Origin of the sequence: Stutzerimonas stutzeri (genome assembly GCF_024448935.1) — a bacterium.
GTDB lineage: Bacteria > Pseudomonadota > Gammaproteobacteria > Pseudomonadales > Pseudomonadaceae > Stutzerimonas > Stutzerimonas stutzeri_AO.
Genome location: NZ_JAMOIE010000008.1, coordinates 1 through 86,825, shown reverse-complemented (window position 1 = coordinate 86,825; position 86,825 = coordinate 1). Strand labels below are relative to the sequence as shown.

Genomic DNA, 86,825 nt, shown 5'->3' with positions numbered 1-86,825 from the left:
ATAGTGTGAGGCCAGCAGCGTTGCGGCCTACAAGGCCATTCGGAGAGCATCCGGCACCCTCAGTTGCCACTCCGTTGAGCTGGAGGTACTCCCCTACTTCGGTCCTCCCTTCCGAGGTCAACTTGCCCCCGCGCATCTCGCCGGCGGTGTAGACGTTCTTGTTTGCATACGAGCGCACCCAGGTCGGATCGCTCATATACCAACCGCCGACCCATTTCTCGTTGTACCAACCACTATCCCCGCGAGTACGGAACCACCCACCGGTATAGGTCTCCCCGGTAATGTCAGCCGTCTGCCCCTTGATCGTGCCGCCGACGGTTGCGTTGCCGGCGACGGCAGCGTTCCCGGTGATGTTTGCTGTAGTAGCGTTCACCGTGCCGGTGTTGTTGAGGTTGTTGCCTCCCATGTCGATCGAGGTGTTCATCCGGTTCACTTCGGGGTGACCCGCTACCGAGTTTCGATACAGGTAGTCGTTGGTAAGGGCGCCGTCGTCGAAAAACAGAGCGGTCGCCAAGTGCCCTGCCCCCGGGGAAACGCCGTAGGACGCCAGCGGCACGCCCCACCCTCCAAACGAGCCCTCCACCCGGGCTGTGTCGACGTTCGAGACATAGCCGCCGCGAGCGCCCACCTGCTTGGCAATCCGACGAATGCTGGTCTCGGAAATGGTTTCACCGCCGGTGGTGACAACCAGCGTCTGCAGCTTATTCGGCGTCGGCTCGATCGCCAGTACCCTGTAGGCCTGGCCGAAGCTGTTCAGGTCGGCGACGCTCGTCTCCAGGTACCCGGTGTTCTTCAACATCGTCGTGGTAATCGTCGCCGGCGTAGTCGGCCCTGCAGCCGCAACGACCGCGGCGTAGTTGTCCTTGATATAGGCTGCAGCCGCGTCGGAAATGATTTTCTGGTGATCGGCAGTGGTCTGCGCGGCCATGTTGTCCGCGTGATCGAACATCGCCTGGGCACCGATCCCGAGGGCGGAGATCACCAGAATCAGCACCACGATCATTTCGATCGCGGCAAAGCCCTGCTGCTTCTTCGCACCCCGCAATACCCTGCCTCTCGCCTTCATGTTCTCGTCCCTCCAAATAGGTTTTCGGTGCTCCACGAGGCCTGCCGGAGCTGTTGTTCGATGTCTTGGTGCAACTGGCCAAACTCGCCCTTCCGGATCTTGGCCCGGATCCCGGTATCGCCTGCGCCAATGGAGAGCGTCTTGACCATCAGTCGACCAGGCTGACCAGGCTGCCGTTTGATGGTCTGCCAGATGACTGCACTCAGACCGTCGGCAAGCAGGTCGTTGTTGTTCGGCAGCTCCGCGCACCAGGTCGAGATCCTCGACAGAGCATCAGGAATGTCACGACCGTGTATGGTCGCGATGACCAAGCGACCATTGGTACTCGCGGTGACTGCCTCGACGCCGGCGGCCGTGTCCCTAATCTCACCAATGAGGATCAGGTCCGCACTGGCTCGCATCGTTTTGATGAGGTGCTCGCGGTATCCACCAGCCTTTCGCGACGCCGGCACTTGGATACAACGGCCAGGACCATGCAGCCCGTTCAGAGGCGTTTCCGGCGGATCCTCAATCGCGATAGCGACGCCGCCATGAATCATCAGGCGCTCCACCACGAGAGATGCTGCAGAGGTCGTCTTGCCGACCCCCATCTCACCAGCGAAAAGGATCAGCCCCCGCGTCCCCTTATCGAGCAGGAGCTTTACCGCGTGCGGAGGCAGGCCCAGAGTCGCGAAGCGGCGGATCTCCGCCTCCGGTCGCCGAATGAAAAAGACGTTGCTGTTGGTCACGTCGGTCATCTGGGTGACCCGCAGCATCGTACCCTCGTGGATCACCGCAAACTCGGACTCACCATGCGTGGCGTAGCCCTCCATGCACTTCTGGCGAAGTGCATGAATAAGCTCCTGCATGCTGTCTGGCACAGGGATCCGGGGCGCATGCGCCCCGGCCACCTGTTTCATGTCGCTGTAGCCCTCACCAATGTAGAGATCGATCCAGCCGAACTCTTTAGGCGAATGGTTTTCTGGGCCGCTCATACCCCTCCCTTACTGCCACCGGCAGATTAGGTGTTGCTCGCCCAGGTGAGGGAGTTGCTGGTGGCACTGCTGCAACCGGCGGTCGCAGCAGCCTGGGTGACCTCACCAATGATCGCGGTACCGGAGTTGATCCTGGTGGAGTACACCCCACCCCGGGCCAGCTTGGTGGCCAAGGTCAGGCAAACGCCTTCGGGAACAGCGGCAGACGCGACCGTGAAACCGGTACCGGTGGATACCACGGTCACAGCACCACCCCAGGTGTTGTAAAGCGCGCCGGAGGTAACGGTCATGTTCTTCGGCACAGCACCGGCCTTGATCAGCGCCGGCACCAGGTTCGTACCGGAAGCGCCGTAGCCGGAAGAGGTTTTCAGGTTCTTGGTGCCAGCCATGAGCATGTTGACGTTGGAGATCTCTTCGGCGGCCTCGTTGCTACCGAACAGGGTGTCCCAGCGACTCGCCGCCAGGGCCAGCAGGCCGATCACGATGATGAGCACCACGATCATCTCGATAGCCCCGAAACCCGCCTGCTTCTTCGCATGGGCCTTGCGATTGATGCCAGGCTGAACTGGCTTTACTTCTGCTGCTTTTTCCATAGCTACCTCTGTGGTTGGGATTTTGCTGTTGTTCACTTCGCTACCGCCTGAATTGCGTCCTGGATGCCCGACACCCCCGAAATAACCGTCATCAGAATCACACCGACCGTGATGATCCCGCCGGCGATTGCCATTTTTGCGGCCGACTGGATCTGCTTGATGCTCTTCTTCAGCCATCGATCACCGAAGTTGCTCAACGCATCTTCGAAACCATCCTTGCCCGACAGGATCATGAGGAACTGGACTGCCTTCTTATCTGGGAAGTCGTATCCGGCCTTGCTCAACGCGACCCCCAGGTTCCCCCCGATACCCAGACCGTAGAAGGCGGCATTAAGGCGTTCGCGCAACCACGGGCTCGCTTCCGCGGCCATCATCCGGAGGGAGTCCTGCAGGGAAACGTTTGCTTGGATCATCACGCCGACGTTGAGGAGGAACGTCGAGCCGTGGAGCATTCGATACACCGACCAAGGCGGAAGCTTGTCGAGGTGGACGCGCAGTCCACCTCGCAGATATGGAAGCGAGGCGAAGACCAGGAACAGGAAGATCAGAATGCCGGCCAGGGTGATCGCCCCGTAATGGACGACGTATTGGGACATCTCGTAGAGGAAGGCCGCGGCGCCGGACCAGGTCTCTGGATTAGAGGTCCTGGCCAATTTGGGAACCAACTTGGTGGACACCATCACCAGCATCACGCAGACCATGGCCATCAGGAACGACGGATACACCGTAGCCAGCAGGATGGCTCCCACGATGTCCTGCTTGGCCGTGATGATCTTTCCGCAGTTGTCGAATGAGGTCTTCAGATCGCCAGAACGCTCGCCAGCGGCGATCAGCGTGTATTCCTGATAGGGAACCCACTTTGCCAAGGCCTTGGATAGCGGCTTGCCGTCGGCCACCTCACGGTAGCAGTCGTAGGTCACCGCAGCGAGCGCTCGCTTCGGTTTCTTCCCGTTCTCACTATAGATCTTGTACATGTCCTTCAATGCAACATCGAGGAGCACTCGGTTTTCCAGGAGCAACGACAGCGCCTCGTAGAGCTCCATCCTTATAGAGCCGTAGAACTGCAGTCGGATCACCGCGAGATCCAGCCTGGCCATCAAATCGTGCAACTGCATTTCAATCCCTCAGGGTGATTTCGTCTTCGTCGAGCGTGCAGATGTCGCGCTCTCCGTGCAGCGGATCCACACACCCCATGTTCATCAGGCGAATGAGGTGCGCGTTCTTGGTGATGCCGCCCATGTGGTCGACCCAGTAAGCCCTGGCGTCGGCCTTGCCCTTCTCTCGGAATGCCTTCATGAACCCCTTGTTCGGCATCATGACCTCCGAGACCACCGTCCGACCGCGCACACCCGTGCCGTTGCAGTCAGAACAACCTGGGCCACACACGTAAACGGTGCTGGGCGTGCAGAAGCGCTCCACACGCTCAATGAGGTCAGATGGCAGTTGGGCCTTGGCTTGTACGAACGGCAGCTTGCAGCTGTTGCAGAGCGTTTTAACCAGCTCTTGGTTGATGAGCCCGGTCATCAACATGGGATCCGTCAGGAGACTTATCTCAATGCCGAGGTCTTTCAGGCGCTCAACGATAGCGACGAGATCGTTCGCGTGGAGCGTCGTCCACAGCTGGTGCCCTGTCATCGCGGCAGTGAAAGCCGCCTTTGCGGTCGCGAGATCGCGGATCTCACCCACCATCAGGACATCGGGATCGAGACGAAGCGTGTTGGAGATCGAGCGCGCCCACTCCTGGGATACCGCTTCAGCATCGTCCGAGTCGCATAGAATTGGGGTTTGAATCGCCCTACCCTTGCCGATCTCGTATTCCGGTGGGTTCTCGATCGTCAGCAAGCGGATCTTGTACTCAAACAGCTCCAGCAGGTCGCTCAACACGCGCTGTAGGGTGGTCGACTTACCTGAGCCGGTCGGGCCAGAAAAAATGATGATCCCTTTGCGGCGTTGGATCATGCGCGTGATCAGCTGGATCTGTTCCAGCAGATAGCCGAGCTCTTCCAGCGACCCGCCGGCCGAGCTCCGCAGTAACCGCATGACCATCAACGTCCCTTTGTCGGTCGGCCTGGTCGCGATGCGGGCGCCATACAGGCCCCAGGCCTTCACGAAGGACTGCTTCAGACGGGCATCTTGCGGTTGGAGGTCGTTGTAGGTTGGATCCGCTACGTCACACATCGACTGGTAGATGGTCGAAGCGATAGCTTGACCATCTTCCGCCCGGATCTGGTCCTTGACGACCAGATCCCCATTTACCCGGTACTCAACGAGCGCGGTATGCCGTGTCTTGTCGATGGTCAAATGGATATCGCTCGCGCCGCAGGTCATCGCGTCCTTGACGAGACGTTGCACCTGCACTTGCCGAGGCGTGGTTTCTTCGATCAGACCGACCGGCTTGGCGACAGCGATCGCCGGCCGCACGGCCGCTGCGTTGGCATAGAGTTCGCGAATCTCCGGCAACGGGTGCTTCTGCAGGGTATAGCGGACCTTGCTACGCCCCAGACGCTCCATGAAGCCGAGCACATACGGATCGCCGAGGTGCGAAGCCGAGACATGGAGCACCAGGTCATCGGTCAGGCACAGTAGATCCCGCAGCTTCTCATCGATAGAGTACTTCCCGCCGGGAGCGGTAAGCACCTCACGAGGTGTTTCGATAGTAGCCAGCGCAGGAACGCCCATATGCTCTCTCCGTGCCCCTTTACGGATTCAAGCCAGGAAGCATCGGCTGAGGTACGCCGTATCCAGGCTGCCCCATCCCAGGATTCATGCCGTTAGCGACACCTGCCGACGGTGCGTGCGAGGCGAAGCCCACCTGGAACCGTCGACCTCCTTTCTGCAGCTCCACCTTGTCCACGGTGACGTGTACGACCTTGAATCCGCCGGGAATAGTTTCCCCGGCTGCAGCATCGGCCGTGATCCCCGAGGAATAAACAAACGTCGCGTAAAGCTTGCCGTTGACACCCGCTACAGATCGAACCGATGGAGTACCTGCGTCAGCGAGGCCGCCCGACGACAACCCCATCGGGACCCCGCCGGCGCTGCCGCCATTGAGCTTGCGCAGCTCATCTTCCTGCCTGGCCAGGTCGACTTGCGCTTTCTTGAGCAGCACCTGCCCCTGCAGTTGAGTCAGGTCGCCCACGGTTGCGTCGGCAGCGAGCGCACTGGACGATACGACCAACATTGCGATTACGATCGCAGCAGGCATCTTATTTTTGGGCATAGATCTCTCCATCGACCTTCCAGGTCAGTTGGGCCGATTCGAAGTTGAGGTTTACCGAAATCTCGGTCAGTCGAAGCCCAGGACCAGCAAGCCCAGACAGCGTTTCGTTCGGCGCCCGCGGCGACTCATAGCTGAAGGTGAACGTGCGCCAGAACGGCTCGGGCTTCTTCGGCGCGTTTGGATCGTTCGGATCCTCGCCGGGCATCACCTGCCGCTGCTCTTCTGTGGCCTTCTCGTTGATGACGGGCTTCAAGCCGAGACGTTGGAAATGAGAGGAGAACCTGTTCAGCAGCGGATTCATCTGCTCCAGGTCCTCATCGCCGCCTACCCCCATGTCGAGAGGCACATGTACAGCTGCCGCCTGACCCTCTTCGAAGAAGGCGGGCTCGGCGGCAGGAAAACGTGGGGCAGCGCCGATGATGAAATCGCCTACCGTGGCGTTCCCCGTGCGCGAGTAGGTGACGTCGACCTTGTCGAAAGAACAACGGGCGGACTGGAACACCCAGCCGTCGAAAGCCAGAGGGAGCTTGGTGACCTGGGCAAAGCAGACGCGCCAAAAGCCATCAACCTCGGCCATCTTCGCCCACGGGTGTTCGAGAGCCTGCAGCGACTGTTCCTGCTGGGCTTTTTCGTTCAGGCGCTCCAGCTCAAGGCGTTGCTCTTCTGCAATGCGGATCCGTTCCTCACGGATCCGCTTTTCTTCCGCGGCCTTCCACTGGAAGAACACAACAGCGCCGACCAGGGCAAGGACGCCCAGTACGCCGACAACGCCCCACTCCTTCGAGGTCAGGCCGAAGGTCAGCTGCTTGAGCCGGTACTCTTTCTTGAGGCTGGATGCTACCAGCACCTTGTCGAGGTAGAGCTCGTTGTTGGAAAACCCAAACTCGGGTGGAGAAAAGAATTTGTCGTTCTCGTCGGTAAAGAACGCCTGGAAGATCTGCAGTTTTTCCTGAATCTCGACTTGATCACCCACGATGTCGCAACCCGGAAGGATCGCACCATCTTTCACGCCGACCAGCGCGTAGCGCTCGGCACCAAGGGCAAACACGCCAAGCCAGGACTCACCCAAGGCTCCTGCTAGCGCAGCGGCCAGGCTGTACATGCCCTTGGTCACACCAGCGTTCTTCGAGACGAAACCCGCCTGGATGATGCTCCCGTGACGAATCGCCACGATGTCCATCTTCTCGCGCTTTCCGATCTCCCGGGCCTCTTGCATGTAGGCCCGCGGCTTGCTCAGTGGCTGCCAGAAAAGGCCGCTGACGAAGCTCTGTCCGTTCACCGTTGTCACGGTGACCGGCGTCGAGATGACCTCATCCTCCATCGGGCCCATGCTCAACCTTCCACGATCGGAGTGATCAGGACGACGATGACGTCCTTGCTGTTGTCACGCTTGAGGCTACCGCCCATCAGCCAGTTGCTCGCGCTACCAACGCCTGCCTTGCTGCCGTTGTCCACGGACTGCTCGAAGCCCGAAAGAACCAACGTCTCACCGGACCGCAGCTTGACCATCTGCGAGAAAATTCGGTTGTCGACCTCGGGAATCTCGATGGTGTTGTCGCCGCTGGAGACCTGGCGGATTTGCTTCAGCGCACTGAGGTTGATCGAGTAGCGCAGCAGTAGCTCTTTACCCGGCATCACGTAGGGAAGCAGGTTCATGTTGAAGCCGGACGTGACGGTCCCAGGAGTCAGCGAAGTGGTCGAACCTACGTCAGCCGTATTGGTGGTCTGAATGCTGGCCAGGTAGCTCGTCTGGCGAGCGACCTGGACAGGCACTGGCTGCAGGTTCAGCGTGGTGACGGATGGGCTGGTAATAGTCGATACACGACCTTGCTGGGCCAACGCCTTAACCAGCAAATTCGATCCAGCCCATTGGCTGCTTGTGTCGAGGATGCTGACCGAGCCTTGTACTGCTGCAGCATCCGCCTGGGTGACGTTCTTCCAGCCGATGCCCCACTTGCCGTTTACGGCCGTGTAGACCAGATTCCAGTCGATGCCGAGGTCATCCTTGTCGGTCAAGGTCACGCTCAGGACTTTGACGTTGAGAAGGACCTGCTTGGTGATGTTGCTGTTTTCGCCGTTCAGGAAGTCGCCGACACGGGCAAGCACTTCAGGCGTGTCCGTTACCGTCATCGTGCCGGTGGAGCTAGACATCGACATTCGGCCCACGCCCGGAGTGAGCATCGACTGAACACTGTTTCCGATATCCTTGGTGATATCAGTGTTGATAGTGACGCCGGTGGACTGCGAACTGCCGGAGTTGCCCGATATCCCACCGCCACTGCCTGAGTTGCTGGTACCGGAGTTGCTTACCCCAGCAGCAGAAGTGGTTCCTGAAGACACGACAGAAGTCATGTCGGTGACCGAAGGGATTGCATACAGGCGGAACGTCTTGGTGTCGACGTAGAAGATAGTGACCAGGTTTTCCGCAGCGCTATACTTCCAGGAGAGTCCCAGACGCACGGTAGCCATATCGAGCAGCCCCTTGGCCGGGCCGCCCTTCCACTTTAATCCGCTGATAGACAAATTGCGGCCACCGGACGATGCCCCCAATGCCGAGCCCCCCTGGGGCAGTGCCGGCAGCGGCGGAAGCCCCATGGCGCCGCCAGGATTGGCGGCGGAGCCCTGTTGCTCGCCCAGCGGAGGCAGCGAGAAGCTAGAAGCGCTACTGCCTGTCAGGGTCACATCCGGAGTGACACGAACCGGTATGCCACACCATTTTGTGATCTCCTGACCGACCTGAAAAATGTCGACGTCGGCCGTCGGCGAGTAGGTGATGTCGCAGTTAAGCGCGTCCGGGATCCCGTCGATCTTCAGGTTGATTGGGCGAGTCGATACCCACGGAGTGTCGGAGTAGCGAACGGTTGGCCTTGCCGGCGTATCCTGGCGCGACCGCATACTGGCGGCGAGGCCTTCGGCCGACTCGCTCGCATCCTCGGCACGGCGCATGGTGTCGTTGACATTGCTGATCGTGCAGCCGCTTGCGGCGACGAGCAGGAAGCTCGCGATCAAAGGCTTCAAATTCATGTTCAGTTTCTCGCTGAGATGGCCAGGACGGGCGGAGTTTGCTTCTGGTACACGTCGACCCAGAACGGCTTTTCAGCCTTCTCGTAGCTCCGGAACAGCGTGGTAATGGCGTCTAGGAAAGACCCTTCGAAAGTGAGCGAGGCCTTGATGGGGTAGTCGTAGTCGGCGTTCCACACCACGTCCCAACCAGCCTTTTTGCCCCACTCCTGGACGGAGGTTTTAAGCGTGCTGCCCGGCTTGGCCACCCACTGAGGTTTCGGCGGAGGCGGGGGCGGCACCTTGGCCGCTGCTACAGCAGTTGCCGGCGCGTACACCGGGCGTTTCTCGCCGATGAAGATCTCGCGCTTGTTCCAGTCGACCTCTGCAGAGAGACCCTGCTCGGTTGCCAGAATGTCGAGGACCTCCACCCAGCGCCGGCCACCACGCCAGTCGACCAATTTGCCTTTGTCGACACGGCCAACCATTTCCGCTTTCAGGTACCCATGCCAACCCACCGGCGCAATCTGCTTCAGCGCTTCGGTGATCCGCACTTGGCGACCGAAGCCGCGGCGAATCTCTACCTCCCCGGAGGGCTGCCCAACGAAGGTGACAGCCAGAAGGGTAAAGCCGCCGACGTTTGCAGCCGGCACCGATGCAACCGACAGGCCGGTAGTCGCGCCTGGCTGAATTACGGCCGTCGGCGGCGCTGCAGTGGCTACCGCAGCGGATGCAGGACGGCTCATCGCCGCCGGCACAGCAGGAGACGGCGCCGGTCGCACCGGAGGCTCCTCCGTGACGAAGAAACCCGCATGAGCAGCAACGGGCAATATCGCCATCGCCGCTGCAATCAAAACTAATTTTTTCATCCGCCTTGAAGCCCCTATGTCTTGTGTCTAGCCGTGCCTCATGAGCCCACCAAGGAGACCCTTGGCGGACGGTGCCCTGCCCTGCTCGGCAGCAGGTGGAGGTGTCGCCTCCCGCTCCTGCTGAGCAGCGTTCCGGGGCACGCTCGGTGGCTCCGGCTCCTGGGCTTGCTGCTGCTCCACAACAGTGGTTTCCACGCGACTTTCATTGCTTGAAAATCGCACTTCGTCTTTTTGCGTATTATTACTTTCGTTGTTTGATAACGCAACACTAACAGAGCCTAAAGCCTTTGCCGAAAGGATTTGATTTCCCACGGAGAGGCACAGCTTTAGGTACTCCTTGTCAGGTTTACCGAGCTCGGCTGATCGGCGATCGAACTCATCCATAACAGCCAGCTCGGCAGGACGCTTGAAGGAGAGGCGGAGAAGAAATCTCCGCCCGTAACGCTCCCAACTCTTGCTGGTCGTCCTGGCCATGAATCAGGCCTCCTGCCCCGAGGAGTCCGCGATTGCCTCCAGGGCCTGGTTCACCCGCTGCTGCTCTGCAGGGGACTTCCCGGCTAGCTCCTGGAGAAGCGCATCGACATCGATTTCCATCTTCAGGTACTTGAGCATTCCGCGAGCGTTGGAAAACTCCGGGCGCGTCGGTACGAGCAGGTGCGGGAAGGCTTCTTTCAAGCAGTTGGACATGAGAGCAGCACCGCCGCCCACCAGGATCACCGCCTGCATCTCGGCGGCATCGCCAATCCGGCGCTTAGATTCGCGGATGATCTGTTGCGAGATCTCGGCTACCGCAGCGTCGACGATGTCGCCGACATCGTGCTGCAGACCTCTGAGGCGGATGTTGCGGTGCCGGGCAACGTGCTCCAGCGTGGAGAGGCGGATCTTGCTGGCACCGAACTTACGTTTGAGCTCGTTCTCGATGATGTCGTAGACATTGCTGATGCCCACCACACCGGTACCGGACCCCACGTGATCAAGCTTGCCGCCGCCATAGACGGTGACACAGTCAGTAGTGCGCCCACCGATGTCGATAACGGCAACGGGAGCGTCCATCTCAACATCGGACTTGAAATTGCCGTTGTCGTCGACGACGTAGTCGATGTAGGCCACCAGGCCTTGTGCCGTCACCCGCTGCTGGATGATCTGGATGGGCTGCAACCCGCCCAGCGGTTCGACGGGTTCGGAGAGGTTCGCCATCTTGCGATCGATGAGGGATTGGTTGGGCTCGCTGCTGCCGGCAACAAAGAACGACTGAAACGGCAGGCCGGTGGCCAATACCACTCGTTTTCCAGAAAGCCCGAGCGAATGGAGCGTGTGGTGCACTAGGACGCGGTTGATTTCGCTGGTCGAGAAATCATCGAAGCGAGTGTCTTCGCCGTCGATTTGCGGATCCACGGTGTACTCGCGCCCGCTGGTCTGGTAGCCGCCCAAGCCTGCATCCCCGTCGCCACCGCCGATCAGGGACAAGGTGAAGCCTGCCCGGGCCAGAGATGGATGCGCGATCAGCGCGTCGCTCGCCAGCCCTTTCATCTGGCGGAAGCCGTCATCTACTACCGCGAGTACTACATCATCAGCTCCGACCGCGGCCGGAGAATTGTTTTTCGAAGCCATCATGCTCCCCTTATTTGATTTTTCTTTGCGGCTTGTGCCACCACGCAACGCCGTACCGAACCGGCCCGGCGATCCAACTGCGCAGGGCGCGTAAAGCCACCACCATTGAAATTCCAAGCCACTCCAGCACCCCGAAAAGCACAAACACTGCGAGCGCTGCGCCCATCGTCCACGGCCGAATGTGCATAAGAGCCAAAGCAAACGGGAACGCCGCCCGTGCATCGAAAATGAAGAACCGCACCGTGAGGGCGGTATTACGCCATTCGTTTTTTCTAGGCATGAGCCACCTCCAGCACACCGAACGGCGCCTGCGAGGTCGCCTCGGCCGCCTCGCCCTCCGCCCGGAACAGATCCACCTGCGTTTGATCGATGCGTCCTTCCGCGTGCAGACGTTCCGCGTCCTGCAACATCGACTGGCCGAACTGGGCCAGCAGCTGGCCGGCGCGATACGGCAGAAGCGAGATGTTGGTTGCGGCCGTTTTGAGCAGCTCGTTGCGGATGTAGCTGTTGAACACCAGGTGTTCCCGCACAGCGCAACGACGACCATCTGTGGAGCGCACCAAGCGCTGGCAGACGATGATTTCGATGTTCCCGATCACAGCCCCCATGATCGAGTAGAGCTCCTCGACCGGGCAGGCCTGGATCAACCGCAGGAAAGTGGTCTGTACGCTGTTGCTATGAAGAGTGCTGAGGACGAGGTGACCCGTTTGCGCTGCGAGCACCGCCGCCTTGATGGTTTCGGCGTCCCGCGACTCACCTACCAGGATTACGTCTGGATCGCGACGCAGTGCGTTAACGACTCCCAGAGCGAACGAAGCGACGTCGGCCGGCACGTCAGACTGGTCGATCTCACAGGACGTGGTTGCCAGGGAGTCCAAGCGGTACTCGATCGGCGCCTCAAACGAGACAATGTGCGTGTCGGACTCGGGATCCTCGGCGATCTTGCGAATCCACGAGGCGAGCGTCGTCGTCTTGCCGGCGCCGGTTTCCCCCGTGATGAAGACAAGACCCTGCAGTGGGAACAGAGCCCGCCAGAGATCCGCGTGGTACTCCTCCTCTCGCGCTGCAGGCGGAACTTCTTTCAGCTCCCGCATGATCACGGAGATGCCGAAAGCACCATCAATGCGAACGCCGGTGGCACACCAGCGGAAACGGTAGTCTTTCTCGCGGTTGACCTTCACTGAGAAGGCCTGGTCCAACGGCGTACCCTTGCGAAGTTCAACCTCGGCGTTAGCCCCGTACATCAGCACCACCAGACGAACCACCTCAGCATGCTGCAGCGGCCTGGTAGTGAGGCGAACCAGTCGCCCATGCACCCGGGCAACCACCGGGCGGGAAGTCTTGAAGTAGACATCAGACGCTTCCATGTCCATTGCATGGATGAGCACCTGGTCGAAATCGGCATCGTTGAAGCGAGCCGCCTCCCCTTTCATGAGATAGCCGGTCAGCCGATCACGAGCAACGGTCACGGAGCTCATCTCGGCACCGCCACCGGCTTCCAGATCGCCGGATTGGTTTGCAGCTGCGGCTTCGCCGTAATACGAAGAACTCGATCATTGATATTGATTTCGTTCCCATTTCCGGTAACGCCCATCTTCGACTCGGCAACATAGGGCTTGCTAATCATGCCCTTGGCAAGAAGGCTCTTATAAAGAACCATACCTTTGTAATCTCGTTCCAAGCGAGCCAACGACTGACCGAATATTTCATCAGCTTGTTTGAAACCGATATCCCAGCCTTGGGAGACATATTTCTCCCATACTTTCTTTTCGGCGTCATTTTTCGGCAACAGGCTCGTGGCCGGGACTTCTACTTGATATTGGAAGTCGTGCAGCAAGTAATCGCGCCAGTTAGTCGGCGCAGTAACAAATCTTGCTTGGCTCTCAATGCGGTAAGTAGCGTCAGCGACGCGGATAGTTTCGGTGTCAGGCAAGTTCAAACTTACTTGACCGTAGGACAGAACCGGGGGCATTACATTTCGCTCAAGAACTAGCGCGGCAAAATTAAAAATGCCGTCGAGAAGCGACTCGTTGGCACTCAGCATTTTGCCAATCTCATAGGATCGACGAGCCAAACCGCTTCGAACGCCATATCCCAAAGCCGCTTCTTTCAACGAGCTGAGACGGATAGCCGGAATGTCGCTTTCAATACTCGATTCATGAGCTGCATTGGTGCTTCCAGTGAGGACGCCCGACAAGTCCGGCGGCGGAGCATCCTGTCCGGCGAATGCGCCAGACGCGGCCAACAGGCAAGCAGCCAAAAGACCACACTTAAACGGCGCCATCGGTGTACCTCACTTCCACAACACGAAGCGAAGGATTCACTACGATGTCCGCACGCACACCGGCCTGGATGCCGACGTTACGCAGATGGTCAGAAATGCTCGCGGGGGACTCGCCGATCTGCACAAGGATCGGAACAGCCGGCGGTTTACCCATGAACTTCACTTCGTAGCCGGAGAACGATGCGAGCTTGCTCACCGCCTGTTCGAGAGAGCCGTGCCAGGGCATGGTCACGACCTGCTCCATGCCGCGGATCTGAGCATAGATCCGCGGCTGCGAAGGCCGGTTCTTCATCTTCTCGTACTGCTCAGCTTCAGCAAGCTGCGTGAGCGACTGCTGGATGTTCTTCGCTGTTTCCTGGAGCTTCTGGTAAGCGGGGTCGTCGCTGTAGCTCTTGTCGCCACCACGGCCAGTCCCAGCGCACCCGGACAACAACGTAGCGACAAGCAGAGAGCCAGCAATCACTCGGTTCTTCATCGTATCTGCTCGGTTGGTTGATGGATAAAGCGCTCCTTACAGGAAAACAACGCTTTAGCGCACGACTATACATCAACGAAAGTCGAACGATAAGACAATGATAGTCAGAAGTGACCCACCACTCAACACCAACCCACACCCATATAGGTCTTAGGTGACCTAAAATCCCTTCTGCCCGCCAAATAGGTCACCTGTGACCATCCCTATAGCCAGTGCGAGATGCCGCAGATACAGGGCTTTCGGGAGCCAATACCCCCTTTAGGTCACATGTGACACTCGGCAGCAGCACCGCCCTACTCCGCCGACAAATACCCAGACACGCCGACTCTTTTTAGGTCACAGCTGGCAGATCACTCGCAGCGGGTGATGCGCTCGCCGATGGATCGATGACGAACTCAGCAACGTCCGTTTCCGAATAGGTCAACACGGGTATCGAACGAAGATTTCTGGCGACAATAGTCTGCATCTGATACGTTACTTGGAGACGTTTACGGTTCCGAGTAACGGGGGTAGCCAAATAAAACTTATGATTCCGAGTAGACTTCCGGAAACGAATGAGCAGTACGTCATCAAGGCTCTCTCTGTCTGCTCCCAAGCTGCCCAGGCATACGGCATCGACTCCCCCCATTCGGTACCGCCACTCACGGTGATCGAGCACCTCATCACCCGTAAGCCCTCGATCGCCCGTAACACCTGGAAGCAGTACAAGAACGCCCTTCGGCATCTGTTCACTGAGCGTATGGCGGCGACTGAGGAGAAAGTCGTCCAGGAAGAGCTCCAGGCCGCTCTCCAGATGCTGGATACGACCTCATCAGAGGGCACCCTTCGAAAAGGGACTCAGACATCCTCCAAGAAGCAGAAGGGCTTTAAGCGAGCCGACTACCAACGTTTGCTTTCGTACCTGGAGATGCACCAGGGCAAACACCGCTATGCGCGCCCATTGAAGACCTGGTTGAAAGCGACCTACTTGGTCGGTCTGCGGCCGGGAGAATGGAAGTCAGCCGGCGTGACTGAGATCCACGGCCGCCCCGTACTTAATGTCGAGAACGCGAAGGCCACGAACGGCCGCGGCAATGGAACGTTCCGCTCCCTGGATCTGGGGGATCTGACAGCTGACGAGCTGGAGGACATCCACGAGATGATTGCGATGCTGGAAGGCTACGCCGGCGAGCTCCCGTTCGACACCCTGCAGGAGAGGATGGGCGACTACATGAAGTACGCCACCAGGCATTGCTTTGGGAAGCGAATGAAGTATCCGACGCTGTACTCAATGCGGCATCAGTTCTCGGCGAACGCAAAGCTGGCCGGCAACAGCAAGGCCGAGGTGGCCGCGCTGATGGGGCATGGAAGTGACGAGACCGCAGGAGAGCATTACGCGAGAAAGGTTTCAGGTGATGCCGCCGGAAAGGTGAAGCCGTTAGCCTCTGATGTCCAAAAAGTGCGATTGAAGTCGAAGACGTTCAAACCGAGGTCCAAAGTTGCTTTAGGCGGCGAATAATGATCGGCAAAAAAAAGGGATCTTTATGCTCCCTTTTTTGTTTGTATCGCTATGACAACTACGACTGCAGCCAGGATTCCACTACGTCGGCGCCGAATTGAGTTTTCCACTCTTTCAGAATCTTGTGATTACCACCCTTCGTTTCAACAACCTCGTTCGTGTTTGGGTTGAGATAGCGTTTTAACTGCCGCTCACGGCGCCCAGAATTCGGTTGAGTCTTCGAACTGCGGTTTTGTGCTTGCGGATCAAGTAAATTGATGACATCACGGAGAGATTTATTGTATTCAGACATCAAAGCACGCAGTTTGGTATCGAATTCGAGCTCTGCTTTCATCTGCCCATTCTGCTGCAAGCTAGCTAAACGAGCCTGGAGATCTTTGATGGCCTGCTCGGTAATACGGTACTCGTTAATCAGAGACATAGCATGGCTCGCTTATTCTGGAGGTCTGATAGTAAAAGAATTTGTGTTCGAATTCAAAACAGGTGCACTTTCCGTGCGATCTCCTTATACGGCCGCGCAGAGAGCATTTTTGCTATTTTGGGGGTCTGGACGTGGGCATCACGCTCGCAATAAAGGCTGCGCCTTTAAGCGCGTCGGCCCAGATGCGGATAGTTTCTACGGCTTGAGGCTGTGTAAGAGTCTCGGCGCGATACGTAGCCAGGCTCGCCTGCAACTCGTCCAGACGCTGGGCGGGCGTCCGCTCCAGATCCCAGCTTAAATAGTCACGGAAGGCAGATCGCAAATCCGCGACGAGGCTCGAAACCTCATTTCGACGCCATTGCGCAACGGTGTAATGTGAAGAACGCGGCGGTTCCTCCTGCATCACCTTACGCAGCCGGGAGTGGTCCTGCAGGTAGACCGCGTGCCCCAGAACAACCCGGGCAACCAGGTAAAGCTCAAGGATCTGCAACTGCTCGTTCACGGTATCCGCTGGCATGGCAAAGTTCGTCTTGACCAGTTGCTCGGCCTGTCGCTCCCACAGCTCGCGCTTTTTGGCTATAGCCTTCTCGTCGCGAGCCTTGCGCTCCTTTGCGTGCTGCACGTTGTATTTGACCGAATCCAGAAGCGCTGCAGCGTTGGTCAAAAGCTCCCGTTGCTCGGGGGAAAGTTTCTCGCCCAGGCGCCCAAGTAGCGAGCCGTACTGAGTCAGAGCACGGACTTCGCGGGCAGCGGCAGTAAGGCCGGTCTGAACCTTTCGCATGTCCTGGGCGCTGTAGTAGGTTCCAAGCTCCAAGACTAGATCAGCCGTGATGCCTGACGCCTGTGTCAGGCCGTTGCGTTTGCTGGTTGCCATAGGAACTCCCCTGAACAGCTCAGTCGTCGGCCTGTTCATTGGCCAAAATTGCGTTCAACACGGTTTCGTCATCGTCGAAGCAGCCGTCTTCAGCCAGGCCCAGATTCTCGTCGAGGATAACGCAGACGGCCAGAGCGGCTTGCGCTGGATCAGCGCTGTACTCACGAATGACGCGCTCGATTTGTTTACGGAGAAGGTGCGCGGGCTCGACCTGGCCTACTCCACGCTCAGAGGCTGGATCAGCTAGGCCCACGGGGGTAGGCGCTTCTGCCTGCGGGTCGGCGCCGATGATGGCGCCAGTGATGGTTCGAAACTTCAATTCCATGCTTGGTTCACCTACTCGGTTCAGTTGGAACGGCTATTTTCTTATGGTCGGAAGACTTTCATATTTCCGGTAATAATCACCGGTTCACCTTCTGAGTAAATGCGCTTAAAACGTTCATACAGGGCTGGATCGTAGCTCGATGGCGTGGTCACAACACCATGCCCTGCGTTGAAAACGCCCAGGCATTGCTCTTGCTCGGTTGTCGAATCGGGGATCGCCTGCGGTTTTTCAGTCATGGTCTTGCTTTCCTATTTGGACTCGTAAATTGTGCGCACTCGCTCTACGACCGGGTCGTCCAGTAGAACACGCCCATGGATGAACAAACTCACCGCACCCCAGCGATCGCCATGCTGACTGTTCAGGGAAGTCGCAAGATTGGCTGCAGCAGCCTCGTAGAACGAGCAAGGCGCTGCAAGAGGCGTCTCCCCCAGCTCGTGGATCATGAGGGCTCTGAACAGCGCAAGTTCCACCCCATGAGACTTGGCAGATGTCACCGCACAATCGGGTAGTGACTTACTTTCGGCAAAGGCCGGGCCAGTCTCCGTCAGAGCCCCAAGCAGAGCGAGTGAGAAAACTATGTTCTTCATCATGTGTGTCTCTTACGACGCCAGAGCCATGCAATGATCGAGGCTAACGCAACCACTCTTCCCTTCCAGCCAAATGACTGCCGAGTGGCCACCAAGCACTTGCGCCTCGGTGGTGGACTTGCCCCGATGCGTCTCCCCTTCACCGCGGATGTCCTCGTAGGCGATTAGCGTGCCGAGCCCGTGCAGTTTGTTCCAAGCGTCGCACTGGGACTGCAGTTGCGCTGGGGTTTTTCTTTTGTTTGCCATCTGAGTATTTTCCTCGCGATCTCAAACAGTGGCCTGGCAAAGCCAGGCCACTAGCAGAATCAGTTGTTTGCAGAAGCATCAAGAATCAGCTTATGGCTGCAATTGGTCGGATTACCGTCGACCAGAGTGCACCCTCCGAAACCGAACTCCAGGGGCTGTCCCTTTTTGATTTCGAACGACTGACTGAACTCGTTTCGGCTCATCTTCGGCAAATCAATCGCCAGATTAGTACCAGCCAGGGGCGCCTTGTCGAACCCCTCCAGCACAGCCAGCGAGCCTTTTACGGCGACGATCACGTTTTCACCAACAACAGCTGTCGGAGTCATCGACATATCGAGGCCCGTAACAAGCTTGCCCGGAATCAGCGTCGTTTTTTTGCCGTCGCTTACAGCTTTTTCGATATAGCTGTGGAGGACCTGGTCTTTAACGGGAAGGGTATTCCCCAGAAGAGTCGGTGCGGCAAACGAAGCGACAACCTCGTCCCCTTTGAACACCTTACCGCTCAGAAAGATGTTCGACCCGGATTCCGCCAGAGCCGAAGTGGCCAGCATGGGAAACATTACAGCAACAATCAGGAAGCGCTTCATCGCTTGTTATCCTTGGGTTGGTTTTTCAGTTTTCACGGTGAAAACAGCGAGCACCTAAGCTTGCTGTCGTTCCTCTTCAGGCGCGTCGGAGTCCTCAGTCGCCAGATCTTTTTCAGCCCTGTCGAGGGTACGCAGCAGCTCATCGAGCAGCAGCCGAGTCTCGACAGCCAGGGAGGTATAGCCAGGATCCTGGCGAACGGTCTTAGCAGCCTGGTAGAGCGAGTCAGAGTGCTTCTTCACCACTCGCTTGATTGCTGCGCCAGGCGCGTGCTTCGCAGTCGCTTTGTTCCGGCCCTGGGCCTGTGCTGCAGCAAGCATCTGCTCAAGAACCTCGACGGCCTTGTCGCCATGCGTCTTCAGCAGCTTGACCGCTTCAGTGGCCGAGATCCGGTCGTCGATAACGGCATCACGAATAGATTTCGGTCCCCCTACGAGCATCAGCAGGCCATCGACATAGGCAGTACCGAGGCCCATCCGATCGGCGACGACTTCGAGCTCTAGGCCGTAGCGAATCAGGCGTTTGCAAACCAGGCCCGTTTCGTAAGGCGTCAGGGGCAAACCGGTGTTGCTGCGGTACAGCTTTACGGTCAGGTCCTCCAGGGAGACGCCGCGCTCTTCCGGTACCGCAGGAATCGTTTCGATCTCGGCGCCTTCTTGAATAGCCAGAAGCACGGCCTTGGTCCGGCAGTGGCCATCGGAGACGTACTTGACCTCCTGATCACCTTCGCGAGCGATGTACACCGCGATGGGTTTGTCCATGTAGTAGCCTTCGGACTTCATCGAGTCCGCCAGTGCCCGGATATGCGCTTCCAGACCAGGGCGCGGAGTGCGCGCATTAAAGCCCGACATGAACTTCAGTTCGCGGGGATCCACCTGCCAGAGATCACGGCTTTTCGATCCCGACATAGCCTTCTTCGTGCTGCCCTGAACCAGGTCGCGTTCGAAGCTATCGAGCGGCATCTCAACTTGTTTTGCCATCACTGTCCCCTACCCTGCGTATCCGTTGTCTGGTTTGTTGCTATCGAATCGCGACTATCAGAGCTCAATCTGCTCTTCGCGTGCGCCAGGATCGTTTCGGGGCAATCACGCCACCGTTTGCTTTCCCGACTCGCCAGGTACGCCTTCCAGGTGCTCACCGCGATCGGCTTGGCCTGTCCAACATTCACCAGCTCCAACGCTTCCAGCTGAGTCATCCCGGCCTTTTCAATCAGCCTTCGGAGCAACGCCCCGTTGGTTTCCTCGGCAGTCATGCCATTCTCTCCACGGTGCACTTGTGCACCTATACTACACAGCAAATCGAAAAGATCAACAAACAAAAGTCAATTGTGACCTATTCCCTACCCTGCCCTTCTCAGCGCACATTTTTTAGGTCACATGAGCCCTATAGGTTTAGGCTAAAACTCGATTAGGTCACCTTTGACCGTCTATCGATTCGGGGTTTAACGCCTTTTTTTAGCCTAAAACCCCGAGGATTTCGCATCAGGTATTGCAAATCCTCGGGGTTAGCCCTACTTTTTAGGCACACAAACCCCGAGAAGGATTCGCTTCAATGGAAAACAATGAGTTCGGCATCGACCAGTACCCCTTCACCGACTTTCAGCAATTGTTCTATTCGAGCAAGTACGCGGCAGAGTGCATCCAGGTAAGCCAGGACATGCTTGCCCTGATCGAGAAGCAGCACAATCTCAACATCCGCCGCATTCCCCGCGGCACTGTCGAAGCACGTGGCTATACCCTCGACGATATCTTTCGCATCGCGTCGATCAGACGTGAGAGTGGCGTAATCAAGCCATTCCCTCGACCTATCACACTCTCGGTATACGTGCAGAAAGGTGGCACGGCGAAGACGACCACCGCCTGCAACCTGGCGATACAGTTCAGCTTGATGGGGCTGCGCACTCTGGTGATCGACAACGATCCACAGGCCGATGTCACGAGCATGTTGGGTTACGATCCCGACCTCACTGCAGCCGAGCTGGAGGACGTCGGTGTACCAGGGGCCCGAGCTGTAGACGGGCACATCGGGAATCTTATGCGTGTCGGCAGCACCTACACCCCCTTGTCGCTGGAAGAGGTTATCAAGAAGCCGTTTGGCGAATTCGGGCCGCATCTCATTCCGGCCGAAGTCACGCTCGACGAGATGGATATCGTGCTGCGGAACGCAAACGGCAGCGACTTCCGCTACTCGATCTTCATCGAGCAAGCACGCAACGGGAAGCTGCCGCACTGCGATCTTTCTAGCTACGACGTGATCATCATGGACAATGCACCGTCCGGCACAATGCTTTCTCGCAACTCGATGGTCGCTGCAGATTTCCTGGTCTGCCCCATCCGGATGGATAAGTTCTCGTTCAGAGCCCTGTCGCGCCTTGCATTCCGGCTGAGCGAGTTCGCCAAGGACTTCCAGCGGTCGCCTGAGATCATTGCGATCCCGACTATGTACATTCGCAACCGCCCGCGGATCCAGGCCAACCTGGAGCGCCTGACTACCCTCTTCCCGGGCAAAGTGACGCAGAGCCCGCTTTATCACAACGAGGACTATTCGAAGAGTCTTGAGGAAGGCATCCCTGTTTCGCTGTGGCGTCAGGCCAGCGACAATTCCGTCGGCGCTTTCCGCACCGTGTTCTCTGAGGTAGTGTCCCGTATCCGTGACGTCCTGGAGGCTTCGAAATGAAATCTACGCGCCCACTCGGGACTAGCCAACCAACCCATATTCAAGGAGTCCCCGTCGCCGAGGCGCCTGCAGCTAATCTCGGCAGGTCGATGAGCGACATACTGGCGGAGCGAGGGCTGCTCGACGACTCTCAGGCCCAGACTTCCGGTGTCCCTGCTGAAACTTTTCACGGTGAAAAGTCGACGAATTTTCACGGTGAAAAATCTGTAGGACCTGCAGCGCCTCTCGAAGGTCAGTATCTGCCAGCCAAGGAAGGTGTCACGCTTCTCGATACCGACATGGTTGATCCAAGCCCGTATCAGCCACGGAAGATCTTCAACGAAGTTGCACTCCAGCTTCTGGCTGACGCGATCCAGGCCAACGGCGGTCTCAACAATCCTATCGTCGTCCGCCCCAAAGCCAATGGTCGCTTCGAGCTTGTTGGTGGTGAGCGCCGCTGGCGGGCGCATGACATCCTGCAATGGACCAAGATTGAGGCCTATGTCCGGGATCTGTCTGACGAAGATGCAGCTGTCCTGGCCGTCACAGATAACGAATCCCAGGAGCCACTGACGGACTTCGAACGTGCGTTGAGCTACAAGAAGCTACTAGACAGCAAGGCCGTAAAGAACCAGATGACGCTTTCCCGCCGTGTTGGTCGAAGCATGGCCACCATCAGTCGCTGCCTGGCCTACTTCAAGCTGCCGCAAGAGACTCTCACACTGCTTGAAGACGATCCGGCATTCATCGGCACTAAGCATGTGGCCGATCTGGCGGCATTGGCAGACGAAGGGCACAAGGACCTGGTTGTCCAAGCTACGCAACTCGTCTTCGATGGAAAGCTCTCCCAGGAAGCCGCAGTTGCTTGGATCAAGAGCTCGGTGAGGAAGAGCAGTGATTTGCCGCCGGCGCCTCCGGTGCCCGTTAAGCTCTTCGCGAAAGGTCGCGAGTTGGCCGACCTGAAGGTTCGAGGGCAGAAGATCACGCTCGACTGCCCCAAAGGCGTCAATCCGGAGGAGGTTCTGGAGCTCATCAAGAAACACTTCGATCCACCATCTGAGGCTTGAGATTTTCCCAACCAAGGGCGCGATGAGCGCCCTTTTTTTTGCCCCATATTCTTTCACCTTACCTACATGACACCAGCTGATGCGAGTGATGTGGCAGCCCTTTTCACGGTGAAAAGGGCTGTTCATGCTGCCAGAAGGGCCAACAAGACCACATTCGCATGCAACCCCCATATCCTTTCACCTATCCGGTGCCAAGCATATGCCTATGTTTTTTTCACCGTGAAAACCGATACGGTTGTTGCTTGTAGATCATCCATGCAGCATCTCCGCCTGAACGTGGTCGAGGGAGTGCATCGTAGAACAGGAGGTCGGAAAGGAGAGGGTGGGGGAGGGGAGATTGGGAAGGGTATGCGTAAAGAGAAGGGGGCCGAAGCCCCCTTTCCTTTACGCACCAAGCGATTTTCTGTAGAGCTCAAGCGCTTCTTCGTAAGGAGGCAGCAGTTTTTCAGCGACGAACATGTAGAAGTTGTTGACGACCATGGCACTACCTTCACCTTTGGCGAGGAATTCGGCCCATTTCTTCAACATGAGGCGCTGCCCAACCAGGGTTGCTGCAAACTGATCATTGAGGGAATTGCGCACCTCACTGTCCATACCAGCAAGGAGCAGTTCAACCTCCGACCGGCGCTGAGCGTTGAACTCGCGGCGGACAGCATCGTCATCCTGCAGAAGGCTCTGTTGACCAGCCTGAGCGGCTTTGGGACTAGCCTGAGCCCCGCCTTGCAGAAGCTTGTCGAGCCCAGTCTTGGCCAGCTTCACATCTCCATCGCGCAGAACACGGAGGAAGTAGGGGGCAATGCCTTTCGCGCCGGCCTTGATCTTTCCTTCTGTGTACTTCTCCTGGACGTATTCCATAACGATGGAGATACGATCCTCAGAGTGGAGGGCCAGCGCTTCCTTCGCCTGAGTTTCCGTCAGGCAGAAATCGTCCTGCAACTTCCGCAGCAGCTCGTGGTTGAAGCTGGATGGAGAGTCGATCGCTAACGCGCCCTGGACGTTCTCCTGGATGCGAAACTTGACACCGACGACCTTGCGCTTCTCACGCTGCAGCTCGACCTCAAGACAGATGTCCGATATTGAGTTGATCTCTTTGATCGCAGGCTGGATGACAGCCCGGTTGAGGATCTTGAACTCATCATAGCTGGCAGTGTTGTTCACACCGAGCAGCTCACGGAAGAGGGGGAGAGGGAGGATTGGTGTTTGATTGATTGCTCTGTAGCGAGCGCAATTCTCGTACAAAGCAAGGGCATGCCCTGAGCTGAAGCGCGAGATGATCAGCAGGTCAATTCGAGCATAGAACTCCGGATTGTAGAGCTTTGTCCGCAGCTGCGGACTGTAGGCATAGCTGCAGATCCCGTCTTTGATCGAGGCGCTAGCAAGCGCCGTGGTCACACCCCAGTCGCTCTTGCCCTGGTGATCGATGATGTCCCATTTGATCTTGGTGGTGACCATGTCCTCAAGGGCGTCCTTGAGGTATTTGACGTTTTTACTGTCAAACCCAGCGAGATCCATAAGGTCGCGAACAGGGATGGTGTGCAGCTGCAGGTTCACGTCTGGGAAGTCATCGTAGGCATTGTGCAGCAGGACGTTCCAAGCCTTCCGCTGAAGGCACGAAATGTCGTTCTTGATGTGAATCGCCCCAGCGTGCTTCCGAACGCTTGGCGCCAGGACGTTTTGCCCCGGTGTTGCTGCCGGCATGCCCATGCTTCCCCCCTGCAAGCCTCCAAAACTGCATAGATACTATGACGAAAGTCAAAAATGATCAAGAAACGAACAAAACAGACAGACAGACAACCTCTCGCGAGCTGCGGTGCTTGAGGTCCACTCCACTCCGGTCCGGTCCGGTTGCAGGTACCCGCTCGGTCGAATTTTGCGGTAGTTAAACCGCTGTTTAAATTCTAGTCAATATATTTTCACACACATACAAAAACTTTCTGGATTGGATCCCATGTCTGTTTGTCTGTTTCTTTTTTAAACAAACAAACAGATATTTAGAGGCTGCTAAGTGTTTGATTTTAAAGGGTTTTATTGGGGTTAAGGTGAACGTTTATGGGGTGAGGGTGAATATATATGGGGTGAGAAGTGAAAACTTATGGGGCGAAGGTGAAAGTTTATGGGGAGCAATGGTGAAAGGCTATGGGGTGAGAGGTGAATGGATGTGGGGCGAAAGGTGAATGGATGTGGGGAGCGTGAAGTGAACGTTTATGGGGCCTCCTGAGCAAAGGTGAAAGCATATGGGGCCATTTGAAGGCTACTGGTCGAGCACCAGGATCGGGGGAAAGGTGAACGTTTATGGGGAGGTTAGGAGGTGTAGCCCCTTAAAAGGTGAACGTTTATGGGGTTGAGCGTGAGTTGTGGATCTGACAACGGGTCGGCATCCGACCAGGCCACTGAAATGAGTCACCGTTCGATGCCCCGATGAGGCGCGGAAGGTGGCAAAGGTGAAAAAATATGGGGAGGCCATCAAGCGCGGCATAAACCCCAGTAAATACAGGCGTCTGCGGGGTACTTTTTATTTAAAGGGTGAACATTTATGGGCAGGCAGCCGATCTCCCGTTGGCCATAAACAAGCAGCCACATGTGACCTAAATCCCGCCAAAGGTGAACGTTTATGGGGTTGGCTTGGGGAGGAGAGCATGAAAGGTGAACGCATATGGGGCGGCAAATCGTGTCTGGGGGGATCGTGGGTGGCAAAGGTGAATGGATATGGGGCCGATGGCTTATTTTGACTTTTGTTGTGCTATCCGCGATGCTTTTAGGCGACATAAACCAATTTTGCGGCTTTCGCCGTATGGGAGAGGTTCGCTATGCAAGGTCCGCTGCCGTTGTTCGATGTGCCGAAAGACAACACGGGGGTCAGCCGCGGTATGTTCGCTGTGGCTTCCAGTACCAGTAACCGGCCGAAGCTTGATCTGGCTGATCTGCCGTCTCCGCCGCAGAACGGCACTCTGCGCCCCCGCTAACCAGGTAGGGGAGCGAATACATGTCTTCTACCTATGCAGAGAACGAGGTGTTCAGTTTCTGTGGGCACCTTGAAGGAGAGCTCGGTGGCGAGCTGAAGAGTGGATACGCCGTTGCACAGTCGGCCGAGGAGGCAATTCGGTCGATGCGGGAATGTGGTTTCTACATCTCGGCGATCACTTCATTGGCTGAGGTGAAACAGACCGTTTCCATCCTGGAGCTCATCGCTCATCGCCATCCTGATATCGAGCCGACTGATTACGTAGACGTCTATCCGGCAGAGATCCAGCCCTATCCTGAAAGCAACGTGTTCTGCTTCACGGGGCATGTGGTCGATGCGTTTGGGGCATTGAAGGCTGGTTTCATTGTGGCCAGCGATGTCGACTTCGTTGTGACCTACCTGAAAGGACTGGGTTTTGTTGTCGAGTCGGCAACGTCCTTGGAGCAGCTCCGCCAGGCAATGGCGGACATGATGGCGATAGCCGACGACGATGCCTCGTTCGACCACAGCTGCGTGGTCAATTTCAAATCGGCCGCCTGAGGGCGGCCCCATCCTCAGTAGCATCTCAACCCGACAACAGGAAAAAGTGCGGTGTCCATTCGTTGACACTAAAGGTATTTTTGCGTATTTTCCGCATCTATCAACTAATGAAAGTCGTTGGGGTTCGTTCGGTATGTCAGGTACTTCACCACGCGATGACGAGCACTGCCTGGATCTGAGCCGTCTGCAGTTCTACAAGAAATACTTCGGCAAACTGCTGAACGCCCTGATCTTCTCTATTGTGCTGAACTTCGTCACCGGCGGTGCTTTCGTCTGGGTCAAAACCCGTGACGTCGAGCGTGAGTACTTCGGCCAGGACTCGGTGACTGGAAGGCTCACGCAGATGGTTCCGCTGAGCGAACCCTTTGTATCGCCCCAGAAACTGTTGGACTGGACAGTCGAATGTGTTGCTGGTGCGAACAGCTACGACTTCGTGCACTCGCAGAAGCAGCTGCAGCGCAACTCGCAGTGCTTCACTCCGGACGGCTGGTCGATGTTCATGGAAGCGCTGGACCGCTCCGGCAATCTGGACCTAGTCAAGAAACAGCGACTGGTGACCTCGGCGGTGCCCCTTGCTGCACCGGTGGTAACCAACCAAGGGATGCGCCGCGGTGTGTGGACCTGGCAGATCGAAGTTCCTTTCATCGTCAGTTTCCAGGGGGGGCAAGGTGGGCGAACCGTCGCCACTCAGAAAACGCTGGTGACGCTGCTTGTCACCCGGGTGAACCCGTTTGAAAGCCGCGATGGGCTGGGGATCGCGCAATACCTCGGGGGCGACCTTCGATGAGCCGCCTGGTCAAAGTTTCAGCCGGCTTGATTTGGTTCGTCCTTTCGGCGGGCCCAGCGCATGCTGATACGGCTGAAAGTGTGCCTGGTCAGAATCCTGCCACCGCGGGGGAGATGGCTATTCCTGCGCTGCCACCGCTGCCGGACATCAATGATGCCGCGTATCAGCAGGCCGTCGAGCAAGCTGCGCCTTTGACTCCTTCTCAGATCAGGAACCTACGGCAGCAGGTTGATGATACTGAGCGAGCAGCTGCGGCCCTCCCGCGATTCTTCCCGAAAATCGTCACCAATTCGGTGACGGTGTCGCTTTCGCCGGGCGCTACCCCGCAAGTAGTCCGCTTATTCAGTGGTTTTGTCACAACGCTGATGGTTGTTGACCAGGCAGGTAACCCGTTAATCGTCAAAACAGTCGATATCGGAGGCGGGGACAAAGACTTCACAGTCACCTGGGAAAAGGATGCTGAAAAGTCAGGCTCTAACTACGTGAAGATTTCGCCCAAGTCACCTTACGCTTTTGGCAACGTATCAATCACTTTGGTTGACGTGAGCGTTCCTATTTCACTGACTCTGGTAAGTGGTCAGCGGGAAGTTGATGATCGAGTAGATGTCCGTGTTCAGGGGATCGGCAATATTGCGACCGCAGCTCTGCCTAAAGGAGTCGCGCCTGCAATCCTCACCATGCTGTCGGGATTCGGCCCTGACGGCGCCAAGCTACTGACTAGCTCGAATACGGAAGTGATGGCATGGGAATACAAAGATAAGTTTTTTGTGCGGACGAACTATGCACTTTTGTCCCCAGCTTATCTTTCTATGCAGCGATCACCGGATGGAATTGCTGTTTATGAGATACCTCGGACTCCTGTCGTTGTTGCGCTGAGCAATGGGGCTCCACTTAACGTCAGTCTGAGCGGCTATTGATTATGGCGGATAAGATTTCGAAGTTGGATAATCTGAAAGTTGCCCTAAGTGATGGGCCTACCAGGTTGATCTATGGTGGTTCTTTTTTGATTATGTTGATAGCTGCGGGGGCTGGTTATTGGCTCTTCACGAGCAACAAGAAAACCAATGCAGATCCGAGCTACGTCAATAGCTACCAAGGGCTCCAAGGTCCGGCTGTCATGAGTGGTGGTGGGCCAATGCCCCAGTCTACCCCTCAGTATGACGCATACATTGCTCAGGAAAATTCCGACAATGTTCGAGCTGCTGTTCAATCCGGCAGCAGCGCGGTCCCTACTGTCCGAACTGGCGTAACCGAGACCGTCATTGAGGATGCTGCGCCGCCAAAGAAAAAGGCGCCGGAGGAAGATCCGGAAGCAGTCCGACGTCGTAACGAAGAGCGCGAGAAGCAGCTGGCTGATGCGCAGAAACGTTATGACGAGGCCAGGCGCGCTAATGACGAGGCGATCAAGGCCCGCAAAGAGGCTATGAGCCAACAAGTCGGTTTGCTAGTAAAAAACTGGGAGCCTTCCTCCCATAAAACACTTGATATTTACTCGACAGCGACGGCTAACACGGCTTCAGGGGTTGGAGGAAAAGGGCAGGTCGGTGCTGCTTCAAATGTGCAGCAGACACCAGCGCTGAAGCTCGCCCGGGCTGGTGATTTGCAATGTGGGCAAGTTGATACTGCAGTTAATACTGACGAGCCAGGGCCGGTTCTTGCCACGATATGGCAAGAAGGCGAGCTGAAGCGTACCAAGCTGCTCGGTAAGATTGAAACAGGTCAAAACGCCCAAAAAGCAACTTTGCATTTTACTACCGCAAATATTCCTGGTGTGAATGGATCTGTCCAAGTCGATGCTTATGCAGTCGATCCGAATACCGCTAGAACTGCTCTGGCCACTGATGTCGATAATCACCTGGTTCAGCGCTATGGCCTGTTCCTCGCTGCAACTTTTCTAGAAGGATATGGCACTGCAATTATGCAGGCTGGCCAGAATCAACAACTTGTAGCGAGTCCCAGCGGGACTGTCGTCCAAACCGATGCTTTGGATAACACGCAAATTCTTTCTGCTGCGGCTGGGAATGTAGGTAAAAGAGTTGCCGATAGCCTGGCCGATGGGGTTAACAGAAAACCAACGATTACTATCGACTCGGGAACTGCCGTCTGCTTCCTGTTCATGAATGATGTTGAAATTAAGGGCGAGGGGAATAAGTAATGAGTATTGATCAGGAAGATATTCTCGGGCAACAGAATGAGTTCGATGAGGACGATGCCCCGCCTGCCGACAAGAAAAAGAGCAACAAGAACGGTCAACTGATGACCTACGGGATGTACGTTGTTGCGGCTCTCGTTGTTGGCCTCGCATTGTTCAAGATATTCGGCCCCCGGTTCTTCCATAGCAATGACCAAGGTTATGGGACCGCCCCGATCACTATCGATCAGCCTTCTGGCCAAGGGGCAGGGCAGTACGGCTACCAGGGGCAGGGGTATCAGCCGCAACCGAATCCCCCCTCTCCCGTGCCGGAGCCGGTTGGCCAGTACCAGCAGGCGCAGAACTATGTGGCAGATCCACAAGTGCAGGCCGCGCTGCCGGTATCCGAATCGCCGGCACCACCGGTTATGCAGCAGCCTGTTGCTCCGGTCGGACAAGCTGCGCAGATACAGCCGCACGTAACGATGGAGCCGCAAGCTGCAACGGCGGCTCCGGTGCCGACATCGGGCCAGGAAATGGCTTCGATTGCTCAGGTTCAAAAACAGTTGGAGCAGCAAGATATTCAGTTGAAGGCAATTCAGGAAACGCTGGACGAAATCAAGAAGTCGCTGCCGAAAACCGCTGCCAAGCCGGCGCCGAAGCCTAGTTCCGCAAGTAAGTCCAGCACTTCTCAAGCAGCCTCGCAGAAGAAGCCACAACCGCAACCCCAGCGTCAGGTTCAGAAGTCTCAGGCTGGATCGGGCCAGCAGAAAAATTCGCCTGCCAGCATGTCGCTCAAGGCCGTGCTCGAAGGTCGAGCGTGGTTCGTGACGAAGGGAGGGGAGAGCATCAGCGTTTCCGTTGGCGACACGATCCCAGGAGTTGGCTCCGTGCAGCGCATTGATCCAGACCAAGGGCAAGTGATCATGTCCAACGGCGTCGTCTACCGCTGAGGCCGCTGAGATGATCGACGCCTCGACGATGCTGGCCAGCTTCGCCCAGCAGTTCCCCGGACTGGAGGATCTGTTGAACGCGGTTGTGGCTTTGCTGGGCCTAGTACTGACTGGCAACGCAGTTTTTAAAGCAATCCAAGTTGATAAGACGGGTGGCCAGGGTATGACCTGGACCACGCCGATTATGTATTTCTTCTGCGGCGTGGCACTTTTCAACTTCGCGGCAAGTATTGACACCGCTTTGGACTCATTTTGGGGTGGCTCGGTATCGGTGAAGAACCTCATGAGCTATCAAGGCTCGGCAAATATGCCGGCTCAAACTTCAGAGTTGATTGGGGTCATTGTTCTTTGCCTCCGGTTCTACGGATACATCACCTATGCCCGAGGCTGGATGAGTATGCGGCGGATTGGAAGTGGTCAGAACGGAAGTGATGAGGTTTTCAAAAAATCGTTTATCCGATTAGTGGCTGGTGTAGCGCTAATCAACATCGTCGGTACAGTAAATATGTTCTCTGAGACCTTCGGTTTCGGGGAAGTTCTATAGAGAAAGGAGACCATCCTATGAAAGTAATGAGTACGCTGCGCGGTTTTTGGAACAAGGCGAAAGTTTGTTTTTACTCTACCAGCGCAATGGCGATGCTGGCCTTTACCGAGCTTGCTCACGGCGAGGGTGTAGGTGCAATCGGTCGTCGCGCAGCCACTGAAGCTGACGGCCTGGGGGTGGGAGCGCAGGCTTTGTTCGCGCTGGGTGGTTTGATCATGGTCGGCCTGTCGATCTTCGAGATCAAGAAATACAACAAAACCGATGGTGCGCAAGGGAAGATCTCAATGGCTGCCATTCTGCTGTTTGGCGGTGCTTTCCTGTTGTACATCGCAAGCGGGATCGAAACTGGCTCTGACACCATTTGGGGTGAAGGCGGCGGCGACAAGTCTCGTGTGCAGATCCAGCGTTAAGGTGAGTTGGTAAAATGATCGAGCTATCGGTTGTTCGTGACATCCGGAAAGCGCCTCTTATTCAGCACGGCTCTCGGCTGGACAAGAGCGCGGGTGAGTTGCGCAAGCAGGTTATTGCGCAAGGGCGCTTTGGACGTCGCTGTCATTTTTGCGATTTTGCATTCGGAACAACCGATAGTTTCGATATCCATAATCTGGATGGTGATCACACGAATAATGAACTCGAAAACTTAGTTCCTGTTTGTGAGCTATGCCACGCGCCATTTCATCTCGATACGGTTTCTAAGAAATGGCCATCCGATCCTGGGAAAATTGTCTTCCTGCCTGAGCTGACTCAAGTTCAGCTCAACAATCTCTTGCAGGTGATTTTCTACTGCATGGCGATGCAGTCTGTTGCGGCTGGGCCGGAAAAGGTGGCTTCGACGGCGGAACAGGGTATTAACCCGCATACGGTCTACCGCCGTATCACCGACCGAGCCCACCAGGTCGAGATGAACTCGAAGGGGGAAACTGTGCGGAAAGGCCTTTCGGACCCCTTGGTATGTAGCAGAGTTTTGCTGGACATGAGCGACGATGAGTACGAGCAGCGTAGTGTCCTTCTGGGTGGCTGTCGTTACGTTCCTGGAGCGGACTATTTCATCCAGCAAGCTGGCATGTGGTCTGGGAACGGTGCGTCTTTCAGTCGCCTGGATCTCGCGGCCTGGCCTGGCGTTGCAGGAGTGGCCTGATGGGGGTAGTCAGGCACGGTTGTGTCCGTTTCGATGCCGACGATCCGAATATGGGCGGTTGGGCGTCCGTGGAAGGTATGGAGGCGTTTCGTATTTCTTCTGTCGGGAACTTGGATAACGACACCCTCTGGTGGACGAATCTTTCGTTTTCGGCGATTTATGGTGCGAATTTACATAAGACGCCATATATAAAGAGGACAACCTATCTTAACTCGTGGCTGCAAGAGGGGCAGGCAGACATTTGCAGTGCTTGGGGTTTAATGCGGCGTAGCTACACCGAGAAACAAATCACGGAAATCCTTTCCGGTGTTTTTTCTCGGGTCATGTGGTACGCGAAAGGCGCCTACGGCATTGATGGCTCTCGTTCTGTTCCTATGCACGACAATTTGGCGGACGAAATTCGGTGCAAGATCCTTCCAGATAAAGATCCACACATTGCGCCGGAAGTAGATGGTGCGCTGTCGGCTGCCCATCAGTATTACACTTATTGCCTGACGCCCCATTACAATCGGGAAGAAATGGTAGTGGTTCGATTTTCTGCGCCGGCAGTGGCGTATGCTCGCGAAATGCTGAGCATGATCGTACCCGGAGAACAAGTTGAGTATTTCTCTGCAGAACAGATAGCTCCAATCTCGGATAAAGTTCAATGGGTTGTGAATAACCCCCGCCCAGTGCTGGCTAAAGTATCCGTTTCAAATATAAATCCTGATTATGTGAACGTAATTGCTTTTGCTAACGGGGCAAAGGCTGGTAGTAACCGATCCTGGGTATCGCAGCCAGAACTTCTACTACTTTCTCAGTACGCCCAGGTTGAAGTGGCATGTGCTTTTGTATTCAGCGGCTATGAAATGCTTGAGACGTCCTGCGAGCTGCCGATGTTCTCTGCTTTGCAGGCTATGAGTCCTGGAGCGGAGCTCTTGGCTATGAACCATTGGGTCGGTCTTTCACGTGAGAACTGCTATCGGCTTGAGCCTAAGAGTACGGAGTATCGGGCAGTTTCCCCGCGTGCAGCCTGGATAACCGCGGTGGACCGTTTCTTGATGTTCACCTATGCGCTACAGCTTCATAAGGCCGGGTTCGCCATCAGAAAGTATGGCGCGGGTAGCGTGACCTGTCTGGTGCCAAAGCATAATTTTAAGGATGCTTATGACATCGCATCTTCTATAGGTCTGCTTGCTCCTCCAAATATGTCGTCGGACATTGAAGTTCAAGAGGACTTACACAATGTCTGACATTAACACTCTGCTTGAAGTTGCACTGCGAGATTCGCGCAATTTGGAAGTGATAATTGCGCTGGATCGACTGCTTCTTCTTCCGGAGAACGATGCTGCACTTCATGCGGCAATGAAAGATCTTGAGACGGTAAAATCATTCATTAATACAAAGTTGCCAAGTCACCTTAAAGAGTTTGCCAGAGGACTGTTCGTCCAGCATGGCCGACTGGTGGCGGAGCACTACAAGGCGAAATTGGAAACCGGGGAGACCGCTAGATGAGCGCTGCAGGTATCGTCGACACGATTGAGGATCTCCTCGCGTATGTCTGCTCGAAATTCAAAATGGCGATGGCTGACTACATTAATATAGAAAGCATCGACGACGAGCAGACCATGACTATGCGGGATGGCACCTTGCTCACCGTCCTGCAATTGCACGGCTCCACCAGGATGATCGGCGAGGTCGAATTTGCTGAATGTGACAGCCTGTTCAGCAAGAGCTTGAAGGCGTACCTGAGCAATGGCGGCCATGCCGTCCACGTGTACTTCAGCGGTGATCCCGATAGTGCTGTACGCGATATCGAAGCGGCCATCGCTCCTTCCCGAGCGACAGCCAAGCGCCTCGGGTTGGAGCTGGATGACCTCTTCGAAGAGGACGTCAGACACCTTTCCCAGTTCTGCACCAACGAGAAGGCCTTCATCACCCTGATCACCAGGCCGTCGGCGGCCACCAGTGGCGAGCAGAAGCGCGATGTGAAGGCGAAGGAGGAGCTGCGCGAGGCCTCGCCGCTTCCCCGGATGCGGGATGTGCCGAACGTCTTCGCGGCGATGCAGTCGTTGCGTACTCGGCACCGCTCGTTCGTCGACGCCCTGGTCGGGGACCTGCGGTCGGTCCATATCGCTGTAGAGGTTCTGGACGTCCACAAGGCCGGTTACGAAATGCGGATGAGCGTGGATCCGGAGTTCACCGCCGATGATTGGCGCCCGCGGCTTCCGGGCGACAAGATTCCCGTGCGGGACATCAGCAGAAATCCCAAGGACATGTCAGGGGCATTTTGGCCGCGCCTCGATCGCCAGCTGGTACCGCGAGATGCTGAAAAAGCAGGGCGGAAGTACACGATAGTTGGCGACAGGATATATGCCCCGATGTACGTGCACCTGCATGCACAAGACATTGAGCCCTTTCAGAAGCTGTTTGTGCGGGTAAGTCAGAACCGCTTGCCTTGGCGGATCAGTTTTTTGATTGAGTCAGGCGGCCTGAAGATGGTCGGCTTCAAGAACATGGTTGCCAGCATCATCAGCTTCACCAATCCGGACAACAAGGTTTTCCGGGAGGGGGTTTCGGCGGTTCGTGAGATGGTGAAGAAACAGAATGAACTGGACGTCCGCCTGCGTGTGGATTTCGCGACGTGGGCTCCGAAGGATGACGAGAAATTACTCGCATCCCGCGCATCTCGCCTCGCCCGTGCCGTACAGGGATGGGGAGGTATTGATATTCGCGAAGCCAGCGGCGATCAGTTCCAAGGTTTTACATCGTCGGCGCTCTGCCTGAGCTTGAATAGCGTCGCAACACCTTCTTGTGCGGTTCTCGGTGATGTCACGCAGATGTTGCCTTTGTACCGTCCTGCGTCGCCTTGGGCTGATGGCGGAGCGGTTCTCTATCGCACGCCGGATGGAAAGATCTGGCCTTATCAACCCAACTCACCAGTCCAGTCCAGTTGGATTACGGTCGGTGTGGCTGAACCTCGGTCCGGTAAAACGGTTGATGGTAACCAAGGGAACCTTGCGCTTTGCCTCTCGCCGGGTATCACCCGGCTGCCGATGATCGGGATCATCGACGTCGGCAAGGGGAGTGCTGGTTTGATATCTCTGCTACGCAACGCTCTTCCCGAGGAAAAGCGGCATTTGGCGATGAGCTTGCGTCTGCGTATGACGCCGGAGTTCGCCATCAACCCTTTGGACACTCAGGTAGGGTCCCGTTACCCACTACCCAGCGAAGTTGCTTTTCAAACTAACTTTGTGTCGCTGCTTGTTACGCCAATGGGTGCTGCCGCACCGGCAGACGGCATGGTTGGCTTGGTCAAGTTCACCCTGCAGGAGGCCTACCGCTACTACGCAGGCGATGGCAACAATACCAGGGCCAAGCCCTACATCCCCAACACCCGAGGGGCTGAGCAGGTCGACCGGGCGGTTGAGCGCTTCGGTATCCAGGTAGACGGGCGAACTTCCTGGTGGGAGATCGTCGACGCGCTCTACGACCATGGTGACATCCATTCTGCAACCCTGGCGCAGCGGCAAGCCGTTCCTACGCTGGCCGACTTGGCGGCGGTGAGTCGCGAGCAACAATTCGTCGATCTCTATGGAGGCAAGAGCACCGAGGATGGTGAGGCGCTACTGGATGCCTTCTCCCGGATGATTTCGGAATCGTTGCGCAGCTACCCGATTCTCGCTTTGCCTACGGCCTTTGATCTGGGCGAAGCCAGGGTCGTTTCGATCGACCTCGCCGAAGTTGCTCGTAGTGGATCCGCCGCGGCCGACCACCAGACAGCGATGTGTTACATGCTGGCTCGCTATGTCGTGGCGAGGAACTTCTACTTGACCGAGGAAGATGTCGAGTGCTTCGCCCCACGGTACCGCCCGTACCATGAGCACCGTATTCGCGAAATCCGCCAAGACAAAAAGCACCTTCAGTGGGACGAACTCCATCGAACGAAGCGCGTGCGTCCGGTACGGGACCAGGTTATCGGCGATATGCGCGAGGGGGGTAAGGAGGGCGTAATGGTTACCGTACTGTCTCAGGACGTGGATGACTTTGACGAAGAAATGTTGTCCTTCGCTACCGTCAAGAAGGTTTTCTCGAAGCAGAACGAGAAGAAGGCGGGGCGCATGCGCGAAATGTTCGGCCTGTCATCGACGGCGGAATACGCGGTTCGCCACATGATCCGTCCTCCGAGTGCGAAGGGGTCTACGTTCGTTGGCGCGTTCAGTACTCGTGAAGGCGAATCGGTGCATTTGCTGAATAGCACTATGGGCGGTATCAGGCTCTGGGCGTTTTCGACCACGCAAGAAGACACCTACGTCCGCGACACACTGTATCGGGAAATTGGGCCAGTCGAAACGCGGCGCCTCCTGGCTCGGCTCTACCCTGGTGGTAGCGTTGCGCGGGAAATCGAGGCGCGGAAGAAGAAGGTCGAGATCAGCGGCCTGATTGGCCAGGATCGGGACGATGGAGTAATTGATGGGCTGGTCGCCGAGTTGCTCGATATCTACCAACAGCAGCGGTCGGAGGCACTACGCGCATGATCAAGCGGATCAACTGCTCGGTCGTTTTCCTTCTGATGGTGGCGACCGCTTTCCCCGCGTGCGCGGGGATCTTCAACATCGGAACTTCGGGAGGCGCTTCGAACGAGAGCAGTTCGAGCAATGTGGTTGTTCGCCCTGATGCTGGCCCGGGGAGAGCATCGACACCGATTGTCCCTGTGGAAAGTGCATCGCCGCAACGGGTACCGGTGGAAAGCCCCCCCGTCTATCAGCCCTATACGCCGCCGGCTGCGTCGGTGTTGCCTGCCCCGATATCGGACGATGCAGAAGTTCGGCGCTACGACCGCTACCCAAACGAAAGCGATGTCGACTACATCGCTCGTATGAAGCAGGTCTACAAAACGTCTGCAGCAGAACTAGAGCGTGTCGGTGCTGAACACATGTTGCGCATGCAGCAGTTGGCGCCTCATTGAGCTCTTGTCGATGAGGGGCGGTTGAGGCCAGCTTCGCGATTATCTGGAGCGAGCCTCACCTGGTAGTGATCAGATAGTTGAGAGAGGTCGAGCGACCAGCTGTACGCGGAGCGGATCTCGTGGATCGCGAAGGCTCGCTTGACCAGCTGTAGGGCTTGGCCGGGGCTGATGGAGTTCACATGGCACAGCCACTCGATGGCTTTGTGGGTTTCGCTGCGCTCGATGGCGAGACCGATATGCTTTACCTGGTGGCACCTCGGGCAGAGCGCTATCAATCGATCCAGGCGCTGGATGAGCCGGTGGTCATCGTAGTGCCAGATTTCATGGCACTCGACAGGATGGTGCGGGCCTCGGTTAGAGCAGATCTCGCAACGGTAGTTGGCAGCCTTGAAGCAGATGCTTTTCAGCCGACTCCAAGTGGCTTCGCTGACGTTTGAACGGACGTTGCTGTACCAGCAGGATCTAGGAACAAGCTCGATGGTTAGATTCATGGTGAGGGAAAAACCTGCCGCGTATGATTGCGTCTGATTGGTTATTTTTTTACTATCAACGACATATTGACATGGTAATATAGATCAATGAAAGTCACCGATAAGGAACGAGAAGTCAGCGCCGAAATGGCGGCATGGCTGGGTTTTCTGAGGAAGGCCAAGCGGGTGACTCTGCAGAGCATCGCAGAAACTCACGCTACCCATCGGGGGAATCTGTCGGCGTTCATTTCGAGCAAGGGGACGACGCGGAATGTTTCGATGGAGAAGCTGCGGATGGTCCTGTTTGACCTCGGGCTTCTGGATGGCGGGATGTTAGCTCCAGGCCTCCACCGTTGGGAGGTCGATGAAGAAATGGTCGATTCCCTGTGTGAGCTGCTGAATAAAAGCGAGTTCGAGCGAGGGTATGTGTTCCGCTTGGGGAATGGCCTACGGGCATTCGCAGTGGTTCAGGTGTGCGAGGCCAACGCGGTGTTCGCGAGTTTGCCTGTTGAGATTGCTGAGCGGGTGGCTTCTGGATTGAAACCAACTGAAGGCGGGCAGCGCATCAGCTTGGTGGATCTCGACCGGGCTGGCGATGCGCAGATTCAGGCGCTGTGGCAAACCCCTGCAGACGCTTCGGTGTTTGCGAGCATACAAAGTCTCTGGACGGATGAGCCGTTATTCCGATTGCCCATTGAGAAGAGGGCGGGCTGATCCAGATGTAGTGTCCGGAAATGGTTTTTGCTCGCCAATGCTGATTTTGGTCATCGCCGGTTTTGTTCGTTGCCGAAGAGGCACTTAGCGCTCGGATTCGGGCATTCGGTAACGGGGCGCAGTCTGGATGACAAAACTTAATTTGGCCCAGCTTTGCTGGCGTGTTGTTGATGATTGTTGCGGCGAAAATCTAAGGAAAAGCTATGGCTACCCAGAAGCGAATGAAAGCTAACGAGCTGGTCACTCTGCTCGCTGAGCTGGTGGTGATGGACATCGAGATGATGGCCAGGTTTGCCAATATCCCTGTCCAGAACCTGCGTTCCTGGTTGGCCGGCAAGAAGGAAAACCTTCGGCTGCAGTCGGTGATGAATTTGATGTCGGTCATGGGGTTGAAGGTCGACAACGGACTTCGCCTGGATGACGCGCGGGTTCACTATTGGTACATCGAAGACAGCATTTTCAGCCAGAAGAAGAGCGTCTACGCGGCGCTGACGAAGCTTTCCAAGTTGCTGGCAGGCTGCTCGATCACGGCGGTCGAATCTACGTCGCCACGGCTCAAAGAGCGCCTTGGGCATCGCTTCTACCTGGTGGCGAGCGCCAAGGTGCGACTTGTTGTGTGCGTGCGTCGCAGTTTCTTCCGGGCGCCGGCGGTATCTCCCGAGGTGATCAAAGGGGCCTGTTGGCGGGATGACAGTGATGATCATCTGATCACGACAAACCGTCGTTTGTGGACGCACCTGGTTGAGCGCGACCTGACCACGTATGAGTTCGATCGCATGTTCAATCAGGTTAGCGAAAACGTGAGCTGGGCTGATGTTTCGCTCATGGCTCGCGAATTCGGCGTTACGGCTGCTGATGTGTCGCAGTGGATCCTGGAGCGACATGGCGAGCTGGTCCCCGATGGAGCAGGGGCACAGGATGACGAAGGCATCGATTTGGATAGCAGCGGCGGGCGCGTGCTGTACCTCGCAGCAGGTTGAGGGGGCTGTCCATGCTTGTAGTTCTCCGCGATTCGAAGATGTTTCGAGCCGTCCCGAGGGTGATCCTATGGGGTGGCGTTGCGCTGTTCTTGTTCCTCATCTTGGTGCTGGCCGAGGGTAGCGTCTACTTGGGGAAGGTGGGGGAGGCCAGGGACGCAGCTATCGCTCAATGGCTGAATGAACATCCGGAAGATGGCGAGGCGGTGGCCCGCTACCGGACTGTCTGCATCGGATCTCCAGGCGAACCGGATGTCGAAAAGATTGCCTCCCCCCCCCAGCCCGTTCTGACCTTCGCCGAATGTGCTGAAAAGGTTGGGTCACCCGATCTCATGGTCATTATTCAGGCAGCGGAATACTCGATCCCGGTGCCGATACTTCTCTCCTGGTTGTCACGCACTTTGGCATCCGTCGTTCTGCTTTAGCCGTTGCAGGAGTTGGTATCGTGCAAGCGCATTTCATGGGGTCGCGGCCGGATGGATGGCTTGAGAAACTGGCTGCCGAAAAGGCGCGTCTGCGCCGTAAAGTTCGGACTCGGTGGATCTTGGCCGGCCTGGGCGTGCTGGTGGTCGTTGGCGTTGTATGGGGAGCGTTTTCGTGGGGATGATTGACCTGGTTGGGCTGAAGCATGGCTTGCTTAACTCGCCGGAGTCGCCGGCTCCGATTGCTGCATAAGGGGGCGGGAGTGCGACATTTCTTCCTCCGGATGAAGCGGATGATTCAGGATGATCTCGGTATCCCCGCTTCGGTCCGCGCTATTGTTGAGGCCTTTCCTGCTCTGAAAGTGCACTTGCGGGAACCCGCTCAAAGTATTGCCGCGTCGAGCGTTGTTCTATGGCATGAATGGGGTGGCGCGGTGCACGGCTCTTGGCCCCGTCTAGCTGCCGGAGAAATGCTCGGGTGGCGCAATCAGGGCGGCCAATACGGCAGCTTCCATCTCACCCGGGAGGATCTCGCCCGCTTGGGCTGTCGCGAGGTCAAGGAGCAATGGCGGTGCGAGATTCAGGATGTCGAAGGCCTTTCAGCGTCGAAATCGGAGCTGCGTGACTTCGCGAGCCTTGACGATATGGTCGCCACCAACTCGCGACCGATGATCGAGCCTATGAGCTTGGAAAAGCTGGATCAAAACCTCGCCTGGTCCGAGATACGAATACTTCATCGCGAGGATCCTTCGGATCATTTCGCCTGCTATCGGTGGGATGGGCGGCTTTTCCTGATGAACTCCGGTGGCTCGCATCACTTTGCGGCAGCACGCTATATCGCTTCGCGGTTGCGTCGTTCTGTGCCGCTGCAGGGGCGGCTAAAGATCTACGGCCTCAACAGCGCTTCTGTCAGTTCCCTGGTGCGTGACTTTGAGATATTCGCGCTACGGGACGAGCCGATGAGCTACATGGCGTTTCACGATGCCATGCGGGCTTATGGCGCTGCCTACCTGCACCGACGCCTGCCCCGTCCTTATGAGGATTCCCGAGCTGTGTTTCTGCCGCGAGATGATATTCGTTCGGTGCGAGTTGCGGCCGTGCTCCACGAGTGGGGGTTCTTCGATCTGGGTGATCATCTGCAAGAGCTGGCTCGCAGAAACATGGCGGCTTTCAGATTGAACTGAAGTTCAATTATATACTTGCATTGTAACGAGAAAAACGCGAGAGGCAATCTATGCAGGCACTCACCACTACAGGCAAGCTGTTTAAGCAGTTCATCCAGTTTTTAAGGGAACAGGGCTACCAAATTCACTGGCACGACATCAATCCCGAAGAGCCTGAGTATGTTGAGGTGATTTGCAACGGGCAGCATCTGATGCCGGATGGTGTACCTAGTATTCCGAATGATGGAATCGTTGAGATTGACTACTTCGCCACTATTTTCTTGGAGCCAGGCAGCGGGGGAAGAAAGATTCAAAGGGTATTCAAGGATTGGCAGGCCGGCAAAATGTTCCTCGGCTCCACCAAGCTAACGCCCCCTCATCTAGTAGCCCATTACGAACGCATCATCACCGCTGCAGTCGCGATGAATGACGAAGAGAAGGCCCAGGTTGCTGACTGGGTTGATCGGCACGCCTCGGGGAATAGCAACTTGGCGGCGAGTGATTGGCCGGGATGGAAGGATGTAATTGCCCGCGTGAGTGAGCGCTAGGCGCGAGCTGGTCCCTGCGCTCGCTTTGGCCGGGTGATGGGGGAGGGGGCGCAGGTGTTAAAAGGTTAGGCTTTACACGACGACTTTCGTTTGTTTATCCTGATGCAATATCAGGTAACGAGGGTTTTGTTATGGATGGCCTGCAGATGACCGAGGAGCAACGTGCTCCCTGCGAAAGCAACTCCGATGTAATCAAGATCGAAGCCGGTGCTGGCACTGGCAAGACCACCACGTTGCGAGGCATCGCCGAGGCCAAGCGCGACAAGCGTCAGCTATATGTCGCGTTCAACAAATCGATCCAGGTCGAGGCCTCCAGGAAGTTCCCATCCAACGTCACCTGCAAGACCGCACATTCGCTTGCCTACGGCGCCATTGGCCGTGACTACGGCAACGTACATGGCAAGCTTCAGGGGGACATCAAGCCCTTCCATGTTACTCGACAGCTGACCTCCAGCCTGTCGGGCGTCCCGTCGAGTGCCCACAACTTGTATGGCGGTCGCGTGATCGAGACCGTGAAAAACTACCTCGTGTCGGCCGATTCCACGCTTAGCCCGAAGCACGTCAGCATCGGCGACGCCCCGGTCGAGCGTAGCCATTTCGATCCGCAGCGGATCTTGCAGGACGCGATGCAGGTCTGGACCGCAATGCAGGATCTGCGCTCCGAAGTCCCGATGCTGCATGACGGGTACCTCAAGCTCTACCAGGTCGCAGGTCGTCGACTGCCCTACGACCTGATCCTTTTCGACGAAGCGCAAGATACCAATCCCGTCACCCAAGCAATCGTAAATCAGCAGCAGGCGAAGAAGGTGTATGTGGGCGATCGCCATCAGGCGATCTACGGCTTCCGTGGTGCGAGCAACGCGATGGAGCTCATCCCCTCGGACGAAACCTTCTACCTGACGGGCTCGTTCCGCTTCGGCAACGAAGTGGCGGAAGTGGCTAACCGCATCCTGGACCTCAAGGGTGATGTCGTTCATCTGCGTGGACTGGGGGCGGAAAGCAAGATCCGTCCTCTGACTGCCAGCGAGGGCTATGCGTACCTCAGCCGAGGCAATGCTGCGCTGTTCGACCGGGCCGTGAAAGCTCTGACCAAGAACGAGCCCTTCTCCTTCGTCGGTGACATCCGCGGTTACCGCTTCGATCAGATCCTGGACGTCTATCAGTTGTCGATCAAAGGCCAGGTGAAGGATCCATTCATCCGGTCCTTCAGCAGCTTCGATGAGCTGGTGGAATACGCCGAAATGATCAACGACCGCGAAGTTAAGTCGCGCTGCAAGATCGTCACTGCCTATGGCCGGGATATCCCAGGTTTGTTGGAGCGAATCGAGCGGGCAGCCCTGGCACCGGTCGAAGACGGCAACGTTGCGGACAACCGTCTGATCCTCACCACGGGCCACAAGTCGAAAGGGCTCGAATTCCCCAATGTCCAGCTGGCTGGCGACTTCATGGAGTTTCTCGACTCCGACACCGGCCAGTTGATCGACATGAGCAAGGCCGACACCAACCTGATCGAGGAGATCAACGTCAACTACGTCGGGGTAACCCGAGCGCAGCGCGTTCTCCACCTCAATGAGCAGCTGGAGGCCTACCTCGAACACCTCGAAGAACTGGCGGCCAACCGCTCCAGTCGTCCTTCCATGGCGTAATCAACGATTTATCCCCCGACAAGGAGCACCACACTATGTCCCTGCTGAAGCGTATCCAAGATGTAAACAAGGGCGGCGCCGACAAGAAGTACGACGCCTTCGGCGCCGTGTTCGAGGTCAGCACCGCCGTGGAATCGAACGGCGCGGTCAAGCTGACCGGGAAGCTGCTGAACGAGAGCAACCCCAAGGTGAAAGCCGGCGAAGAGATCGTCGTCACCTTCCGCGGCGAGTCCGCGAGTAAATCCCTGACCAACTTCGTCAAGGGCAACGGCAAGAAGTCGCTGGCCGCCCCGGATGCCGCGAAGGGCACCTTCCTCACCCTGGAAGGTTGCTTCTTCAGCGACGAGATGGAGGATGGCAAGCGCGTACTCAGCTCGCGCTGGCTCAACACCCTGGCGTCCAGCAATGACACCGACCACGACAACCGCTCGTTCATCGAGAACATCCTGGCGACGGCGCCGCGTATCTCGTTCAAGAACCCCGCGGTGCAGCCGGGCGAGCCCGAGCGCATCACCCTGCCAGTGAACGCCCGTACCGTGACGGCCCGCGTCAAGACCGACCATGGCACCTTCGAGAAGGAGTTTCCCGTTACCTGGGCGGTCCAGAAGCTGGAGGCCCTCGGCCCGAACGACAAACCGCAAGTGCACATCGATACCGTGGAGCCGTCGAACGCCCGCAATGTGCGCAGCCGCCAGGATCTGGAAGAAGTCCTCGCCGAACAACTCGGCCGTGGCACCAAGGCGCTCGCGCTGCTGCGGGTGACTGATGGTGAAGATGTACTGACTCGTGCTGTGTACGTCGGCTTCAAGCGCGACGGTGACGAGTACGTGCCCGACACCGAGAAAACCCTGGAAGATCTGTTCAAGAACAACATCTTCAAGGGCATCCCGAACGACGACCTGTTCGCCGGCCTGGTCAATGGCGACGTGCGTGTGGAAAGCATTCCCGGCTACCGCATGAACTACGCCGGCGATCCGACGCAGGACAACAACGCAGCGTTCAAGCTGATCAGCGAGGTGAAGGCCGGTCGCACCCAGCGCTACGAAATGATTTTCGGTGAACAGGCAAACCTGTTCAGCAAGGTCATCCTCCCCGGCATCGCTCGCACCGACACGATCTCCGGCTTCTCGCCGTTCAACATCCTCGCCGACGAACCGGGCACCTACCTGGCGAACCAGTTCAGTACCCCTCTGGTTCGCCCGGGCGCCGAGCCGCAACCGCCGAAGCTTCCGGCTGAAGAAGCGCAGGAACCGGCCCCCGACTTCGCCTCGCTCGAAAGCGAGTTCGATACCGCGCTCAAGGGCGAGGAGGAGGCTCCGGCCGGTCCTCGTCCGTAACGCCTTCAAGGCAAGCAGTAGCCATTTCAGCCGCTTTCGAGCGGCTGTTTTTTACGCCTCCGGTAGTGATCGCCATGCAACCAGCCACCCCCACTCAAACCAAGAACCTCGTCAACTGGATCCAGCTCAACACAGATGATCCGGAAACGCGCTTGGTGGCAGTCAAGTTCCCTTCGGGTACCAAGCGCCTCGTGTTGGTAGCGAACCAGGATCTCACCAACGGCCAGCTCCAGGTGTTGGGCGAGCTGGGCTTCTATCGCAGTCGGTCGGGGTTCCTGGTTCGCGATGACCTGCGCTTCAGCCTGCAGCAGATCCAGAAAGCTTTTCCCAAAGCCCATCCGGTGAAGGTGCCGATGAACTGGGTGACTCGCATCATGCCGGAGCGCCCGGTTTCACCAGCTAGTGCGACTGTGTCCACTCCCAAGGTCTCTGCCCCGGCAATCAGCATCCCCCCGCAGGTTCCGGCGCAAGGCCGCGAACAGTCCGTAGGGAACGAAAGCGAAGACCGGCCCGACGAGGTTCTTCCGGTAACGGTCACCGTCAACAACGCGGTGATGTCAGCCCGGCCGCTTGGCATGAATTACCGTGGCCAGATGGTCTTCCTGGGTGAGGATGGACGCTTCATTCAGGGGCCAGCCCAACAGATCATTCGGGAGGCCGACAGCCGCGGTGCCACATTCCTGTATGGGGCAACTGCGGAGGACCTGGCTTTATGCGCCGATGGCTTGGTGAGGGAGATTGCCGGCGGCAAGGTCCTGCGGTTCGACGATCTGAAGCGCTTCAGCAGTATCGTGACGGAGATCCCTGAGGGGGCTGTTCTCTCTTCTCCTCGGGCAAGAGAGGTACAGGAGGCAATCGAGGCCGCGCTGGTTCGGCACATTCGCAAACAACCTGGGATGACGCCTAAAGCTGCCTACAGTCTGGCCATCAAGCTGCACGAAGGGCAACCGCCGCTGGCTGCACGTACCTCCGAATCCGTTGCTCTGCAGCAGTATTCGACGCCGCTTCCATTGAGTGTTGCTGTCCAGCAAATCGTTGGCGGCTTCAAGGGGCGTTCTGTTCTGGAGCCGACGATTGGCAACGGCTCGCTGGTATGCACCGTCAAGGACGCCGCCTTGGCCGGCGTCGAGCTCGACGCTCGGCGCCTTGATGCGATCCGGAGAGACCGGTCGGAGGCGAACCTCCAGCATGGCGATGCCACATCCTTCGACTTCCGCTCGCTTAATGGTGGCGGGGACTTCGATGTCGTTTTAAGCAACCCGCCATTTGGGGGCCTGCAGCCACCCCGCATGATGTCCGGGCTCAAGGTCAGCAGGGTAGACCACCTGATCATGATCCGGTCGCTGCAGGCGCGGGCGGACGACGGCGTAGGGGTCTATATCATCGGCGCGGACAGCTACCTTGACAGCCAGGCCGGGCTCGTCACAGGCGGTTCTCGGTATCTCTTCAACTGGTTGGCGGATCGCTACCAGGTCGACGCCGTCGAGGTGGATGGTGGGATTTACACCAAGCAGGGGGCTTCTTTCCCGATTCGTATCGTCGTGGTCGGGAGGAAGGAAGCCGGGCATGCCCAAGTGCCCGATCGGCTGCCGGTGCTGCTGGACCACGACGAGGTGTTCGAATGGGCTGCCGGCATGTACGAGAAGTATGGCCTGGCGGAGATTCGAACTCCTGAAATGGGCCTTCAGGAAGCGCTCAGCGATTCGGCCGTCGTCGAGCTCGATGGCGATGCCCCGGTGGAGGATCGCTCAGCTGAGCAATCCCATCCCCCAGTTGAGACGGAGTCCGGTGCGGCAAGGGCGGTCGCGCCGGTGGATCGCAGCGAGGAAGAAGAAAACTCGTACCAGTCGCCATATGCGGCTTTCAGCCGAGCCGGCGAGGCCACAGCGATGGTCCCCCGAAACCTGGCGACGCCTACCCGTATGGCTCTGACAGAGGTTGTGCGAGAAGAGGGCGATGTCGACGGTTTCGTGGCGGCTGAACTGGGGTGGTCCGTGGAGGAGTTGGGCGGCTATCTCTCCCCTGAGCAGGTTGACGCGGTGGCCCTGGCCATCAACTCCTTGCAGAAGGGGAGGGGCTTCCTGGAGGCGGACCAGACAGGGTTGGGTAAAGGGCGGGTGATGGCTGCCTTGGCCAGGTACTCGGTCCTGCAGCAGAAGACGGTTGTCTTCCTAACCGAAACGCCGACGTTGTTCACGGACTTCTGGCGGGACATCAGCGACATCGGATCGGCCGAGCTTTTCACGCCGATGATCGTCAACGATGGAGTGTCGATCTTCGATCCGATCTCTGGCAACAAACTGGTTCCAGCCACACCCAAGGCGGTGATCCAGGCCGCGCTCGATGGCGGGGTGGTGGATCCCGCCTACAACCTGGTGCTCGGTACTTATTCCCAGTTCAACCGGGACAGAGCCAAATCTTCGAAGGCGCGCTGGATCAGCCAGATCGCGGAGGGCAAAGCGTTATTGCTGGATGAAGCGCACAACGCGGCCGGCGAGTCGAATACCGGGCAGAACATCGGTCTCGCCATCGACAACGCCGACTTCGTCGTTTACTCCTCGGCGACGGCCATGAAGGCTGGCAAGAACGTGATGCTGTATTCCGAGCTCTTCCCCGAAACAGTGGATATGGGAGCGTTACCGGAGACGCTCGCCATTGGCGGCGAGGTTCTGCAGGAGGTGCTCTCGGGAATGCTGGCTCGGGACGGCGTGTTTATTCGGCGCGAGCATGACCTCAGCAATCTGGCATTTAGCACCGTCAGCGACGACGGGCGAGAGGAACGAAATCGATCGCTTTCGGACAAGCTCGCCGAGATCCTGGAGCTGATGAACTACTTGGCCGGCGACATCAATGAGTTGGTCAACAAGCGGAACAAGGAGATCAAAAAAGCACTTGAAGCCATTCCGGAGGTGGAGCGCAAAGGCAACCGGATGGGAGCGGTCAGCACCAACTTTGGGTCGCGCCTCTACGCGATTTACCGCCAGTTCATGATGGCCATCAAGACAGACCTCGCTGCTGACAGGGCTATCAAGGCCCTGGAAGAGGGCAAAAAGCCTGTCATCGTGTTGGAGAACACCATGGAGTCCCTCCTGGTGGACATTGTGGCCGACCTACGGCCTGGCTTCGATGACGTTGATGCCGAAGAGTTCGGAACCAGCCTGCAGGGCGAGACCGAACTGGATGGCTATCTCACCTTCCGGGATGTGCTGCACCGCATGCTGCATCGCCTGACCTACTACGTGGAGACCAACCGCTATGGTGAGGCCACCAAGGTCCCCGTGACCTCCGAAGAGTTCATGGATGTGGTTTCGACAGTGGACGGGTTGATCAATGACTTCCCGGATCTGCCGGTGTCGCCACTGGATGAGATCCGAACCCGAATCGCGACGGCTGGTTTCATCTGCGATGAGCTTTCCGGCCGCAAGCTGCAGATCCATCAGCGAGCAGGGAGCTTCTTTGCATCGCCTGTGCTTGAACGGCCCAAGGCGCAGATCGTGAAGGACTTCGTGACGGGCACTACCGATGCCCTTCTGCTGACACGTGCCGGCAGCACGGGTATCAGCTTGCATGCCGGCGAAAAGTTCCCTGACCAGCGGCGCCGGGTAATGATCGAGCTTCAGTCCGCCGCGGACGTGAACACTCGGGTGCAGTTCTTCGGTCGCGTCAACCGGAAGGGCCAAACGTCGTCGCCGGAAATCGAGACGTTGTCGTCGGGCTTGATCGGCGAGGCCCGGCCCATCGCGATGCAGAATTCCAAGCTCCGGAAGCTATCTGCCAATACAACCGCAAACCAGGACAACGCTGCTCTGGACCGATCGGTACCGGACTTCATCAATGCCATTGGTGACGAGGTCGCCTTCCGGTATTTGGAGGCCAATCCGCGAATTGCGCAGCGTCTCGACATCAATCTGGAGAATGAGGACGAGCGCGAAGAATCGTACTTCATCAACAAGCTGACCAGTCGGCTTGTGATGCTGCGTGTGGTCGAGCAAGAGCAGATCTACGAAGCGCTCACCAATGAATACCTCCGGGTCATCAAGGAGCTCGACGCCAAGGGCGTGAACCCCTTGAAATCGCGAGAGCTTGATGTGCGAGCGCGGGAGGTGGCGCGGGTGGTGTACGAGAGCGGGAATCCCCATTCCGATAGCGCATTCAATCAGCCGGTCTTCGCCAAGACGATCGAGTATGACGTCGCGCTGGATCCGATGAGGTCGGATGCCGTCAAGCGCCTGGTTCGTGAGGGTTCTGCTGCGGTTGAGCACTTCAGGATCAATCATGAGCGACGTCAGAACCAGGACTTCTTCCTTGCCCTCAAGGGGTTCCTTGCGGTCAACCGACGGAAGTTTCTGGAAACCGTTTTAGCGAAGGATTGCAAGTCGGTTGACGAGGCGTTGGCGGCTAAGAGGCCGAACTCTGTTCAGAAGATGATGCACCGCCTCAAGGTGCTTGATGGCGTCCTCGACGGACTGCAGGTCGGGGCCGTAGCCAGGTTTACCAACAACGACGGTGAAACTGATTTCGGCGTTATCGCTTCGATCGCCGTGCCTGACAACCCGAAACACATCCACCTGCTTGGAGGGTATGAGCTCAGCTTTGCAGTACCGGGCCGGCAAACGCTGATCGACCGGACGCTCTACAGCCTGCAGGACGACGTCCAGTTCCGGATCATGCCAAAGGCCGGATTGCTGGATGACCTCATGCTGCGGTTCGACACTGCGCCCGCAGGGAACGTGACATACCAGCGGCTGATTCTCGACGGCAACCTGTTCAAGGCCGCGCAGATCGCGGCTGCGGGCTCCATCGGCAGCAGCATCATTTACACCGATGAGCGGGGTGCGCGTCACCGCGGGGTGCTGATGGCCAGGGGCGTCGACCTCAAGCATTTGCAAAGCCTGCCAGTTCGCGTGGAAACGGCGGCTATGTGTGGTGAGGTACTCGACCGGTTCCCAGCGGTGAAGCTCACAACTTCGCCAGGCTTGAGCGATGACGACGAAAGCGAGATGCGTCTTTTCCTGCAGGACGGCATGGCCGTCATGGAGGTTCCCGGAAGCAAGGTCTGGGGCGGTCGTTACTTTGCGAACGAGGACCTGATCAAGGTTACCGGGCCTTTCGCCGGTACGCGGAAGGTGATGGTGGCCAAGTTTCCCACCGAAAACATCTCGAAAGCGATGGGGATTTTGTACAGGCAGGGCGTTTCGCTATATGCGGAATCCTCTTTGAGACAAGCTATTAACAATTTAAGAGGTGTCATATACTCTAATGAAAGTGAAAATGAAGAGCGCATGCGCGCTGTGAAAGCTTAGGGAGGCTGCATGACGCCATTCGAGAAATTCTGCTCCCGCATGGAAATGCCATCGGGTATCGGCCGCGAGCTGCCTTATGTGCAGCTCGGGTTTGTTAGCGCTGATCAAAGCACTGGGGCAGATGCCGCAGTTGAGTGGATTGAGGGTGATGACGAGCACCGGATCCGATTTTCGGTATCCGAGTGGAAAAAGGCCGAGGCCGGCGTCATCCGTGAGCCGGTAATGCAGGTCGAGTTTTCGGAAAGCTCCGGTGAGCTTTTGGTGCCCGCCGGTGAGGGTGGCGAAGTGATGGCCGATCTGCTGTTGGCCATGCAGGGTATGAGGGTGCTAGGGGGTGATGATGCAAGCGCGTAGAAGCATTGCCCTGGTATCACTCTCCCGCGGCCGAATCTTTGCCGCCGGATCCATTCGGGGGGTAGTTCAAGCTGTCCTTCAGGTACCGGCGAAGGTTCTGGATCCCGATCTTCATGCCAGTTTCCTTCTGAATGAACTCGCGGATATCGCTGGGGGTGAGACGCTCCTGAGCAAGCACCGCAATGGCGGGCTTGATCTCGTCAAGTTTGGTGCGGATTCGGTGAGAAAGGCCCCCGTTTTTTTCCCGAGCGAAGGTGCCGGCTTTTTTCACCAAGTCTTTCAGTTGTTTGTCCATCTGATGGACTCCTTTTTCGAACTCGTTTTGATGATACCAAACCTTCCGAACTCGGCTTGGAAACCGTTTCGCAATTGGCCAGTGGAGGCATCTTGAGATGAAAGTCTACGTCGCCGAGAAGCCAAAGCTGGGTAAGGCCATGGTTCAGGTCTTGTCAAAGACCTCGCCAATAACCAACAGGGGGGGGACTTTTGCGGAAGGAAATGGTTGGGCGGTTTGCTGGGCTGCGGGGCACATTTTTGCGCTCGAAGAACCCGATTACTACATCGGAGCTGCTTTCCCAGGCGCCCCGAAGGGTAAGAACGGCAAGTTCAAATGGAGTTGGGATCACCTGCCGCTCTTCCCTGGGCAGAGCGATTTACCAGGGTGGTCGATAGCGCTCGACTCCGAGAAAAAAGATCTGTTCAAGACGATCAAGTCTTTTGTCGCGAAGGCCACTGTGGTGGTCAATGCCGGGGATCCCGACCGCGAAGGGCAGTTGCTTATCGACGAGATCCTGGAGTTTCTGGGCAACCGGAAACCGGTGCGGCGCGTGCTCATTTCTGGTTTCGATGAGACGACTGTCGCGAACGGTTTGAAGGGGGAGTGCGACAACGCCGGCTTCATCGGTCTTCGTGACGCAGCGCGATCGCGCTCAAGGGCTGATTGGCTGGCGGGGATGAACCTCAGTCGTGCCATTTCCCTTCACGCGAAGGAATGTGGATTTCAAGGGTCGCACATAGCCTACGGCCGCGTGATGACCGCGTTGTTGGGGCTGATCGTCCAGCGTGACCTGGCGATCGAAAATTTTGTTCCCGTTGATTATTTCGCGCTTTCGGCGCGATTCAAGGTCACCAAAGGCGATTTCCGTGCGCGCTGGAAACCGTACCCCAGCCAGGCGGGGCTGGATGAAAGAGGGCGGCTGCTGGATCGGCGAGTAGCCGACCAGTTGAACACTGCGGTCCAAGGCAAGACTGGCAAGGTGGTCGAATACAGCGACACTGAAAAGACCGAGTCGGCCCCTTTGCCGTTCTCTGTCGACCAGCTGCAAATCCTGGCGTCGAAGAAATTCGGCTACAAGTCGGATGCGGTGCTGAAGGCCCTGCAGAGCCTCTATGAAAAGCATGAGCTCACCACCTATCCGCGATCCGACTGCCAGTATCTGCCTGAGAGTCAGCATGCTGATGCTCCTGAAGTGTATGCCGCCGTCACGAATAACCTGCAATTTGGTGCACCGCTGCAGGACATTGATCTAACTCGCAAGTCGCGAGCCTGGAACACGTCCAAGACTCCGGTCCACCACGCGATCATTCCCACTACGCGACGGGCCAATATCTCCGTCCTTTCGGGGATCGAGCAGGACCTCTACGAGGAAATCTGCAGACGCTATTTGGCGCAGTTCATGCCGCTTCATCGCTACCGCCAGGTAGAGGTAGTGGTCGAGGTCTCGGGGCAGCGCTTCGGTACCTCCGGCACCACCCCGCTTCTGCCGGGCTGGAAGGCCCTTTACCCGGGCATGAAAACGAAGAAGAAAGGGGAAGACGACAGCGGCGAGAACGACGTGCTGCCGCCGATGGCTGTTGGGGATGCTGCCCTATGTGAAGGCCTGGACATCACTGCGAAGAAAACCACGCCACCCGATCACTTCACTGACGCCACGCTGCTCGACGCGATGATCAACGTGCACAAGTACGTCACCGACGAGCGCATCAAAGCGATCTTCAAGCAGATGATCGATGACCGGAAAGCGGGCGAAGAAGAAGCCGCAGGCGGCCTGGGGACCCCTGCAACAAGGCATACCTTCGTGCCGAAGTTGGTCGACCTGGCCCAGGTGGAGTTCGTGAAGCCGAAGGGTAAGCAGAAGGAAGAATTCATCATCTCGACTCAAGCCGGCAGGGCGCTGATCCAGGCGCTGCCTGCCGAGATCGCGAAACCGGACATGACCGCGTTGTGGGAAACGGCGATGCGCGAGATCGAGGCGGGCAGAAGCACCATCGATCGATTTGAGGCGATGCAGCGCTCGTGGATTACCAAGGTGATCGCGGAGATCCGCTCCAAACCCCTGAATATCCCCTACACGGGGCCGGCGAAAGCGGGGGCAGGCAAAGGTGGAAGCTCGGGCCCTCGTGTCGCACCGGAGCCGGTCGGCAAGGCCTGTCCGCAATGCGGCAGCCAATTGATGAAACGAATGGGAGGCAATGGGCCGTTTATCGGCTGCGAGGGCTTCCGGTCGGGTTGCAAGTACACCGAACAAGTAGCCGCATAAGGGGCAGAGATGATGATCGGCGTGAGAGATCTGGTGATTGACGAGTTGCGTGCTGTCGCAGCCGTACCGAATGGGCTGGACCGCAACGTGTTGGTGCGGATCCAAGACAGCATCGCTGCCGACGTGATTTACCTGTACCGGGAGCAGCTGGAACAGATGATGAGACGCCAGGAAGTCGCGGGCCTGCCCGCAGCCATTGCGAAGCAAGAGCGGCAGGATTTTTTCGCCGAGCGACTGAATCTGGAATACCGCAATCGGGCGGCCAACGGCCAAGGCTTCAGTTTGCCGCTCTATGTCGAGTCGGCGAAGAACTTCTACCACCTGGAGATCCGGCGCCATTTGCAGCAGGTGCAGGACTACCTGGTCCATGGGCGGGCGGTGAACGAGCTGAACGCCGGCGCCGAGAGCATCCGTGAACTGCGTGCTCGGGATCCCAGCCTGAACGCCCTGGCGCACAAGGTGGCCGGTGGACTGAATGCTATCAACGAAACCCTGGAGCGCCTTTCTCGGGTGCAAACCGGGGCGGCCGCTCAGGTCAGTCGTGAACTGCGTAGAGAAATGCGTGACGGCCTGGTTGAGCTGCAGGAAGACCAGTTTGCGAATTCGCTGCTGTCCGAGGCGCAAATGTTGGCGGGAGTTCAGCGTATGAGCAACGAGCTGGAAGAGGGCGGGAATAGCCTGAAAGTCCGTTGACAATACGCAATAATAACAGAAAATAACATTTGCCAATTCAGATAGAGGTATCGCCATGACTGTTGCTCTGAATACCCAATTCACCTATCCGCAGGTCGTCATCCAGTCGGCCGTTCAGTTCCCCGCCGGCCACTATGTTGAGCTGGACGATATCGCGTTCGAGGCGAACGGCCTCGGCCGCAAAGTGGTCCAGGCTCAGTCGGTGACCGCGCATGGCAAAGAGTTTTCCGTCGCCTACCTCAACGTCGACGGAACCGGTTATGTGCCGATCCAGGACAGCTCCCGCCCTGTTGATCTGGGAGACCTGGATTCGATCACTCGTGATAACGCGGATCTATTTCGCGCCGTGCATCAAGCCTTCGGCGGAGCTGCGGATAGTTACAGCCACCTGGAACTAGTGGTCGCTCTCCGTAACGCCATTCACCAGGGTATCGCTCCTCTGAACTCGGCCGAGCTGAAGCGGATCGCCGGCGAGGCGCGTGTCTATGCGAAGCGTGCTTTGTGGGTTCACCTGAACTCGATCGAGGCGATCACTGATGCACCGATCAATTGGGCATCCAAAGAGCTGTAAGAACTGCCAATAGGCGAGGGGGGACGAATGCGGAAAGTAGTAAGCCCGGTGTTCCAGCCGATCGTGGACGCTCGGACAGGTGCTGTCTCGCATTACGAAGCCCTTGCCAGAACGAGGGGGGTCCGTTCCGGGCATGTAAAACTACTGCAGCTGGGCGAGGAATTCGGTTTCATCGACCTCATCGACTTCGAAGTGCTGCGGCATGTTTTCCGTTTACTGCGCGATCGGCCATATGTGCGCGTCGCTGTTAACGTGTCCGTGTTGACGATAGAAGAATCCTGTAACGAGCTGCTTTCGCTGGTGTTCAAGAATATGGATCTGGCACACCAGGTCGTTTTCGAGATCACCGAAACTGCGCAGATCAACGACATGCCGAGGATCCAGCAGTTCGTCGCGGCGGTTCGCCTATTGAACGCGAAGGTGGCCATCGACGACTTCGGCGATGGTTACTTTACCGCGCCGCTCGTGCGCGAAATCCAACCGGAATACCTGAAGCTGAGTGGCGACTTGGTTGCAAGGCTCTGCAGCAGCGGAGAGATCCTGCCTATCCGGGATCTTGCGCGCTCGTTCGGCGGTGAGTTGATCGCCGAGCATGTCGACTCCGAAGAAAAGCTCGCCCGGCTGAGGGAGCTGCGCGTGGGGCTCGTCCAGGGGTTTCATGTAGGCCCCATCCTGGAAGAGCTGCCCGATCTGCAGGAAAGCCGGCAGCTCGCTCTCGGTGTTGCGAGGATCGGGCTATGACATCCGCTCTGCCGGTTGTGCTCGACGAATACCTCTTGCACCGAGGTGAGCTCGATGGCGTGCAGTCTTGCGCCTTACTCTGGCTTGCGTCCGATTGGCCGTTCCACGATGCCGTTGTGCAGGTGGTGTCGAGGCCTCTCGACGTTCGACGTGATGTCCGGATCAAGAGCGAGGCCGGTGATATCGTCCTGCCGGCCGTGGAGAGTCAATGCCTTGAGATTATCGAGGCGGCGGGTCTTCACGTGCTTTTCCAGCCGCGGCCCGGAGTGACCGAGGTCCGGCATGTTCCGTTGTCCGGAGGACTGCATGGGTAGCGGAGTTACCGATTTTCTGATGTCCGGGACGACTGTTGTGCACTCGAAAGAGGGTTCTACGCCTGGGGCGAAGACACTGCTCAGAACGATTGCTGCCGGCGTCCTGGCGTCATTGTGTTTGGCAGCGCCGGTGAGCGCTGCAGATGGCCGCCAGGCGGGTCTCTCGGGCCTGGCTCATCTGGGGCAGGACTCCATTTCCCAGGAGCTTCAGAATCTGGCGGCTCCGGGCTCTACTTCTATCCGAATCGTGTCGACATCATCGGCTGATTTCATGCAGTTCGTCAGCCAGGCCCCCGCTTTTCTGATGCGAGGTTCCCCAGACCTTCTGGATCCGCAGAGCCGTTTCTGGTTGGCAGCAGAGCGAGGTGGGGACCGCCAGTTCGCCATCAAATTGTCGGAGAAGAAGTACCTCTGGAGTGAGCGAGAGACTCTTTGCTTTGTTGGCGGTCTTGAAGGCGTCGGCGCCGATATGGCTATCAGCGATTCCGGTCTCAAATATGTGGATGACGCGATCAATGGTGGGCCTCGGGTCCTTCAGTCGGCAGAGGAAAAATTGTTTTTTGCGACGGTCCACGAGCTGCAGCATTGCCGCGATGTGAGTGGTGATGACCTGCGGCGTCGTGCCATTGCTGAGTTTGGGGTAGCCGGAAAGTTATATGGCACTGCGCTTCGCGAGCTCAAGGCCGACCTCGCTGTAGCGCTCGCGCATGCGAGCAAGGATGGCTCCTTCGTCAACGCAGCGGCGTCGCTGGGGGCCTTCCGCGGGGCTTCGTTGGCGGATCCCGAGCATGCGACGGAGCACATGCTCGGGATTGTCCTTCAGCGGCTGGACGCAAGTAGCTATCGCGGCATGCACGTCGCCGAACTGTATGACGCCGTTGAGCAAATTTTCGAGACGTTGGATCCCCTTTCTAACAGGCAGCTGCGGCATGCCTTTGTGAGCGAAGTTGCCGAGAAGGCTGAGCTCTACGAGCGGATTCAGCGCCGGCCGGCGACATGGGCTGACGAGGCTATGAAGTTGTTGCCGGCACTGGTCCTTTCTGGTGAGAGCCGACCTGCCCTGGATGTCGATGGTCGGGCTTCACGCCTGGTCGATGTACTCCTGCAGAACGATCTGCGTCATCCGCACATTCTCGCTGAAGAGAAGCTGCGGTCTTCCGAGATGTACAAGGCGCTGCTCGATCTCGTTGGGGAGCACGCCACTGCTCAGCAAGTTGCCAGAATGGCTTTGGTCGACGAAATCACGGCTCACGGACGTCAGCCCGTCTTTCAGTTGCCAGGCGATCAAGGTCTGGGGGCGGAAGGGTATCTGGACATGCTGAATGCTCAATCCAGCGGGCTTACTCAGGAAATAGTTCGACAGCACGAGGCGGACTCGTTGAGGCCCTCGCCGATCTAGGTCGCAAAGGGTAGGGTGGCCATCAGATTATTTTGGGCGCGCTGAATGTTGATGTTGAGTGTTGTGATCGAAAACCCAAAGGCCAATTTGGACGCCAGACAGGGCATGTAGAGGTCGAACGTCCTTTGACGCTCGTAGGGCCCTCTCTGGGCCACAAAGTCATTTTCGAGCACTGAAGGGGCGGTCGATGGCGTAGAGGGTGGTTGTGGCCGAACAAGTTGGTAAGGAGGTCGGATGAATCGTTTACGGGTACTTAAACAGCGTGCAGCGCGGGGCAAGGCCGGCGTATGCAGAAACCCGGATGGCTGGTATGCCGCCCATGGTCGCGGCTGGGGTGACTGCCATGGGCCGGTATCGCGTCGAGAGGCGATCCAGCTGGCCGCCAGGTGGGGGATGCCGACGAAGGCAGTCAAGATCGTGGTTACGACCGATTGAGTGGGAGGGGCGATGAACCAGAACTACATCAGCGCAATGGTCCTTTGTCGCGATGGGAATGCCGGCACGTTCAAGGTTTCGATTAACGAGCAAGGCGAGTTGGTGTCCACAGCGCCAGAGTGGCAGCCGGAAAGTCCCTCCGACTCGCCGACGGAGAAGGTTGGAGTTGTGCCGACGATCGAAGGGCGTACCGGTATCGGTCATGTGATCGATGGCGACGTATGGCGAGATCTGGAAGCGAATGGGCGGCTCGATGATGTCTGGCGATTTGTGCTGGATGGCGAAAGCGTCGAGGAGGCTGTCGAATCCGCCTTGCATGGGAGCAGATGCGCTATGTAGCGGCTAAATGATGATGTTGAAGTGGGGGGATTTTCACCGTGAAAAGGCGCTCCCCATAAACTTTCACCTTTGAAGTGCCTGGGCGCTTCTGTGAGCCGCGTAGAACGCACGTCTGGCGCGGTCTCCCCATATCCGTTCACCTTTCGGGTAGGGCGCCCCATATCCATTCACCTTACTAGGGACGCTAGATGTCGAATACAAGCATTTTGAGCGATGCCGATTGGCCGCATAAGCGGGACGTCGTCTTGCTGGTCAAACCCAGTGCGCGCAAGCGGGTAGGTCTCACCCTCTTGGCCATCGCCATTTTATTTTGCGGGGGCATGGCGGTCCTCGGCGAACGTGGCCCTGTCTCGTCGTGGCTGCAGTCCATGGATCGAGAGGCTGATCGCGCTAAGTTGGAGCCGGTGATGCGAAAATTCGCTGAGCAGGGCAAGCCGGAAGCGATCATCTGGCTTGCGCAGAACTTCCCGAAAGAGAACAGGACCTCTCTCGAAGCTTTGGCGAGCCAAGGGAACGGAACGGCGCTCTTCACCCTCGCGGCGCTGCGCCTCCGTGACGGCGACGAAGGCGAATTCGAGTCATTGATGCAGCAGGCAGCAGAGGCAGGTAATGCTGACGCTCTTCGTTTCATCAAGCGCCAGGCTGAGCGCTGAGGCATCTATCCGTGGCGTGATTTTGAAACCTAGATCACGCCACGGATAGTCCACCGTAAGTTGCGAGCGAAGGGGTGTTGGTGGTGGCAGAGACATATACCTGTGGTGGCTGTGGAGCGGAATTTTCCCCCGGCGATCATGTGTGCCGGGGGTGTCACGGTCGAATCGTTTATGGCGCCCTTCCGGAAGAGGTTTCGAAAGGAGCGGGTGCTGCAGGGGCGGTCTGGGCGTCTATTGCCTTTGCAGTCCTGTTTCTGTTGCCGGTGGTAGTGTCTAGCTGTTTCGGTGTGGCTGTCCCGATTGGCCTCGGGCTTGGGTTGTGGGGATTGCTGGTTGTCTTTGCTGTCTGGGTATGGGGGTATCGGTGGGGCCGGAAGAGGGCTGTCGCTGCGCGAATTGGCATGTGCAGGACTGTTGTTGATAGGAGCCGGTCGTGATCAAGTTGGCTGCGGATAGTTCACCGGTGGCGAAATTCATTCGCCATAGGCGCTTGGTCGCCGATATGCGCCTACCTGGTGTGGTCGCGGCTGAGTTCCAGGGTTGGGTTGGCTCCTGCTCAGTTCGTTATCGTCTCAGGGGTGCTGAGCACGCGGATGTGATTTCCTCAGTAGATGAAGCCTTGCTGGTGGCTGGCATGCTGAGTGCCCCACTGGCCGGCGCTGACTCGGTGCGCGTCGAGCCTGCTACATCCGGGCAGGCTGACTTCCGCACGGCATTGGAGTGGGGAAGGGCTCGGCTTGGCGAGGTCGACCTGGCGAAATTGCTGGCTTGGTGGTCTCTCTGAGAGCAGATGGGTTGCTCTCGATCTTTTGACTTTCATTAGGCTATAGTAAGCGCTAATTTGCTGAGAAAGCTTTAGCGCATGAAGCTGTCCGACTACAAGAAGTCACCGAAAGAGTTCATTCAGGGGGTCCGTTCTGACGGGTTCCGGGTGGGCTTGTCCACGGCTTTCGCTCCTTGGATTAGCGCCTTTTTCCGTGAGAAGCATGGTGGTACCTGGTTTGGCCAGGGCCGTATGTGGGCCTTCGACCGCTCGAAAATCAATGGCGCATTCGCGGCGAGTTTGGCCGAAAACCTGCCATCCGGAATCCTCTACGATGTCGGGCAGTTTGCGCAAAAGCTTCGCATCGCCCTGGCGTCTCCCGATCCGGACCTGTTCGCGCCCTTCCTGGATGTCCAGATCTTCCCTGTTGAGGGCGGAGACTTCGTTTGCCTATCGCGGTTTGATCCTCTCCTAGTTAGCACGTTGCAGGGCCTGCAGGGCACCTTCCTGCGTAATCGAAATGCCTGGCGGGTGAAGGTTGCCCTGCCGCGATTGCTTGAGGTGCTGGAGACGCAGGCTGGAATCCGTCGAGAACACATCTTCCTCAGCGATACCGAAATCGTTCTGGAGCAGCATGCTTCGATGGGTGAGGGAGACCGACCAGGTGTTCAGGTGGGCGGTATGGTCCCTGAGCGAGTCGGCGCTGGGGATGCGGAAGGCGAGAACGCGATGTTGAGCGTGATCGCAAAACCGATGAAGGAGCTTTGGATCAACGAGGCGGATTTGGCGAAGGCTGTCCAGGCATATGGGCTGCATGGTGAGTATGCCTACCAGGAAGTGGGCGTTCGTCATCTCCTAAGGTACTCAAGCTGTCTGCTGGCCGATGATATGGGGCTCGGGAAGAGCCGCCAGGCTGTCGTCGCTGCGAGCTTGGTCACGGGGCCGGGTGCAGTGCTGGTGGTCTGCCCAGCCAGCCTGCGGATCAACTGGGAGCGGGAGATCCATATAATCCAGCCCGACGCGAAGGTTGTGATTTGCGGCGATGGCGAGGCCTGGTCGCAGGCTGACTGGCTGATCGTGAACTACGAGAGGTTGGGCGCCGTCGTTCAGGCCATGAGCGACGGCGATGTGCGCTTCCGAGTGATGCTGTGCGATGAGGCTCACTATCTCAAGGAGCCCGACTCCACCCGTACCCGAAATGCCTTCCTGCTCTCGAAGCATATCGAGCGCCGGTTCCTTCTGACTGCGACTCCGGTGCTGAACCGGGAGAGCGAGCTGCATACCCTGCTGCGGCTCTCCGGTCACCCAATCGGAGCCATTCCGCTTAGCGATTTTCTGTCGGACTTTGCCGGCTCTCCAGAGCTCAGGAAGGCATTGAGCGAGCGCGTTTCCGAATGGATGTTGCGCCGGCGTAAAGATGTACTGGCTTCGTTGAAGGGCAAACGTCACGAATTTAAGTATGTAGATCTAGCGACTGGCGAGCGTGATCAGTACCTAGCAGCGGTCTCCGACAACACGCAGACCGCCATCGTCAAAATCGGAAAGATCCGTCAGCTACTGGAGCGTCTAAAGGCTTCGTGGCTGATCGATACGATCACATCATTGGGTGACGACGACAAGTCGATCATCTTCTGCGAGTACACCGAGTCTGTGGCCTACCTGGCCGACGAGTTCGCCAAGGCCGGGATCCAGACGGTGACCTTCACCGGATCTAATTCTGGAACAAGAAAGCAAAAAGCGATCGACACCTTCATGTCGGATCCGGCGGTCAAGGTGTTCATCGGCACGACCAAAGCAGCCGGTGTAGGCCTGAACCTGGTCGCTGCCAACTACGTGTTCTTCGCGTCGCTACCGTGGACTGCTGCGGCGAAGCGACAGGCCGAAGATCGCGCCTACCGAAACGGCCAAAAAAGAGCCGTCACCGTCTTGATGCCCGTGATCTCCGGGACGATCGACGAGCAGGTCGTACTACTGCTGCAGCACAAGGAAAGCATTGAGCAGGATCTGCTCGATGACTCTGTTCAGGATCCCGGCCTCGTCGAAGAGCAGATGGCCGCCAAGCTTTTTAACGCAGCGTGAGTGGAGGGGAGTCATGTCGTTATCGTTGATGCGCTTCATGGTGAAAGCAGATGCCAAGCTGGGCTTTGTTCCCTACGACACGCTGCTCAACAAGAAGCTGGAAGTGAGCTACCGGAGTATCGAGGCGGCCTTTCGGCGCTGCGACTCACTCAACCAGGTGTCAGCTGGGGGCACGGCCCGTGCCCAACAGGCGCAACCCTCTGTCGACGGCAAGGCACCGGCGACCAGGTTGCTCAATGTATACAACCGCATTCACGAGCTCTACAGCCGGATCTGCACGTCGGTCGACGGGCTCTCGGTTTTCCGGGCTCATAGGAGCGAGTACGACGGGCTCTTGAACGAGTATGTCCAGCTCGCGGCCGCGCAGGTCGTCAACCGAGCTAATCCGTCGCCCTACTGGGGGCATGATCGCTTCACTGTCTCGGGCGAAGGGTTCTCGATGGTTTGCTCGGCGAATAGTGGTGACGTCCTGGAAGTGAGCATTCAAGGCATCGTCAAGGACGCCGCGGCGGAAACGTTGCGTTCGATCGAGCGCGTCGATATTCGCGAGCTGGCCGAGTGGTTCCACTCTGTCAGCGACCGCAATTTCGAGCTGGCTGGCCGGACGCTTGATATTCGCGCCGTCGGGTATTGGCCGCGAGGCGGTGGAGACCGGGTTTCCCCTGACGAGGACTTCCGCGAGGACGCGCTGCAGCGCCAGGTCGGGCGCCCCGCTCTTCGGATGTGAGGGTTGACCAGGTGATAACCAAGTAATAACATTGTTATTACTTGGTTAAGCCTTCGGAGGCTGTCGTGGTCGGAAAGTCAGTTCAAGCGACCATGCTTGTACCCCGCTCGAACGGGCGCGGGCTCATCTTCAGTGAAGTTCGCGTGGTTCGCGCATTCGACTACCCGATAGCAGGGCGGTCGTTCCGTTTCGCCATTCATCCCCCTGTTGCGCCTCTGGAGCACGTCGCCTACGTCATTTCCGAGTTCAAGACAGGTCGGCAGTGCGGCCTGCTGCACATGAAAGCGAAGCGCCGCTTGATCTCCGCTGCTGAGCGACATCTCGCGGAGGTTGTTCGCGTTCAGGGTGAAACCGAGCTCGTGCGGTTGATCGAGCAGACCCAGGCCGAGGGCACGTTGAATGACTACTGAGCAGCCCGCTGCAGGCGCTGCCTGGCAGCTGGGCAACCAGGCGTTTCGTGACGGAAAGAATCTGGACGATAACCCGTATCCGGCTGGAACAAAGTTGGCGGAAGAGTGGCAGGCCGGCTTTAACCGTGCCTGTGAAGATGAGCTGAGGGGGTGCCCATGATTGCTGAGTGTATCGGTTGCGGGTGCACTGATATGTGCGCCTGCGTTTCAGAGGATGGGCCCTGTTACTGGCTGCGGGTGGATTACAGCCGTGGCGAGGGCGTCTGCAGTTGTTGCTCCGAGCGGGTGGCCGAATGGGACGCCGAGATCGGACGCAAATCGATCGACGACCAGTTCATTGAGCTGATGGACGCTCTCGATGGGTACGATAGCCCGGAAGCGATCAGTCAACGGCTTGCTGAGCTCCAAGGCCCGATCAGGGAACTCGCGGCGGCTTGCCGGCAGACGGTGCTATTCAACCGAGCTCAAGTCGAGTTCCAGTCGACCAAAACCGACATCGAGCTGCGGCCGATGGAGGGAGGTAGCCTCTTCGCCGTTTGGTATCTGCTGATGGATCGCATTGCACGGTCTCCGACCAAGTTCCACATGCGGAGCTCGGTGAGGATCCTGCTTCCACTTGTCGCGGATTTTCTGCCGGAGGACCCGAATGCCTGATTGTGAGCGAGTGCTTCGAGATCTGGAGCTTGACCTTGCGGAAACGGTTGAGCGCCGAGCGTTCATTCGCGGGCGGCATGCCGGCGAAGACCGAGCGAGGTGGCAGGTCCTGATCTGCGTTGTTGTTGGCGTGATCCTGTATGTCGGATGGCGTATTCTTTCGAGCTAATGAGGAGTTCCTGAACAATGGAAAGACAGCTCAATGTGCCTCCGCACTCGATTGAGGCCGAACAAGGCGTCCTTGGTGGTCTGCTGCTGGATAACAAGGCCTGGGATCTGGTCGCGGATAAAGTCCACCCGGAGGATTTTTACCGGAACGATCATCGCCAGATCTTCGAAGCGATTTTGGAGTTGGCGGACCGTAGCGAACCGTTCGACATCGTGACGGTGTGTGAGGTGTTGGAAGGGCGGTCTGGCTGGGGAGGCCTGGCCTACGTGGCCGAGCTCGCCAAAAATACTCCCTCGGTCGCGAACATCGTTCACTACGCCAAGATCGTTTCTGAGCGAGCCCATCTGCGCCGCTTGATCTCCATCGGCTTCGAGATGAGCCGGCAGGCCTACGAGCCTGGGGCCGACGTAGCCTTGGTTCATGAAGAAGCGGAGCGCGCCCTGTTCGGTCTCAGCCAGGATGAACGCGACCAGGACTTTGCCGACATGGGCGAAGTCCTGAGCGCCGTCATCGACGAGATCGATAGCAACTTCAACTCCGAAACGGAGGTGACGGGTGTTCCTACTGGCCTGCCCGATCTGGATGCAATGACTGGCGGCCTGCAGCCTGCAGATCTGATCATCGTCGCGGCGCGTCCCTCGATGGGCAAGACGTCCCTGGTGATGAACTGGGCCAAGCCGATCCTTGACGCTTCTCCCGGGAAGTCGATCCAGATCTACAGCATGGAAATGCCGGCAAGGGCGTTGCAGTTCCGATTCCTCGCCCAGCTGGGGCGTATCGACCTGAAGGCGCTGCTGCGGGGCAAGCTTCAGGATGAAGACTGGCCGAAGCTGACGGCAGCCGTTGGTGTCTTTCAGGGTATGCAGGACCGTTTGGCGATCGACGATTCCGCGAACCTTACGCCGACATCGCTACGAGCGAAGGCTCGGCGTGGTGCCCGTAAGTACGGTCCGCCGGCGGCAATCATGGTTGATTACCTGCAGCTGATGCGCTGCCCAGGCTACGAGGGGAACCGCACTCAGGAGGTCGCGGAGATCTCCCGGGCATTGAAGGGGTTGGCCAAAGAGTTCAATTGCCCCGTCATCGCGCTATCGCAGTTGTCCCGCCAGTGTGAGCAGCGGCCCAACAAGCGCCCTGTGAACGCAGACTTGCGGGAGTCCGGCGCGATCGAGCAGGACGCGGACATCATCATGTTCGTCTATCGAGACGAGGTCTACAACCCGGACACTGAGTACAAGGGGGTTGCCGAGTTGATCCTCGGCAAGCACCGGAACGGTGAAACCGGTACCGTGCGGACCGCGTTTATTGGCAAGGAAACTCGTTTTGTGCCGCTCTCGGCCGAGCAATTTCGGAACTTCGATTGATGAGCTGCTGGGAACAGAGTTGCCGCGTGCAGAAAGTGATGCAGCGGGATCGCCTGGGGTGCGGGGTGGCCTGTGCAGCGATGGTTTCCGGCAAACCATACGGTGTCGTGCGACAGCTGTTCGTCGACAATGGCATAGGTGCTCGCAAGAAGCGGCCCCTCGCCACCAATTTCTCAGAGATGCAGTACGCTCTGGCGCTCCTCGGGATCGAGTCTGAGCTGAAGCGCTGGAGCACCTGGGATGCAGTGGAAGGCCTTGGCATCGTGGCTGTAAACAACGGCCAGGGCACTGCCAGCCGGAACTGGCATTGGGTCGTGGCTGAGCGACACACGAGTTTCGGTGTTGTCCTCCATGATCCGGATTTCGATCTGCCGAGCTTCAGTTCGGCGCCGCCTGGCGTGCATTGCCATCCCTTCTCTGAATACCAGGCCCGCAAGAGCTGGATTCGGATTGTGCCACGAGGGAGCCATGGGTAGCAGGTGGCCGCGGCTCGCGGCAGCATTCGACTATGCGGCTTACAGCGTGGCCTCTGCGGAAGAAGCTCATGCCCATTACGGAGATCCAGAGCCAACACCTACAGAGCGCTGGACGTACTGGTGGCGAGGGTTCTTTGCCGGCCTCGCAAGTGACAGTAATATCCTTCCGCTCTCGGAGCGGTTTTCGCGGCTCCGACCACTTTTTTTACTTCGCAGGATCGAGCAGGAAACAAAAAATGAGCGATGAAAAAATCCCGGATCGCATCAAGGCGAAGCTGACCATTGAGCTGGATTTCGCAAAAGAAGATCAACCGCTTATTGGAGAAGTCCTGCAGGGCATCCTCGATAACCTCGGGCTCTCCAGTGAGGGTAGTGGCTCCCGCACTGCGCAGAGCCACTATAGCTACAAGTTGGAATCCAACCTCCCGAAAGTGCCCATGACGATGGAGCGTCTGTTCGATCTGATGGACCAGGCGCGTGAGCCCGGGGAGCCGACCGCTGCAGAGCAGATCGCCGATTCCATGCACCCGAACTACGACGAGGCCGTGGATTGGTGGGAGAGCCTCGCCGAAGGGCAGAAGCAGTGGTTTATCAAGAAACACTCAGACGTGAAACTGGTGACCAAGGCCTGGGAAGTGCACAAGGAAATGGATTTTGCCGATCGAGTGTTCTTTCAGACCTTGAAGTGAGTGGACCTATCCACCCTGGTTGGTGGTTGCCAGCCCACGGGCACCAGGTGCTACTGGTGCCAATCTTCAATCAGCTCGAAATAGTCCGCTGACACTTCGCCGACGTTGCCGGCGATAACCGCGCCGTCTGGCAGAACGAGACGAGCCCGCTTCACATCCCCGCGGCTGAGCATCGCGAATCCCAAGGCGGTATCAAGCAGCACTGCGACTGTTTCGCCGGCGGCGACGCGGCTGATCACGACGTCGGCGGCCGGGCGATTCGCCTGGCCGCCATCGCCGTACACCACTGTCAGGTCGACCGGACCTCGATGCGAAAGTGCGTCACTCATACTTGATCGTTCCCACTCATAGAAGTAGCCATGATCAACCAGCCTCTCGATTACGATTGGACCGGGGGCATCACCCCATTCGGCAGACCGTATCCAATCCAGAAATTCTTTATCACTTTGACCTGATTGCGAGTGCAGGGCACTGAGCTCGCCCTCGAAATCGATCTGGGACCAGGGGCCGCCGTCGGGGTCGAAGTCGTCTACGACGGTCACCTGATCGCGCAGAACACGTTCCATATGGTTGCTGTGCAGCCTGAAAGTGGAGGATGTACGCCAGTCAGGGGCGAGAAGCAGAGCTCTGTCGATGCGGGTGGTGATCGAGTGGTAATCAGGACCACCCACGCTGGCCTCGGATACGAACTCCCAGTAGAGCGGGCCAAGCGCTGGGTGAACTGCCATGATGACAACACCAGTGCGTTGCCGAAGCGTGGGTTCGCTGCTCATTGGTCTTTCCCAACAACCGCCTGCAGGCGCTGCAGGGCTTCATCTATGGTTGTCTGGGGTGCCTTCCCGAGCAGCTTCGCACCTCTTGCAGCAAGATCCACCGGCCGCACCAGGTTGACCAAGGCTGCCCCGCTCGCCGGCGTGCGCCCCGGAAGGACGATCGCGACGGCAAAGCCGGCGTAGCGGCTGCTGTCGTGCTCGGTGATAGGAACGGCTAGGGCGAGCCCCAGGGCGTTGTACGCTGCTGGGGAAAGCACGAGCGCTTTACAGGCCACCTGCGTTGAAGCGCTACCCATGTCCAGGGAGACGATGTCACCGCGGTCGAATTGATGCTGCGGGCGCTTGCTCATGCTTCGTTTCCTACCGGCGCGGATGTTCTCCAACAGTGGATGTCCGGCGGCTCCGGGGCCTCCAGGTCACACTGGGCGACTAGCGTGCTGAGGTCGTATTCGGTAGCGACCTTGGACACCACCAGGGTCTGATCTTTGAAGGAGACGTCTACAGGGTCGCCAAGGCTTACGCCGAGTTCGGCCAGCAACGGCTTGGGTATCGTGATGCCCTGAGAATTCCCAATCGCACGGATAGTCGTTTTCAACGTTCTGTAGCCTCTTGCGAAAGGCGGTTGCGCTGCGCCTGGAGCGCTTTGAATCGCTCGGAGACAGGTGGGCGTTTTGCCATTTGCTTGCGGACGAGCTCCGCAAGCGTCGACGCCTGTGCATCCACCCCGTCACCAGATATTGCTGTCGGCTCGTGGCCAGGTACTGGGAATTGCACCCAGATCCTCGGTGGGATTGATCGTAGGGTCAGGTTGAGATGGCCTTGAACCACTCCCCCCTGGAAGTTGAAGGAGATCTGCGCATGTTCCGGTGTGAGCTCGGAGACGAATGCTTCGAGCTGGTCTCCACGCTCTATCGGCGAGGCGCTGATCAAACTGCAGACTCGATCTGCAGCTGCTCGTAGGCTGAGTGCTTGAGGGTGGTTTACGGCAGTGTTCGGAGTGATATCCGGCATATTGGTTCTCCCTGCGCAAGGTGCTAACAATGTTATTACCCTGCGCAGGGGAAATCAAACTACCAGCTACGCTTTATGCCCCTGCGAGGTAAGGTAGCGGCCCGAACGGGATGTCGTCGTCGAAGTCTGGCGGAGTACCTTGTTGCGACGGCGGTGGGGTCTGCGGTCGCGGCCGCTGAGCGGGCTCTTCGCCTTGGCCTTGAGGGCGACCGCCGAGCAGCTGAAGTCGGCCATTCACCTGGTCGACGACGATCTCGGTGGTGTAGCGTTTCACTCCGTCTTTTTCCCACTCGCGGGTGCGGAGAGTGCCTTCGACGTAGCACTGGCTCCCTTTTCGCAGATACTCACCCGCGATTTCGGCGATCTTGCCGAAGAACACTACGCGGTGCCACTCGGTACGCTCCTGCTGCTGGCCGGTCTGCTTATCTTTCCAGCTTTCGCTGGTGGCCAGGGTTATGTTCGTTACGGCGTTGCCGTTCGGGGTGTAGCGGACTTCCGGGTCGCCGCCGGCGTTGCCGACGAGAATCACTTTGTTGACGCCTCGTGCCATGGTGTTGCTCCTATCGGATGAGTGAAGCTCAGGTGGAGGAAGATTCGGCCTCAGCGTGCTCGCCGGATGCCTTGTAAAGGAGACGTTCGGTCTCCTGATTCATCTGCTTGAGCGCGATGCGGATGATCATCTCGGCGTCCAGCAGGTGTTTGTTGCTCTGTGGGTCAGCGCCTGCTGCCACCAGGCGCTCATGGTCGCGTCGGTAGGCTTGCGCGATCTGGCGGAATATCGCGCCTGCTACCTGCAGGCCGGGAGCGAGCAGGTCAGGCGCAGAAATCGGGGGTAAAGCGATTACCCTGCCGTCCTGGGGAAGTAGAGAGGCGGAGCTGATCAGCGCACCCTGCAGGGGTTTGTCGTTCTCGAAGGCTTCCCCGATGGAGTCCAAGAAGGCTCGGGCCTCGGCCGGATCCTCGGGCAATCGGAAAATGACATTGACGAAGCTGCTCATTTGTTACCTCACAGTTCGCAGGGGACGGAGCGCGTGGTCGATCGGGGCGTTGCTTGTTCGTTTCGAGGCGGTTTGGAGAACCGGCGTAGGCGGTCGGAGCGGATCTCTTCGGTGAGCTCGTTGACGCGCTGCTTCAGGCGCTGGTTCTCGGTGAAGGCGATCTGCAGATTCCGGTTGGCCGTTTCGGGATTGCCGGCGCGATGAAGAACCTTCACCAGGAGGAATTGCTCGCGGTCACGATCGGCCTCGTGACGCCACACGGCGGTTTGCTCTCGCAGCTCGTCGTAGCCGCACCGGTAATAGGCGGCTACGCCCGCGAGGGCTTTGACGTGGCCACGTCGGTTCACTTCCAGGAGGCCCCACCCTTGAGGGAGTTCGTCCGCCTGGATCACACCGGCCGGGGCCAAGAAGTATCTCCAGTTGCCGACGCCTCCCGACACCCGATGAGACTTCCGACGATCCGCGAGAAAGTCAGAGCGGCTGACCTTGCATTCGATGACGATGGATCCGTCTTCGAATCCCGCGGCGCGGAAGCCGATTGCGTCGGGAATTTCCCCGGTCCAGCCCGTGCGGCACTCACTGACAGCAACATGGCAGCCTGGACCACCGGCGCTGTTTGGCCGTTGAAGCCATTTCACCGCGATGTCGCACAGATCGCGGTGGGTGAAGTCGGGCTGATTGGAGGGCTTCATGCGGCCTTCTGCATTGCCGAGCGCATCTGGCTCATGGTTTGGCGGTGCTGCCGCAGGGCGGACTTGTAGCTGGCTTTGGCATCTTTCTGGGTGCGACACCACTCTCCCTTCACTTCCGAGTGCTGTTCGCTATGCCGACAGCGGTACATGCGGTACTCAAATTTCCCTCCGCTTTCGCGCCATTCGACTTTTGGCTTCATCCCGCCAAGCAACCAATCGCCGAAACTTTCGCAGCAGTCCCAGTCGAGGTATTCCGCGAACTTGGTCTTTTTCGGCGGCAGCGGCAAATGCTGCAAGGCATATCGCTTGCCTTCCTCGCTGACGTGGAACACCACGTCGGTGGGGTCGCAGAATGCCGGTGTCCGGCCGACAACCATCAACTCCACTTTGACCAGCGCCTCCAGATCCGGCATCGCGTAATGCCCTGGTCCGGCCAAGTAATGGTTCCGATGCGACTCGCGTTGGTCGGGGCGAAGGCCAAGCGTGTGATGCAGCAGACGAAGCTGCTGCTCAGGAATCGATACCTGGGTCATGCCGCAACCTCTTCCTTTAGTGGAAGGTACGTTGTTACGTTCGAGAGGACTGCCTGCAGCAGGCGGGCATTCTCTGCGGTGAACTGGCGATGCTCTTCCTGGGATACCTCTCGGAAACCGTTCTCCAGGGCCTCTCGCGCAGGGCCTCGCCCTGCAGCCGCGAGTGCCTTGCGCGAGGTGTCGTTGACGAAGTAGCGAATACGGCCGTTGGCATGGTTACTGGACATTGAAATCTCCTTGGGCAACGGACAGCGCTGCGAGGCTGTTGCGTACCCAGATTGGGGTTTTGCCGATTGAGTAGGTCTGCCCGCTCCAGACCAGGAGTAGGGTGGTACCGAACGCCTCGCCGATCGCTTCGGCTGCATCCGGGGGCACCGCGTTGCCGATCCGCTCCCTCCAGTCACCATCGGAGAGCCCGTCGAGTTCCAGATACTCTTCCGGCTCGATCAGGCTTTGGAGCGCACAGAGTTCGAGCGTGGTGAAGGGACGATGCCAGGTGTTGTCAGGGGCGATGATCCGAGCCACAACGCGCTCGTTATCTGCAGGGATCCTTGGGTCAGCTACCGACCAGGATCCGTTGTCATGGCCTGCTGCTGCGGATACCGCGCCTGCAGGCGAGTCCCAAGGGACCACGCCGTAGTGACCGGCAGTCAGGTAGTTGTCGCCTTTCTTGCGGTCCAGGCCCGGGCGCGGGTCAGCGACCGCGAGAGCACCTGACGCAACCTGCTGGGCACCGATGACGCAACCAGAAGTTTCGTCCCAGCGTGTAACGCCGAGCTTTCGGCTGCTCGCACCAGGATGCCAGTTGGTATAGCGAGGATCCGCAATGGAGAGTTGGCCACCTTGCACGCCCTTGCCGCCGGCAATGACTGTGGACGAGGGTTTCTCCCATTCCAGGACTGCCAGGTTGTTACTGTGGCGATTCCAACCTGGACGAGGATCCGCCACTGCCTGGCCGCCTGAGCTTGGACCATGCCCGCTGGTAACGGTACCGGACGCTTGATCGAAGCGGACGACGCGGAAGACGTTCTTGTGAGTGCTGCTGTCTGCAGACAGGCGCGGGTCAGCCACGCTGAAGGTGCCCTGGCCAGGCGAGCGCTGGCTGGTCACCGTGCCGCTAGTGTCTCCCCAGTGCATGACGCCATACTGCGCATACTCGGCTTTGCTTTCCGGTCGCGGATCCGCGACAGCGAAGGCGCCAGTCATCGGCCGGGAATTACCCGTGACGGTGCCGGAATGATCTGCCCATTCGTGAACGCCCAGAATGCCGTTGTGCATGGCGTCGAAGCGGCGTGGGTCCGCAACACTGAATCGCCCCGTGGTGGCTTCGGCACGCCCGGTAACGGTCCCGGCGTGGGAATCCCAGCGGTGAACACCAAGGGCACCATCGCGCCAGGTCTGCTCGGGTACGATTAAGTAGTCGGTCAGCACGCCGTCTTCGACATTCAGCCTGTTCAGCGATCGCCAGTCCTTGCCCGCTTCAACGAAGGCCAGCCTCAACCAAGTCTTGAAAAACAGGTTCGGTACGCGGTGCATTGGACCGCCGTCGAAATGGCCGGGGAGAGGCATACGGCCCAGGATATCGCCTACCGAACGAAGCGACTTTTTCACAGGTTCATAGATGAAGTCCGGCACCTTGTTGATGTTGCGGCCGACGAGCAGGAATCGTTTACGGGATTGAGCGAGGCCACCGAGCTCGCCGCAATCGTGCGTCGTCTCGGCAGTGGCGTACCCGTAGCGGCGCAGCAGTTGAACGATCTGATCGAGGAGGCGGCGGCCACGATTCTGGATGCGAGGCACGTTCTCGAAAACGATCAGCTCCGGGAGGTCATCCTGGAAGGCCTCCAGCATCAGCCATACGCCACGTAGGGTTAGACGGTTCAATGCCTGGTACTTGGCGGTCTTGCTGCGGTTTTCCGACAGCAGTCCGCTGAACCCTTTGCAGGGGGCCGAGAGGAAGACGATATGGGGGTATTCGCCGCCGGCCGCATGACGGATATCTGCCGCAGTGGCTTCGCGCCACTCCCGCGGCGGCTCTTTGCCGTGGAAGTCCTTGAACTGATCACGATCGAAGAGATCGAGGACGGTTCCGCGAGATCCGCTGAGGCGTTCAAAATCCCGGATTGCTGCCGCGTTGACGTCGATGCCACCGATGCAGCGGAACTTGCCTTGGAGGTTCCCTACGCGAGGGTTGGCTTTGTTGAAACCTTTAGCTCCACCGCCCAGCCCGCAGAACAGGTGGAAATGGCGAATCTCGCGGGTAAGGATCTTGGGGTGAATATAGGCAGTCATATCGCTCAGATCCCCTGCGGCTGTTCTTCGCCGCCCAGGGCATCCAGCAGCTCCGGAACGAATTCGCTCAGGGTGAGCATCATCAGAACGAAGCTGGCATCGAGTTGGGATAGAGCATCGTCGCCTCCATCGCGCTCGGCCTGTTCCTGCAGCAGATCTTCGAAGCGGAGACCGCGGACGGTGAGTTTTTCGTCCAGGGTGAAACTGAGTTTGTCGTTCCAGGCCAACGACAGCCGCGTGACGAGCTTGCCTGCGGAAAGGTGGTTCTGGATCTCGTCGCTGGTCAGGTCCTGACGTTTGCAGCGAACGGTGCCGCCTTCCTCGTGGGTGTCGCTTAGCTCGCAGTTGTCCAGGACGAAGAATCCTTCGCTGGCCTGCTGGTTCTTCAGCCAATCGGTCAAAGTGGCACTGGGGGCCACCTTCACCGCTATCGGTCGTACCGGCAGAGAGCCCACAGCTTCGCGAAGTGTCGAGAGGAGATCTTCGGCCTTTTTGGCGCTCGACTCGTTCACGATGATCAGTCCCAAAGCTGGAGCGATCGCGGCGTAGGTAGTTGCTTTGCGGATGAAGGCCCGAGGGAGGAACGCCTGGACGATGTCGTCTTTGAGTTGGTCGCGCTCTTTCTTGTAGACCTTGCGGCTTTGCTCGGTCTCGATCTCTTCCACTTTCTCCGTCAATGCGTCACGGACGACGCTGCCGGGAAGGATGCGTTCCTCTTTCCGAGCCGCCACTAGGTAGAAGCCGCTGCTTTCGTGCACGAGCGGAGCATCTTCACCTTTGCCCAGCGGAGGAATGAAGCCGTAGGTAGTGAGTTCTTGGCTGCCGCAGGCGCGAGCTGGCTTCGACTTCAACGCATGGGCGAGCGATTCGCCATCGATTCCAAGATCTTTCGCGAGGTCTTGCGTCAGGCGGTAAAGCAACAGGTTAGAGAAGAACATGACAGCTCCTAGAACGTTGTGCGGATGGCTTGCTGAGTCCGACTGGTTTTTGCAGCCCAAGCCATGTACGGGTGACGAAATTCGCGATTGAAGATCGCAGCAGCTGCCTTGTCGGTGTCCAGGTCCCGGCGGGAAGAAATCGAGCATTTGGCACGGATCAGGTCAGCGGGATCCCGATCACCGCTGGCCAGACCAAATGGCGAGCTTTCCGAGCGGAAAGCAGATTCTTCGTTCAAGAACTGGATAAACCCCCTGTCCTTCGACCAGAGCCCGGCGAGCTGCGAAAGCTTCATGCGTGATCTCCTTTTGACTTTCGTTGTGCTATAATCGCAGACAATACGCAAAAATAACAACGATGCAAGGAAATTTAGAAAATCGGCTGATTTCTACCGAAGCAGGGATTTCCTGCTCCGATCACCGGTAACGCTTCAACGTGAGCCAATCACCTGGCCATGCCTTGACTATCGTTAGACTATCCGCGCCTGATTTGAGCGAATGGGCGGGCATCTGTCAGCTTTCGTTGTATTATAACTGCTAGACATGGTGTAAATAACATATTTACACCATGTCTAGGGCGGCCTGAGGCCGTTTCAGCGGTCATTGGCGAGGTATCGCGCAGGCAGCTTTCAGTGATGAGGGAGAGAAGTAGAGTGGCGGTTTGGTGGAAAAATGGTTTTAATGCGTATTGTCATAGTGCGCGGAGGTTTTGACGTGGGTGAAGACAACTTGAAGATTTCCTGCGTCCTCGTAGGCGATGCGGCTCTCGATTTCGAGAAATGCCAGGTAACGCTGAAAATTCCTGCGCGAGCGCCGGGTAAGCAGCGGCAGCAGTCACTGGCGATATCTGCAGCAATGCTCGTGCTGGATGCCACAATTCAGCGCTACCAAGCCGAAAAGGGCGAGAGGTACCCTGCAATAGATCAACTTCTAGAGTATGCTGGCTGTAGGCCAGCAGACATCAACAAGCTGCTTGGAATCACGGAAAGCGCGACTTCCTGAGTGTTGGCCGCGGCTGTGAGGCGTTTTCCGTTGGAACTGAGCCAGGACGAACAAAGGAGCGGAGGATGAGCAAGGCTGTGCTTGTTGGGCTTGTCGCCGAGAAACACGGGTTAACCAAGGCAGAAGCATCGGAAATCGTGAATACCGTGCTTTCTGGTATACAGAGTGCGCTGGTCAGTCAAGGGAGTATTTCCCTGGTCGGTTTCGGCGTGTTCAGCGTTGTCGACCGTGCTGCGCGAAACGGACGCAACCCGAATACTGGTGAGCCTGTGACTGTGGCAGCCAGGAAGGCGGTGAGATTCACCCCGGGGGAACCGCTGAAGCGTGCAGTGAACGCTCAGTAATAGATGTAGAGCCAGGCCCTTCGGGGCCTTGTTTCAGGCGTGGTTTCTGTATTGCACAATACAGAGACTTGAATGTTTTTTCTGTATTGCACATTACAGACTTGCAAGCAGCGGGGGTGCTGGTGAGCCACAGACGGCCGACCGAGGAAGCCTATGCAGAGCTGCAGGCTGCCTACGATTTCTACAATGACCATTTGTTCGCGAGCCAGGAGCGGCTGCCGGCGTGCTTGATCACATATCAGCGCGAAAAGCGGACCATGGGGTATTTCTCTCAGGCCCGTTTCATTCGCCGCGATGGGATCAAGGCGGATGAGATTGCGATGAATCCCGACTACTTCGCAGTGATTCCCCTGGTCGAGATCCTACAGACGCTAGTGCATGAAATGGTGCACCTCTGGCAATACCATTTTGGAAAGCCAAGTCGAGCCTGCTACCACAACACAGAGTGGGCCAACAAAATGGAGGCTCTGGGCTTGATGCCCTCCGACACGGGCAAGCCTGGCGGCAAGAGGGTAGGGCAGTCGATGAACGACTACGTCATACCTGGCGGTCGGTTCGATGTCGCAACCCGGGAGTTGCTGAAAAGAGGGTTCGCCATCTCGTGGATGGACCGATTCCCGGTCGACGTGAGGGGACCATCGCGTCCGATGTCGCTTATGCCAGCATCGCTGATGCCTCCGGCAAGTCAGGACTACCAGGGGGACGATGATTTGGACGCCGGCGTAGACGAAATAGCTGACGAGCTGGATCCGGCTATCGCCCTGGCCTATCAGGCCCCAGCAGCAGTGGCGAGTCTCGATGTGTCAGTGAGGCAACCAGGTGACAGGAGCAACAGGCTGAAATATTCCTGCCCAGGCTGCCGGCTAAACATGTGGGGCAAGCCAGGGTTGAAAGTTATTTGTGAGGAATGCGAGGAGCGCTTGGTTGTCCTGGAGCTGTCTGCAGACTCTACCCAGGAAGCTCTTGCTGCTGATTGAACCTCAGTTCAAACTGTTGGCCCCATGGCGATGTTCAAAAGACTGGAGAAGACTATGCAGTATGGAGCGACTCATGAGTTCACCCTGGAAACCGCATCGGGCGTTTTCCATCAGGCCGGCATTCAGATCATGGGGCCGGACACCTGGTGTCCGCTACTGGCCGAGAAGGCGAAACCGACCGTTGAGAACACTGCAGTGTTCTATACCCGTCTTGCAGGTCCTGAGGGCGGACCGACCGAGCAACTGCGCGAATTGCTAGAGCGTTCGTTGGCGTTGATCTCTTCTGGCGGAGCTGACCCGGTGATTCGTGTCCACCTGCACCGCGGCGAATACCAAGCGCTGGATGCTGCTGCTTTCCAGGCGGTGGTCGGTACTGGCGTTGCCGTTGTCGAGCTCAATGATTGACTCAGGCGGAAGGGGCTCTTATGGCTGACAGAATGACTCCCGAGCAGTTCAAGAGCGAGTATCGCCGCAAGGGATGGACTGGGCTAGCGCTCGCCGAGCGCTGGTCGTTGTCGCCTGCCTGGATCAGTAAGCTCGGCAATGATCCCGATCGGGAAGCGCACTGGGATGATGCCGTTCGGGGTCTCCCGACCGTTAAAAAATTGAAGTCCAGTTCAAAATAGCACTTGCTATAGATTGAACCGGGGTTCAATATTCCTCCGTCGAATTCATTCTCGCTGGAGGTCCTCATGTACGACGTTGTTATCGCTCGCGAAGCCTGCTTTCTAGACAAATCCATTTCGCGGGGAGAGGTCGTGTCAGTCCACCGCGACATGGTCGCTGCCATGAGCGCCCGGGACAAGTTGAACAAGCGCAAGCGCGCTATCCACAGTGAGAGCGCGTTCATCGCAGTACATTCGGAAAACGCGCTTCGCAAGGGCGATATCGTTGAGCAGCTGATCGAGGACTACGACCGCGAGCAGCGTCGGGCCTTTTGCAAGCGGCTGATGGCAGCGATTCTTTCGATGGAACTCACGGGCAAGCCGGACCGGCTGGCCGATGATGCGGGTTTCTACCTGCAGCAGGAAGGCCTCACCCTGGACGAGCTGCGCGAGCGCTACGAGCAGGAAGTTCGCGAGGAGCACCAGGAACATGTGCTCCAGCAGCAGGAGGCTGCGCATTTGCGGGCACGCGGGTACGAGGCGCAAAAGGCCATCGATATGATCCGCAACGAGCCATGTTTCTCCGTGCCTGCAGTCCGCGGCGTGCAGGCACGTGGCGAGTTCTACTTGGCCCAGATTCCCTATCCGATATTGGCGAAACTATTCGTCTTTGACGAAGAAGAGGCGGTGCCGGCGGAGCTGAGGGCACAGCGTGCCCTCAACAAGAAGCGGGCAGAGGACATCAGCGAATACATGCTGGCCAACCGCGACGAGTACGTCCTGCCGGCGTTGACTGCCAGCGTCGACATCGCCATGGCCTTCGAACCGTTCGAGGGGATTCCTCAACTCGGCATGCTCCACATCCCGATGAGCGCGACCATGTTGATCAACGATGGCCAGCATCGGCGCTACGCGATCGAACTGGCTCTCAAGGGCGACACCACGTTGCAGAACGAGACGGCGCCGGTACAAATTCATTTCGACCAGGGCCTAAAACGCTCGCAGCAGATCTTCGCTGACATCAACAGCAAGGCGGTCAAACCATCGTCTGCCATCAACGCGCTGTACGACCACCGAAATCCCTACAACGCCTGGATCCAGAAACTGCTCAACGGCATGCCCAACATCAAAAAACGCATCGACTTCGAGAACGCGACGCCTGGGCAGCGTTCGTACAAGCTATGGAGCCTGGTGGCGTTCAAAAAGTTCGTTACCCTGCTCACCGGTGTCAGCGAGCGAACCATCGGCCTGGTCGACGAAACACGCCTGCATGGGATCGAGGGATTGGTTCGTCAATTCCTGGAGGAGTGCGGAAAACATCTGCCTCAATGGGCCCACATGATCAGTGGCGGGATTCCCGCGGCTGATGTGCGAGAAGTCATGGTTATTGGTCATGCGGTGTTCTTGGAGGCGCTGGGGATTTTTGGTCGGGAAGCGCTGTTCGCAGGTACCTACCTGACGCCAATCGACCGCGATGCGAAAGTCATAGATCCGAGCCGCGCCCGGTGGCATTCCATGCAGCGCCTTGCTGCTGTAGAAACGAGCAAAGGCGACGCTATGTGGGAAAACCGTTGCGTGGTGCTCGGCAAGATGCAGAAGACTACCGACGGTACGAAGTCCACTGCTGCCACACTTCTGAAGATCGCCGGCCTCTCCCTACCTGAGGACTTAGCGGCTGTGAACGCCCGAGTTGAAGCCTCGCAATAGCGAGGCTGCTCCCCAGAAAAGACACTACAAAGCAATCACAATCACGAGGTATGGCAAATGAGTTTCATGAGGCGAGCAGCAGCAAGTATGGGGTTGATTTTGATGGCTGCGTCAGTTTCTGTGGGGGCCGAACCGTCGCTGGTGGAGTTCACAGTGCAGGGCGAGGGGGTGAACAGTCGCGTGACGACCGAAGTTGGCACCCCAACCCCCATATCGCAGTCCCAAAATGAGCACAGCTCGACGTGTGAGTTAGGCCGCGAGAACCCGCCTGTTATCGCCAGTCTCGATCTTCAAGCAAGCGACAGTGTCCACATCCTGCTGTTCCCGATTGAGAGAAGCACGGGCGGAGTGAAAACCCTCATATCGATCAGTAAGACCGCTGCAAAGTCACCTCAGCTGGTCGAAATCTCCACTGGGTGTAAGGTACTCCTAGGTGCTACTTCCTCTGTCAGCGTAACGGAGATCCGGGACCTGAAATGGCAGGAGGTCGAGAGCCTGAAATTTTCGGATGGGAGCGTCGCGACGATCGTCGCGACCGATCCAAAAGCTGCGGCTGACTAACTATGCACCCCGCAGCGCAGCAGGCCAAATTAGCGGCCGCACTAAAGCTCATTACAGATGAAGCAGATCCGATCCAGGTGCGTGTCAAAATGGCCTACGTCTGGGGCTATATTGACGCCTTGGCTGATGCTGGACTTTTGAGCCAGGCGGAGGCTGACCGCCTGCAAAAGGCCGCAGAGCAACGCCGCGATAAACGCCTCGCTGACTTGGGCGCAGATCCCTTGCTCACCAGCTGAAAGGAACCCGCCCCCGGATGTCTCGGGGGGCGGGTGGACAGTCATCCGAGGCGTGGCCGGGAAGGTTCTGCAACTGGCTCTTCAGCCGTTTCAAGATCCAGTCGCTGCTCACGTTGAGCAAGCACATGCCGCGCATAGTCGACCAGGTGGCCAGAGATCTCGTACAGCCGGTCCTCGGCACGATTGACCAACCGATAGCGATCGACGGCACCTACTCGCTTCGTCTGCAGCGAATCGAAGCCGCCTGCAATGATGTCGTCGACGAACTGGCGTGCGGTCACCACGTTTCCGTTGTAACGGTAGTGCGTGCGGTCAAGCTGAGCGAGCACGTGCTGCAAGTGGCTCTCAGCAGCACGTTGCTGCGCAGCGGCGTCGCGGCGATGTTGCTTTTCCGCCTCCATCTGGCTGGCCTGCTCCGGCGAGTATCCTGCCCACCCATAGATCGCTACGGTGATCTCCTTGGCTGTCTTGGCTAGTTTGATGCCTGTGACCTGTGTGAAGTAGCGCTTGGATAGATCGTTTTGCCCCCGCGGCCGAGCCAGCCACCCCAGCAAATGATCGATGTCCTTGTCGATCAACGCCAAGGCGAACTCGCGGTGCATCCGGCCGGGGATCCCGCTGTGGCGATCCGGATCCTGCGCTCTCATGAACTCGGCGTAGCCTTGGGCGACCCGCTCCATCTCGATGCCGGCGTCGCCGCGTTCATTCTTCAACCGTGACCAGGCCGTTTCTGTCTGTAGAGCTGCGACAGCCTGCTGGATGGCCTGCAGTGCGTCCCACGGCCGGCGTCCGGATGCTTCTACAGCACAGCGGAGCTCGATCGAAAGAGGGCAGTCGGGATCGTCCAGCCTAACCATAACCGACTGGTCGGTGGCACGGTTCAGCTGAAGCTCCGCTGGCAGATCAGCATCTTGCTGCTGGCCTTGGCCGATACGGCGTTGCATACCTTTCTGTTGGTACACCTGCAGGACGTGGTCGAGCAGCTGGTGGCCATCGCTATCGGCCGGGAAGAGCTCCATGAAGCTCGTAGCGTCGACCTCGAACCGAGGGTTGTCCTTGTTCTGTTCCTGCAGTCTGCGCTCGTAGTGGGCCTGCAGGCGGTCCAGTTCGCGCACTGCCCACGCGCAGGCGGAGGAAAGGCTAGTTTTGGGGCCAGTCACACCGCCTCCGGTATTCGGCAAGTAGGTTCCAGGCGACTGGTATTCCACCAGGATGAAGAACGGCGATGCGCGGTCCTTGAACCGTAACTCGTAGGAGCGATCGTCCAGGGGCTGTGCCCGGAACTTGCTCTGGTCAAGAGGCTGGATCTCGGCTGTGCTGTCGGCGCCGAGGTTCGCCTGGCGTATTTCCTCATTCAGCTGGACGAAGAAGGCGTTGCTGTCGAATGCCGGGGCGGATGCCGCTACAGCCAAGGCGGTCTCAAGCGAAGACTGACTCGGCTTTTTGGGCCAGGGCTGCCCGAGCGGGCGCCATTCCCCGCCGATGAATGCTCTCGCCCAGAAGCAATCCCTGCCGCCATCCTGCCGGCGGGGGTCATACTTCGATAGCTTGCGGTGAATGAGGGAGACAGCTGTTCCACGGATCAGCACGTGGACCGTTGCATTGTCGAGGAGGTCACCGACCTTGTGCGTTGCTCCCTGGGCCACCCCGCTCTCTGGCGACGTGGCCAGCGCCGATGGAGCAGCTTCATCGTTCGTCAGGAAATTCTTGGGACGATCTTGCAGAACGCCGGGGCCTCCGTGCGGTAACGCGGCGGCAGGTTCGGTGATCCGCACACCGTCCTTGACGATGCTGCGAATGCCCAGGGTGTTCTCTTCAAGAGATTCGCCGGCGTCGTTGCTGCCAATGGACTTCCAGTAATGATCTGCTTGGCTGAGTGAGTCCTCGATTCGCTCTCGAAGGTCATCCAGTGCGTCTGCTTCCGATAGGCCGGAGCCGCGCAGCTCGGCGTACTCAGGACCTTCACGGCGAGCCTCGTACCATCCCTGTCCTGGTGTGCGGTCATTCCACGAGACAGCGACCTCGCCGAGGATTTGCTGCAGCGCCCAATCTGCCATTTTCAGCGCTTCGGCCTTCTGTCTGGGCGTTGTGACGCTGTCCTGTGATCGAGCTATCCGACGCTGTTCCAGGACGATTCGGTTGCCGGCATAGAATACGGCGTCGAATCGAGAGGTAAACCCGTCCCCTCGGCAAGTCATCGGCTCCGATCGGCCGCTATGGTTACCCTGATGGTGATGAGTTGTGATCGCGCTGTACCAGCGGCCCTCGTCCAAAGCAACCTGGATCATTGCGGTGGCCATCGCCCGGCCCTTTACCCGCTGGTCGGCTTCATACAACAGGTTCTCGACCTCGGAGGAGTCTTGTTCGTCCACTGCGCCCTTTTGGGTGACAGCAAGAATCTTGGTTTGAATGAGGTCGACCGTGTAGGCCGGATCCAATCCTCGTAGCGGCATCACCCCGGCGACGATTTGGCCATCCAACTTCGCGTGCACAAGAGAGCCGTGGTTCGGAGCGTCGATTTCCCAGTCATTGGCTACGAAGAACACGGCCCCTGGGTACTTCACCGCAATGTAGTCGTGATAGCGCTTGTCGAGTGAAACGAGGCGGCCCGAGGACCTGGCTAGGATCACGGCATCTTTGTCGTCGTGCATCCTTCGGTACACGAATACCGGTTTCATCGCGTCAGCGGTCTCATGCTCCAGAAAACGGCTGATGTCCGGCCGTTTCGCCAGAGGCGTATTCTGGAAGCGACGGCTCTCGTTCTTCTCGAAGCTGCGGTAGTTCGGTTCTTCCAAATCGAATACGTGGCCGTTGGTCCAAGCGACAGAAGCTCCGTTCCGGACCCGGAACCAGCCGTTATCCTTGTCTATCCATGCTTTGGTGAAACCGATTTCTGACGCTAGAGGCTTTGTCACGGCCTGGGCCCCGAATGGCTCGAACCGTTCCCAGTTGCGCTCCTCCTCTTCGGCTTTGGCTGCCGCGAGCCTGGCCTCCAGGTCGACCAGGAGGCTTTCCGCCTGGTGGACGGTGGTTGCAGCACTTTCTAGCATCTCGATGGCCAGCGCGTTCTCAGGAGCAATGGTGCGCAAGTCCTCGATCCGCGCTGCAGTTTTCCGCAGATGGCTGGCTTTGAACCCCCGGAGGTTATCACCCAGTCGCCTCACTGCATCCGCCAGCCGTTTGGGCTCGCTGGGTATATCCTGAAATTGTTCCAGACCTACGGCTATGTTGAATGAGGCGGGAGAGGGTAGATGTTTCTCCATGAGCGTCACCAGCTGGGCCTGGTCCGCCGGCAGGTCGGCGCTGAAGGCGAGCTGGGCAACCCAGTCTCCTTGGGACACCACTCCTCTGTCAGCGCAAAGAACACGAATGAGTGCCTGAACCCGGCGCTTGGGATCGACCTCCTTCCTCGACACCGCCAGAGCAGCTTGAAAGGCTTCTACAGGATCAGCGGGCGGTAGGAACTGCAGGGATCCGTCAGCTACCCAGCACGTCTCGACTTCCACCATCGCTTCGGCCGCATCTCGAATTAGCTCGAAGCCTTTGTCACCCGCCGAGTTTTCAAGAACCTTGCTCACCACCCCGGTGACCGGCTGCTTTGCCGCGTTGGCAGGAGTGAAGCGGACTCGATCGCCCGCCTGCATTGTGCTCCCGGTGAGCTCATTTTGTGGCAAGGTGGCCCGGGCGGCGGCGACCATCTCGGTCATTTCCGAGGCCATGAGTTGCCGGGCGGATTTGACTGCATTGTGGTCGCCACGCTTATGAGCGGCATACAAGTCGCGCTCGGCTCTGCTGAAATCGGCCGAGCGATAGTGCTCGGCCGGGGCGAAGAACCGGTACCCGTTGAAGGATGTCTCAGCGTAAAAATCGCCGGGAAGCGAATAGCGAGTAGCTTCGTACCTCGTGTTGATCCCGTACAGGGGGAGCCTGGTGGGAGCGGTGGATGGCAAGCGCAGCAAAATACGTGATCTGGTGATATCGGCCGGCTCTGCATCGGTGGTCGTTGCAGGTCGAGGCAATACCTCACGCTGCGCATTGATCTCGTGCCAGCCCTTCATCCATTCGCGCATCGCAGGTACGCCATCGCCTACGTTGCCCCCCAACGTTGCCATCAGATCCTTATCCCAGGCTGGAACGCACTTCATGCCCTGTTCTGCAGCCCGTCGACCTAGTTCATAAGGAGACAGCTGGACGGGCGAGGAGATTGCACTCGTGCTTTCAAACTTGAAGGCCTCAACCAGGGACTCCCTGACGGCCTCCGCCGCCACGTGGAGCACTCTTTCACCTTTGGTGAAGGGGTCGCCGTTGACCTGCACCACACCCCCTTGGGACACAGCGATACGGACAGATACGTCTTCGCGGACCAGCGTGGCGTAGCGCCATTTGCCAATGGTGGACGGGCCAGACTCCTCCCAAGGTGAGACTTCCGCGTTGAGCTCGGCGGCGAGTTTTTCAACGATGGCCATCCCCTCGTAAAGGCGATTCTCAGGGCCGTCTTCCAGGCTTTCATCGGCATCATCCGACCATTCCAGCCGGGCACTGGAGAACCCCTGCTGAAGGAGGTTCTGGGCAAAGATGTTCGCGAAGCTGCGGTCAAGGCCCCGCAGTTCTCCGCCACGGATCGGGTTCTGCACTGCGGTCTCGCACAGAACGAGGTGACCGGCGGGGCGTATCTCGAAAATCATTTCGCTATCGATGAAACGATCGCCGTTCGACTCCAGGTAGTGGGTGAGGCAGAGACGTGGCGACGATTCCGCTGGCAGACGCTCGATAATGAGATCCGTGTAGGGCGGATTGACGAGCCGGACGTAGCTGTTGAATCCCGTCATCAGCCGCTCTGCCAGGCCAGCCTCTGATAGCAGCTTGGAGACGGACCGGGCTGCCCGTTCACCTGGGCCGTAGGCGACATCTGGATAGTCGACCAAGACGTGAAATGGTATTTGCTTGCCGTCGGCGAATGCCCGGCGAACGGCCTGCTTGTGAGCTGCAGTCAGCGCTTTTGCGGGTGTGATCTGGTCTGTCGCGAATGCCTGGTTACGGAAATGGACCTCCACTGTTCCGTCCGAGGCCCTCCTGGTGACCGCGACTGTCTTGAATTGGTGTTGGGATACCAGCCATGCCTCCGTGGGCTCGATCGAGCTGCTGCCCGCCGCTGCGCCAACGCGCTCAGGCTCCCAAGCGTCATCGATCGATGCTGCCTGGATCTGGTCTTGAGGATGAGGCGCTGCAGGGGAGGTATCTACCGGCTGCTCTGCGGTATCGAGACGAAGGCGTTCGGCTTGGGCGAAGTCTATCGCCTGCTTTCGGTCGAGCGCCTCAACGCTGCAGGGGAAGCGACCATCCTGGAATACCACAAGGTACTCAGACACCATGCCGCGACGGCCAAACTTGGCTACTTCATGGGCCTTCACGACTCGCGCAGGACCAGTGCGCTTACGTGCCGACTTGATTGCCGGAAGCATGAAGGCTGCGACAGATGACCGTTCAGGCGCAGCTGCAGCGATTGTGTGCGACTGGTCTGGCTCAGGATCCAGAAGGGAAGGGTACTCGGCAACAACATCGAAAGGGACCTGCTTGCCCTCCGAGAGAGCTTTCATCACCACGTCGTAGTGCGTTACGGCCTCTTCCAGCGCCGCGATGGCCTCTTGGTCGCCGGCGAGCGCACGCTGATGCCGCCATGCCGCAACACCGTAGGAAAGCTCGGAAAGCCTGCCAATTCGCCCAGCCTCGGAACTTGCGGAAACCTTCATCGGTGTGGCGAGCTCGCGTCGAGCGGAAATCCACTCTGCCGAACTCATCTGCCAGGGGGCCTTTTCGACGCCGGCGTTTTGTCCCGCGGCGACTGAAACAGCTTCAAGATTGCTCGGGATGGGGACGTAGAATATCTCCGACATTTCCATCTGGCGCGACCTGGCCTTGGGGAAGTGGCGGATAATTTCGGGGAGGGTGAAGCGGAGGTTGGTGCGTCGGTAGAGGGCTCCATCTTTCTCGAAACCCAGCTCCGTTACCGACTGGGGGATCACTCCCCCAGGTAATGACCGCAGGACAAGCGACTTGCCTTCTGGATCTTGTTGGACGTTTAGCTCTACATCATGTTCAGAAAGGTCGATCCAGGTTGGCATCCACTTACCTCATCTCATTTTCAGCTGCGCCTCCGCTGAGAGAAGAAGTGCTTGAGGAGGCGCTCGAATTCATTGGTTTTCTCGGCTGCCTGGGCGATGGTTTCAAGCGCGGCCAGGGTGGAGGCCTTGCTGCCATACTTCAGCTGCAGCTGCTCAAAGATCTTGTCCATCTCCTGCTCCGGGAGATGTTTCTCGACGTTTTTCTTCGTCGCGTCCATCAGGTGGATCAGCGTCATTTCTGGGGTAGCGCAGTGCATCTCGAACTGCCCCAGGGGATCCTCGAACTTTGCGAGCTCGTACATCCTCTCGTCGGTGAGCTTGGGATGGACCATGCTCTGTACGATGCGGAAGTCACCCTCGTATGGCGCGATGCTTTTCTTGTATGGGTAGTCACCTCCTAGAAAAACTCGCCCGTCCACAGGTTTGCGGTACCAGGCGGTGGAGTGCGTCAAAGCAGCGCTTTGGAAGCAGAACTTCGCCAGGCGGATGCCATAGAGCTCAAAAAGGACCTCGGCATCTTTTCCCGTCCTGAAGTAAACCCCTTGCGCGACCCGAACGATCTGTTTGTCCCGCTTTAGGGCGTATGCTTCGTGCTTGTCGGTGTTCACCCCGACAAGCAAGACATCATGTCGTTCGTCCATCAATCGAAAACCATCATATTAAGATTAGTATTTATAATCAAACGAAAGTAAAACAGAGGCGTCGTCACATCGCCTCTCCCTCTGGTGGCAGCAAATGGGCATAGATCTGTGTTGTGGCAAGATCCTCATGCCCAAGATTCTCCTTGATCTGCAAAATCGGCACGCCTCTGGCGAACATGACGCTCGCGGCCGTATGGCGGAGCACATGTGCGCCACAACGCTTCAGCTTTCCTGCCAGCCCAGCAGACTGCAGGTGCCGGGATACCTGTTGGTACACAAGCGATCCGGAGAGACGTCGTCCAGCCCTTGAGATGAAGAGCAGATCGCTTTCCCGCTCGTGCTGCTGCAAAACTTCGGCCCGGGTCTTGAGCCATGCACGCATGGGATCGAGGGCGCGGTCGTCATGTGAAAAGTCGATCAGCCGCTCCTTATTCCCTTTTCCTACTACCCTCATCCGGCGGTAGTGAAGGTCCAGTCCACTAATAGTGGCATTACAGATCTCTTCGTTCCGGAGACCGGTCGCAAGCCCTAAGCTGACTATGGCGGAATCCCTGACTTTCGCTGGGCCATGACTTGAGTCTATCACCTGTAAGAGATGACGCTGGTCTCGCCACATCAAAACCGGAGGCAGTCTCTTTGGCCGGTTTCCTCCACCTGGCGTGCCAGGCCTGCGGCCCGTGTGTCTCGGCAGGCGTTCCATTGGACTATCCGTCACGACTCCGGTTTCAACAAGCCAGTGGAACAAGGCGCACAGCGCAGAGTGGCGCAAGACCTGATATGCCCTGGAATAGGGCTTCCCGCCGACGCCAGGAGCTCGGAGGAACGCTATCACGCAATCATCGTCAAGCGCATTGGGGAACGCTTCCTCGCTTCGACTGTCTATGTAGCGCAGGAAGCCGGTCGCCACTGCGCAATAGACGCGAATCGTCTTCGACGAATACGGGCTGGCGAAGGCGGTCCTCAGCCAGTTCTCGAATGCGTCGACGGCGAATGCGGGAGTGGTCACGGAAAGAGATCCAATTTTCGTGTATAAATTTGATTTCAGAGTAGCTACAGAGTGCCTATATGTTTCACGTTGGCGCTGTTAAACTATAAAACAATGCGAGTCATAGCCACAGAGGAACCCACATGCAGACGATGACCTTGGCCCTGAAATCACTGGTTGACCAGGTGAAGCAAGGCCCGGCGCTGGGTAATTCTCAAGCCTCCAGCCCCTCGCGCAGCGTCAAGATCGCTGATGTCCGGGAAGCTGCAGCCGAAGCCAAAGAATCCCTCCAGCTCAGGTACCGCTAAACTCAGGCGGGCCTTATAACCAATTAAAAGTCGCTATTCTGCGGACAAGAGTCTACAAAAAAGGGGCGTCAGACCAGTGGTTTGGCGCCCCTTTCTTTATGCCCTAAAGCGATGGCCGTGTGCCATTATTTTCATCTCGAAATGTCGCGTCTGCCATAACTTTGGCGCCAGAAAAATCGAGATAGCAGACCTCGGGGATTTCGTAATCGCGGTCGCCAATGCTTTCGTCCGGGAAGGCCTCCTGAAGCTCGCCGACGTCAACGCGCATGACTGCCGGCAGCCGCCCTGAGCTAGCCACGATAGCGCCACTGCACACATCGAACTCATAAGTCTCATCGCAGCAATGGAGCAGGGCGGTTCCGCGGGAGAGCTGGCGAGCGATAGCAGGAAGCACCCCCGCAGAGTGGATCGCTGTGACGCCGGCGGGAGTGACGCTGACTTGGGGCCACGAGCCCCCCAGCTGGTTCGGCTCGGATCCGCCTGTCCTCTCGGCGTAACCCAGGAGCACCAGGTGGGTGAGATTTTCAGCACCATGTGCGCCATCGCCGCCCCGAGTGTCGCCCCACGCATATCCCGCAGCACCCTCTGCCGAGGTCAGGTAAATTCGGGCCAATTCGCCTAAATCAGGGTCCGACTTCACACCGGGAAGCAGCGACTTGAGACCTAGAGATGTCAACGGTGCATCACCGCACGCCCCTGGGTAGCTGCCGCGGAATAGGTACACTTGGGGTTTGGGGAGCAATGGAACCAAAAACCAACGTAAGCCCTACCACCTGCGCTCGGTGCCTTCTTCCCAGGCATCCGCCTCGATGAAGCAGTTGCGCATGTCGGCTTCCTGGCTGATCTCGGTCAGCAGGTCGTGCACGGTCTTGTCCAGCTCGTCGTCGCTTCGATACGAAATGGCCAACTCGTAGTGGCCCGACTCCAGCCGTTTCATGCCGTAGGGTTCCAGGCAGTAGCGCTCGATGTTCTCCTTGGCCCGTTTCCGGCCGCGCACGAACTTGCTGTTATTCACCACCGCCAGGCGCAGGGTGACGGTGGCCACCCGCTCGACAGCGGGCGGCTCTGCCGGCGATGACGACGAGGCCGTGATCTGCTGATCGCGTGACCGGGCGCTCTTCTGGTATGCGCCGATCTCGACACCCCGGTGGCGCAGGTAGCTGTACAGTGTGCTCTTGGAGATGTGTAGCTTCTCGCCGATGGCGCTGACGCTCAGGCGACCCTCGCGGTACAGCGTTTGCGCCGCCATGGCGGTGGCCTCGGCCTTGGCGGGCAGACCCTTGGGACGGCCACCGATCCGGCCCCGCGACCGTGCGGCCGACAGGCCCGCCTGAGTCCGCTCGCGGATCAGCTCGCGCTCGAACTCGGCCAGCGAGGCGAACAGGTTGAACACCAGGCGGCCTTGGGCATGGGTGGTGTCGATGGGGTCATTCAGGCTCTGCAAGCCGACCTTACGCTCTGCCAGCTCGCCGACCAGCTCGACCAGGTGCTTGAGCGAGCGCCCGAGGCGATCCAGTTTCCAGATCACCACGGCATCACCCGGACGCACGTTGGCCAGCAGTTTGTCCAGTTCCGGACGGGCGCTTTTCGCGCCGCTGGCGATGTCTTGGTAGATGCGTTCGCACCCGGCCTGTTTCAGGGCATCGACTTGTAGGTCGGCTTTCTGATCCCGAGTGCTCACTCGCGCATAACCGATCTTCATCAAAAGTACCGTTTACTCGACTACGTTAGTAATAGTTGAACTTTGATAAAGCGTACCAGTTATTTGAACCGTAGCGTGGGGAGCTTAACGAACCGAGC

General features: G+C 58.0%; 94 protein-coding genes. 49 read left to right on the top strand and 45 right to left on the bottom strand.

Annotated elements, in window-relative coordinates; all coding sequences use genetic code 11:
- From pilV to NA637_RS04020, 15 genes are all read right to left on the bottom strand, one after another.
- The coding region (pilV, locus tag NA637_RS04090) for a shufflon system plasmid conjugative transfer pilus tip adhesin PilV (protein WP_256071068.1) at window positions 1-1,066 on the bottom strand (1,066 nt) is incomplete at its 3' end.
- A complete protein-coding gene (locus NA637_RS04085; RefSeq protein WP_009684382.1) occupies window positions 1,063-2,040 on the bottom strand; it encodes an ATPase, T2SS/T4P/T4SS family in 978 nt (325 codons plus the stop codon). The genes NA637_RS04085 and pilV, both read right to left, overlap by 4 nt.
- Window positions 2,041-2,066: 26 nt before the next feature.
- Window positions 2,067-2,633, bottom strand: coding sequence for a type 4 pilus major pilin (locus NA637_RS04080; protein ID WP_023118099.1), 567 nt, complete (start codon window positions 2,631-2,633; stop codon window positions 2,067-2,069).
- Between the two features lie 32 nt (window positions 2,634-2,665).
- Window positions 2,666-3,748 (bottom strand): type II secretion system F family protein, encoded by a 1,083-nt coding sequence (locus NA637_RS04075; protein WP_009684380.1) that lies wholly within the window; start codon window positions 3,746-3,748, stop codon window positions 2,666-2,668.
- A gap of 1 nt (window position 3,749) precedes the next feature.
- Entirely contained in the window at window positions 3,750-5,312 is a 1,563-nt protein-coding gene (locus NA637_RS04070; protein WP_009684379.1) for a GspE/PulE family protein, read from the bottom strand.
- A 19-nt stretch (window positions 5,313-5,331) separates the two neighbouring features.
- A complete protein-coding gene (gene pilP / locus NA637_RS04065; RefSeq protein WP_009684378.1) occupies window positions 5,332-5,853 on the bottom strand; it encodes a type IV pilus biogenesis protein PilP in 522 nt (173 codons plus the stop codon).
- Complete coding sequence (gene pilO2, locus NA637_RS04060; RefSeq protein WP_023118098.1) at window positions 5,840-7,183, bottom strand: type 4b pilus protein PilO2; 1,344 nt, start codon at window positions 7,181-7,183, stop codon at window positions 5,840-5,842. The genes pilP and pilO2 overlap by 14 nt, the downstream gene beginning before the upstream one ends.
- A 2-nt stretch (window positions 7,184-7,185) precedes the next feature.
- Window positions 7,186-8,877, bottom strand: coding sequence for a PilN family type IVB pilus formation outer membrane protein (locus NA637_RS04055; protein ID WP_015026533.1), 1,692 nt, complete (start codon window positions 8,875-8,877; stop codon window positions 7,186-7,188).
- A gap of 2 nt (window positions 8,878-8,879) precedes the next feature.
- Window positions 8,880-9,722 carry a toxin co-regulated pilus biosynthesis Q family protein gene (locus NA637_RS04050; RefSeq protein ID WP_052960512.1) on the bottom strand — a complete coding sequence of 281 codons (843 nt, stop codon included), beginning with the start codon at window positions 9,720-9,722 and terminating at the stop codon, window positions 8,880-8,882.
- Window positions 9,723-9,749: 27 nt separating this feature from the next.
- Window positions 9,750-10,196, bottom strand: coding sequence for a hypothetical protein (locus NA637_RS04045; RefSeq protein ID WP_009684372.1), 447 nt, complete (start codon window positions 10,194-10,196; stop codon window positions 9,750-9,752).
- 3 nt (window positions 10,197-10,199) lie between these two features.
- Window positions 10,200-11,381, bottom strand: a complete 1,182-nt coding sequence (gene parM / locus NA637_RS04040) for a ParM/StbA family protein (RefSeq protein ID WP_256071067.1) — start codon at window positions 11,379-11,381, stop codon at window positions 10,200-10,202.
- Entirely contained in the window at window positions 11,344-11,613 is a 270-nt protein-coding gene (icmT, locus tag NA637_RS04035; protein WP_009684370.1) for an IcmT/TraK family protein, read from the bottom strand. Before icmT ends, parM begins: the two co-directional genes overlap by 38 nt.
- On the bottom strand, window positions 11,606-12,811 hold the full coding sequence (locus NA637_RS04030; protein ID WP_009684369.1) for a type IV pilus twitching motility protein PilT: 1,206 nt from the start codon (window positions 12,809-12,811) through the stop codon (window positions 11,606-11,608). Before NA637_RS04030 ends, icmT begins: the two co-directional genes overlap by 8 nt.
- Entirely contained in the window at window positions 12,808-13,617 is an 810-nt protein-coding gene (locus NA637_RS04025; protein ID WP_023118096.1) for a type IV secretory system conjugative DNA transfer family protein, read from the bottom strand. The genes NA637_RS04030 and NA637_RS04025 overlap by 4 nt, the downstream gene beginning before the upstream one ends.
- Window positions 13,604-14,092: a DotD/TraH family lipoprotein gene (locus NA637_RS04020; protein WP_009684367.1), complete on the bottom strand. Its 489-nt coding sequence runs from the start codon at window positions 14,090-14,092 to the stop codon at window positions 13,604-13,606. Before NA637_RS04020 ends, NA637_RS04025 begins: the two co-directional genes overlap by 14 nt.
- Window positions 14,093-14,618: 526 nt before the next feature.
- Here NA637_RS04020 and NA637_RS04015 point away from each other — a divergent pair.
- Entirely contained in the window at window positions 14,619-15,590 is a 972-nt protein-coding gene (locus NA637_RS04015; RefSeq protein ID WP_009684366.1) for a site-specific integrase, read from the top strand.
- Window positions 15,591-15,648: 58 nt separating this feature from the next.
- Here NA637_RS04015 and NA637_RS04010 read toward each other — a convergent pair whose 3' ends face one another.
- The 9 genes from NA637_RS04010 to NA637_RS03970 form a co-directional block, all read right to left on the bottom strand.
- Window positions 15,649-16,011, bottom strand: coding sequence for a histone-like nucleoid-structuring protein, MvaT/MvaU family (locus NA637_RS04010; RefSeq protein ID WP_009684365.1), 363 nt, complete (start codon window positions 16,009-16,011; stop codon window positions 15,649-15,651).
- 112 nt (window positions 16,012-16,123) lie between these two features.
- The gene (locus NA637_RS04005) at window positions 16,124-16,885 is read right to left on the bottom strand and encodes a hypothetical protein (RefSeq protein WP_009684364.1); all 762 of its coding nucleotides are present in this window, start codon (window positions 16,883-16,885) and stop codon (window positions 16,124-16,126) included.
- A gap of 19 nt (window positions 16,886-16,904) precedes the next feature.
- Entirely contained in the window at window positions 16,905-17,210 is a 306-nt protein-coding gene (locus tag NA637_RS04000) for a hypothetical protein (RefSeq protein ID WP_009684363.1), read from the bottom strand.
- Between the two features lie 41 nt (window positions 17,211-17,251).
- A complete protein-coding gene (locus NA637_RS03995) occupies window positions 17,252-17,446 on the bottom strand; it encodes a hypothetical protein (protein ID WP_131201116.1) in 195 nt (64 codons plus the stop codon).
- 12 nt (window positions 17,447-17,458) lie between these two features.
- Window positions 17,459-17,800 carry a hypothetical protein gene (locus NA637_RS03990; RefSeq protein ID WP_009684362.1) on the bottom strand — a complete coding sequence of 114 codons (342 nt, stop codon included), beginning with the start codon at window positions 17,798-17,800 and terminating at the stop codon, window positions 17,459-17,461.
- Between the two features lie 9 nt (window positions 17,801-17,809).
- Window positions 17,810-18,043 (bottom strand): hypothetical protein, encoded by a 234-nt coding sequence (locus tag NA637_RS03985; RefSeq protein ID WP_009684361.1) that lies wholly within the window; start codon window positions 18,041-18,043, stop codon window positions 17,810-17,812.
- A gap of 59 nt (window positions 18,044-18,102) precedes the next feature.
- The gene (locus NA637_RS03980) at window positions 18,103-18,630 is read right to left on the bottom strand and encodes a hypothetical protein (protein ID WP_009684360.1); all 528 of its coding nucleotides are present in this window, start codon (window positions 18,628-18,630) and stop codon (window positions 18,103-18,105) included.
- Window positions 18,631-18,684: 54 nt separating this feature from the next.
- Window positions 18,685-19,608 (bottom strand): hypothetical protein, encoded by a 924-nt coding sequence (locus NA637_RS03975; RefSeq protein ID WP_023118095.1) that lies wholly within the window; start codon window positions 19,606-19,608, stop codon window positions 18,685-18,687.
- Window positions 19,608-19,880: a hypothetical protein gene (locus NA637_RS03970; RefSeq protein ID WP_009684357.1), complete on the bottom strand. Its 273-nt coding sequence runs from the start codon at window positions 19,878-19,880 to the stop codon at window positions 19,608-19,610. The genes NA637_RS03975 and NA637_RS03970 overlap by 1 nt, the downstream gene beginning before the upstream one ends.
- Before the next feature lie 299 nt (window positions 19,881-20,179).
- Between NA637_RS03970 and NA637_RS03965 the strand changes: the two genes are divergently transcribed.
- Complete coding sequence (locus tag NA637_RS03965; RefSeq protein ID WP_009684356.1) at window positions 20,180-21,304, top strand: AAA family ATPase; 1,125 nt, start codon at window positions 20,180-20,182, stop codon at window positions 21,302-21,304.
- An 89-nt stretch (window positions 21,305-21,393) separates the two neighbouring features.
- A complete protein-coding gene (locus tag NA637_RS03960; protein WP_015026520.1) occupies window positions 21,394-22,350 on the top strand; it encodes a ParB/RepB/Spo0J family partition protein in 957 nt (318 codons plus the stop codon).
- Window positions 22,351-22,734: 384 nt separating this feature from the next.
- On the opposite strand, the gene NA637_RS03955 is transcribed toward NA637_RS03960, so the two are convergent.
- Complete coding sequence (locus tag NA637_RS03955; RefSeq protein ID WP_009684354.1) at window positions 22,735-24,054, bottom strand: replication initiation protein; 1,320 nt, start codon at window positions 24,052-24,054, stop codon at window positions 22,735-22,737.
- Between the two features lie 1,279 nt (window positions 24,055-25,333).
- Here NA637_RS03955 and NA637_RS03950 point away from each other — a divergent pair.
- The 12 genes from NA637_RS03950 (at window position 25,334) to NA637_RS03895 (ending at window position 36,353) form a co-directional block, all read left to right on the top strand.
- Window positions 25,334-25,852, top strand: coding sequence for a hypothetical protein (locus NA637_RS03950; RefSeq protein ID WP_009684352.1), 519 nt, complete (start codon window positions 25,334-25,336; stop codon window positions 25,850-25,852).
- A gap of 133 nt (window positions 25,853-25,985) precedes the next feature.
- A complete protein-coding gene (locus NA637_RS03945) occupies window positions 25,986-26,639 on the top strand; it encodes a DotI/IcmL family type IV secretion protein (RefSeq protein WP_009684351.1) in 654 nt (217 codons plus the stop codon).
- Window positions 26,636-27,556 carry a DotH/IcmK family type IV secretion protein gene (locus tag NA637_RS03940; RefSeq protein ID WP_009684350.1) on the top strand — a complete coding sequence of 307 codons (921 nt, stop codon included), beginning with the start codon at window positions 26,636-26,638 and terminating at the stop codon, window positions 27,554-27,556. Before NA637_RS03945 ends, NA637_RS03940 begins: the two co-directional genes overlap by 4 nt.
- A gap of 2 nt (window positions 27,557-27,558) precedes the next feature.
- Complete coding sequence (locus tag NA637_RS03935) at window positions 27,559-28,794, top strand: DotG/IcmE/VirB10 family protein (RefSeq protein ID WP_009684349.1); 1,236 nt, start codon at window positions 27,559-27,561, stop codon at window positions 28,792-28,794.
- Complete coding sequence (locus NA637_RS03930; protein WP_009684348.1) at window positions 28,794-29,723, top strand: hypothetical protein; 930 nt, start codon at window positions 28,794-28,796, stop codon at window positions 29,721-29,723. Before NA637_RS03935 ends, NA637_RS03930 begins: the two co-directional genes overlap by 1 nt.
- A gap of 10 nt (window positions 29,724-29,733) precedes the next feature.
- On the top strand, window positions 29,734-30,267 hold the full coding sequence (locus NA637_RS03925) for a hypothetical protein (RefSeq protein ID WP_009684347.1): 534 nt from the start codon (window positions 29,734-29,736) through the stop codon (window positions 30,265-30,267).
- Window positions 30,268-30,284: 17 nt separating this feature from the next.
- A complete protein-coding gene (locus NA637_RS03920; RefSeq protein ID WP_009684346.1) occupies window positions 30,285-30,677 on the top strand; it encodes a hypothetical protein in 393 nt (130 codons plus the stop codon).
- A 14-nt stretch (window positions 30,678-30,691) separates the two neighbouring features.
- Entirely contained in the window at window positions 30,692-31,405 is a 714-nt protein-coding gene (locus NA637_RS03915; RefSeq protein ID WP_009684345.1) for an HNH endonuclease, read from the top strand.
- Window positions 31,405-32,637 (top strand): hypothetical protein, encoded by a 1,233-nt coding sequence (locus NA637_RS03910; RefSeq protein WP_009684344.1) that lies wholly within the window; start codon window positions 31,405-31,407, stop codon window positions 32,635-32,637. The genes NA637_RS03915 and NA637_RS03910 overlap by 1 nt, the downstream gene beginning before the upstream one ends.
- A complete protein-coding gene (locus NA637_RS03905; protein WP_009684343.1) occupies window positions 32,630-32,899 on the top strand; it encodes a hypothetical protein in 270 nt (89 codons plus the stop codon). Before NA637_RS03910 ends, NA637_RS03905 begins: the two co-directional genes overlap by 8 nt.
- On the top strand, window positions 32,896-35,922 hold the full coding sequence (locus tag NA637_RS03900; protein ID WP_023118093.1) for a hypothetical protein: 3,027 nt from the start codon (window positions 32,896-32,898) through the stop codon (window positions 35,920-35,922). The genes NA637_RS03905 and NA637_RS03900 overlap by 4 nt, the downstream gene beginning before the upstream one ends.
- On the top strand, window positions 35,919-36,353 hold the full coding sequence (locus tag NA637_RS03895; protein WP_009684340.1) for a hypothetical protein: 435 nt from the start codon (window positions 35,919-35,921) through the stop codon (window positions 36,351-36,353). Before NA637_RS03900 ends, NA637_RS03895 begins: the two co-directional genes overlap by 4 nt.
- Here NA637_RS03895 and NA637_RS03890 read toward each other — a convergent pair.
- Complete coding sequence (locus tag NA637_RS03890; RefSeq protein WP_023118092.1) at window positions 36,347-36,844, bottom strand: hypothetical protein; 498 nt, start codon at window positions 36,842-36,844, stop codon at window positions 36,347-36,349. The genes NA637_RS03895 and NA637_RS03890 overlap by 7 nt on opposite strands.
- Window positions 36,845-36,931: 87 nt before the next feature.
- Here NA637_RS03890 and NA637_RS03885 point away from each other — a divergent pair, with 87 nt between their 5' ends.
- The 9 genes from NA637_RS03885 to NA637_RS03845 all read left to right on the top strand — a co-directional run bounded on the left by NA637_RS03885 (window position 36,932) and on the right by NA637_RS03845 (window position 49,287).
- Window positions 36,932-37,537, top strand: coding sequence for a hypothetical protein (locus NA637_RS03885; RefSeq protein ID WP_009684338.1), 606 nt, complete (start codon window positions 36,932-36,934; stop codon window positions 37,535-37,537).
- Between the two features lie 266 nt (window positions 37,538-37,803).
- Window positions 37,804-38,517 carry a hypothetical protein gene (locus NA637_RS03880; protein ID WP_256071066.1) on the top strand — a complete coding sequence of 238 codons (714 nt, stop codon included), beginning with the start codon at window positions 37,804-37,806 and terminating at the stop codon, window positions 38,515-38,517.
- A gap of 11 nt (window positions 38,518-38,528) precedes the next feature.
- A complete protein-coding gene (locus NA637_RS03875) occupies window positions 38,529-38,939 on the top strand; it encodes a hypothetical protein (protein WP_009684336.1) in 411 nt (136 codons plus the stop codon).
- Between the two features lie 290 nt (window positions 38,940-39,229).
- Window positions 39,230-40,120, top strand: a complete 891-nt coding sequence (locus tag NA637_RS03870; RefSeq protein ID WP_023118090.1) for a DUF6685 family protein — start codon at window positions 39,230-39,232, stop codon at window positions 40,118-40,120.
- Between the two features lie 50 nt (window positions 40,121-40,170).
- Entirely contained in the window at window positions 40,171-40,647 is a 477-nt protein-coding gene (locus tag NA637_RS03865) for a hypothetical protein (RefSeq protein WP_009684334.1), read from the top strand.
- 131 nt (window positions 40,648-40,778) lie between these two features.
- A complete protein-coding gene (locus tag NA637_RS03860; protein ID WP_009684333.1) occupies window positions 40,779-42,293 on the top strand; it encodes a UvrD-helicase domain-containing protein in 1,515 nt (504 codons plus the stop codon).
- 35 nt (window positions 42,294-42,328) lie between these two features.
- Window positions 42,329-43,630, top strand: a complete 1,302-nt coding sequence (locus tag NA637_RS03855; RefSeq protein ID WP_009684332.1) for a hypothetical protein — start codon at window positions 42,329-42,331, stop codon at window positions 43,628-43,630.
- A gap of 74 nt (window positions 43,631-43,704) precedes the next feature.
- A complete protein-coding gene (locus NA637_RS03850) occupies window positions 43,705-48,933 on the top strand; it encodes a strawberry notch C-terminal domain-containing protein (RefSeq protein ID WP_009684331.1) in 5,229 nt (1,742 codons plus the stop codon).
- A gap of 9 nt (window positions 48,934-48,942) precedes the next feature.
- Window positions 48,943-49,287: a hypothetical protein gene (locus tag NA637_RS03845; RefSeq protein WP_007975543.1), complete on the top strand. Its 345-nt coding sequence runs from the start codon at window positions 48,943-48,945 to the stop codon at window positions 49,285-49,287.
- 16 nt (window positions 49,288-49,303) lie between these two features.
- Here the strand turns inward: NA637_RS03845 and NA637_RS03840 are convergent, their stop codons facing one another.
- Window positions 49,304-49,582 carry a hypothetical protein gene (locus NA637_RS03840; RefSeq protein WP_009684330.1) on the bottom strand — a complete coding sequence of 93 codons (279 nt, stop codon included), beginning with the start codon at window positions 49,580-49,582 and terminating at the stop codon, window positions 49,304-49,306.
- Between the two features lie 97 nt (window positions 49,583-49,679).
- Here NA637_RS03840 and NA637_RS03835 point away from each other — a divergent pair, with 97 nt between their 5' ends.
- From NA637_RS03835 to NA637_RS03820, 4 genes are read left to right on the top strand one after another with little or no spacing between them, the layout of a single operon-like run.
- Window positions 49,680-51,827 carry a DNA topoisomerase gene (locus NA637_RS03835; RefSeq protein ID WP_023118088.1) on the top strand — a complete coding sequence of 716 codons (2,148 nt, stop codon included), beginning with the start codon at window positions 49,680-49,682 and terminating at the stop codon, window positions 51,825-51,827.
- A 12-nt stretch (window positions 51,828-51,839) separates the two neighbouring features.
- Entirely contained in the window at window positions 51,840-52,520 is a 681-nt protein-coding gene (locus NA637_RS03830) for a hypothetical protein (protein ID WP_009684327.1), read from the top strand.
- A 55-nt stretch (window positions 52,521-52,575) separates the two neighbouring features.
- Window positions 52,576-53,091: a hypothetical protein gene (locus NA637_RS03825; protein ID WP_009684326.1), complete on the top strand. Its 516-nt coding sequence runs from the start codon at window positions 52,576-52,578 to the stop codon at window positions 53,089-53,091.
- Window positions 53,092-53,118: 27 nt separating this feature from the next.
- Window positions 53,119-53,832, top strand: coding sequence for an EAL domain-containing protein (locus NA637_RS03820; RefSeq protein ID WP_009684325.1), 714 nt, complete (start codon window positions 53,119-53,121; stop codon window positions 53,830-53,832).
- A gap of 74 nt (window positions 53,833-53,906) precedes the next feature.
- Here the strand turns inward: NA637_RS03820 and NA637_RS03815 are convergent, their stop codons facing one another.
- A complete protein-coding gene (locus NA637_RS03815) occupies window positions 53,907-54,116 on the bottom strand; it encodes a hypothetical protein (RefSeq protein WP_023118086.1) in 210 nt (69 codons plus the stop codon).
- A 22-nt stretch (window positions 54,117-54,138) separates the two neighbouring features.
- Here NA637_RS03815 and NA637_RS03810 point away from each other — a divergent pair, with 22 nt between their 5' ends.
- The 13 genes from NA637_RS03810 to NA637_RS03755 all read left to right on the top strand — a co-directional run bounded on the left by NA637_RS03810 (window position 54,139) and on the right by NA637_RS03755 (window position 64,303).
- Window positions 54,139-55,545 (top strand): hypothetical protein, encoded by a 1,407-nt coding sequence (locus tag NA637_RS03810; protein WP_009684324.1) that lies wholly within the window; start codon window positions 54,139-54,141, stop codon window positions 55,543-55,545.
- A gap of 234 nt (window positions 55,546-55,779) precedes the next feature.
- A complete protein-coding gene (locus tag NA637_RS03805) occupies window positions 55,780-55,980 on the top strand; it encodes a hypothetical protein (RefSeq protein ID WP_023118085.1) in 201 nt (66 codons plus the stop codon).
- 12 nt (window positions 55,981-55,992) lie between these two features.
- Complete coding sequence (locus tag NA637_RS03800) at window positions 55,993-56,319, top strand: hypothetical protein (protein WP_009684322.1); 327 nt, start codon at window positions 55,993-55,995, stop codon at window positions 56,317-56,319.
- A 188-nt stretch (window positions 56,320-56,507) separates the two neighbouring features.
- Window positions 56,508-56,972, top strand: coding sequence for a hypothetical protein (locus NA637_RS03795; RefSeq protein WP_031642858.1), 465 nt, complete (start codon window positions 56,508-56,510; stop codon window positions 56,970-56,972).
- Window positions 56,973-57,405: 433 nt separating this feature from the next.
- Window positions 57,406-57,756 (top strand): hypothetical protein, encoded by a 351-nt coding sequence (locus NA637_RS03790; protein WP_009684320.1) that lies wholly within the window; start codon window positions 57,406-57,408, stop codon window positions 57,754-57,756.
- A 78-nt stretch (window positions 57,757-57,834) separates the two neighbouring features.
- On the top strand, window positions 57,835-59,814 hold the full coding sequence (locus NA637_RS03785; RefSeq protein WP_023118083.1) for a DEAD/DEAH box helicase: 1,980 nt from the start codon (window positions 57,835-57,837) through the stop codon (window positions 59,812-59,814).
- Window positions 59,747-60,541, top strand: a complete 795-nt coding sequence (locus NA637_RS03780) for a hypothetical protein (RefSeq protein WP_256071065.1) — start codon at window positions 59,747-59,749, stop codon at window positions 60,539-60,541. The genes NA637_RS03785 and NA637_RS03780 overlap by 68 nt, the downstream gene beginning before the upstream one ends.
- A 92-nt stretch (window positions 60,542-60,633) precedes the next feature.
- Window positions 60,634-60,951, top strand: a complete 318-nt coding sequence (locus NA637_RS03775) for a hypothetical protein (protein ID WP_110389097.1) — start codon at window positions 60,634-60,636, stop codon at window positions 60,949-60,951.
- A complete protein-coding gene (locus NA637_RS25625) occupies window positions 60,941-61,111 on the top strand; it encodes a ribosome modulation factor (RefSeq protein WP_015026484.1) in 171 nt (56 codons plus the stop codon). The genes NA637_RS03775 and NA637_RS25625 overlap by 11 nt, the downstream gene beginning before the upstream one ends.
- Window positions 61,112-61,188: 77 nt before the next feature.
- Entirely contained in the window at window positions 61,189-61,605 is a 417-nt protein-coding gene (locus NA637_RS03770) for a hypothetical protein (RefSeq protein ID WP_033690668.1), read from the top strand.
- Window positions 61,606-61,791: 186 nt separating this feature from the next.
- Window positions 61,792-63,138: a replicative DNA helicase gene (dnaB, locus tag NA637_RS03765; protein WP_009684314.1), complete on the top strand. Its 1,347-nt coding sequence runs from the start codon at window positions 61,792-61,794 to the stop codon at window positions 63,136-63,138.
- A gap of 26 nt (window positions 63,139-63,164) precedes the next feature.
- Window positions 63,165-63,614: a hypothetical protein gene (locus NA637_RS03760; RefSeq protein ID WP_015026481.1), complete on the top strand. Its 450-nt coding sequence runs from the start codon at window positions 63,165-63,167 to the stop codon at window positions 63,612-63,614.
- A 236-nt stretch (window positions 63,615-63,850) separates the two neighbouring features.
- Window positions 63,851-64,303, top strand: a complete 453-nt coding sequence (locus NA637_RS03755; RefSeq protein WP_009684312.1) for a hypothetical protein — start codon at window positions 63,851-63,853, stop codon at window positions 64,301-64,303.
- Between the two features lie 50 nt (window positions 64,304-64,353).
- Here NA637_RS03755 and NA637_RS03750 read toward each other — a convergent pair whose 3' ends face one another.
- The 12 genes from NA637_RS03750 to NA637_RS03695 form a co-directional block, all read right to left on the bottom strand.
- The gene (locus NA637_RS03750; RefSeq protein WP_009684311.1) at window positions 64,354-65,076 is read right to left on the bottom strand and encodes a hypothetical protein; all 723 of its coding nucleotides are present in this window, start codon (window positions 65,074-65,076) and stop codon (window positions 64,354-64,356) included.
- Window positions 65,073-65,426 carry a type II toxin-antitoxin system PemK/MazF family toxin gene (locus NA637_RS03745; protein ID WP_023118080.1) on the bottom strand — a complete coding sequence of 118 codons (354 nt, stop codon included), beginning with the start codon at window positions 65,424-65,426 and terminating at the stop codon, window positions 65,073-65,075. The genes NA637_RS03750 and NA637_RS03745 overlap by 4 nt, the downstream gene beginning before the upstream one ends.
- Window positions 65,423-65,671 (bottom strand): AbrB/MazE/SpoVT family DNA-binding domain-containing protein, encoded by a 249-nt coding sequence (locus NA637_RS03740; RefSeq protein ID WP_009684309.1) that lies wholly within the window; start codon window positions 65,669-65,671, stop codon window positions 65,423-65,425. Before NA637_RS03740 ends, NA637_RS03745 begins: the two co-directional genes overlap by 4 nt.
- Window positions 65,668-66,087, bottom strand: coding sequence for a hypothetical protein (locus NA637_RS03735; RefSeq protein ID WP_033690665.1), 420 nt, complete (start codon window positions 66,085-66,087; stop codon window positions 65,668-65,670). Before NA637_RS03735 ends, NA637_RS03740 begins: the two co-directional genes overlap by 4 nt.
- A 73-nt stretch (window positions 66,088-66,160) precedes the next feature.
- Window positions 66,161-66,637, bottom strand: coding sequence for a single-stranded DNA-binding protein (gene ssb / locus NA637_RS03730; RefSeq protein WP_023118079.1), 477 nt, complete (start codon window positions 66,635-66,637; stop codon window positions 66,161-66,163).
- A gap of 28 nt (window positions 66,638-66,665) precedes the next feature.
- Complete coding sequence (locus NA637_RS03725; protein ID WP_009683787.1) at window positions 66,666-67,085, bottom strand: hypothetical protein; 420 nt, start codon at window positions 67,083-67,085, stop codon at window positions 66,666-66,668.
- 8 nt (window positions 67,086-67,093) lie between these two features.
- Window positions 67,094-67,777: a hypothetical protein gene (locus NA637_RS03720; protein ID WP_009683788.1), complete on the bottom strand. Its 684-nt coding sequence runs from the start codon at window positions 67,775-67,777 to the stop codon at window positions 67,094-67,096.
- Window positions 67,774-68,190, bottom strand: a complete 417-nt coding sequence (locus NA637_RS03715) for a hypothetical protein (RefSeq protein ID WP_256071064.1) — start codon at window positions 68,188-68,190, stop codon at window positions 67,774-67,776. The genes NA637_RS03720 and NA637_RS03715 overlap by 4 nt, the downstream gene beginning before the upstream one ends.
- A gap of 116 nt (window positions 68,191-68,306) precedes the next feature.
- Window positions 68,307-68,537: a hypothetical protein gene (locus NA637_RS03710; protein ID WP_009683790.1), complete on the bottom strand. Its 231-nt coding sequence runs from the start codon at window positions 68,535-68,537 to the stop codon at window positions 68,307-68,309.
- Window positions 68,527-70,602, bottom strand: coding sequence for a DNA cytosine methyltransferase (locus NA637_RS03705; protein ID WP_009683791.1), 2,076 nt, complete (start codon window positions 70,600-70,602; stop codon window positions 68,527-68,529). Before NA637_RS03705 ends, NA637_RS03710 begins: the two co-directional genes overlap by 11 nt.
- A gap of 5 nt (window positions 70,603-70,607) precedes the next feature.
- Window positions 70,608-71,540, bottom strand: a complete 933-nt coding sequence (gene rdgC, locus NA637_RS03700; protein WP_023118078.1) for a recombination-associated protein RdgC — start codon at window positions 71,538-71,540, stop codon at window positions 70,608-70,610.
- An 8-nt stretch (window positions 71,541-71,548) separates the two neighbouring features.
- Window positions 71,549-71,833, bottom strand: coding sequence for a hypothetical protein (locus tag NA637_RS03695; RefSeq protein WP_009683793.1), 285 nt, complete (start codon window positions 71,831-71,833; stop codon window positions 71,549-71,551).
- Window positions 71,834-72,251: 418 nt separating this feature from the next.
- Between NA637_RS03695 and NA637_RS03690 the strand changes: the two genes are divergently transcribed.
- From NA637_RS03690 to NA637_RS03660, 7 genes are all read left to right on the top strand, one after another.
- Window positions 72,252-72,539, top strand: coding sequence for a hypothetical protein (locus NA637_RS03690; RefSeq protein ID WP_131201113.1), 288 nt, complete (start codon window positions 72,252-72,254; stop codon window positions 72,537-72,539).
- 65 nt (window positions 72,540-72,604) lie between these two features.
- Entirely contained in the window at window positions 72,605-72,883 is a 279-nt protein-coding gene (locus NA637_RS03685) for an HU family DNA-binding protein (RefSeq protein ID WP_009683795.1), read from the top strand.
- Between the two features lie 68 nt (window positions 72,884-72,951).
- Window positions 72,952-73,860, top strand: coding sequence for a SprT-like domain-containing protein (locus NA637_RS03680; RefSeq protein WP_366945892.1), 909 nt, complete (start codon window positions 72,952-72,954; stop codon window positions 73,858-73,860).
- A gap of 54 nt (window positions 73,861-73,914) precedes the next feature.
- Window positions 73,915-74,265 (top strand): hypothetical protein, encoded by a 351-nt coding sequence (locus NA637_RS03675; RefSeq protein ID WP_009683798.1) that lies wholly within the window; start codon window positions 73,915-73,917, stop codon window positions 74,263-74,265.
- 287 nt (window positions 74,266-74,552) lie between these two features.
- Window positions 74,553-76,172 carry a DNA sulfur modification protein DndB gene (locus tag NA637_RS03670; RefSeq protein ID WP_043092171.1) on the top strand — a complete coding sequence of 540 codons (1,620 nt, stop codon included), beginning with the start codon at window positions 74,553-74,555 and terminating at the stop codon, window positions 76,170-76,172.
- A 57-nt stretch (window positions 76,173-76,229) separates the two neighbouring features.
- Window positions 76,230-76,733: a hypothetical protein gene (locus tag NA637_RS03665; RefSeq protein WP_065861625.1), complete on the top strand. Its 504-nt coding sequence runs from the start codon at window positions 76,230-76,232 to the stop codon at window positions 76,731-76,733.
- Window positions 76,734-76,735: 2 nt separating this feature from the next.
- Window positions 76,736-76,969 (top strand): hypothetical protein, encoded by a 234-nt coding sequence (locus NA637_RS03660; protein ID WP_009681542.1) that lies wholly within the window; start codon window positions 76,736-76,738, stop codon window positions 76,967-76,969.
- Between the two features lie 41 nt (window positions 76,970-77,010).
- On the opposite strand, the gene NA637_RS03655 is transcribed toward NA637_RS03660, so the two are convergent.
- The 3 genes from NA637_RS03655 to NA637_RS03645 all read right to left on the bottom strand — a co-directional run bounded on the left by NA637_RS03655 (window position 77,011) and on the right by NA637_RS03645 (window position 84,738).
- Window positions 77,011-83,091, bottom strand: a complete 6,081-nt coding sequence (locus tag NA637_RS03655; RefSeq protein ID WP_009681543.1) for a DUF6908 domain-containing protein — start codon at window positions 83,089-83,091, stop codon at window positions 77,011-77,013.
- Between the two features lie 20 nt (window positions 83,092-83,111).
- Window positions 83,112-83,732: a hypothetical protein gene (locus tag NA637_RS03650; protein WP_009681544.1), complete on the bottom strand. Its 621-nt coding sequence runs from the start codon at window positions 83,730-83,732 to the stop codon at window positions 83,112-83,114.
- Window positions 83,733-83,796: 64 nt separating this feature from the next.
- Entirely contained in the window at window positions 83,797-84,738 is a 942-nt protein-coding gene (locus NA637_RS03645) for a tyrosine-type recombinase/integrase (RefSeq protein WP_009681545.1), read from the bottom strand.
- 122 nt (window positions 84,739-84,860) lie between these two features.
- Here NA637_RS03645 and NA637_RS03640 point away from each other — a divergent pair, with 122 nt between their 5' ends.
- Window positions 84,861-85,025 (top strand): hypothetical protein, encoded by a 165-nt coding sequence (locus NA637_RS03640; RefSeq protein ID WP_009681546.1) that lies wholly within the window; start codon window positions 84,861-84,863, stop codon window positions 85,023-85,025.
- Between the two features lie 103 nt (window positions 85,026-85,128).
- On the opposite strand, the gene NA637_RS03635 is transcribed toward NA637_RS03640, so the two are convergent.
- Window positions 85,129-85,701: a hypothetical protein gene (locus NA637_RS03635; RefSeq protein WP_256071063.1), complete on the bottom strand. Its 573-nt coding sequence runs from the start codon at window positions 85,699-85,701 to the stop codon at window positions 85,129-85,131.
- Window positions 85,702-85,791: 90 nt separating this feature from the next.
- On the bottom strand, window positions 85,792-86,727 hold the full coding sequence (locus NA637_RS03630; protein ID WP_003089068.1) for a recombinase family protein: 936 nt from the start codon (window positions 86,725-86,727) through the stop codon (window positions 85,792-85,794).
- Window positions 86,728-86,825: the final 98 nt, after the last annotated feature.

Excerpts from the sequence above, each read along its gene's own strand:
- NA637_RS04085 (WP_009684382.1), bottom strand. The coding sequence starts at position 2,040 with ATGAGCGGCCCAGAAAACCATTCGCCTAAAGAGTTCGGCTGGATCGAT.
- NA637_RS04080 (WP_023118099.1), bottom strand. The coding sequence starts at position 2,633 with ATGGAAAAAGCAGCAGAAGTAAAGCCAGTTCAGCCTGGCATCAATCGC.
- NA637_RS04075 (WP_009684380.1), bottom strand. The coding sequence starts at position 3,748 with ATGCAGTTGCACGATTTGATGGCCAGGCTGGATCTCGCGGTGATCCGA.
- NA637_RS04070 (WP_009684379.1), bottom strand. The coding sequence starts at position 5,312 with ATGGGCGTTCCTGCGCTGGCTACTATCGAAACACCTCGTGAGGTGCTT.
- pilP (WP_009684378.1), bottom strand. The coding sequence starts at position 5,853 with ATGCCCAAAAATAAGATGCCTGCTGCGATCGTAATCGCAATGTTGGTC.
- pilO2 (WP_023118098.1), bottom strand. The coding sequence starts at position 7,183 with ATGGGCCCGATGGAGGATGAGGTCATCTCGACGCCGGTCACCGTGACA.
- NA637_RS04055 (WP_015026533.1), bottom strand. The coding sequence starts at position 8,877 with ATGAATTTGAAGCCTTTGATCGCGAGCTTCCTGCTCGTCGCCGCAAGC.
- NA637_RS04050 (WP_052960512.1), bottom strand. The coding sequence starts at position 9,722 with ATGAAAAAATTAGTTTTGATTGCAGCGGCGATGGCGATATTGCCCGTT.
- NA637_RS04045 (WP_009684372.1), bottom strand. The coding sequence starts at position 10,196 with ATGGCCAGGACGACCAGCAAGAGTTGGGAGCGTTACGGGCGGAGATTT.
- icmT (WP_009684370.1), bottom strand. The coding sequence starts at position 11,613 with ATGCCTAGAAAAAACGAATGGCGTAATACCGCCCTCACGGTGCGGTTC.
- NA637_RS04030 (WP_009684369.1), bottom strand. The coding sequence starts at position 12,811 with ATGAGCTCCGTGACCGTTGCTCGTGATCGGCTGACCGGCTATCTCATG.
- NA637_RS04025 (WP_023118096.1), bottom strand. The coding sequence starts at position 13,617 with ATGGCGCCGTTTAAGTGTGGTCTTTTGGCTGCTTGCCTGTTGGCCGCG.
- NA637_RS04020 (WP_009684367.1), bottom strand. The coding sequence starts at position 14,092 with ATGAAGAACCGAGTGATTGCTGGCTCTCTGCTTGTCGCTACGTTGTTG.
- NA637_RS04015 (WP_009684366.1), top strand. The coding sequence starts at position 14,619 with ATGATTCCGAGTAGACTTCCGGAAACGAATGAGCAGTACGTCATCAAG.
- NA637_RS04010 (WP_009684365.1), bottom strand. The coding sequence starts at position 16,011 with ATGTCTCTGATTAACGAGTACCGTATTACCGAGCAGGCCATCAAAGAT.
- NA637_RS04005 (WP_009684364.1), bottom strand. The coding sequence starts at position 16,885 with ATGGCAACCAGCAAACGCAACGGCCTGACACAGGCGTCAGGCATCACG.
- NA637_RS04000 (WP_009684363.1), bottom strand. The coding sequence starts at position 17,210 with ATGGAATTGAAGTTTCGAACCATCACTGGCGCCATCATCGGCGCCGAC.
- NA637_RS03995 (WP_131201116.1), bottom strand. The coding sequence starts at position 17,446 with ATGACTGAAAAACCGCAGGCGATCCCCGATTCGACAACCGAGCAAGAG.
- NA637_RS03990 (WP_009684362.1), bottom strand. The coding sequence starts at position 17,800 with ATGATGAAGAACATAGTTTTCTCACTCGCTCTGCTTGGGGCTCTGACG.
- NA637_RS03985 (WP_009684361.1), bottom strand. The coding sequence starts at position 18,043 with ATGGCAAACAAAAGAAAAACCCCAGCGCAACTGCAGTCCCAGTGCGAC.
- NA637_RS03980 (WP_009684360.1), bottom strand. The coding sequence starts at position 18,630 with ATGAAGCGCTTCCTGATTGTTGCTGTAATGTTTCCCATGCTGGCCACT.
- NA637_RS03975 (WP_023118095.1), bottom strand. The coding sequence starts at position 19,608 with ATGGCAAAACAAGTTGAGATGCCGCTCGATAGCTTCGAACGCGACCTG.
- NA637_RS03970 (WP_009684357.1), bottom strand. The coding sequence starts at position 19,880 with ATGACTGCCGAGGAAACCAACGGGGCGTTGCTCCGAAGGCTGATTGAA.
- NA637_RS03965 (WP_009684356.1), top strand. The coding sequence starts at position 20,180 with ATGGAAAACAATGAGTTCGGCATCGACCAGTACCCCTTCACCGACTTT.
- NA637_RS03960 (WP_015026520.1), top strand. The coding sequence starts at position 21,394 with ATGAGCGACATACTGGCGGAGCGAGGGCTGCTCGACGACTCTCAGGCC.
- NA637_RS03955 (WP_009684354.1), bottom strand. The coding sequence starts at position 24,054 with ATGGGCATGCCGGCAGCAACACCGGGGCAAAACGTCCTGGCGCCAAGC.
- NA637_RS03950 (WP_009684352.1), top strand. The coding sequence starts at position 25,334 with ATGTCTTCTACCTATGCAGAGAACGAGGTGTTCAGTTTCTGTGGGCAC.
- NA637_RS03945 (WP_009684351.1), top strand. The coding sequence starts at position 25,986 with ATGTCAGGTACTTCACCACGCGATGACGAGCACTGCCTGGATCTGAGC.
- NA637_RS03940 (WP_009684350.1), top strand. The coding sequence starts at position 26,636 with ATGAGCCGCCTGGTCAAAGTTTCAGCCGGCTTGATTTGGTTCGTCCTT.
- NA637_RS03935 (WP_009684349.1), top strand. The coding sequence starts at position 27,559 with ATGGCGGATAAGATTTCGAAGTTGGATAATCTGAAAGTTGCCCTAAGT.
- NA637_RS03930 (WP_009684348.1), top strand. The coding sequence starts at position 28,794 with ATGAGTATTGATCAGGAAGATATTCTCGGGCAACAGAATGAGTTCGAT.
- NA637_RS03925 (WP_009684347.1), top strand. The coding sequence starts at position 29,734 with ATGATCGACGCCTCGACGATGCTGGCCAGCTTCGCCCAGCAGTTCCCC.
- NA637_RS03920 (WP_009684346.1), top strand. The coding sequence starts at position 30,285 with ATGAAAGTAATGAGTACGCTGCGCGGTTTTTGGAACAAGGCGAAAGTT.
- NA637_RS03915 (WP_009684345.1), top strand. The coding sequence starts at position 30,692 with ATGATCGAGCTATCGGTTGTTCGTGACATCCGGAAAGCGCCTCTTATT.
- NA637_RS03910 (WP_009684344.1), top strand. The coding sequence starts at position 31,405 with ATGGGGGTAGTCAGGCACGGTTGTGTCCGTTTCGATGCCGACGATCCG.
- NA637_RS03905 (WP_009684343.1), top strand. The coding sequence starts at position 32,630 with ATGTCTGACATTAACACTCTGCTTGAAGTTGCACTGCGAGATTCGCGC.
- NA637_RS03900 (WP_023118093.1), top strand. The coding sequence starts at position 32,896 with ATGAGCGCTGCAGGTATCGTCGACACGATTGAGGATCTCCTCGCGTAT.
- NA637_RS03895 (WP_009684340.1), top strand. The coding sequence starts at position 35,919 with ATGATCAAGCGGATCAACTGCTCGGTCGTTTTCCTTCTGATGGTGGCG.
- NA637_RS03890 (WP_023118092.1), bottom strand. The coding sequence starts at position 36,844 with ATGAATCTAACCATCGAGCTTGTTCCTAGATCCTGCTGGTACAGCAAC.
- NA637_RS03885 (WP_009684338.1), top strand. The coding sequence starts at position 36,932 with ATGAAAGTCACCGATAAGGAACGAGAAGTCAGCGCCGAAATGGCGGCA.
- NA637_RS03880 (WP_256071066.1), top strand. The coding sequence starts at position 37,804 with ATGGACATCGAGATGATGGCCAGGTTTGCCAATATCCCTGTCCAGAAC.
- NA637_RS03875 (WP_009684336.1), top strand. The coding sequence starts at position 38,529 with ATGCTTGTAGTTCTCCGCGATTCGAAGATGTTTCGAGCCGTCCCGAGG.
- NA637_RS03870 (WP_023118090.1), top strand. The coding sequence starts at position 39,230 with ATGATTCAGGATGATCTCGGTATCCCCGCTTCGGTCCGCGCTATTGTT.
- NA637_RS03865 (WP_009684334.1), top strand. The coding sequence starts at position 40,171 with ATGCAGGCACTCACCACTACAGGCAAGCTGTTTAAGCAGTTCATCCAG.
- NA637_RS03860 (WP_009684333.1), top strand. The coding sequence starts at position 40,779 with ATGGATGGCCTGCAGATGACCGAGGAGCAACGTGCTCCCTGCGAAAGC.
- NA637_RS03855 (WP_009684332.1), top strand. The coding sequence starts at position 42,329 with ATGTCCCTGCTGAAGCGTATCCAAGATGTAAACAAGGGCGGCGCCGAC.
- NA637_RS03850 (WP_009684331.1), top strand. The coding sequence starts at position 43,705 with ATGCAACCAGCCACCCCCACTCAAACCAAGAACCTCGTCAACTGGATC.
- NA637_RS03845 (WP_007975543.1), top strand. The coding sequence starts at position 48,943 with ATGACGCCATTCGAGAAATTCTGCTCCCGCATGGAAATGCCATCGGGT.
- NA637_RS03840 (WP_009684330.1), bottom strand. The coding sequence starts at position 49,582 with ATGGACAAACAACTGAAAGACTTGGTGAAAAAAGCCGGCACCTTCGCT.
- NA637_RS03835 (WP_023118088.1), top strand. The coding sequence starts at position 49,680 with ATGAAAGTCTACGTCGCCGAGAAGCCAAAGCTGGGTAAGGCCATGGTT.
- NA637_RS03830 (WP_009684327.1), top strand. The coding sequence starts at position 51,840 with ATGATCGGCGTGAGAGATCTGGTGATTGACGAGTTGCGTGCTGTCGCA.
- NA637_RS03825 (WP_009684326.1), top strand. The coding sequence starts at position 52,576 with ATGACTGTTGCTCTGAATACCCAATTCACCTATCCGCAGGTCGTCATC.
- NA637_RS03820 (WP_009684325.1), top strand. The coding sequence starts at position 53,119 with ATGCGGAAAGTAGTAAGCCCGGTGTTCCAGCCGATCGTGGACGCTCGG.
- NA637_RS03815 (WP_023118086.1), bottom strand. The coding sequence starts at position 54,116 with ATGCCGGACCTCGGTCACTCCGGGCCGCGGCTGGAAAAGCACGTGAAG.
- NA637_RS03810 (WP_009684324.1), top strand. The coding sequence starts at position 54,139 with ATGGGTAGCGGAGTTACCGATTTTCTGATGTCCGGGACGACTGTTGTG.
- NA637_RS03805 (WP_023118085.1), top strand. The coding sequence starts at position 55,780 with ATGAATCGTTTACGGGTACTTAAACAGCGTGCAGCGCGGGGCAAGGCC.
- NA637_RS03800 (WP_009684322.1), top strand. The coding sequence starts at position 55,993 with ATGAACCAGAACTACATCAGCGCAATGGTCCTTTGTCGCGATGGGAAT.
- NA637_RS03795 (WP_031642858.1), top strand. The coding sequence starts at position 56,508 with ATGTCGAATACAAGCATTTTGAGCGATGCCGATTGGCCGCATAAGCGG.
- NA637_RS03785 (WP_023118083.1), top strand. The coding sequence starts at position 57,835 with ATGAAGCTGTCCGACTACAAGAAGTCACCGAAAGAGTTCATTCAGGGG.
- NA637_RS03780 (WP_256071065.1), top strand. The coding sequence starts at position 59,747 with ATGACTCTGTTCAGGATCCCGGCCTCGTCGAAGAGCAGATGGCCGCCA.
- NA637_RS03775 (WP_110389097.1), top strand. The coding sequence starts at position 60,634 with ATGCTTGTACCCCGCTCGAACGGGCGCGGGCTCATCTTCAGTGAAGTT.
- NA637_RS25625 (WP_015026484.1), top strand. The coding sequence starts at position 60,941 with ATGACTACTGAGCAGCCCGCTGCAGGCGCTGCCTGGCAGCTGGGCAAC.
- dnaB (WP_009684314.1), top strand. The coding sequence starts at position 61,792 with ATGGAAAGACAGCTCAATGTGCCTCCGCACTCGATTGAGGCCGAACAA.
- NA637_RS03755 (WP_009684312.1), top strand. The coding sequence starts at position 63,851 with ATGAGCGATGAAAAAATCCCGGATCGCATCAAGGCGAAGCTGACCATT.
- NA637_RS03750 (WP_009684311.1), bottom strand. The coding sequence starts at position 65,076 with ATGAGCAGCGAACCCACGCTTCGGCAACGCACTGGTGTTGTCATCATG.
- NA637_RS03745 (WP_023118080.1), bottom strand. The coding sequence starts at position 65,426 with ATGAGCAAGCGCCCGCAGCATCAATTCGACCGCGGTGACATCGTCTCC.
- NA637_RS03735 (WP_033690665.1), bottom strand. The coding sequence starts at position 66,087 with ATGCCGGATATCACTCCGAACACTGCCGTAAACCACCCTCAAGCACTC.
- ssb (WP_023118079.1), bottom strand. The coding sequence starts at position 66,637 with ATGGCACGAGGCGTCAACAAAGTGATTCTCGTCGGCAACGCCGGCGGC.
- NA637_RS03725 (WP_009683787.1), bottom strand. The coding sequence starts at position 67,085 with ATGAGCAGCTTCGTCAATGTCATTTTCCGATTGCCCGAGGATCCGGCC.
- NA637_RS03720 (WP_009683788.1), bottom strand. The coding sequence starts at position 67,777 with ATGAAGCCCTCCAATCAGCCCGACTTCACCCACCGCGATCTGTGCGAC.
- NA637_RS03715 (WP_256071064.1), bottom strand. The coding sequence starts at position 68,190 with ATGCCGGATCTGGAGGCGCTGGTCAAAGTGGAGTTGATGGTTGTCGGC.
- NA637_RS03710 (WP_009683790.1), bottom strand. The coding sequence starts at position 68,537 with ATGTCCAGTAACCATGCCAACGGCCGTATTCGCTACTTCGTCAACGAC.
- NA637_RS03705 (WP_009683791.1), bottom strand. The coding sequence starts at position 70,602 with ATGACTGCCTATATTCACCCCAAGATCCTTACCCGCGAGATTCGCCAT.
- rdgC (WP_023118078.1), bottom strand. The coding sequence starts at position 71,540 with ATGTTCTTCTCTAACCTGTTGCTTTACCGCCTGACGCAAGACCTCGCG.
- NA637_RS03695 (WP_009683793.1), bottom strand. The coding sequence starts at position 71,833 with ATGAAGCTTTCGCAGCTCGCCGGGCTCTGGTCGAAGGACAGGGGGTTT.
- NA637_RS03685 (WP_009683795.1), top strand. The coding sequence starts at position 72,605 with ATGAGCAAGGCTGTGCTTGTTGGGCTTGTCGCCGAGAAACACGGGTTA.
- NA637_RS03675 (WP_009683798.1), top strand. The coding sequence starts at position 73,915 with ATGCAGTATGGAGCGACTCATGAGTTCACCCTGGAAACCGCATCGGGC.
- NA637_RS03670 (WP_043092171.1), top strand. The coding sequence starts at position 74,553 with ATGTACGACGTTGTTATCGCTCGCGAAGCCTGCTTTCTAGACAAATCC.
- NA637_RS03665 (WP_065861625.1), top strand. The coding sequence starts at position 76,230 with ATGAGTTTCATGAGGCGAGCAGCAGCAAGTATGGGGTTGATTTTGATG.
- NA637_RS03660 (WP_009681542.1), top strand. The coding sequence starts at position 76,736 with ATGCACCCCGCAGCGCAGCAGGCCAAATTAGCGGCCGCACTAAAGCTC.
- NA637_RS03655 (WP_009681543.1), bottom strand. The coding sequence starts at position 83,091 with ATGCCAACCTGGATCGACCTTTCTGAACATGATGTAGAGCTAAACGTC.
- NA637_RS03650 (WP_009681544.1), bottom strand. The coding sequence starts at position 83,732 with ATGGACGAACGACATGATGTCTTGCTTGTCGGGGTGAACACCGACAAG.
- NA637_RS03640 (WP_009681546.1), top strand. The coding sequence starts at position 84,861 with ATGCAGACGATGACCTTGGCCCTGAAATCACTGGTTGACCAGGTGAAG.
- NA637_RS03630 (WP_003089068.1), bottom strand. The coding sequence starts at position 86,727 with ATGAAGATCGGTTATGCGCGAGTGAGCACTCGGGATCAGAAAGCCGAC.